At 70.5% G+C, this 90,117-nt stretch carries 79 protein-coding genes (1 of these 79 only partly in view); 48 read left to right on the plus strand and 31 right to left on the minus strand.

All coding sequences use genetic code 11. The features are described from left to right. The 6 genes from ACIBI5_RS36765 to ACIBI5_RS36790 all read left to right on the plus strand — a co-directional run. On the plus strand, positions 1-32 hold the 3' portion of the coding sequence (locus tag ACIBI5_RS36765) for an ArsR/SmtB family transcription factor (RefSeq protein WP_397253604.1). Its footprint begins 568 nt before the window's first position; the window shows 32 of its 600 coding nt (coding positions 569-600); its start codon lies off the left edge, out of view; its stop codon occupies positions 30-32. A 205-nt stretch (positions 33-237) separates the two neighbouring features. Then, a complete protein-coding gene (gene rpsB / locus ACIBI5_RS36770) occupies positions 238-1,233 on the plus strand; it encodes a 30S ribosomal protein S2 (protein WP_397253606.1) in 996 nt (331 codons plus the stop codon). A 264-nt stretch (positions 1,234-1,497) separates the two neighbouring features. After that, positions 1,498-2,331 carry a translation elongation factor Ts gene (tsf, locus tag ACIBI5_RS36775; RefSeq protein ID WP_397253608.1) on the plus strand — a complete coding sequence of 278 codons (834 nt, stop codon included), beginning with the start codon at positions 1,498-1,500 and terminating at the stop codon, positions 2,329-2,331. Between the two features lie 108 nt (positions 2,332-2,439). Further along, positions 2,440-3,138: a UMP kinase gene (pyrH, locus tag ACIBI5_RS36780; RefSeq protein WP_379620386.1), complete on the plus strand. Its 699-nt coding sequence runs from the start codon at positions 2,440-2,442 to the stop codon at positions 3,136-3,138. Positions 3,139-3,222: 84 nt separating this feature from the next. Then, positions 3,223-3,780: a ribosome recycling factor gene (gene frr, locus ACIBI5_RS36785; RefSeq protein WP_397253610.1), complete on the plus strand. Its 558-nt coding sequence runs from the start codon at positions 3,223-3,225 to the stop codon at positions 3,778-3,780. A 93-nt stretch (positions 3,781-3,873) separates the two neighbouring features. Next, positions 3,874-4,713 (plus strand): phosphatidate cytidylyltransferase, encoded by an 840-nt coding sequence (locus tag ACIBI5_RS36790; protein ID WP_397095304.1) that lies wholly within the window; start codon positions 3,874-3,876, stop codon positions 4,711-4,713. On the opposite strand, the gene ACIBI5_RS36795 is transcribed toward ACIBI5_RS36790, so the two are convergent. Beyond that, complete coding sequence (locus ACIBI5_RS36795) at positions 4,693-5,724, minus strand: suppressor of fused domain protein (RefSeq protein ID WP_397253612.1); 1,032 nt, start codon at positions 5,722-5,724, stop codon at positions 4,693-4,695. The two genes, ACIBI5_RS36790 and ACIBI5_RS36795, sit on opposite strands and share 21 nt — an antisense overlap. A gap of 111 nt (positions 5,725-5,835) precedes the next feature. On the opposite strand from ACIBI5_RS36795, the gene rlmN reads away from it, so the two are divergent. Then, positions 5,836-6,936 (plus strand): 23S rRNA (adenine(2503)-C(2))-methyltransferase RlmN, encoded by a 1,101-nt coding sequence (gene rlmN / locus ACIBI5_RS36800; RefSeq protein WP_397253614.1) that lies wholly within the window; start codon positions 5,836-5,838, stop codon positions 6,934-6,936. A gap of 337 nt (positions 6,937-7,273) precedes the next feature. On the opposite strand, the gene ACIBI5_RS36805 is transcribed toward rlmN, so the two are convergent. After that, positions 7,274-7,936 (minus strand): hypothetical protein, encoded by a 663-nt coding sequence (locus ACIBI5_RS36805; protein ID WP_397253615.1) that lies wholly within the window; start codon positions 7,934-7,936, stop codon positions 7,274-7,276. A 5-nt stretch (positions 7,937-7,941) separates the two neighbouring features. Further along, the gene (locus ACIBI5_RS36810; RefSeq protein WP_397253617.1) at positions 7,942-9,003 is read right to left on the minus strand and encodes an ATP-binding cassette domain-containing protein; all 1,062 of its coding nucleotides are present in this window, start codon (positions 9,001-9,003) and stop codon (positions 7,942-7,944) included. 119 nt (positions 9,004-9,122) lie between these two features. On the opposite strand from ACIBI5_RS36810, the gene ACIBI5_RS36815 reads away from it, so the two are divergent. Beyond that, entirely contained in the window at positions 9,123-9,644 is a 522-nt protein-coding gene (locus tag ACIBI5_RS36815) for a DivIVA domain-containing protein (protein WP_397253619.1), read from the plus strand. 155 nt (positions 9,645-9,799) lie between these two features. Here the strand turns inward: ACIBI5_RS36815 and ACIBI5_RS36820 are convergent, their stop codons facing one another. After that, a complete protein-coding gene (locus tag ACIBI5_RS36820) occupies positions 9,800-10,441 on the minus strand; it encodes an HAD-IA family hydrolase (protein WP_397253621.1) in 642 nt (213 codons plus the stop codon). A gap of 20 nt (positions 10,442-10,461) precedes the next feature. Here ACIBI5_RS36820 and ACIBI5_RS36825 point away from each other — a divergent pair, with 20 nt between their 5' ends. Then, positions 10,462-10,956, plus strand: a complete 495-nt coding sequence (locus ACIBI5_RS36825) for a GNAT family N-acetyltransferase (protein WP_397253623.1) — start codon at positions 10,462-10,464, stop codon at positions 10,954-10,956. Here ACIBI5_RS36825 and ACIBI5_RS36830 read toward each other — a convergent pair. Genes ACIBI5_RS36830 through iolC form a run of 5 tightly spaced genes read right to left on the minus strand, consistent with a single transcriptional unit; the run spans position 10,916 to position 16,459 of the window. Continuing rightward, entirely contained in the window at positions 10,916-11,926 is a 1,011-nt protein-coding gene (locus ACIBI5_RS36830) for an AI-2E family transporter (protein ID WP_397253625.1), read from the minus strand. The genes ACIBI5_RS36825 and ACIBI5_RS36830 overlap by 41 nt on opposite strands. A gap of 33 nt (positions 11,927-11,959) precedes the next feature. Next, positions 11,960-13,780, minus strand: a complete 1,821-nt coding sequence (gene iolD, locus ACIBI5_RS36835; protein ID WP_397253627.1) for a 3D-(3,5/4)-trihydroxycyclohexane-1,2-dione acylhydrolase (decyclizing) — start codon at positions 13,778-13,780, stop codon at positions 11,960-11,962. Next, positions 13,777-14,628 carry a 5-deoxy-glucuronate isomerase gene (gene iolB / locus ACIBI5_RS36840; RefSeq protein WP_397253629.1) on the minus strand — a complete coding sequence of 284 codons (852 nt, stop codon included), beginning with the start codon at positions 14,626-14,628 and terminating at the stop codon, positions 13,777-13,779. The genes iolD and iolB overlap by 4 nt, the downstream gene beginning before the upstream one ends. Next, positions 14,625-15,530, minus strand: a complete 906-nt coding sequence (locus tag ACIBI5_RS36845; RefSeq protein WP_397253631.1) for a deoxyribose-phosphate aldolase — start codon at positions 15,528-15,530, stop codon at positions 14,625-14,627. Before ACIBI5_RS36845 ends, iolB begins: the two co-directional genes overlap by 4 nt. Then, positions 15,527-16,459 carry a 5-dehydro-2-deoxygluconokinase gene (gene iolC / locus ACIBI5_RS36850; protein WP_397253633.1) on the minus strand — a complete coding sequence of 311 codons (933 nt, stop codon included), beginning with the start codon at positions 16,457-16,459 and terminating at the stop codon, positions 15,527-15,529. The genes ACIBI5_RS36845 and iolC overlap by 4 nt, the downstream gene beginning before the upstream one ends. Before the next feature lie 126 nt (positions 16,460-16,585). Here iolC and ACIBI5_RS36855 point away from each other — a divergent pair, with 126 nt between their 5' ends. The 8 genes from ACIBI5_RS36855 to ACIBI5_RS36890 are packed head-to-tail and all read left to right on the plus strand — an operon-like array spanning position 16,586 to position 26,675. Further along, positions 16,586-17,959, plus strand: a complete 1,374-nt coding sequence (locus ACIBI5_RS36855; RefSeq protein ID WP_397253635.1) for an extracellular solute-binding protein — start codon at positions 16,586-16,588, stop codon at positions 17,957-17,959. Next, entirely contained in the window at positions 17,934-18,860 is a 927-nt protein-coding gene (locus ACIBI5_RS36860; protein WP_379620417.1) for a carbohydrate ABC transporter permease, read from the plus strand. The genes ACIBI5_RS36855 and ACIBI5_RS36860 overlap by 26 nt, the downstream gene beginning before the upstream one ends. After that, on the plus strand, positions 18,857-19,681 hold the full coding sequence (locus tag ACIBI5_RS36865) for a carbohydrate ABC transporter permease (protein ID WP_379620419.1): 825 nt from the start codon (positions 18,857-18,859) through the stop codon (positions 19,679-19,681). The genes ACIBI5_RS36860 and ACIBI5_RS36865 overlap by 4 nt, the downstream gene beginning before the upstream one ends. After that, positions 19,681-20,778, plus strand: a complete 1,098-nt coding sequence (locus ACIBI5_RS36870; RefSeq protein ID WP_397253637.1) for an ABC transporter ATP-binding protein — start codon at positions 19,681-19,683, stop codon at positions 20,776-20,778. The genes ACIBI5_RS36865 and ACIBI5_RS36870 overlap by 1 nt, the downstream gene beginning before the upstream one ends. After that, entirely contained in the window at positions 20,775-21,974 is a 1,200-nt protein-coding gene (locus tag ACIBI5_RS36875) for a CehA/McbA family metallohydrolase (protein ID WP_397253639.1), read from the plus strand. The genes ACIBI5_RS36870 and ACIBI5_RS36875 overlap by 4 nt, the downstream gene beginning before the upstream one ends. 16 nt (positions 21,975-21,990) lie before the next feature. After that, positions 21,991-22,890 carry a sugar phosphate isomerase/epimerase family protein gene (locus tag ACIBI5_RS36880; RefSeq protein ID WP_397253641.1) on the plus strand — a complete coding sequence of 300 codons (900 nt, stop codon included), beginning with the start codon at positions 21,991-21,993 and terminating at the stop codon, positions 22,888-22,890. A 25-nt stretch (positions 22,891-22,915) separates the two neighbouring features. Then, on the plus strand, positions 22,916-23,998 hold the full coding sequence (locus tag ACIBI5_RS36885; protein ID WP_397253643.1) for a Gfo/Idh/MocA family protein: 1,083 nt from the start codon (positions 22,916-22,918) through the stop codon (positions 23,996-23,998). Next, positions 23,988-26,675, plus strand: coding sequence for an alpha-mannosidase (locus ACIBI5_RS36890; RefSeq protein WP_397253645.1), 2,688 nt, complete (start codon positions 23,988-23,990; stop codon positions 26,673-26,675). The genes ACIBI5_RS36885 and ACIBI5_RS36890 overlap by 11 nt, the downstream gene beginning before the upstream one ends. A 50-nt stretch (positions 26,676-26,725) precedes the next feature. Here ACIBI5_RS36890 and ACIBI5_RS36895 read toward each other — a convergent pair whose 3' ends face one another. Together ACIBI5_RS36895 and ACIBI5_RS36900 are read right to left on the minus strand one after the other, a co-directional pair. Then, positions 26,726-27,586, minus strand: coding sequence for a hypothetical protein (locus tag ACIBI5_RS36895; protein ID WP_397253647.1), 861 nt, complete (start codon positions 27,584-27,586; stop codon positions 26,726-26,728). Between the two features lie 56 nt (positions 27,587-27,642). After that, complete coding sequence (locus ACIBI5_RS36900; RefSeq protein WP_397095337.1) at positions 27,643-28,137, minus strand: Lrp/AsnC family transcriptional regulator; 495 nt, start codon at positions 28,135-28,137, stop codon at positions 27,643-27,645. A 203-nt stretch (positions 28,138-28,340) separates the two neighbouring features. Between ACIBI5_RS36900 and ACIBI5_RS36905 the strand changes: the two genes are divergently transcribed. From ACIBI5_RS36905 to ACIBI5_RS36945, 9 genes are all read left to right on the plus strand, one after another. After that, positions 28,341-29,774 (plus strand): gamma-aminobutyraldehyde dehydrogenase, encoded by a 1,434-nt coding sequence (locus ACIBI5_RS36905; protein ID WP_397253649.1) that lies wholly within the window; start codon positions 28,341-28,343, stop codon positions 29,772-29,774. Next, positions 29,775-30,833: an ABC transporter ATP-binding protein gene (locus ACIBI5_RS36910; protein WP_397253651.1), complete on the plus strand. Its 1,059-nt coding sequence runs from the start codon at positions 29,775-29,777 to the stop codon at positions 30,831-30,833. It begins immediately after the preceding gene. A gap of 5 nt (positions 30,834-30,838) precedes the next feature. Next, on the plus strand, positions 30,839-32,068 hold the full coding sequence (locus ACIBI5_RS36915; protein WP_397253653.1) for a PotD/PotF family extracellular solute-binding protein: 1,230 nt from the start codon (positions 30,839-30,841) through the stop codon (positions 32,066-32,068). A 2-nt stretch (positions 32,069-32,070) separates the two neighbouring features. After that, on the plus strand, positions 32,071-32,928 hold the full coding sequence (locus ACIBI5_RS36920) for an ABC transporter permease (RefSeq protein WP_184965500.1): 858 nt from the start codon (positions 32,071-32,073) through the stop codon (positions 32,926-32,928). Then, entirely contained in the window at positions 32,925-33,713 is a 789-nt protein-coding gene (locus ACIBI5_RS36925) for an ABC transporter permease (RefSeq protein WP_397253656.1), read from the plus strand. Before ACIBI5_RS36920 ends, ACIBI5_RS36925 begins: the two co-directional genes overlap by 4 nt. Before the next feature lie 160 nt (positions 33,714-33,873). After that, complete coding sequence (locus ACIBI5_RS36930) at positions 33,874-35,268, plus strand: NAD(P)/FAD-dependent oxidoreductase (RefSeq protein ID WP_397253658.1); 1,395 nt, start codon at positions 33,874-33,876, stop codon at positions 35,266-35,268. 52 nt (positions 35,269-35,320) lie between these two features. Beyond that, positions 35,321-36,199: an alpha/beta hydrolase gene (locus ACIBI5_RS36935; protein ID WP_397253660.1), complete on the plus strand. Its 879-nt coding sequence runs from the start codon at positions 35,321-35,323 to the stop codon at positions 36,197-36,199. A 147-nt stretch (positions 36,200-36,346) separates the two neighbouring features. Further along, positions 36,347-37,261 (plus strand): serine hydrolase, encoded by a 915-nt coding sequence (locus tag ACIBI5_RS36940; RefSeq protein WP_397253662.1) that lies wholly within the window; start codon positions 36,347-36,349, stop codon positions 37,259-37,261. A gap of 211 nt (positions 37,262-37,472) precedes the next feature. After that, on the plus strand, positions 37,473-38,693 hold the full coding sequence (locus tag ACIBI5_RS36945) for an MFS transporter (RefSeq protein ID WP_397253664.1): 1,221 nt from the start codon (positions 37,473-37,475) through the stop codon (positions 38,691-38,693). Here the strand turns inward: ACIBI5_RS36945 and ACIBI5_RS36950 are convergent. From ACIBI5_RS36950 to ACIBI5_RS36985, 8 genes are all read right to left on the minus strand, one after another. Continuing rightward, positions 38,662-40,158 carry a DHA2 family efflux MFS transporter permease subunit gene (locus tag ACIBI5_RS36950; protein ID WP_397253666.1) on the minus strand — a complete coding sequence of 499 codons (1,497 nt, stop codon included), beginning with the start codon at positions 40,156-40,158 and terminating at the stop codon, positions 38,662-38,664. The genes ACIBI5_RS36945 and ACIBI5_RS36950 overlap by 32 nt on opposite strands. Before the next feature lie 31 nt (positions 40,159-40,189). Further along, positions 40,190-43,204 carry a BTAD domain-containing putative transcriptional regulator gene (locus ACIBI5_RS36955; protein WP_397253668.1) on the minus strand — a complete coding sequence of 1,005 codons (3,015 nt, stop codon included), beginning with the start codon at positions 43,202-43,204 and terminating at the stop codon, positions 40,190-40,192. Between the two features lie 7 nt (positions 43,205-43,211). Further along, the gene (locus ACIBI5_RS36960) at positions 43,212-43,964 is read right to left on the minus strand and encodes an isocitrate lyase/phosphoenolpyruvate mutase family protein (protein ID WP_397253670.1); all 753 of its coding nucleotides are present in this window, start codon (positions 43,962-43,964) and stop codon (positions 43,212-43,214) included. Further along, complete coding sequence (locus ACIBI5_RS36965) at positions 43,961-44,662, minus strand: hypothetical protein (protein ID WP_397253671.1); 702 nt, start codon at positions 44,660-44,662, stop codon at positions 43,961-43,963. Before ACIBI5_RS36965 ends, ACIBI5_RS36960 begins: the two co-directional genes overlap by 4 nt. Positions 44,663-44,777: 115 nt before the next feature. Next, the gene (locus ACIBI5_RS36970; protein ID WP_397253673.1) at positions 44,778-45,476 is read right to left on the minus strand and encodes a DUF998 domain-containing protein; all 699 of its coding nucleotides are present in this window, start codon (positions 45,474-45,476) and stop codon (positions 44,778-44,780) included. After that, positions 45,473-46,678 carry a glycosyltransferase gene (locus tag ACIBI5_RS36975; RefSeq protein WP_397253675.1) on the minus strand — a complete coding sequence of 402 codons (1,206 nt, stop codon included), beginning with the start codon at positions 46,676-46,678 and terminating at the stop codon, positions 45,473-45,475. Before ACIBI5_RS36975 ends, ACIBI5_RS36970 begins: the two co-directional genes overlap by 4 nt. 1 nt (position 46,679) lies before the next feature. Then, positions 46,680-47,495: a DMT family transporter gene (locus tag ACIBI5_RS36980; RefSeq protein ID WP_397253677.1), complete on the minus strand. Its 816-nt coding sequence runs from the start codon at positions 47,493-47,495 to the stop codon at positions 46,680-46,682. 37 nt (positions 47,496-47,532) lie between these two features. Next, a complete protein-coding gene (locus tag ACIBI5_RS36985; RefSeq protein ID WP_379627705.1) occupies positions 47,533-48,153 on the minus strand; it encodes a DedA family protein in 621 nt (206 codons plus the stop codon). 362 nt (positions 48,154-48,515) lie between these two features. Here ACIBI5_RS36985 and ACIBI5_RS36990 point away from each other — a divergent pair, with 362 nt between their 5' ends. Next, complete coding sequence (locus ACIBI5_RS36990; RefSeq protein ID WP_397253679.1) at positions 48,516-49,667, plus strand: sensor histidine kinase; 1,152 nt, start codon at positions 48,516-48,518, stop codon at positions 49,665-49,667. Between the two features lie 934 nt (positions 49,668-50,601). Here the strand turns inward: ACIBI5_RS36990 and ACIBI5_RS36995 are convergent. The 5 genes from ACIBI5_RS36995 to ACIBI5_RS37015 all read right to left on the minus strand — a co-directional run bounded on the left by ACIBI5_RS36995 (position 50,602) and on the right by ACIBI5_RS37015 (position 54,240). Then, complete coding sequence (locus tag ACIBI5_RS36995) at positions 50,602-51,234, minus strand: VC0807 family protein (protein ID WP_397095362.1); 633 nt, start codon at positions 51,232-51,234, stop codon at positions 50,602-50,604. Positions 51,235-51,448: 214 nt separating this feature from the next. Beyond that, positions 51,449-52,099: a leucine efflux protein LeuE gene (gene leuE, locus ACIBI5_RS37000; protein WP_397253681.1), complete on the minus strand. Its 651-nt coding sequence runs from the start codon at positions 52,097-52,099 to the stop codon at positions 51,449-51,451. 29 nt (positions 52,100-52,128) lie between these two features. Next, complete coding sequence (locus ACIBI5_RS37005; RefSeq protein WP_397253683.1) at positions 52,129-52,692, minus strand: AAA family ATPase; 564 nt, start codon at positions 52,690-52,692, stop codon at positions 52,129-52,131. After that, on the minus strand, positions 52,667-53,851 hold the full coding sequence (locus ACIBI5_RS37010; protein WP_397253685.1) for a serine hydrolase domain-containing protein: 1,185 nt from the start codon (positions 53,849-53,851) through the stop codon (positions 52,667-52,669). The genes ACIBI5_RS37005 and ACIBI5_RS37010 overlap by 26 nt, the downstream gene beginning before the upstream one ends. A gap of 32 nt (positions 53,852-53,883) precedes the next feature. Next, complete coding sequence (locus ACIBI5_RS37015) at positions 53,884-54,240, minus strand: winged helix-turn-helix transcriptional regulator (protein WP_379627717.1); 357 nt, start codon at positions 54,238-54,240, stop codon at positions 53,884-53,886. 108 nt (positions 54,241-54,348) lie between these two features. On the opposite strand from ACIBI5_RS37015, the gene ACIBI5_RS37020 reads away from it, so the two are divergent. The 4 genes from ACIBI5_RS37020 (at position 54,349) to ACIBI5_RS37035 (ending at position 60,908) form a co-directional block, all read left to right on the plus strand. After that, positions 54,349-54,723, plus strand: coding sequence for a hemerythrin domain-containing protein (locus tag ACIBI5_RS37020; protein ID WP_379627719.1), 375 nt, complete (start codon positions 54,349-54,351; stop codon positions 54,721-54,723). A gap of 100 nt (positions 54,724-54,823) precedes the next feature. After that, positions 54,824-56,905 carry a cellulase family glycosylhydrolase gene (locus tag ACIBI5_RS37025; protein WP_397253687.1) on the plus strand — a complete coding sequence of 694 codons (2,082 nt, stop codon included), beginning with the start codon at positions 54,824-54,826 and terminating at the stop codon, positions 56,903-56,905. Between the two features lie 94 nt (positions 56,906-56,999). After that, positions 57,000-57,797 carry a MerR family transcriptional regulator gene (locus tag ACIBI5_RS37030; protein WP_397253689.1) on the plus strand — a complete coding sequence of 266 codons (798 nt, stop codon included), beginning with the start codon at positions 57,000-57,002 and terminating at the stop codon, positions 57,795-57,797. Positions 57,798-57,818: 21 nt separating this feature from the next. Next, a complete protein-coding gene (locus ACIBI5_RS37035) occupies positions 57,819-60,908 on the plus strand; it encodes an AfsR/SARP family transcriptional regulator (RefSeq protein WP_397253691.1) in 3,090 nt (1,029 codons plus the stop codon). On the opposite strand, the gene ACIBI5_RS37040 is transcribed toward ACIBI5_RS37035, so the two are convergent. From ACIBI5_RS37040 to ACIBI5_RS37055, 4 genes are read right to left on the minus strand one after another with little or no spacing between them, the layout of a single operon-like run. Further along, positions 60,881-62,377 carry a CocE/NonD family hydrolase gene (locus ACIBI5_RS37040; protein WP_397253747.1) on the minus strand — a complete coding sequence of 499 codons (1,497 nt, stop codon included), beginning with the start codon at positions 62,375-62,377 and terminating at the stop codon, positions 60,881-60,883. The two genes, ACIBI5_RS37035 and ACIBI5_RS37040, sit on opposite strands and share 28 nt — an antisense overlap. Positions 62,378-62,414: 37 nt before the next feature. Further along, a complete protein-coding gene (locus ACIBI5_RS37045; protein WP_397253693.1) occupies positions 62,415-63,167 on the minus strand; it encodes an ABC transporter permease in 753 nt (250 codons plus the stop codon). Next, the gene (locus ACIBI5_RS37050) at positions 63,164-64,063 is read right to left on the minus strand and encodes an ATP-binding cassette domain-containing protein (RefSeq protein ID WP_397253695.1); all 900 of its coding nucleotides are present in this window, start codon (positions 64,061-64,063) and stop codon (positions 63,164-63,166) included. Before ACIBI5_RS37050 ends, ACIBI5_RS37045 begins: the two co-directional genes overlap by 4 nt. A 51-nt stretch (positions 64,064-64,114) precedes the next feature. Next, on the minus strand, positions 64,115-64,594 hold the full coding sequence (locus tag ACIBI5_RS37055; RefSeq protein ID WP_397253697.1) for an Lrp/AsnC family transcriptional regulator: 480 nt from the start codon (positions 64,592-64,594) through the stop codon (positions 64,115-64,117). 93 nt (positions 64,595-64,687) lie between these two features. Between ACIBI5_RS37055 and ACIBI5_RS37060 the strand changes: the two genes are divergently transcribed. The 8 genes from ACIBI5_RS37060 to ACIBI5_RS37095 all read left to right on the plus strand — a co-directional run bounded on the left by ACIBI5_RS37060 (position 64,688) and on the right by ACIBI5_RS37095 (position 77,520). Beyond that, complete coding sequence (locus ACIBI5_RS37060) at positions 64,688-65,362, plus strand: nitroreductase family protein (RefSeq protein ID WP_397253699.1); 675 nt, start codon at positions 64,688-64,690, stop codon at positions 65,360-65,362. Positions 65,363-65,454: 92 nt separating this feature from the next. Beyond that, complete coding sequence (locus ACIBI5_RS37065; protein ID WP_397253701.1) at positions 65,455-67,272, plus strand: M14 family zinc carboxypeptidase; 1,818 nt, start codon at positions 65,455-65,457, stop codon at positions 67,270-67,272. Between the two features lie 360 nt (positions 67,273-67,632). Next, positions 67,633-69,894, plus strand: a complete 2,262-nt coding sequence (locus ACIBI5_RS37070; protein ID WP_397253703.1) for a glycosyl hydrolase family 18 protein — start codon at positions 67,633-67,635, stop codon at positions 69,892-69,894. A gap of 85 nt (positions 69,895-69,979) precedes the next feature. Then, positions 69,980-71,641, plus strand: a complete 1,662-nt coding sequence (locus ACIBI5_RS37075; protein WP_397253705.1) for a glycosyl hydrolase family 18 protein — start codon at positions 69,980-69,982, stop codon at positions 71,639-71,641. Then, positions 71,638-73,047, plus strand: a complete 1,410-nt coding sequence (locus ACIBI5_RS37080) for a carbohydrate-binding protein (protein WP_397253707.1) — start codon at positions 71,638-71,640, stop codon at positions 73,045-73,047. Before ACIBI5_RS37075 ends, ACIBI5_RS37080 begins: the two co-directional genes overlap by 4 nt. 3 nt (positions 73,048-73,050) lie before the next feature. Further along, positions 73,051-74,871: a chitinase gene (locus tag ACIBI5_RS37085; protein ID WP_397253709.1), complete on the plus strand. Its 1,821-nt coding sequence runs from the start codon at positions 73,051-73,053 to the stop codon at positions 74,869-74,871. A gap of 141 nt (positions 74,872-75,012) precedes the next feature. Further along, the gene (locus ACIBI5_RS37090; protein WP_397253711.1) at positions 75,013-75,948 is read left to right on the plus strand and encodes a S8 family peptidase; all 936 of its coding nucleotides are present in this window, start codon (positions 75,013-75,015) and stop codon (positions 75,946-75,948) included. 180 nt (positions 75,949-76,128) lie between these two features. Continuing rightward, entirely contained in the window at positions 76,129-77,520 is a 1,392-nt protein-coding gene (locus tag ACIBI5_RS37095) for a hypothetical protein (RefSeq protein WP_397253713.1), read from the plus strand. On the opposite strand, the gene erm is transcribed toward ACIBI5_RS37095, so the two are convergent. Next, positions 77,509-78,324: an ErmE/ErmH/ErmO/ErmR family 23S rRNA (adenine(2058)-N(6))-methyltransferase gene (erm, locus tag ACIBI5_RS37100; protein ID WP_397253715.1), complete on the minus strand. Its 816-nt coding sequence runs from the start codon at positions 78,322-78,324 to the stop codon at positions 77,509-77,511. The two genes, ACIBI5_RS37095 and erm, sit on opposite strands and share 12 nt — an antisense overlap. Positions 78,325-78,562: 238 nt before the next feature. Here erm and ACIBI5_RS37105 point away from each other — a divergent pair, with 238 nt between their 5' ends. The 9 genes from ACIBI5_RS37105 (at position 78,563) to ACIBI5_RS37145 (ending at position 87,951) form a co-directional block, all read left to right on the plus strand. Beyond that, positions 78,563-79,624 (plus strand): AAA family ATPase, encoded by a 1,062-nt coding sequence (locus ACIBI5_RS37105; protein ID WP_397253717.1) that lies wholly within the window; start codon positions 78,563-78,565, stop codon positions 79,622-79,624. Further along, on the plus strand, positions 79,621-81,420 hold the full coding sequence (locus ACIBI5_RS37110; RefSeq protein ID WP_397253719.1) for a hypothetical protein: 1,800 nt from the start codon (positions 79,621-79,623) through the stop codon (positions 81,418-81,420). The genes ACIBI5_RS37105 and ACIBI5_RS37110 overlap by 4 nt, the downstream gene beginning before the upstream one ends. Before the next feature lie 43 nt (positions 81,421-81,463). Beyond that, positions 81,464-82,132: a response regulator transcription factor gene (locus ACIBI5_RS37115; RefSeq protein WP_397253721.1), complete on the plus strand. Its 669-nt coding sequence runs from the start codon at positions 81,464-81,466 to the stop codon at positions 82,130-82,132. After that, positions 82,129-83,547, plus strand: coding sequence for a sensor histidine kinase (locus tag ACIBI5_RS37120; protein WP_397253723.1), 1,419 nt, complete (start codon positions 82,129-82,131; stop codon positions 83,545-83,547). The genes ACIBI5_RS37115 and ACIBI5_RS37120 overlap by 4 nt, the downstream gene beginning before the upstream one ends. A 23-nt stretch (positions 83,548-83,570) precedes the next feature. After that, positions 83,571-84,086, plus strand: coding sequence for a hypothetical protein (locus ACIBI5_RS37125; RefSeq protein WP_397253725.1), 516 nt, complete (start codon positions 83,571-83,573; stop codon positions 84,084-84,086). After that, positions 84,083-85,117, plus strand: coding sequence for a peptidoglycan-binding protein (locus ACIBI5_RS37130; protein ID WP_397253727.1), 1,035 nt, complete (start codon positions 84,083-84,085; stop codon positions 85,115-85,117). The genes ACIBI5_RS37125 and ACIBI5_RS37130 overlap by 4 nt, the downstream gene beginning before the upstream one ends. Then, on the plus strand, positions 85,114-85,767 hold the full coding sequence (locus ACIBI5_RS37135) for an ABC transporter ATP-binding protein (protein WP_397095407.1): 654 nt from the start codon (positions 85,114-85,116) through the stop codon (positions 85,765-85,767). The genes ACIBI5_RS37130 and ACIBI5_RS37135 overlap by 4 nt, the downstream gene beginning before the upstream one ends. Further along, positions 85,764-86,960 (plus strand): ABC transporter permease, encoded by a 1,197-nt coding sequence (locus ACIBI5_RS37140; RefSeq protein ID WP_397253729.1) that lies wholly within the window; start codon positions 85,764-85,766, stop codon positions 86,958-86,960. The genes ACIBI5_RS37135 and ACIBI5_RS37140 overlap by 4 nt, the downstream gene beginning before the upstream one ends. 142 nt (positions 86,961-87,102) lie before the next feature. Then, positions 87,103-87,951 carry a hypothetical protein gene (locus ACIBI5_RS37145; RefSeq protein WP_397253731.1) on the plus strand — a complete coding sequence of 283 codons (849 nt, stop codon included), beginning with the start codon at positions 87,103-87,105 and terminating at the stop codon, positions 87,949-87,951. 4 nt (positions 87,952-87,955) lie between these two features. Here the strand turns inward: ACIBI5_RS37145 and ACIBI5_RS37150 are convergent, their stop codons facing one another. Together ACIBI5_RS37150 and ACIBI5_RS37155 are read right to left on the minus strand one after the other, a co-directional pair. Beyond that, entirely contained in the window at positions 87,956-88,675 is a 720-nt protein-coding gene (locus tag ACIBI5_RS37150) for a helix-turn-helix domain-containing protein (RefSeq protein ID WP_397253733.1), read from the minus strand. Positions 88,676-88,706: 31 nt separating this feature from the next. Beyond that, positions 88,707-89,738, minus strand: coding sequence for an AI-2E family transporter (locus tag ACIBI5_RS37155; protein WP_397253735.1), 1,032 nt, complete (start codon positions 89,736-89,738; stop codon positions 88,707-88,709). Positions 89,739-90,117 lie beyond the last annotated feature (379 nt).

Raw genomic sequence — 90,117 nt, forward strand, 5'->3', positions numbered from 1 at the left:
GATTGCCCACGGAGGACCACGACGCCGTCTGACCCGTGAGGTCAGCGCGGGAGGTAGACTTTCCGATGGCCTGTCACTGACGGGCCGACTTCGCATGCCTCACCGCGAGCCGATCCCTCGGTCCGGGCCGCAAGGTTCCGGCAGGAGTGGCTCAGAGGCATCAGGGCGGCAGTACCCGACTGCCGCGACACAACCGAGAATCGCGCCGCACGGCGCGCCGACCTGGAGGACCAGCACATGGCCCCCGTCGTCACCATGCGACAGCTGCTCGAGAGCGGCGTTCACTTCGGACACCAGACTCGTCGCTGGAACCCGAAGATGAAGCGCTTCATCTTCACCGAGCGCAACGGCATCTACATCATCGACCTGCAGAAGTCGCTGGCGTTCATCGACCGCGCCTATGACTTCGTCAAGGAGACCGTCGCCCACGGCGGCACGGTGCTGTTCATCGGCACCAAGAAGCAGGCCCAGGAGGCCATCGCCGAGCAGGCCGCCCGCGTCGGCATGCCGTATGTCAACCAGCGCTGGCTGGGCGGCATGCTCACCAACTTCTCCACCGTGCACAAGAGGCTTCAGCGTCTGAAGGAGCTCGAGGAGCTCGACTTCGACAACGTCGCCGCGTCGGGGCTCACCAAGAAGGAGCTCCTCATGCGCCGCCGCGAGAAGGAGAAGCTGGAGCGCACGCTCGGCGGTATCCGTGACATGGGCCGCGTGCCCAGCGCGGTGTGGATCGTCGACACCAAGAAGGAGCACATCGCGATCTCGGAGGCCAAGAAGCTCGGCATCCCGGTCGTCGCGATCCTCGACACCAACTGCGACCCCGACGAGGTCGACTACCCGATCCCGGGCAACGACGACGCCATCCGCGCCGTCGGCCTGCTGACCCGCGTCGTCGCCGACGGTGTCGCCGCCGGTCTGATGGCCCGCTCCGGCGCCGCCCGCGGCGACGAGAAGCCGGCCGCCGCCGAGCCGCTGGCCGAGTGGGAGCGCGAGCTCATCGAGCAGGGCGCCGCCGCTGAAGCCGCCACTGAGGTCGCCGCCGAGGCCGCTCCCGAGGCTGCCGAGGAGGCTGTCGCCGAGGTCGCTCCCGCGGCCGCCGACGAGGTCGCTGTCGAGGACGCCGACGTCGCCGCCGAGGCTGTGGCCGAGGACGAGGCCGAGGTCGTCGCCGAGGCTGAGGCCGCTCCCGCCGAGGCCGAGGCCGGCGTCGAGGACGAGACCGAGAAGGCCTGAAGGTCCCGCACGAGCGGGCCCGCCGCCTGACGACCCGAACTCGGGGTCGTGGGGGCGGCGGGCCCGCGAAAGCGGTCCCGGCCCGCGCGAGCGGCGCCGGAGGTCTGCGCGCAAGGCAAAGATCCAAGGCTCCCGGTACGGCTCCCGCGGGTCGTGCCGACCAGCCGGCGGCGACAGCCGTACCGGCACAGAAGGCTTGAAGGGTGGGCTGCCGGATCCCGGCGCCCACCCGATCCACGACGAAGATCCCACGAGGAAAAAGCAATGGCTTCCGTGAACATGGCCGACGTCAAGCGGCTTCGCGAGCTCACCGCCGCCGGCATGATGGACTGCAAGAAGGCGCTCGAGGAGGCCGAGGGCGACTTCGACCGCGCCGTTGAGATCCTGCGCCTCAAGGGCGCCAAGGACGTCGGCAAGCGCGAGTCCCGCACCGCCTCCAACGGCCTGGTCGCGCTCAAGCAGGACGGCGACAGCGCCGCGGCGCTGCTCGAGCTCAACTGCGAGACCGACTTCGTGGCCAAGGCCGAGCGCTTCCAGGAGCTCGCGGCCGAGGTCGTCGACCACATCCTGGCCACCCGCCCGGCCGACGTGCCGGCGCTGCTCACCTCCGAGTACAACGGCAAGAGCGTCCAGAACCACCTCGACGACGCCAACGTCGCGCTCGGCGAGAAGATCGAGATCCGCCGCTTCGCGGTGCTCGAGGGCGGTTACGTCGGCGCGTACATGCACAAGACCGACCCGCAGCTCCCGCCGGCGGTCGGCGTGCTCGTGCAGCTCGACAAGCCCAACGCCGACGTCGCCAAGGACATCGCCCAGCACGCCGCGGCGATGGCGCCGAAGTACCTCAAGGCCGAGGACGTCCCCGCCGACGTCATCGAGAAGGAGCGCGCGCTCTTCGAGGAGATGACGCGCGACGAGGGCAAGCCCGAGGCCGCGATCTCCAAGATCGTCGACGGTCGCGTCAACGGCTGGTACAAGGACTTCACGCTGCTGCAGCAGGCGTTCGTGAAGGACAACAAGAAGTCCATCGCCAAGTACGCCGCCGAGAACGGCGTCGAGGTGCTCGGCTTCGTTCGCTTCAAGGTGGGTCAGGCTTAGGCTTAGTCAAGCCCTCAGCCCCACATCAGAACCACCTACCGAGGAGGCCGCCGCGTGCAGGAGAACCAGGAGCCAGCTACGTCGGCGGCTTCTTCGTATCGAAGGGTCATGCTGAAGCTGTCGGGCGAGGCGTTCGCCGGCGGCGAGGAGATGGGCATCGACCCGGTCGTCGTCGGCCATCTGGCCGACTCGATCGCCGAGGCGGTGCGCGAGGGCGTGCAGGTCGCCGTGGTTGTCGGCGGCGGAAACATGTTCCGCGGCGCCACCCTGTCGCAGGGCGGAATGGACCGTGCCCGCGCCGACTACATGGGCATGCTCGGCACGGTCATCAACTGCCTCGCCCTGCAGGACTTCCTGGAGAAGCGCGGCGTCGAGACCCGCGTGCAGACCGCGATCACGATGCAGCAGGTGGCCGAGCCGTTCCTGCCGCGCCGCGCGATCAGGCACCTGGAGAAGGGCCGCGTGGTCATCTTCGGCGCCGGGCTCGGCACCCCGTACTTCTCCACCGACACGTGCGCGGCGCAGCGCGCGCTGGAGATCGGCGCCGAGGCGCTGCTGAAGGGCACGCAGGTGGACGGGGTCTACGACTCCGACCCGCGGAAGAACCCGGACGCCGTGCGGTTCGACCACCTGGACTACGCAGAGGTCCTGGTCCGCGATCTGACGGTCATGGACCAGACCGCGATCAGTCTGTGCAAGGAGAACGACCTGCCCATCGTGGTCTTCGACCTGATGGGTGAGGGCAACATCCTGCGGGCGGTCCGCGGTGAGAAGATCGGCACGCTGGTGAGTCCGGCAGGCAAGTAGACGGGAGCCCACCCTACGGACGGGCGACCAAGGCAGCAGGGAGCCCACCCTACGGACGGGCGACCAAAACAGCAGGGAGCCGCTGTGATCGACGAAACCCTCCTCGAAGCCGAGGAAAAGATGGACAAGGCTGTCTCGGTCGCGAAGGAGGACTTCGCGAGTATCCGCACGGGCCGAGTCACGCCGTCGATGTTCAACAAGATCAACGCCGACTACTACGGTTCGCCGACTCCGATCCAGCAGTTGGCCTCGTTCCACGTGCCCGAGGCCCGCATGGTCATCCTCCAGCCCTTCGACAAGGGCTCGATGGCCGCGATCGAGAAGGCGATCCGCGACTCCGACCTGGGCGTCAACCCGAGCAACGACGGCCAGGTGATCCGCGTGAACTTCCCCGAGCTGTCGGAGGAGCGCCGCAAGGAGTACATCAAGGTCGCGCGCAACAAGGGCGAGCACGCCAAGGTGTCGGTGCGCAACATCCGCCGCTCCGCCAAGGAGACCCTTGACAAGATGATCAAGGATGGCGACGCGGGCGAGGACGAGGTGCGCCGCGCCGAGAAGGAGCTCGACGACATCACCCAGAAGCACGTCGCCAAGATCGACGAGCTGCTCAAGCACAAGGAAGCCGAGCTGCTCGAGGTCTAGGCTCCAGTACGGCAAGCCGTGGTGCCCCCATCCCCGCGCGGGGCTGGGGGCATTCCAGGGTGATCGGCAAGAAATCCCGGCTTGGGAGAGTCTGTGGAAGAAAGTACGGCTGGCACCAGCCCGAGCGGCGGCAGCCGTACCGGAAGGAACCTGCCCGCGGCGATCGCGGTCGGCGCCGCGCTGGGCGCGTCGGTCATCGTCTCGATCTACACCATCAAGGAGATCTTCCTCCTCGTGGTGGTGGCGGCGGTCGGCGTCGGTGTGATGGAGCTGGTCAAGGCGTTCGGCACGCGGGGCATCGTGGTGCCGTTGGCTCCGGCGCTGGTGGGCACGGCGGGCATGCTGGCCGGGGCGTACTGGGGCGGCGCGGTCTCGCTGGTGGGCACGTTCGCGGTGTTCGTGTTCGTGATGCTGATCTGGCGGATGTTCAGCTCGGGCACCGACGGGTACGTGCGTGACGCCACCGCCTCGGTGTTCACCCTGGTCTATCCGGCGCTGCTGGCGGGGTTCATCGGGCTGCTGCTGTCGCCGCAGGACGGCGCGGACCGGGTGCTGATCTTCATCGCGGTGACCGTGGCCAGCGACATCGGCGGATATTTCGCCGGGGTGCTGTTCGGCCGGCACAAGATGTCGATCATCAGCCCGAAGAAGACCTGGGAGGGTTTCGCCGGATCGGTGCTCGCCTGCGTGGGCGTCGGGGCGTGGCTGGTCATCTGGCGCATGGACGGCGAGTTCTGGCAGGGCGCGCTGATCGGGGTGCTGGCGGCGGCGCTGGCCACGATCGGCGACCTGATCGAGTCGATGATCAAGCGCGACCTCGGCATCAAGGACCTCGGCACGATCCTGCCCGGCCACGGCGGGCTCATGGACCGGCTCGACTCGCTGGTCACGACACTGGTGCCGATCTGGCTGCTACTGGCGCTGTTCTTCTAAGGCCGCGGTGGTGACGGGCACCAGCCACAGCCACCGTACGGCCTCACCTCCGAACGCGAACCCCGACATGTCGGGGAAGTCCGGCGGATCGGCCAGCATGAGCACGCCCGAATAGTCGGCCCCGAGGGGGAACGTGGACGGCTCGTGGTACCACTGCGCGGTGTGCCCGTGCCCGAGCCAGGTGACCGAATGCCACGGGTACTGCGCCAGCCAGACCAGCACCAGCGCCACCTCCCGAGGATCCTGGCGGGTGGCGACGGCCAGCTCGATCCGCGAGTACGCGCGCGGCCGGTCGATCCACTGCTCGACCGTCGGCATGCGCTGGCAGCTCATCCCGACCGTGGACAGCACGGTGAACTCGCGCTCGCCGAACGGAGGCCGCTCGGTGATGCCGACCGTCGGCAGGCGCTCGCCGCTGGCGTCCCAGTAGCGGTCGGCGGGGCCGAGGGTGCGGTCGAGATGGCCCATCACGAACTGCTGGAACGCCGGCCACGAGCCCTCGCGGTGCCGCCAGCGCCAGTAGGAGCGGGCGTTGGAGATGCGGGGCAGCAGTCCTTCGAGCGCCTCCGGCAGCGACCAGGCGAACGGGGTCTCGCCTATGGCGTCGCGGGCGTACCCGGGCATGCCCCTGGACATGTCGGCCCAGCCGGGGATGACGGCCAGCAGGTCGTCGTTCTCGTAGACGGCGACGCCGTCCCCCTCCTCGAACCACAGGGCGCTGAGCTGGCCGAGCGGCCGGCGACCGCCGGGATGGACGGTGTTGGCGTGGGGCATGACGGGCGGCAGGCCCGCGTTGATGCGGCTCAGGTCGACCGCGCCGGGCGCTTTGCGGTGGTTGGCCAGCCAGACGGCGCCGTGGACCGTGCCATCCGGCGCGCACAGGTAGGCGACCGAAGCGTCCTCGTCCCGCTCGATCACCAGGGTGCGGCTCCCGTAGGGGTTGCCGGCCACGAGGACGACCTCGGCCTGGGTGTGCTCACCCGGCTGCTCACCCGCCCGATAAATCGCCATACGAGATGACTGTAGATCGCAGCCCGATCACAGGCGAGAGGCCGTAGGAATGACAAACGCGGGCGAGACGTTCACTACCCTGGTCGGTAACCGTCGAGATGAGGCAGGAACGTGTCCCAGCAGCCAGGCCAGCTCACCTTCGTAGCGCCCCGCCGGGCCAAGCCCGCGCGGCACCTGGCGGACCTCACGATGGCCGAGCGCCGCGCCGCCGTGGCCGAACTCGGTGAGAAGCCGTTCCGCGCCGACCAGCTCTCGCGCCACTACTTCACGCACCTGACCACCGACGTCGAGGCGATGACCGACCTGCCCGCCCCGGCCAGGGAGAAGCTGTCGGCGCTGCTGCCCCCGCTGCTGACCTCGGTCCGCGAGCTCACCACCGACCAGGGCACCACCCGCAAGATGTTGTGGCGGCTGTTCGACGGCGCGTTGGTCGAGTCGGTGCTCATGCGCTACCCCGACCGCGCCACGATCTGCGTGTCCTCCCAGGCCGGATGCGGCATGAACTGCCCCTTCTGCGCCACCGGCCAGGCCGGCCTGACCCGCAACATGTCCACCGCGGAGATCGTCGAACAGGTTGTCGCCGGCGCCCGCACCATGGCCTCCGGCGACGTGCCCGGCGGCCCCGGCCGGATCAACAACGTCGTCTTCATGGGCATGGGCGAACCGCTGGCCAACTACAAGCAGGTCATCGGCGCCGTCCGCCGCATGGTCGAACCCGCCCCCGACGGCCTCGGCATCTCCGCGCGCGGCGTGACAGTCTCGACCGTCGGCCTCGTCCCGGCGATCGGCAAGCTCGCCGACGAGGGACTGCCGGTGACGCTCGCACTGTCGCTGCACGCGCCCGACGACGAACTGCGCGACACGCTAGTGCCGATCAACACACGCTGGAAGGTCGCCGAGGTCCTGGACGCCGCGTGGGCGTACGCGGCCAAGACCAAGCGCCGGGTGTCGATCGAGTACGCGCTGATCAAGGACATCAACGACCACGAGTGGCGGGCGGACCTGCTGGGCAAGCTGGTCAAGAACAAGCTGGTGCACGTCAACCTGATCCCGCTCAACCCGACGCCGGGCTCCAAATGGACCGCCTCACGGCCGGAGGACGAGCGTGCGTTCGTGCGCCGCCTGCAGTTCCACGGCGTGCCGGTCACCGTCCGCGACACCCGCGGCCGCGAAATCGACGGCGCCTGCGGCCAACTCGCCGCCGCCGAGTAACCCCGCCGTCTCCACTCAAGATCTCCAGGCCGCGTCTCTTCCTTCAGGGCCCGCTTCATTCTCAAGGGCCCGTCTTTTTCTTCAGGGCCCGCCGTCTCTTCTCCAGGTTGCGCCGTCGCGGTGGCCCTGCGCCTTCTCTTGTCACGCCGCTCTTCCGTGACGGCTCCGCCTTCACGCCCCCCATCCGTTACGGCTCCGCCACCCCCACGCCACCCGCCGCCGTGCCTGGGCGCCGATCGGGGGGATCGCTTCTCACGTCGGACGTGGTCCCCGCCGCAACGGCCCCGTCGACCCCGCGGAGGGTGAAGCGGTGACCGGTTAGGGGGCGTGGAGTTCGTTAGGGGCGGGAGCGGCGTAGCCAGGCGTACCAGGCGAGGCCGGCCACGCACCACGCCAGCGAGATGGCGCCCAGTACCGGGAGGTCCGACGGTAGGGCGCCCGATCCTGCCGACTTCAGCCACGCCGTGACCGGGACCGTCAGCCAGTAGGCCGGGGTGATGCTGATCAGCAGCATGGCCAGGTAGCCGAAGAGCAGGGCCATGATGGACAGCGCGGGGGAGGGCAGGATCACCCGGCTCGTCAGTGCGCCCAGGACCAGCCCGGCCAGCACCGCCAGCACGTGCAGGACCGTCACGGCGAACAGCACGTCGGTCGTCGGGCCGGACTCCAGTCCCATCAGCAGGCCGCAGGCCAGGGCCAGCGTGGCGAACACCGTGTTCACCGCCAAGGCCGCCAGGAGGCCGCCGGTCAGTTCGCGGGTGCGCGTTCCGGCTGTGGTGGCGGAGATGGCGCGTTGATCGTCGGGCTCGGTGTCGAGCAGGGAACGGGTGGCCCAGGCGAGCACCGGGATGATCAGTACCGCCGAGTCGGCCAACGCGGCGGCCTCGGAGCCGATCGGTGCTCGGTTGGCGTAGATGATCGCCAGCAACACCAGGGTCGGGATGAGCGCCTGGTAGACCCGATGCGACCGGACATAGGCGGATATCCGGAACCTGGTCAACGCGATCATTGTGCCGCCTCCGTGGCCTCGTAGCCCTCCGCGCGCATCCGCGCCAGAAACGACCCCACCTCGCCATCGGGCACCCGCACCTCCACCACCACACCGCCCTCCGACCCACCAAGCCGCCCGGCCTCCGCCGGACGATCGACTCCCACCGCACCGACGTCCACGCCAGACGCCAGGACCGCGGCGGATGCGGACAAAACCGCCTGGTCAGAGGAAGCCGCCGGTACGGACGCCGCCCCTCGACTGGACGTGGCCGTCGAGCGAACGAGATCCGGCGCGTGGTCCGACTTGTGGTGCTGCCCGGTGCCCGGTGCGTGGTCCGGGGCGAGATCGGGTGTCTGGTCGGGCACGTGGCCACGTGTGTGGCCCGGAACGAGGTCGGGCCTGTGGCCCGGAACCAGGTCAGGCGCGTGGTTCGAGGTGAGGTGGGGTTCGTGGTCTGGGGTGGGGTGGGGTTCGTGGTCTGGGGTGGCTTCTTGCAGGATGCCGTCGGTCAGCGTCCAGTGGCGGAGGGAGGGGAGGTCGTGGAGACCCGCCTCGTGGTCGCCGGCCACCACGATGGTGCCTCGGGCGGCCAGCTCGGTCACGATCGCGAGCAGGGCTTCGCGGGTGTCGGTGTCCAGGCCGGCGAAGGGTTCGTCGAGGAGGAGCAGGCCCGGTCGGCACATGAGCGCCTGGATGAGGGCGACCTTGTGGGCGCTGCCCTTGGACAGTTCGCGGAGCGGGAGCCGTACGAGATGGGTGAGGTTGAGGCGGTCGGCCCACGGACGCCAGGTGGCGCCGCCTCGGATGCGGGCCATGTGGTCCAGGTAGGCGGACACGGTGAAGGGTTGCGCTGTGGGGAGGTGGTCGGGGGCGTAGCCGACTGTTCTGGGGCGGGCCGATATTTTGCCGCTTGTGGGGTGGGTCAGGCCGGCCAGCAGACGGAGCAAGGTGGACTTGCCGGCGCCGTTCGCGCCGGTCAGCTCGATGACGTCGCCGGGGTTCAGGACGGTATCCGCGTTCCTGATCACGTCGGGGGCCCGCCGCCGGTAGCGGAAAGAGACGTTGGACAGGTCCATAGTGATCCAACGGTAATGGAGTGGGTCGCATTCTCCGGATAAAGAGCCCCACAATATAGGCACCCCTCGGCACATCTCAGGAGGACCGTCGCTTGAACCGCTTTCCGCGCGTCATGGGTATGCGTTCAGGCTATGACCCCATCGACGTGGACTCGCTCATCAGCCGCATCGAGGCCACGCTCGGCCGGGGCGGGCGCGAGCTGGTGCCGGTGACCGCCGATGAGGTGCGCCGGGCCACCTTCCGCGCCCGGCGCGGCGGCTACAACGAGACGGCGGTGGATTTCGCGCTGGAGGCGTTCGTCGTGGCGCTGGAGACGCGTGCGAAGACGCCGGTGTCGCTGGCGATGACCGAGCCGACCGGTGAGATGCTGCGCGAGGAGTGGTTCGAGACGCAGGCGGCGCGGGTCGAGCGGGTGGCGTTTCGGTCGGGCCGGATGGGGACCGGGTACAACGAGGACGAGATCGACGCCTTCCTGGACCGCATCGTGGCCACGCTGCGCGGCACCACCGACAACCCGCTGACCGGGCAGGCCGTGCGGGACGCCAAGTTCGCCACCGTGCTGGTCCGCCCCGGCTACCTGATCGCGGACGTCGACTCGTTCCTCGCGGGCATCGCCGACGTCCTGGACCAGCGCTACTGAAGCAGCGCCGGATCAGCGCCGCCAGCGAAGCGCCGGTGGTGACGCGCGCTGGTGGTGAAGCACCGGTGGTGGTGACGCGCTGGTCGTGGGGCGTCGGTGGCGCGACGACAGTGGCGCGGCCGCTACTGAAGTGCCGCCACCGGCCCCAGTGGCCGCTACTGAAGGGCGGCCAGCAGGCCGTGGAGGTCGGGCTGGACGGTCTGGAGGATCGACGGGTCGGCGGGGGTCTCGGCCAGGCGGTTGATCCAGATCCGGCGCAGGCCGAGCGCGTGTGCCGGGACCATGTCGTGGACGTAGCCCTGCGCCACGTGCACCCACTCCGACGGCTCGTGTGAGGAACGGAAACGTTCGAAGTGGCCCGGAGACGGCTTGTAGCCTCCGGCGTCCTCGGCGGTGACGACCGCGTCGAAGGGTACGGGCAGCCGCCGCTGCGTCAGGCCGATGAGGTCGCGGTCGCAGTTGGTGAGCAGGGCCAGGCGCCATCCGGCCGAGCGCAGCGCGCCCAGTTCCTCACCGACCTCGGGGAAGACGGGCCAGTAGGGGAGGGTGCGGGCGAGCACGCCGGCGTTGTCGGCGCCCAGGTCCAGGCCCTCGGAGGCGCAGGCCCGGCGGAGGGTCTCGGCCATCACCTCGCGGTAGAGCATCGTCGGCGTCTCGGTCTGGACGGCAAGCTCGTGCCGGTTGTAGGCGTCGAGGAGGCGGCCGCCGTACCCGGGGAAGATCAGTTCCGCGCTGGTGGCGATCCCGTGACGCCAGTCCACCAGGGTCCCGAAGCAGTCGAATGTCACCCATCGCATGAGATCTCATAATGGGCCCTATGCCATTCACCGTGCGACCCATCGTCCCCGGCGATCTGGAACAGGTTGTCGAGATCTTGACCGCGAGCTGGGGCGACACCCACGTCATCGCGCTGACCTGGGGCGAGATGATCGACGCGAGTACGTTGCCCGGCTTCGTCGCGGTCGCCGACGACGACAGGATCGCCGGGCTGATCACCTACACCGAGCGCGACGGCAGCGTGGAGATCGTCACGATCGACGCCGTCGTCAAGGGCGCCGGGGTCGGTACGGCCCTGCTGGACGCGGTCCGCGAGGTGGCGCAGCGGCGTGGCATGCGCCGCCTGACGCTGATCACCACCAACGACAACACCAGGGCGCTGGCCTTCTACCAGCGTTACGGCTTCGACCTGGTCGCGCTGCGCCGCGACGCGATCACCCGTACCCGTGAGCTCAAGCCGAGCATCCCGGAGCTGTCGGAGGACGGCATCCCGATCAGGCATGAGCTGGAGCTCGAGCTGCCTCTCGATTCCTGATCAACGCCACGATCACCGAGGCCACCGGCGCGGCCAGGAACGCGCCGGTGATCCCGGCGACCACGCTGCCCACGGCGATCGCCAGCAGGATGACCGCGCCGGGCAGGTCCAGCGCTCTCCCGTAGATCTGCGGCGCCAGCACGTGGCCCTCCACCTGCTGGACCAGGATCGTGACGCCGACCACGATCAGCGCCACCAGCCAGCCCTTGGCCACGAACGCCACCACGGCGGCGAACAACCCGGCCATAAACGCCCCCACCACCGGCAGGAACGCCCCCACGAACGTCAGTACGGCCAGCGGCAGCGCGATCGGCACGCCCAGGATCCACAGCGCGACCCCGATGAAGAAGCCGTCCACGAGCCCGACCATCGCGATGCCCCGGATGTAGCGTCCGATGACGCCGAAGACGACGTCGCCCGCCTCGCGCAGGTGCGGCCTGGCCTTGACCGGCGCCAGGTCGGTCAGCCAGGCGAACAGCCGGTCACCGCCGTGGACGAAGTAGATGGCCAGGATGAGCGCCAGCACCGCGCCGATCACGATCTCACCGGCGGTGCGGACCCCGGCGATCGCTCCGGTGGCGATGGAGCGGGACTGCTCGGTCAGGTACGCCTGGACCTGCTTCGACATCTCCGACAGCCGGGTGTCGTCGAGCCCGAGCGAGCGGGCGAAGTTGTGCAGGTCGTCCAGGGCCTTGCCGAGGCTGGCCCGCAGCTGCCCGAGCCCGTCGACGGTGGCGGGGACGAGGAGCCAGAAGAAGACTCCGCCGATCACCAGCGCGCCCAGGCAGACCACGGTCGTGGCCAGGGCCCGGTTCAGTCCTTTGCCCCGCAGCCAGGTGAACGGCGGCAGGAGCAGGGCCGTGATGAACACCCCGATGATCACCGAGATGGCGACGGTCCTGACGAACCAGACGCAGTAGAGGATCACCGCGATCAGCGCGATCCATCCGAGCACCCGCCATGGCTTCATGATCAGGGCGTTCCCCTGGGCGGCGCCGCGTAATCAGTGCTGGGAGCGCTTGGCCTCCTCGTAGGCGGCGCGGGCGGGGCTGCCGACCTCGGCGACCGGCACGTCCCACCAGGCCTCGGAGGAGGGAGCGTCCACGTGCGGGTCGGCCTTCACGTAGATCACGGTGGTCTCGTCGGCCGCTCGCGCGCTCTCCAGGGCCTTGCGCAGGTCGTCGCCGGTCTCGGCGCGGATCACGCGCGCGCCCAGGCTGGCGGCGTTGGCGGCCAGGTCGACCGGCAGCGGACCGCCGTCGTAGCGGCCCGAGCCCCGGTAGCGGTAGGCGGTGCCGAGGCGTTCGGCGCCCACGCTCTCCGACAGCCGGCCGATCGAGGCGAAGCCGGAGTTGTCGACCAGCACCACGATCAGCTTGACGCCCTCGGCGACCGCCGTGACCAGTTCCTGGGCCATCATCAGGTAGGAGCCGTCGCCGACCAGCACGAACACCTCGCGCTCCGGCACGGCCAGCTTGACGCCGAGCCCGCCGGCGATCTCGTAGCCCATGCAGGAGTAGCCGTACTCGACGTGGTAGGAGCCGGGGCCGCTCGGGCGCCACAGCTTGTGCAGGTCGCCCGGCATCGAACCGGCCGCGCACACCACCACGCCGTCCTCGCCGGCCGCGGCGTTGACCGCGCCGATGATGGCGGGCTGGGGCAGCGGTGTGCCGTCCAGCGCGTGCGCGGCCTCGACCTGGGCGTCCCAGGCGCGGGTCAGCTCGGCCGTCATGGTGCGGTAGACGCCGGCCGTACCCCAGCCGTCGAGGGCCTGGGCGAGGTCGGCCAGGCCCTCGCGGGCGTCGGCCACCAGTTGCAGGCCCGACAGCTTGGCCGCGTCGAAGGAGGTGATGTTGAGGTTGACGACCTGCGCGTCCTGGTCGAACAGCGAGCGCGAGGCGGTGGTGAAGTCGCTGTAGCGGGTTCCGACGCCGATGATCAGGTCGGCCTCGCGGGCGAGCGCGTTGGCCGCCGTCGTGCCCGTCGCGCCGACCGCGCCGGCCGCCAGCGGGTGCCCGTACGGCAGGGCGCCCTTGCCGGCCTGCGTCTCGGCGACCGGCACGCCGTACCGCTCGGCGAAGGCGCGCAGTTCCTCCGTCGCCTCGCTGTAGATCACCCCGCCGCCGGCGACGATGAGCGGCCGGGCCGAGCGCCTGATCAGCTCGGCGGCGCGGGCGAGCGCGGCGGGTTCCGGCCGCGGCCGGCCGATGTGCCACACCCGGCGCCCGAACAGCTCCTCCGGCCACTCCCACGCCTCCGCCTGCACGTCCTGCGGCAGCGCCAGCGTCACCGCGCCGGTCTCGGCCGGGTCGGTGAGCACCCGCATCGCCGCGAGCAACGCGGACGGAAGCTGCTCGGGCCGGTTGATCCGGTCCCAGTAGCGCGAGACCGGCTTGAAGGCGTCGTTGACCGACAGGTCGTAGGAGCGCGGATCCTCCAGCTCCTGCAGCACCGGATTGGCCACGCGGGTGGCGAACACGTCACCGGGCAGCAACAGCACCGGCAGCCGGTTGATCGTCGCGCCCGCCGCGCCGGTGATCATGTTGGTGGCGCCGGGACCGACCGAGGTGGTGCAGGCGAGCGTCCGCAGCCGGTTGCTCGCCCGCGCGTAGCCCGCCGCCGCGTGCACCATGGCCTGCTCGTTCCTGCTCAGCAGGTACGGCAGCGCCGCATCCGTGGCCAGCGCCTGCCCGAGCCCCGCCACGTTCCCGTGCCCGAAGATCCCGAAGATCCCGCCGAACATCCGGTGCTCGGCGCCGTCGCGCTCGGTGCGCTGAGCGGCGAGGAAGCGCAGGGTCGCCTGGGCGACGGTCAGCCGGATCATGAGGTCCTCCCGAACGGCAGACGAGGGTCGACCTCCTGACCGTCCCACGTGTCGCGGATCCAGGTGTGGCGCGGGTCGTCGCAGAAGGCCATGGAACGCTCACCGGACGGCCCGGCGAGCACGTTGAGGTAGTAGAGGTCGTAGCCGGGGGCGGCCATCGACGGCCCGTGGTAGCCGTAGGGGACGAGCACCACGTCGCCGGGTGCGACCTCGGCCAGGGTGTCGATGTGACCGCGTTCCGAGGTGTAGACGCGCTGGTAGCCGGGCCCGCCCTCGAAGTAGTAGATCTCCTCCAGCACCGCCTCGCCCGGGTTGGGGGTGTCGTGCTTGTGGGGCGGGTAGGACGACCAGTTGCCGCCCGGCGTGAGCACCTCGACGGCCACGAGCTTGTCGCAGTCGAAGGCGGCGGGGGAGCAGAAGTTGTTGATCTGCCTGCTGGCCACGCCCGCGCCCCTGATCTCGACCGGGACCCGGTCGGCCGGGACGTGGCGCGGCTCCAGCCGCCGGGTGGCGCGCGCGGCGGGCAGGGCGATGCGGCCGCTGCCGCGCAGGATCACCTCGGTGTGGATCGGCAGGTACGCGAAGTCGCTGGGCCCGGCGAAGACCGACGGGCGGCCGGCCAGGTGGAAGGTGGTGGTGCCGCCTTCGACCGGGGCGGCGAAGGTGACCGTGCAGGAGCCGGACAGCGGCAGGACGAGCATCTCCTCCTCTCCGGTCTCGAAGGCCACCGGGGCGTCGTCGGTCAGGTCGGCCACGCGCAGGGCCGAGTAGGTCCAGCCGGCCAGCTCGGGGGTGATCTCCACCGACCACGGGGCCGAGGCGGCCTTGCCGTACGGGATGTGGGTCATCGTGAGGCCTCCCTGACCAGGGACGCGGCGCCGTCCACGGCGGCGGCGACGTCGTCGTCAGGAGGGTAGAGCAGCGCACGTCCCACGACGAGGCCCCGCACGCCCGGCAGTTCCAGGGCGCGGCCCCAGTCGGCGAAGGCGGCGTCGATGTCCGGCGGGTCGCCGCCGAGCAGGAGGGCGGGCAGCGTGGTGGCGGCCATGACCCGTTCCATCTCGGGGATCGCCGGGATCTTCAGCCAGGTGTAGGCGGAGGTCGCGCCGAGCGCCTGGCCCACGCTGATGGCCCTGATGACCGCCTCGGGCGACAGGTCGTTGCGTACGGGGCCGCCGTTGGCCCGGCTGGACCAGAACGGCTCGACCATCGCCACGAGGCGCCGCTTGGCCAGGTCGGTGACGGCGTGCGCGCACGACTCCAGCGTGGCGACGGTGCCGTGGTCGGCCGGGTCGATGCGGCACAGCATCTTGCCGCCGTCCAGGCGCATGGCGTCGATGGCGGCGGCGTCGAAGCCGGTGAACCTGTCGTCCAGCTCGAAGACGGCGCCCTGGATGCCGGCGCGGTTCATGGAGCCGAAGGCCAGCTTGCCCTCCAGCGCGCCGAGCAGCAGCAGGTCCTCCAGCACGTCGGGGGCGGCCAGGATGCCGTGCACGCCCGGCCGTTGCAGCGCGAGTTGCAGGCGGTCGAGCAGGTCGGGGCGGCTGGCCATGGCGTACGGCCGGTCGCGCACGCCGAGCGAGCCGCGGGCGGGGTGATCGGCGGCGATGATCATCAGCCGCTCGCCGTCGCCGGGCAGTCCGCGCCGCTGCCGCCTGGCCGCCGCGTGCGCGATCTCCTCAGGCCGGGTCGCCCGGATCCTGGTGAGCCGCTCGTAGCGGTCGGCCCTGGTGAGCGTCAGATCTGTCATGCGCGGCCTTCCATCAGCTGGGTCACCTCGTCGGTGGTGGGCATGGCGTCGGCGCAGGCCAGCCGGGCGGCGACGAAGGCGCCGGCGGCGTTGGCGAAGCGGATCGTGCGCTCCAGCGGCCAGCCGCGCAGCAGGCCCAGGCAGATCGCGCCGCCGAAGGCGTCGCCGGCGCCGATGCCGTTGACGACCTCGACCGCGACCGGTTCGGCCAGCGCCGTCTCAGTACGGCTGCGCGCGAAGACCCCCTTGGGCCCCATCTTCACGATCGCCACCTTCACCCCCGCGTCGAGCAGCGCCTGCGCGGCGGCCTCCGGGTCGCGGGTGCCGACGGCCACCTCAACTTCGTCCAGGTTGCCCACGGCGACATCGGCCAGCGGGAGCACCTGGCGGACCGCCTCCTCGGCGGGTCCCTTCCACAGAGTGGGCCGGTAGTCGAGGTCGAAGACGGTCCAGCCGGCGTCGCCGCGGGCGGCCAGGGCGGCGGCGTGCGCGGCCCGGCTGGGCTCCATGCTCAGCCCGGTGGCGCTGAACCAGAAGACCTTGGCGGCCCTGATCGCGTCGAGGTCGAGGGACTCGGGCGTGATGCGCAGGTCCGGCGGGTGCTCACCTCGGTAGAAGTAGATCGGGAAGTGGTCGGGCGGGAAGATCTCGCAGAAGGTCACGGGGGTGGGCGCCTCGGCGAAGGTCGTGACGTGGCGGTTGTCGACGCCGAAACCCGCGATGGCCGAGCGCACGTAGTCGCCGAACGGGTCGGCGCCCACCGCGGTGATCACCGCGGAGCTCAGGCCGTGGCGCGCGGCCGCGACGGCCACGTTGGTCGGGCTGCCGCCGAGGAACTTGCCGAAGCTTTCGACCTGGGCCAGTCCGACGCCTGTCTGCAGCGGATAGACGTCGACGCCGCAGCGGCCGATCGTGATCAGATCGAACAAGCTACCTCCCGGGACTCGGACCTAGCATGGCATATTGTCATGACATTCTGATGTCCGCTATGTTGCAAATTACGTCCTGCCCGAAACCCGCATATACCCCCTTTTAGGACGTTCTGGAGGGTTCGCATGAGATTGCGAAAAATCTCGGCTGTCGCCGTCCTGGCCCTGTCGGCCGCCGCCTGCGGCCAGTCGTCCGGCGGCGGCGGTGACACCATCGAGCTGACGATCACCCAGAACGCGATCGCCGGCGGCAAGAACGCCAAGGGCGCCGAGTACATCGCGAAGTGGGTCATTCCCCAGTTCGAGGCGGCCCAGAAGGCGAAAGGGAAGGACGTCAAGGTCAAGTTCATCCCGAGTGGGGTCGACGACGAGCAGTACAAGACCAAGCTCTCCCTGGACCTGAAGTCCGGCAAGGGGGCGGACGTCTTCGACATCGACGGCATCTGGATGGGCGAGTTCGCCGAGGCCGGCTACATCAAGCCGCTGGCCGAGGTGGCGGGCCCCGAGGCGGAGTCCTGGGAGGGCTGGAGCCAGATCCCCGAAGCGGTCCAGGGCCTGGCCACCTTCAGCGGCAAGAAGCACGCGCTGCCCGTCGGCACCGACGGCCGCGTCCTCTACTTCAACAAGACGCTCATGACCAAGGCGGGCCTGCCCGCCGACTGGCAGCCGAAGAGCTGGCAGGAGATCCTCGACGCCGGCGCCAAGCTCAAGTCCGCGGGCGTGCCCGTGCCGATCCAGATCAACGCCGGCACCGCGATGGGCGAGGCCACTTCCATGCAGGGCGTGCTCCCGCTGCTGGCCGGCGCCGGCGGCGAGGTGCAGAAGGACGGCAAGTGGACCGGCGCCGCCCAGCCGCTCAAGGACGCGCTCGGCCTCTACCAGAAGATCTACTCGCAGGGCCTGGGCGACCCCAAGCTCCAGCAGGAGGCCAAGGGCCGCGACAAGTCCTTCGCCCAGTTCGCCGAAGGCAAGATCGGCATCCTGATGGAGGGCGACTACTTCTGGCGCGGTGTCGTCAACCCCACCGACGGCGTGGCCAAGATGGCCGACCGCGACCAGACCGTCGGCTACGCGAAGATCCCCGCGATGGAGGCCGGCAAGGGCCTGCGCGGCCAGGACTTCGTCAGCATGTCCGGCGGCGCGCTGCGCACGCTCAACCCCAACAGCAAGCACCCCAAGGAAGCCTTCGAACTGCTCGCCTTCACGCTCTCCGCCGAGGGACTGAAGGAGGAGACCAAGAACGGCAACGTGCGCATCACCCCGCGCACCGACGTCAACAAGGAGATCCTGACCGGCGACCCGCTGCTGGCCTACATCTCCGAGGAAGTGCTCCCGCTGACCGCCTACCGGCCGCCGGTCGCGCTCTACCCGCAGGTCTCCACGGCCCTGCAGGAGGCCACGGCCGCCGTGGTGAGCGGGAAGACGCCGGACGAGGCCGCCGCGGAGTACCAGAAGAAGCTCGAAGGAATAGCCGGTGGCGCTGGCAACATCGCCTCCTGAGGCCCCGGCGCCCCCGGACAGGAAGACCTACAGCTCTGACGCGGCCGGTCTCGGCCGCGTCAGAGCGTCGGTCTTCGCCGCGCCCGCGCTCCTGCTCATCGCGGTCTTCCTGGTCTTTCCCGCGCTCTGGGTGCTCTACCTCAGCATCACCAACTACCGCCTCAGCGGGGTGCAGGCCCGCGACCCGCAGGTCGTCGGCCTCGACAACTTCTTCAACGCGCTGGCCAGCGGCAAGTTCTGGAACTCGACCTGGCTGACCGTGGAGTTCGTGCTCGGCTCCGCGGTCATCGGGCAGGTCGTGCTCGGCTTCACCATCGCGTGGCTGATGCGCGACCGGACCGGCCCGCTCAAGCGCCTGGTCGAGGGCCTGGTCATCCTCGCCTGGATCCTGCCCAGCGCCGTGGTGTCGTTCCTGTGGGTGGCGCTGCTCGACCGCGACGGCGGCACGCTGAACCTGCTGCTCGGCATCCCCGGCTTCGCCTGGCTGCTCGACTACCCGATGTTGTCGATCATCATCTTCAACACCTGGCGCGGCACCGCGTTCTCGATGATGTTGTACGGCGCCGCCCTCGGCAACGTGCCGCCCTCGCACCTGGAGAGCGCCCGCCTGGCCGGAGCCTCCGGCTGGCAGCAGTTGCGCGACGTCGTCTTCCCGCACATCCGCGGCCACATCCTGACCAACCTGCTGCTGATCAGCCTGTGGACGTTCAACGACTTCACCCCGTTCATGCTCACCGCCGGAGGGCCGGACGGGAAGACCGAGATCCTCGCCGTCTACGTCTACAAGGAGGCACTGATCGGCGGGAACCTCGGCGTCGGCGCGGCCATCTCCGCGATCATCCTGCTGATCAACCTCGTGGTCGCCGTGTTCTACCTGCGGCTGCTCAGGAGGAAGTCATGAGCCCGCGGCGCGTACTCGGCCGGATCGGCTTCTACACGCTGATCGCCGTGGTGCTGGCCTTCTTCAGCGTGCCGCTGCTGTGGCTGGCCACGGCCCCGTTCACCAGCGACCCGACCTACGAGGTGTCGCTGCCCGACTTCACGCTCGCCAACTTCCGGGCGATCCTGGAGCATCCGTACGCGCTCGGGTCGCTCTACAACTCGCTGATCCTGGCCGTCGGCACCGCGTTGCTGGTCGTGGTGTTCGCGGCGCTGGCCGCGTACGCGCTGAGCCGGGTGCGCATCCCCGGCCGCGACGGGCTCCTCTACGCGCTCCTGCTGCTGTCGTCGATCATCACCGGCACCGCGGCGATGGTGCCGATCTACCAGCTCGCGGTCGAGCTGAACCTCATCGACACCCACCTCGGCGTCATCCTCATCCTCACCGGCGGCCTGCTGCCCGCGGCGATCTTCATGCTCAAGGACTTCATGGACACCACGCCCAAGTCCTACGAGGAGTCGGCGCGCGTCTTCGGCGCCTCGCCGCTGCAGATCGTGCGGCACGTGGTGGTCCCGCTGGTACGGCCGGGGCTGGCGACCATCGCCGTGTGGGCGATCGCCAACGTGTGGGGCAACTTCCTCATGCCGTACCTGCTGTTCAGCAGTGACCCGGAGAACCAGCCGGCCGCGGTGATCATCTATACGCTCTACACCGAGGGCGGCCAGGCCAACCTGCAGTTGCTGTCGACCTTCGGCCTCCTCTACTCGGTGCCGGTGGTGCTCATGTACCTGTTCGTCAGCAAGAAGTACGGCTTCCGCTTCCACGGAGGGATCAAGCGCTGATGTCGGCCATCGAACTGCGCGGCCTCACCAAGGTCTACCCCGGCGGCGTCCGAGCGCTCGACGCCCTCGACCTGGTCATCCCCGACGGCGAGTTCTTCGCCCTGCTGGGCCCGTCCGGCTGCGGCAAGACCACACTGCTGCGCACCATCGCCGGGCTGGAGACCGCCACCTCGGGCTCGGTCGTCCTCGGCGAGCGCGACGTGACCAACATCCAGCCGGGCGCCCGCGACCTGGCGATGGTCTTCCAGGACTACGCGCTCTTCCCGCACATGGACGTCACCGACAACATCGCCTACCCGCTGCGCATCAAGAAGGTCGCCAAGGCCGCGCGCGGCGACAAGGCCCGCGAGGTCGGCGAACGGCTGGGCCTGGCCCAGCTCATGGACCGGCGCCCCGGCCAGCTGTCCGGCGGCCAGCAGCAGCGCGTGGCGCTGGCCCGCGTGATGGCCACGCAGGCGCGGGCGTTCCTGTTCGACGAGCCGCTGTCGAACCTCGACGCGCGGCTACGGCTTGAGGCGCGCACGTTCCTCAAGCGGCTGCAGCGCGAACTCGGCGTCACCACCGTCTTCGTCACCCACGACCAGGCCGAGGCCCTGGCGATGGCCGACCGGATGGCGGTCATGGAGGCCGGGCACATCCGCCAGGTCGGCACACCGGCCGAGGTGTTCCAGCGGCCGGCCAACACCTTCGTCGCCTCCTTCATCGGCTCCACGCCGATGAACCTGCTTGACGCCGTCGTAAGGGGCGACAGTCTGGAGGTGTCCGGATGCAAGGTGGCCGTCCCCGAGTCGGCCACCGGCCTGCTCACCGACGGAGAGAAGATCGTGTACGGCGTGCGTCCCGAGTACATGTCCTACTCCGCCGAGCCCGCGGAGGGCGCGCTGGGCGGGAAGGTGTCGATCGTGGAGAACCTGGGAGCGTCCCACCTGGTGACGCTTGAGGTCGGGGCGGCCTCGGTGCAGGCGGTGGTGCCGGAGGGCCGCGAGCCCGTGCCCGGCGACGACGGCTACGCGCTGCCCCGGGCCGACCGCGCGCTGGCCTACCGCGACGGCGACCTGGTCGCCGCCGGACGCGGGGGTATGGAGGCCGGAGCGTGAGCGTGATCCGAGGACACTGGTCGCTGGACGACCGGCTGGAGCGCATTCTGCGCGAGGTGCCGTTCGAGGTGCAGGAGGGGGCGCGGTCGGTGACCGTGCGGCTGTCCTACGACCGCGCCCTGGGCGTGATCGACCTCGGCTGCGGCGGGCCGTCGGGCTTTCGCGGCTGGTCGGGCGGCGCCCGTGACGCGTACACGATCACGACCGAGTGGGCGACGCCCGGTTACCTGCCCGAAGCCTCGGGAGCCGGGCTGGAGGCGGGGCTCTGGCAGGTGTGGCTCCGCCTGCACCGCATCCCGCCTGAGGGCCTGGACTACACGCTGGAGATCGAGACCTCGCCCCAGATCCCGAAATTTCCGGACACTCCAGAGCCGGAGCTCGGCGCCCGCCCCCCTCGGCGCGACATTCCGGATATTTCTGGAATGCGGTGGTACGCGGGTGACTTCCACGCCCACACCGTCCACAGCGACGGCACCCTGACCATCCCCGAACTGGCCGAGCTGGCCGCCTCCCGCGGCCTGGACTTCCTGGCCGTCACCGACCACAACACCGTCAGCCACCACCCCTGGCTGGCCAAGACCGACCGGGGCATCACACTCATCCCCGGCCAGGAGGTCACCACCGACCGCGGCCACGCCAACGTCTTCGGCGACGTCGGCTGGGTCGACTTCCGCGAGCCCGCCGACTCCTGGGCCGAGCACGCGCGCGAACGCGGCGGCCTGATGTCGGTCAACCATCCGCTCGGCGGCGACTGCGCCTGGCTGCTGCCCGTCGAGCGGCGCCCGCGGGTGGCCGAGGTGTGGAGCTCCGGCTGGTGGGATCGCCGCTGGGGCGCGCCGCTGGCGTGGGCCGACGCCTGGCGTGACGACGTGATCGCGATCGGCGGCAGCGACTTCCACCGTCACGGCGGCGACGGCCCGCCCGGCGCGCCCACCACGTGGGTGCTGGCCGAGGACCCGAGCCTGATCCTCGACGCCGTGGCCGCCGGGCGCACCGCCGTCTCGGCGGGACCGGACGCGCCCCTTCTGCTGCGGCTCGGCGACGAACTGCTCGCGCTCGGCGCCGACGGCCTGGTCCTGGTCCGCCCCGACGGGCGCCGCCAGGTGATCAGGGGCGAGCGCGTGCTGCTCCCCGGTACGGCCGGTCAGCACCGCCTGGAGACCTACGAGAACGAAGTGATGGCTCTATGTGCGTGACAGGAGAGAGGCACTCATGCGCGTGACACGGATCGCCAACGCCCCCGTGAGCTTCGGGGTGTTCGAGCTGAGCGACGGGCCCGCGCCCCTGAGCGCCGACGCGATGGTCTCGGCTCTGTCCGAGGCCGGATACCAGGGCATCGACCTGGGGCCGATCGGGTTTCTCGGGACCGGCGAGGAGTTCGCCCGGAGGTTGTCGGCGGCCGGGTTCCTGCTGGCCGGTGGGTGGGCGGACCTGCCCTATGGAGACGCCGCCGGGTTCGCCGCCGGGCTGCCCGCGCTGGACGCCACGCTCGACGTGTTCGACGCGGCGCCGCCGTACGGGGAAGGCTTCGCGCCGCGACCGACGCTCGGCGAGTCCGGATCGCCCGCGCGCTTCGCCCGGCCCGGCGGGAACGCGCCCGGGCTGGAGGCGGACGAGTGGGTCGGGTACGCCAAGCGCGTGCAGGAGGCGGTCGACCGCTGCCGGGCCCGGGGCTACGAGCCGGTCTTCCACCACCACCTCGGCACCAACGTGGAGACGACCGACGAGATCGAACGCCTGCTGGAGCTCACCGACGCCCAGCTCTGCCTCGACACCGGGCACCTGCTGCTGGCCGGTGGCGACCCGGTCAAGGCGCTGCGCGACTGGCGCGGCCGGATCGGGCAGGTGCACGTCAAGGACGGCGATCCGGCCATCCTGGCCGAAGCGCTGGACGACGGCGCCGACCTGCGGGAGATCATGGGCCGCGGCGGGTTCAGCGCGCTGGGCCGCGGCGTCCTCGACCTGCCCGGCGTCGTGCGGGCGCTGGACGAGATCGGCTACCGGGGCTGGATCGTCGTCGAGCAGGACACCCTGCCGGGCCGCCGCCCGATCGCCGACGTCATCGCCGACCAGGCCGCGAACCTGGCCATGCTGAAGGACCTGGGGCTGTGAGCCCGAGGGGGAGGGGGAGCCGACGATGAGCACGAGGCTCGCACTGGTGGGGTGCGGGGCGGTCACCCAGGCCGTCTACGTGCCGCTGTTGTCGAGGCGGCGGGAGTTGTTCGAGGTCACGGCGGTCTGCGACCTGTCGCGGACGCTCGCCGACGCGGTCGGCGACCGGCTCGGGGTGACGCGCCGTTACACCTCGCTGGCCGGCATGCTGGCAGAAGGCGGGTTCGACGCCGTCGTCATGCTCGCCTCCGGCTCCCACGGCGAGCCGGTACGGCAGGCGCTCGCCGCCGGATACGCCGTGTTGTGCGAGAAGCCGCTGGCGCTGACCGAGGCCGAGGTCGCGGCGCTGCCCGAGGGCAGGCTGATGGTCGGCTACATGAAGCAGTACGACCCGGCGGTGCGCAGGGCCGAGGAGATCCTGGCGGAACTGGGCGGGCAGGGCGTGATCCGCTCGGTCGAGGTGACCGTGCTGCACCCGAGCGGGGAGTCGCAGCTGGCCTTCGCCAACCTGGCCCAGGCGCGGGACGTGGACGTCGCGCCGCTGCGGGCCGCCGAGAACGCGATCCTGGACCGGGCGCTGGGCGAACGGGCCACGGCGGAGCTGCGGTCGGTCTACAGCGTGGCGCTGGGCTCGATCTGCCATGACCTGTCGCTGCTGCGGCGTTTCACCGGCGCGCCGGTCGCCGTGGATCACGTGGAGCACTGGGGTGGTTCGCCCGGCTCAATCGAGATTTCTGGGCCTTTGCCGGTTGCCGGGCGATATTCCATTCGATGGCATTACCTGGAGGACTATCCGGCCTACCGGGAGACCGTCGCCATCCACCACACCAAGGGCACGCTGGAGCTGGCCTTCCCCGCCCCGTACCTGATGAACGCGCCCACCGTGCTGACCGTCGTCTCCGGGGCCGAGAGCCGCAACGAGTACCGGGACGTGACCGAGGCGTTCGAGACACAGCTGCTGGCCTTCCACGCGTTCGTGACCTCCGGCAAGCCGCCGCTCACCGACGCCGCCGGGGCGCTGGAGGACATCGTCACCGCCCAGCGGATCGCGGCACGCTACGCCGTACAGCATGACCTTGCCCTGGGGGGAGAAGCCCGTGAGCGTTGAGATCGTTCTGGTTCCGCACACGCACTGGGACCGGGAGTGGTACGAGCCGTTCCAGCGCTTCCGGCTGCGGCTGGTGGCGCTGCTCGACGAAGTGATCGAGACCATGGAACGCGAGCCCGGCTACCACTTCACCCTCGACGGGCAACTGGCCTGCGTGGACGACTACCTGGAGGTACGCCCGGAGAACCGCGAGCGCCTGGCCGCGCTGGTGCGCTCCGGGCGGCTGGCCGTGGGGCCGTGGCAGATCTTGCTGGACGAGTTCCTGTGCTCGGGCGAGAACATCGTGCGCAACCTGGAGCTCGGGCTCTCCCGCGCCGACAAGCTCGGCGGGGCGATGGAGGTCGGCTACCTGCCGGACATGTTCGGGCACGCCGCTCAGATGCCGCAGATCCTTCGGCGGGCGGGGCTGGAGCACGCCTGCGTCTATCGTGGTGTGCCGTCGAAGGTGGTCACCGACGCCTTCGCCTGGGTCGCGCCCGACGGAAGCGCCGTCCGCACGCAGTACCTGCCCGAAGGCGGCTACGGCAACGGCGTCGACCTGATCCACGGCGCCGGGAAGCTGGAGGAGCGCGCGGCCGCCTTCGCCCGGCGGATGCGCCCGTGGCACGGACCCGAGGGCCCGCTGCTGGCCATGTACGGCACCGACCATTCCGCCCCGGTCGCCGGGCTGCCGGAGCTGGTCGCGTCCATGGGCTCCCGCATGGACACCTTGTCCGGATACATCGAGGCGTTCGACCCGTCCGTCCACGGCCTGCCCCGCGTCGAAGGCGAGCTGCGCTCGCACGCCCGCGCCAACATCCTGCCCGGCGTCATCTCCGTGCGCGCCCACGTCAAGCAGGCCATGGGCCGCGCCGAACGCATGGTCGAGCGCTACGCGGAACCGCTGGCCGCCCTGTGGGGCGAGGACTGGCCGGGCCGCTTCCTCGACATGGCCTGGTGGCGCCTGGTCGACGCCAGCGGCCACGACTCCGTCACCGGCTGCGGCGTCGACGAGACCGCCCAGCAGGTCGCCGCCCGCATCGCCGAAGCCGAACACCTCGGGCAGGCCGTGCGCGACATGGTCACCAGCCGCCTGTCCGCGGCCGTCCCGTCCGACGGCGTCCTCGTCATCAACCCCACTCCCACGGTACGGCGCGGCGTCGTCCTGACCCAGGTCGCCGGCCAGGACCCGCTCGCCGGACCCGACGGCCCCCTCCACACCCAGACCCTCGAATACGAGCCCACCCTGCTGCTCGACGAGGAGATGGACCCCGAGCTGGCCTTCTCCTTCATCCACGGCCCCGAGCTCTACGGCCAGCACATCACCGGCTGGAACGTCGAGGACGGCGTCCTGACCTTCACCGTCGCCCGGAACAGCGACGAGACCTTCGACACCGCCGACATCGCCGCCGCGGCCGCCGGGGTCACCCGGGTCCGCATCCTGGCCGAGCCCCGCCGTACCGTGGCCGCGCTGGTCGAGGTCCCCGCGCTGGGCCACACCAGCCTGCGTCCCGTCCCCTGGGAGCCCGGCCTGACCTCGGCGGGCGGCATCGCGCCGGCCCGCGCGGAGGGGCAGGTTCTGGACAACGGCCTGCTCCGGGTCGAGGTGGCCGGCGACGGCACCCTCACCCTGACCGGTCCCGACGGTGTGACCGTCACCGGCGCCGGACGTGTCGTGGACGGCGGCGACGCCGGAGACACCTACAACTACGCGCCGCCGGCCGGTGACCGCCTGGTGTCGGAGCCGGTCGTGGTCGAGGTCTCCCCGGTGTGGTCGGGGCCGCTGGTGGCCGCCTTCGACATCCGCCGCACGTACCTGTGGCCCGCCACCGAGTCCGAACCCATGACCGGCGCCGACCACGCCCGCGTCCCCCAGCTCGCCGCCCCCGACCCCGGCCGCGGTACCACCACGGTCGAAACGGTCGTGGAGACGCGAGTCGAACTGCGGGCCGGTGAGCCGTTCGTCCGGCTGCGCGTGGAGTTCGACAACCGGGTCAACGACCACCGGGTCCGCCTGCACGTCCCGTTGCCGGTCGCGGCGACCTCGTCGTACGCGGAGGGTCAGTTCGCCGTCGTCGAACGCGGCCTCAGCCCGGAAGGCGGCTGCGGCGAAACCCCGCTGCCCACCTACCCCGCCTCCGGCTGGGTCGCCGCGGGCGGTGTGGCCGCCCTGCTGGAGCACGTCACCGAGTACGAGCTCACCGGCCAGGAACTCGCCCTCACCCTGCTGCGCTCGGTCGGCTTCCTGTCCCGCAACCGCAACGCCCTGCGCCCGGAACCCGCCGGCCCCCAGATCCCCACCCCGGCGGCCCAGTCCCGCGGGCTTCGCTCGGTGAGCTTGGCGCTGATGCCGTACAGCGGAGACTGGAGCGAGATCCCCGCCGCGGCCGAAACCTTCCGCCACGACCTGCTGGCCGTCGCCGGCACCGGCACCGGCGACCTGCCCGAGCCCCAGAGCGGCCTGTCGATCACCGGCCCAGGCGTGGTGATGACCTCGCTGCGTCGCCGCGACGACTGGAAGGAACTCCGCATCGTCAACTACGCGGCTGCGGATACCACGGCCACCATCAAGGGATCCTTCACCGAAGCCCGCCAAGCCGACCTCCGCGGCCGCCCCGGCGACGAACTGCCCACCACCCCAGGCCACCTCAACCTCCCCCTCGGCCCTTGGGAGATCGCCACGGTCCAGTTCCGCTGACCAAACAGCGCAGCACCGCCCCTTCGGTTAGGGGCGGTGCTGCTGGACGGTCAGGAGGTGAAGAGCTCGTCGGTCGTGGTGACGGAAACGGCGCGTTCGAGCCAGCCAGTGAGGGTGTCGAAGTCAGTGCACGTCTGGATGCGGGCGCGCTGCTCATCGGTGACAGGGATACCTCGGGCGTGCAGCACGAGGACTATCGCCTCCGCTCTGTCTTCGGCTCTGCCTTCCGCGCGCAGACTCCGGGCATACTCGCCCTGGTACAGGAATGACGTGGTCGCCATGAGCCGCTCCATTTCCTTCTGCGCGTCACCGGCCAAGGCGACGGTCACGTATTCAGCATGGCGAGCCGCCTCAGACGGGTCGATGCTGTTCAGGGCTGTGGTGAGGGTGGCCAGGATGGTCTGGATCTCCGGGTCCTGCCCGTGGGTGATGGCCGAGATGGCGGCCAGGCCGATGTTGCCCACCGCCGTGGCGACATCGGTGATGACGGGGGTGTTGCCGGGGCCGATCACCAAGGGGATGAGGGTCAGCCCGGGGTGTCCGGTGTGGATGGCCTTGGACGCCCAGCGGGCGGTGGTCTCGCTGGGGCAGATGACGATGAGACAGGCGGGGCAGTTGTACCGGGCCCGCATGTTGGCGATGTACGCCAGCCACGTCTCGTGCTTGACGGGGTCGCAGGCGAGCTGCACTTCGGTGATGACCGCGAGCCGGTCTTCGTCGGTCCCATAGAGGACGGCGCCGTCCGCGCGGTACTCGGCGGGAACGCACTCCGACAGCGAGCAGGTCACCACTTGGCCGCTGTCGGCGGGGATGCGGAGGCTGTCACCGAACAGGGACTCCAGCATGTGGGCGGTATGCCCGGGGTCGAGGGTGGCGATACCCACCAAGCCCTCGTGAAGGGGGGTAACCATGGGGTAAAGCTACGGTCAGGGTTTGGTCAGCTACGCTGTGTATCCAAAATGTCCCTTTACCTGGTACCCCAGGAATACGTCTGCTTGCGGAGCTTCAGGTAAACGAAGGACTCGGTGGCGCGGACCGCGGGGATGGCGCGGATCTTGCTGAGGATCTCCAGCAGGTGGGAGTCGCCCTCGCAGACCACCTCGACGATCACGTCGAAACTGCCCGCCGTCAGCACCACGTAGTCGATCTCGTCGATCGCGGAAAGCTCGTCGGCCACGAGCTCCAGGTCGCCTTCACAGTTGACGCCGATCATGGCCTGGCGCGGGAAGCCGAGCGTCAGCGGGTCCGTGACCGCGACGATCTGCATCACCCCCGCGTCCTGCAGTCGCTGCACACGCTGACGGACCGCGGCCTCCGAAAGTCCGACCGCCTTGCCGATCGCGGCGTACGGCATCCGCCCGTCATTCTGCAGCTGCTCGATGATCTGCTTCGACAAATCGTCGAGCACGACCGGCCCGGAAGCGGCCTCGTTGCTTCGGCGTACGCGAGGCGGGGTCGTCATCGCGGGGAATCCTCCTACCAGTCCGGCGTTACGGGCGCATTCCCGCTAGCTTGCCGTCCTGGTGCGACATGCTGTCAGTTCTCCCCGTCCTGTCAAGCGAATTCGTAGCAATTCGGTATCCTTTGCTTCGGAATCCCTTGTCTAGATGCGGTTACTCTGTCAGAGTCGCGGCATCTCAGCCACGTTCACCAGGAGGTCACACGTTGACCAGCCGTCTGCAGAACTTCATCAACAATGAGTTCGTGGACGCCAAGAGCGGCCGATTCTCCGATGTCATCGATCCTTGTACCGGCGAAGCCTATCTTCAGGCTCCGATCTCCGGTCCAGAGGATGTCGATGCCGCCTACGCCGCCGCGGCTGCCGCGTTCGAGTCGTGGGGTCAGACCACGCCGGGAGAGCGGGCCAATCTCCTGCTCAAGGTCGCCGAGGCGATCGAGGCGAGGGCCGATGAGATCAACGAGGCTGAGTGCCTCAACACCGGCAAGCCCCGCGCCCGCATGGCCGAGGACGAGACTCCGGTCGCGGCCGACCACTTCCGGTTCTTCGCCGGTGCGGCCAGGACCCTTGAGGGCCCGACGGCCGGTGAGTTCCTCGCCGAGCACACAAGCGTCATCCGGCACGAGCCGATCGGCGTCATCGGCCAGGTCACGCCCTGGAACTACCCGATGATGATGGCGGTCTGGAAGATCGCCCCGGCGCTGGCCGCCGGAAACACCATCGTGCTCAAGCCGTCGGACACGACGCCCGTGTCCACCGTCAAACTCGCCGAGATCATCGGCAGCGTCCTGCCGCCCGGCGTCTTCAACGTCGTCACCGGCGACCGCGAGACCGGCGCGCTGGTCGTGGGCCACCCGACCGCCGCCATGGTGGCGATCACCGGCTCGGTCGGCGCGGGCATGGCGGTCGCCAAGACCGCCGCCGACGACCTCAAGCGGGTTCACCTGGAGCTGGGCGGCAAGGCCCCGGTCGTGGTCTTCGAGGACGTCAAGGACCTCAAGACCGCCGCCGAGTCCATCGCCACCGCCGGGCTCTACAACGCCGGCCAGGACTGCACCGCCGCCTGCCGCGTGCTGGTCCACGAGAGCGTGCACGACGAGTTCGTGTCCGCCCTCACCGCGGCCGCCGCCGGTACGGTCACCGGCGACCTGTCCAACGAGGACGCCCTGTACGGCCCGCTGAACAACGAGAACCAGCTGACCAGGGTCCAGGGCTTCATCGAGCGGGCCCCGTCGCACGCCAAGGTCCTGACCGGCGGCCACCGCGTGGGCGACAAGGGCTACTTCTTCGCTCCGACCATCGTCGACGGCCTCAAGCAGGACGACGAGATGGTGCAGAACGAGGTGTTCGGCCCGGTCATCACGGTCCAGACGTTCACCGACGAGGCGGACGCGCTGGCCAAGGCCAACGACGTGCGCTACGGCCTGTCGGGCTCCGTCTGGACCTCCGACCACGGCCGCGCGATGCGGATGTCGAACAGGCTCGAGTTCGGCGTGGTGTGGGTCAACACGCACATCCCGTTCGTGAGCGAGATGCCGCATGGCGGCTTCAAGCACTCCGGCTACGGCAAGGACCTGTCGGTCTTCGGTCTTCACGACTACACGCGCGTCAAGCACGTCATGCACTACATCGGAGACTAGATGCACGCGATCCAGCTCGATGACGTCGTCAAGGAATACCAGTCGCACGGCGAGGTCGTCCAGGCTGTGAAGGGCGTCACGCTGGAGATCGCCGAGGGGGAGTTCTTCTCCCTCCTCGGCCCCTCCGGTTGCGGCAAGACCACGACCATGCGCATGATCGCGGGCTTCGAGGAGCCCTCGAAGGGCGTGGTCAAGCTGCTCGGGAAGGACGTCACCAACGTCCCGCCCAACAAGCGCGATGTGAACATGGTCTTCCAGTCCTACGCGCTGTTCCCGCACATGAACGTGTGGGACAACGTGGCCTTCGGGCTCAAGCAGAAGGGCGTCGCCCAGGCCGAGATCCGGCAGCGGGTGACCGAGATGCTGGAGATCGTCGACCTGACCGGCCGCGAGAAGCGCCGCCCGAGGGAGATGTCCGGCGGCCAGCAGCAGCGCGTGGCGCTGGCCAGGGCATTGGTCAACCGCCCGCGCGCGCTCCTGCTCGACGAACCGCTCGGCGCCCTCGACCTGAAGCTGCGCCAGGCCATGCAGATCGAACTCAAGCGCATCCAGCGCGAGGTCGGCATCACCTTCGTCTACGTCACGCACGACCAGAACGAGGCGCTGACGATGAGCGACCGCATCGCCGTCATGAACGACGGCCTGGTGGAACAGCTCGCCGGCCCGCGTGAGATCTATGAGCGCCCGGCGACGCAGTTCGTCGCCGGCTTCATCGGCACGTCCAACCTTCTCGCCGGTACGGCTGCCGCCGGCGTGCTGCCCATCGGCGGTGGCCGGGTCCTGGTTCCGGGCCAGGACGGCGACGTTTCGGTCACCGTACGCCCGGAGAAGATCACCATCGACACCGCTGAGCCGAACGGCCAGGTCAGCGCGGTGCCGGGCACGGTCGCCGAAGTGGTCTACCTCGGCACCTACAACAGTTACGCCGTGGCCCTCGCCGACGGGGCCGAGGTCACGGTATTCCAGCAGAACGCGCACGACTCCACTACCACGGCCGAGCGGGGTGACTCGGTCTGGCTGTCGTGGCAGCCGCAGCACTCATATGTGATTGGAAGTTGAAGGCCATGGACCCCGTGAACAAGATCGCCCTTCTGCGTGGGATGACGCAGACCCGCACCCGGCGTGAGGCGTTGCGGCTCGCCGGGCTGTCGGCCACCGGACTGATGCTGGCCGCCTGCGGTGTGCAGGGTCAGAAGCAGGCCCCGGCCAAGCCGGACGCGGTCCAGGAGTATTGGGCCAAGCAGAAGAAGACCGGCAAGGTCGTCTTCGCCAACTGGCCCGAGTACATGCCCGAGGACAAGAAGCCGCTGGAGGAGTTCAAGAAGGCGACCGGTATCTCTTACGAGTACAAAGAGGTCATCGACGAGAACGCCTCCTTCTTCGGCAAGGTCGACCCCGTGCTCAGGGCGGGCCAGTCTCTCGGCTACGACATCGTGGTCATGACGAACGGAATCCAGCTCCAGCACATGATCGAGCTGGGCTACGTGGTCCAGCTGGACCAGTCGAAGCTGCCGAACTTCAACGCCAACGCGGGCGCCAAGTACAAGGACCGCGCCTACGACCCGGGCAACGTCTACACCGTGCCCTACACCTCGGGCATCACGGGGATCGCGTACAACACCAAGTACATCAAGGACGACATCACCAGCATCAACGCGTTGTTCGATCCCAAGTACAAGGGCCGCGTCGGGATGATGCGCGACGCCCAGGAGATCGGCAACTTCGGCATGTTCGCGCTGGGCATCGACCCGGAGAAGTCGACGCAGGCCGACTGGGAGAAGGCCGGCGCCAAGCTCAAGGAGCAGCGCGACGCCGGGCTGGTGCGCAAGTACTACGACCAGGACTACATCGACGCCGTCTCCAAGGGTGACGTGTGGCTGACGATGGCCTGGTCGGGCGATGTGTTCCAGCGCCAGCTCGCGGGTGAGCCGGTCAAGTTCGTGGTGCCGGGGGAGGGCGGCACGATCTGGACCGACAACATGCTCATTCCCAAGGGCGCGGCCAACCCGATCGACGCGATCACGCTGATGGACTGGTTCTACAAGCCGGAGATCGCCGCCGAGCTGGAGGAGTTCATCCAGTTCGTCACCCCGGTCCCCGCGGCGCACGACATCCTCAAGGCGAAGGTGGGGACGCTGCAGGGCAAGGAGAAGACGGATCTGGAGACGCTGGTCAACAGCCCGCTGATCTTCCCGACCGAGGGTGACTACTCCAAGCTGCGCGGCTACACCCAGCTCACCACCAAGACCGAGCAGGTGTTCAACCGCATCTTCCAGACCGTCACCCAGGCCTAGGCATGAAAGGCCGGCTTACCCCCTACCTGCTCGCACTGCCGAGCTGGCTATGGCTAGGGATCTTCCTGGTGGTGCCGCTGGCGGCGATGGCCTCGGTCTCGACGACCACCGGCAACAACATCGACGGCTTCGTCCAGACCTTCGCCTTCTCCAACTACACCGACGCCCTGAGCCGCTACAGCACCCAGCTGGCCCGCTCGTTCGCCTACGGGGCCATGGCCACCGTGGCGATGCTGGTGATCGGCTACCCGGTGGCGTACTTCATCGCCTTCAAGGGCGGTGCGCGCAAGTCCACCTACCTGTTCCTGCTCCTGCTGCCGTTCTTCGTCTCGTTCGTGCTGCGCACGATCTCGTGGGGCTTCCTGCTGGCCGACGACGGCATCCTGCTCGGCACGCTGAAGGGCTGGGGGCTGCTGCCCGCCGGTTTCCACGTGCTGGCCACGACCTTCTCGGTGGTGGCGGGGCTGACGTACAACTGGCTGCCGTTCATGATCCTGCCGATCTACGTCGCGCTGGAGCGCGTGGATCCGCGCGTGATCGAGGCGGCCCAGGACCTGTACGCGACCCGCCTGGCCGCCTTCCGCAGGGTGGTGCTGCCGCTGTCGCTGCCCGGTGTGTTCGCCGGGGTGCTGATGACGTTCGTGCCCGCCACGGCCGACCCGGTCAACGCCCAGATCCTCGGCGGCACCTCGAACACGATGATCGGCAACGTCATCCAGACCGAGTACCTGACGAACCTGGCCTACCCGTCGGCGTCGGCGCTGTCGTTCACGCTGATGGCGGTGCTGCTGGTGGGCATCTTCATCTACGCCAAGGCCCTGGGCACGGAGAACGTTCTGGAAGCGGCGGCCAACCGATGAGAAGGAACCGTCTGGGCGACCGCCTCCTGCACGCCTACACCTGGCTGATCATCGTCTGGCTGTCCGCGCCGATCGCCGTGATGATCCTCTTCGGGTTCAACGACAAGAAGAGCAAGTCCAACACCAGCTGGCAGGGCTTCACGCTGCGCTGGTACCAGGAGCTCTTCTCGATCTCCGACCTGTCCACCGCCCTGATCAACTCGCTGGTGATCGCGGTCGCCAGCACTCTGGTGACGGCGGTCATCGGCACGATGCTGGGCCTCGCGCTCGGCCGCTTCCGGTTCCGGGGCAAGGGCATCACCAACTTCCTGGTCTTCGTCGCGATCTCGACGCCGGAGCTGGTCATGGGCTCGTCGCTGCTGTCGCTGTTCGTCTCGGCGAACATGCCGCGCGACTCCGTCACGATCATCATCGCGCACGTGCTGTTCTCGCTGTCGTTCGTGACGGTGACCGTACGGGCCAGGGTGGTCACGCTCGACCCCTCGCTGGAGGAGGCGGCCAGGGACCTCGGCGCCACGCCGTGGGGCACCTTCCGGCAGGTGACGCTGCCGGCGATCATGCCGGGTGTCGCGGCCGGGGCGATGCTGGCCTTCGCGCTGTCGGTCGACGACTACGTGGTGACGAGCTTCGTCAACGGCTCCACCATCACGTTCCCGCTGTGGATCGTCGGGTCGGTGAAGACCGGCATTCCGCCGCAGGTTAACGTCATGGGTACGCTGATCTTCGGTGTCGGTGTGCTGATCGCCGTGGCCAACTTCGTCTCGGCTCGGCGGCGCCGTACCTGAGAAATCCGACCTTCCCCCCGCCGGTCGGCGGGGGGTTTGGCATACGACGACAAAGAACAGGGAGGCGAGATCGGATTTCGGCGGGGGGAACCCGTGCGTGATCACTCATAAGATCCCGCAATTTCGTATTTCACACTAACTTCGTAGGGAAGTGGGATTTGTGGATCCGCTGAAGGCGCTTGCTGATGCGGAGCGCAAGCCGTACTGGCTGGACAGTCCGGCCAGACCTGAGCCGCAACCGCGGCTCTTCGGACAGACGACCGCCGACCTCGTCGTCGTCGGCGGGGGCTTTTCGGGGTTGTGGACCGCCCTGATGGCCAAGGAGCGCGACCCCTCCCAGGACGTCGTCCTGCTGGAAGGCCGCAGGATCGGCTGGGCGGCCACCGGCCGCAACGGCGGGTTCTGCATGGCGACCCTCACACACGGGCTCGCCAACGGGCTGGAGCGCTGGCCCGAGGACATCGAGCGGCTCGAGAACATGGGCGTGGAGAACCTCGACGAGATCGAGGCGACCCTGCGCCGCTACGACATCGACTGCTCGTTCGAACGCACCGGCGAACTGCACGTGGCCACCGAGCCGTGGCAGCTGGACGACCTCAACGAGCACCTGGACCTGATCTCCGACCTCGGGCTCGACTACGTGCCCCTGGACCAGCAGCAGGTACGGGCCGAGGTCGACTCGCCCACCTACCTGGGCGGGCTGTGGGAGCGCAGCGGCTGCGCCATGCTCGACCCGGCCAAGCTGGCCTTCGGGCTGCGCGCGGCCTGCCTCAAGCTCGGCGTCAGGATCTACGAGCGCTCGCCGGTCCGGGCCCTCGACGACGACGGCGTCACCATCACGTTGCGCACCCCGCACGGCAGCGCCGCCGCGCCCAAGGTCGCGCTCGGCACCGGCGTCTTCCCGCCGCTGCTGCGCCGGCTCAAGCACTTCGTCGTACCGGTCTACGACTACGCGCTCATGACCGAGCCCATGTCGCCCGGCCAGCTCGCCTCGGTGGGCTGGGCGAACCGGCAGGGCGTCGGCGACTCGGCCAACCAGTTCCACTACTACCGGCTGAGCGACGACAACCGCATCCTGTGGGGCGGCTACGACGCCGTGTACTACAACGGCGGCCACCTCAAGCCCGAGTACGACCAGCGCGACGAGACGTTCGTCAAGCTGGCCGGGCACTTCTACGACACCTTCCCGCAGCTGTCGGGCCTGCGCTTCACCCACCGGTGGGGCGGCGTCATCGACACCTGCAGCCGCTTCTCCGCCTTCTTCGGCCAGGCCCACGGCGGCCGGCTGGCCTACGCCGTCGGCTACACCGGCATGGGCGTGGGCGCCACCCGCTTCGGCGCGAACGTCATGCTCGACCTGCTGTCGGGCGAGCGTACCGAGCGGACAGAGCTGCGGATGGTCAAGGAGAAGCCGTTCCCGTTCCCGCCGGAGCCGGTCCGGTCGGGGGTGATCCAGTTCACCCGGTGGTCGATCGCCCGCGCCGACCTCCACCAGGGCAAGCGCAACCTGTGGCTGCGCACGCTCGACAAGATGGGCCTGGGCTTCGACTCCTGAGTCCCGCGCGCGGCCGTGGACACCCGGGCCCACGGCCGCCCAGACTTGGGGCATGAGAGTGGAGTTCTCCGCCGACGGGATCGTGCTGGCCGGCGACCTGCGGGTCCCCCCGGGCTCCGGGGTACGGCCGGCCGTCGTGCTGACCGGCCCCTTCACCGGGGTGCGCGAGCAGGTGACCGGGCTTTACGCCGAGCGGCTGGCCGCCGAGGGGTTCGTCACGCTGGCCTTCGACCACCGGTGCTGGGGGGAGTCGGGAGGCGAGCCCCGGCGGCATGAGGACGTGCAGGGCAAGCTGCATGACCTGCGGGCGGCGGTGTCGTTGCTGCGGTCGCGGCCGGAGGTGGATCCGGACCGGATCGCGGCGGTGGGCATCTGTCTTGGCGGCGGATATGCCCTGAAATTTGCTGCTTTTGATCCCAGGGTTAAGGCTTTTGCCGGGGTCGCGGGGGCGTACAACAATCCGTACGCGATGCGGACAGGGATGGACTACCAGGGCGCGTTGGACGGGTTCACCGGCGTGCTGGAGCGTCAGGACCTCGGTGGCGCGGTCGAGTACGTGCCCGCCGTCTCCGCGGACGGGGAGGCGGCGATGCCGGGCGACGAGCCTTTCGCCTACTACGGGACCTCCCGCGGGGCGGCCGCCTCCTGGAAGAACGAGGTGACCAGGGCGAGCATCCGCGAGCTGATCACCATGGACAACATGATGGGCGCCGACTTCCTGTCCCCGAAACCGGCGCTGATCGTGCACGGGGTGATCGACCGCTTCTGCTCGCCCGAAGGGGCCGAGGAGGTCTACCGGCGGCTGGACGAGCCCAAGAAGCTGGTCTGGCTGGATGCCAAGGAGCACGTGGACCTGTACGACCGCGAGCCGTACGTGGGACAGGCGGTGGCCGAGGTGGCGGCCTTCCTCCGCGAACACCTCGCCGCCTGACGAAGCCCCTGCCCGCCCGGTATTTGGGGTGGTAGGTGCCCTTTCCCGGATATCGGGGCGTGTGACCTGTTGAGGTGGTGGGCAGAGATCATCCTGTAATGGGAAGATCGCCACCCCCGGGGCGAGGTCGTGTTCCGGGGGGCGGGCATGCGTGCTGCGTGGCGATGGGCTTTCGTCGGCGGGGTCGTCGCGGGCGTGGCGGGATGCGGCGGCGGGGGTGCGGTGGTGCCGTTCGCGCCGCATGTGCACGTGGCCAACCCCGCCTGTGTACTGAAATATCCGGATCTGGTGGGTGGGGTGGCGGCGCGAGGGCGGCTTCAGCGGGATCTCGACCGGTATCTGACCCGGCAGCCTGGGCGGATCGTCTACAGCGCGCACGAGCTGGTCAGCGGGCTGCGGCTGTCGTACCGGGAGCACGAGAGCGGCATGATCACCGCCAGTGGCAGCAAGGTGGACATCCTGACCGCGCTGATGCTGCGGCGGGGGCGGCTCAGCTCCGCGGAGAGCGATCTGGCGGCCCGGATGATCCGGGAGAGCGACAACCACGCCGCCGACGCGCTGTGGTGGCGGGTCGGCGCGGGATACGGGATGGGGAACTTCTACCGGCGGATGGGGCTGCGGGAGACCACCCCGGGCCCCAGCCGGTACTGGGGCGGGACCAACACCAGCCCGGCCGACCGCATCCGGCTGCTGCGGCTGCTGGTCAAGGGGGGTGCGGGACTGTCGGCCGCCCATCGGGCGCACATCCTCGGACTGATGAGCCGGGTGCAGGCCGACCAGGCCTGGGGGGTCAGCGCCGCCGCGCGGCCCGGGGACCGGGTGGCGTTGAAGAACGGGTGGACTCCCCGGCCCTTCGTGCACAACACCTGGGCGGTCACCAGCTACGGCCGGATCCATGGGCCCGGACGTGACCTGTTGCTGGCCGTGCAGACGGACCTGCAGCCGGGCGAGGGCCGGGGCATCCAGGCCATCGAGGGGCTCGCGAGGCTGATCGGCCGGCGCCTCGACGCCCTGTCACCCCGCCTCACCCGCACCTGCCCCGCCGTCCCGGCCATCGCGTGACAACCAGGCAGTTCCCGGCGACGGCGTGAGAGGGCGTTGTGGGTGTGTCCAAGGGCACCCGTCGAGGGGCAATAAAGGGGGACCAACCGGCGTTATAGGTCACTGTTAGACCGCTCGGCGGCCGACTGAACCACGTCGGTATCACCCCGGTCGAAGCCCACCACGACGGTGCGCTCCCGGGAGGCTCCGTCATGACCTGGACGGAGACCAGATGAGGTCCTACCTGAACGTGCTGGCCACCCCCGGCGCCTGGCGGTTCCTGGTGCCCGCGCTGGTGGCTCGCCTGCCGTACGCGATGCTGCAGATGGGTGTGCTGCTGCTCGTGCAGTGGTCCACCGGCTCCTACGGCGCCGCCGGGATGGCCGCCGCGGCCGCCGCGGTGTCGCAGGCGCTGGTGGGGCCGCAGACCGGCCGGCTCGCCGACCGCTACGGCCAGCGCAGGGTGCTGCTGCCGCAGATCGCCGTCCACGGGCTGGCGCTCGGGGCGCTGCTCGCGCTGGCTTCCGCGCAGGCGGCGGTGCCGTTCCTCGTGCTCACCGCGGCGCTGGCGGGAGCGTCGGTGCCGCAGGTGGGGGCCATGGTCAGGGCGCGCTGGGCGCACCGGCTGGGTGGTTCGGGGAAGCTGAACACGGCCTTCGCGGTCGAGTCGATCACCGATGAGCTGACCTTCACGCTCGCCCCCGTCCTGCTGGTGGGGCTGTCCACGGGGTTCTCGCCGGTCGTGGCGCTGCTCGGCGCGCTGGTGCTGATCGTGGCCGGGACCGTCGTGTTCGCGAGCGTGCGGACCGCGCTGCCGGAGCCGATGCCGGTCCGGGTGCGGGCCACCGGCGGGGTGCTGCGGCTGCGCGGCGTCGCGCCGCTGGCGCTCGCCTTTCTCGCGATGGGTTCCGTCTTCGGCTCGCTGCAGGTCGGCATCACGTCGCTGACGGCCGCGCTGGGCGAGCCCGCGCTGGCCGGGCCGATCTACGGGACGTTCTCCGCCGCGAGCGTGATGGGCGGGCTGCTCTACGGCGCCGTCCGCTGGAAGGTCGCCGCGCGCGCCCGGCTGGTGGTCGGCCTGGCGCTGCTGGCCGTCGCGACCACCGCGCTGACGTTCGCGGGCTCCATCCCCATGACGTACGGCGCCGCCGCCCTCGCCGGCCTGGCGATCGCCCCCGTGGTGATCACCGGCTACACGATCATCGACGACCTGGTCCCGGCGGACGTGCGTACCGAGTCGTTCACCTGGCTCAACGGCGCCATCGGCCTCGGCATCGCGACCGGCGCCTCGGTGGCCGGTCAGCTCGTCGACCAGGCCGGCCCCGCCCTCGCCTTCGTGGTGCCGCCCCTGACCACGGGCCTGGCCGCCCTCCTGGTCCTGGTACGGCTGCGCAGCCTCCGCCCCCATCCGGAGCCCGCGCTCACCGGTGGGCAGGTTCTTCAGCGTCGGTGATGACCTTGGGCACCCCGCGCAGCCCGGCCAGCGCGAGCCCCGCGACGACCACCAGGATGGCGGCGGTGACCACCGAGGTCGTCTGCATCCCGGCCACGAACGCGCGCTCCGCCGCGCTGATCAGCTCGCCGGCCCGCTCGGCGGGCAACGTGCTCGCCAGGTTGATCGCGTCGGTGATCGACTCGCGGGCTGCCGGGTCCGGATAGGTCATGTTGGCGCGGTAGGTGCTGGTCAGGACCGTGCCGAGAACGGCGATGCCGAGCGCGCCGCCGAGCTCGAAGGCCGTCTCGGAGATGGCCGCCGCGGCCCCGGCGCGCTGCTTGGGCGCGGTGGCCAGCACGTTGTCGTTGTTCACGGTGAACGTGAGCCCGATCCCGATGCCGCCGATGACCATGGGGACCAGCAGGTAGAAGTAGTTCAGTTCGGTGCCGAGCGTGGCGTACCAGGCGAAGGACACGGCGTTCATGGCCAGCCCGAGCGCGACCACGCCGTTGCGGCCCAAGACCCGGATGAGCGGCGCGGCCACGATGCCGCCGACGGCGCCGGACAGGCCGCCGGGCAGACCGGCCAGGCCCGCCTGGAGCGGCGACCAGCCGACGACGAGCTGCAGGTACCACGCGAACATGAGCGACATCGCCATCATCGTGAAGATGGCCAGCAGGTTCGTGCCGATGGAGGCGCTGAAGGCGCGCTTGGCGAACAGCCGCACGTCGATGAGCGGATGGGCCAGCCGCGTCTGGCGCCGTGCGAACACCACGAGCGCCGCCGCCCCGAGCACGCCGGCCGCGAGGACGTCAGGGGCGCCGAGGCCGTTGTGCGCGGCCTCCTTCACCGCGTAGATGACGGCGACCACGCCGGCGAAGGACAGCACGACGCTCAGCGCGTCGATCCGGCCCGCGTCCGGATTGCGTGACTCCGGCAGCACGAGGTAGCCGCCGACGAGGACAACGGCCATGATCGGCAGGTTGATCAGGAAGACCGATCCCCACCAGAAGTGGTCGAGCAGGACGCCGCCCACGACCGGCCCGATGGCGAACCCGGCCGCGCTCATCGAGCTCCAGATGCCGATCGCGGTGGTGCGCTCGCCGGGCTCGGTGAAGACGTTGCGGATGATCGACAGGGTGGACGGCATGATCGTGGCCGCCGCGACGCCGAGCAGGGCCCTGGCCGCGATGAGCAGTTCGGCGCTGGGGGCGTACGCGGTGACGACGGAGGCGGCGCTGAACGCGACGGCGCCGATGAGGAGCAGCCGCTTGCGTCCGATCCGGTCGCCGAGGTTGCCCATGGCGATGAGCAGGCCGGCGAGCGCGAAGCCGTACATGTCGCCGATCCACAGCAACTGCGTCGAGGAGGCGCCGAGGTCGGCGACCAGCCTCGGCAAGGCGAGGTGGAGGACGGTCAGGTCGAGGGAGAGGAGGAGCGTGGCGAGGCAGGCGATCGCCAGGCAGGCCCATTTGGTGCGCATGCCGCTCACAGTGGGCGGCGGCGCTGACCGGTCACTGACCGGTGGCTGACGGTTTCTCCGCGAGCTCCAGCGCCTCGCGCGGCGTGAGCGTGCGCAGCAGCTTCGCGGTCTCGCCGTCGCCGCGCGCCTCGGCGGTCGCCGCCAGGCCGTCGATCGCCGGCCGTGACAGTTGCTTGAACGTGCGCTGCGCCTCGCCCAGCGCGGCGGTGAAGCGGTCCCACGCCGCGTCCGTGTCGCCGGCGGCCAGGTCGAGCCGGCCCAGCGCGAGGTGGATGCGGGCCCGCGTGTCCACGACGGCGTACCAGCCTTCAGGGCACTCGGCCAGCGCCTGCTCCAGGTAGGCGCGGGCCTCCGCGGTCCGCCCGCGCCGCGCGGCCACCTCGCCCAGCCCGAAGTGCGCCCACGCCAGCGTGTCCGGCGCGCCGATCCTGCGGGCCTGCTCGGCGGCGCGCAGGTAGCCCGCCTGCGCCTCGTCCAGATCGCCGAGGCACAGGACGCTGTCGGTGCGGCGGCACAGGTTCTCGGCGGCGTCGGCGCTCGCGCCCAGCTCCTGCGACAGCGCCATCGCCCGGTCGGCCAGCGCGATCGCGCCCGCGTAGTCGCGGCGTTCGAAGCGCAGGTCCTGGAGCCCGCCCAACGCCAGCATGCAGCCCCAGCGTTCGCCGATGGCGGTGAAGTCCGCCAGCGCCAGCTCGAACCGCTCCGCGGCCTCGTCCAGCTGGTCGTAGGCGTGGTGGACGAAGGCGGTGCCCAGCGACGTCAGCGCCCGCGTCCACGGCGAGAGCGGCATCCCGGGCGGCGGCGCCACGTCCGCCGGCCGGTAGCCCGCCGGCGGCCCGGTGAACAGCGGCATCAGCATGGTCAGGAACTCCAGCCGGAACGGCAGCCGGTACTCGCCCATCCCGGCCGCGAGCAGTTCGCGGCGGCGCGCCAGGTCGGCGGAGGCGCGGCCGTCGGCCGAGGCGGTCAGCACACACGTCGCGTACTCCTCCGCCAGCCCCTCGGGCGGCCTCTCGCCCATCTCGCCGAGCACCAGGTTGGCGAGCTGCGCGCTGACCACCCGGTGCCCGCGCATCCACCAGTAGCAGGCCATCCGGGAGACCAGCCGCAGCGCCAGCTCGATCTGTCCCGTCTCGCCCGCCCAGCGGATCGCCGCGTGCAGGTCGTCGCTCTCCTCGTCCAGGCGCGCCAGCCACGGCAACTGGTCGCGTGTACGCAGCCGGGCGTCGGCCTCGGTCGCCAGCTCCAGGCAGTAGGCGGCGTGCGCGGCCAGCGTGGCGTCCACCTCGTCCGCCTCGGCCAGCCGCTCGGCGCCGTAGGCGCGGATCGTCTCCAGCATGCGGAAGCGGCCGCCGACCAGCTCGACCAGCGACTTCTCCGCCAGCGAGGTCAGCACGTCCTCGGTGCCGGGGCCGCCGCCGGACACCCGCTCCGCCGCCTCCACCCGGCCGCCGCCCACGAACACCGTCAGCCTGCGCGCCAGCCGCTGCTCGCCGGCGTCGAGCAGGTCCCAGCTCCAGTCGACGACCGCGCGCAGCGTCTGGTGCCTGGGCAACGCGGTACGGCTGCCGCGGGTCAGCAGCCGGAAGCGGTCGCCGAGCCGTTCCGCCACGTCGGCCAGCGTCAGCGTGCGCAGCCGGGCCGCGGCCAGCTCGATGGCCAGCGGCAGGCCGTCGAGCGCCCGGCAGATCCCCACGATCAGCTCCAGGTCCGCTCCCTCCACGGCGAAGTCCTGGCGTACGGCCGCCGCCCGATCGGCGAACAACCGCACCGCCGGATAGTCCAGCGGGTCCGGCACCCCGGGCGGCGGCAGGCGCAGCGGCGGCACGGGCAGGAGCGACTCGCCGGTGATCGCGAGCGCCTCCCGGCTCGTGGCCAGCACCCGCAGCGCGGGGCAGACGGCCAGCAGCTCGTCGGCCAGCTCGGCCGCGGCGGCCACCAGGTGCTCGCAGTTGTCCAGGACGAGCAGCAGCTTCCTGTCGGCCAGCGCCGCCACCAGCCGCTCGCGGGGCGCCGGCGCGGGGCGGCCGGGCCCGGCGACCGGCGCGTCCCTGATGCCCAGCGCCGCCAGCACCGCGTGCACCAGGCCGGTGGCGTCGGCCACCGGGGCCAGCTCCACGAAGCAGACGTCGCCGGGGATACGCTCGGCCGCCTCGGTGGCCAGCCGCGTCTTGCCCGCGCCGCCGGGGCCGATCAGCGTCACCAGCCTGGCCGAGTCGAGCAGAGTGCCCAGCCGCTCCAGGTCGGCGGCCCGGCCGACGAAGCTCGTGAGTTGCGAGCGCAGGCCGAGCCTGGTCACGCCCTCCGCCGCGCCGCCCAGGGCCGGGTCGGCGCGCAGGACCGCCAGGTGCGCCGCGGTCATCTCTGCGCCCGGCTCCACGCCGAGTTCCTCGTCGAGGATGCGGCGGCCCTCCTCGTAGGCGGTCAGCGCCTCGGCCTGGCGGCCGCTGCCGTACAGGGCGCGCATGAGCTGGGCGCGCAGCCGTTCGCGCAGCGGGTGGGCGGAGATGAGCTGGCGCAGCTCGGCGACCAGGTCGCGGTGGCGGCCGAGCGCCAGATCGGCCTGGACGCGGTCCTCCACGGCCGCCAGGCGCAGCTCCTCCAGCCGGGTCGCGGCCGCCTCCGCCAGCGGGGCGTCGCTCAGCGGAGCTCCGTGCCACAGGTCAAGGGCCTCGCGGAGCACGGCGGCGGCGGCGCGGGCGTCACCCGAGCCGAGCGCCTGCCTGCCGTCGGCGGCCAGCTTCTCGAACCGGTGCGCGTCCACCTGCGACGGGTCGGCCGCCAGGCGGTACCCGGCCGGATGGAACTCCACCAGGTCCTTGCCCAGCGCCCTGCGCAGCCGCGACACCTGCGACTGCAGGGCGTTGGAGATGCCTTCCGGGGGGCTGGCGCCGTACAGGTCGTCGACGAGCTGCTCCGCGGGGACGATGCGCCCGGCCCGCAACGCGAGGAGGACGAGCAGCGCCCGCACCCGCGGGCCGCCGAGCACGACCTCCCGCCCGTCCTCGGCCTGGACCTTGGTCGGGCCAAGGATCTCGAAGCGCATGCCTCGATTATCGGGGTCGCGGGAGCATCGCGGCGATCTGCTCGTAGGTCGGCATCGCCCGCCCCTCATCTCCCAGTACGGCCAGCATCCCGCGCAACGACGCCCGGTACAGCAGCGAACCCGTGCTGACCCGCGCCACCCCCGCCTCGGCCAGCGCCTCCACCGGCGGACCGTAGAGCACGTTGACCGGCCGGCTCGTGCTCCTGACGATCTCCGCGATCCGCGCCGGGTCCGTCAGCCCGGGGACGAAGACACCGTCGGCCCGCTCGTACGCCTCGACCCGCTCGATGGCGTCGTCGCCGGTCCTGAGCCAGTGCGCGTCGGTACGGGCGTTGACGAACACGCCGTGGCCGAGTGCCGCCTCGATGATCTCCTGGTGGTGCGCGGTGTCCCTGAGCGTGCCGTCGGGCCGTCCGTCCTCCAGGTTGACGCCCGCCACCCCGGCCCGTCCCAGCTCCGCGACCAGCGCGGCCACCTCGGCGGGGTCGTCGCTGAACCCGCCCTCGATGTCCACGGTCACCAGCACGCCGAGCCCGGCCATGGCCTTGGCCAGCGCGATCGTCTCGTGCTTCGTGGCCCCGGCGGCGTCCGGCTTGCCGTGCACCGCCGCGACGCCCAGGCTCGTCGTTCCGATCGCCGGGTACCCCTCCGCGGCCAGCGCGGACGCCGACCCGTAGTCCCAGGCGTTCGGCAGCAGCAACGGCTGTCCCGGCACGTGCAGGCGCCCGAACACCTCGCCCGCCGTTTCGTTCGCTGTCATGAGCGCTTCCCTTCGAGGTAGCCGGCGGCGATGGCCAGGGCGTGGCCGGCGGCCGGGCAGGGGCGGACGCCGTGGCCGAACGTGAGGTGCGGGGTGCGCCCGCGGGACGGGTCGAAGCGGTCGGGGTCGGGGAAGACGTCGGGGTCGCGGTTGACGGCCACCAGGTCGATCTCCACTCCGGCCCGGCGGGTGAGCTTCAGCGGCGGGTCGTGGCGGAGCGTCTCGTGCAGCAGGTCCTCGACCGGCGTGACGCCGTCGTCGTGGGCAAGCGCGTTCGCGATGAGGGCGGCGGTGGAGGCGTGCGCCTGCAGCAGCACGGTGATCATCGGAATGCCGAGCGGCAGCAGCTCCCGGACCGCGGCATCGGCCTCGGGGCTCGTCTCCCCGCTGAGGTAGCCGCTCGCGGCCGCGGCCACCGCCGCTACCTGGCCGACCCCGAAACTCCTGGCCGCCACCTCGTCGGCCGGTACGCCGGCGAGCGCCCTGGCCCGCACCTGCAGCTCGGCCGGATCGAACGCGGCCAGCAACTCGACGACGGCCCGGCGGCGCTCCGCGTGCACGGGGCCGGAGGCGAAGCGCGACACCTGCGCCCGCAGCCACGCGAGCGTGCCGGGCGCGCCGTCCTGCGGGACCGGGGGCGGCACGACGCCGCTGTCTTCCAGTACGGCCGTGGCCTGCGCGTATCGGGTGATGAGCATGTTCCGAGCCTAGGTCCGATTCGCTTCGACGCCCGTCGAAGGGTCCCGGAGGACAAACACCCCCATGACCAGGGGGAGAGGCAGTCGCCTCCCCGTGGTCAAGGGGGTATTTGCGCTAGGCGGCCAGGTGTTCCGTACGCCCGGTTCCCGGCACCGGGTCGGAGGCGTTGTCGGGCGCGGTGCCCGGGACGGCGTCCGGTGTGGGGATGGCGGCGGTGGACGGGTGGCGGTGTTCCCGGAGCGCGGCGATGGCCATCATGACCAGGAGCGCGATCTCGGCCAGGACGAGCGCCCGCTCCAGCAGCCCGTAGTAGGCGCCGCCGTTGATCAGCGGGGACAGGAACGAGGCGGGATGCGTCGCCAGGTAGACCACCAGCGTGATCGCCGAGGTCACCGCCAGGGCCCGCACCGCGTTCCAGCGGGGCAGCGCGCCGCGGGCGCGGGCCAGCATCCAGCCGGCCACCGGCAGCGTGGTGAAGACGACGGCCGCGGACCAGCGGTGGATCTCCCCGGCCATCGACTTGACCGCGACCCCGGCGGGGTCGGTGGGGAAGACGGCGCTGAGCATGAGGCCGGCGGCGCCGGCCAGCAGGAGGACCCGGGTGGCCGCGGTGCGCGCGGGCTCACGTACCGCGAGGCCGTACGCCAGGAAGACGCAGGTGGCGGCGAGCCCGAGCATGCCGGCCACGACCGGCACCAGCCCGCCGGAGACCAGCGCGTAGTCACTGAGGAGAGGCTGCTCGGGCAGCGCGAGCTGGGCGTAGCCCAGCGAGAACACAGCGACCAGCGCACCGGCGACGGCACCCCAGATCATCGCGCCACATCATCATAGATCTGCTCGAACCGGGCCAGGGAGTTCTGGTGGTCGTGGGTGAGGGCGAGCTCGCGGCTGGCCTTGCCCATGCGCTCGCGCAGCGCGTCGTCGGTGAGCAGCGTCGTCAGGTGCTTGGCGAGCGTGATGACGTCGCGGGGCGGGAACAGGAAGCCGTTCTCGTCGACGAGGTGCGGCAGCGCCATCGCGTCGGCGACGACCACGGGCAGCCCGCTGGCCATGGCCTCCAGCGTCGCGATGCTCTGCAGTTCGGCGATGCTCGGCATGGCGAAGGCGTCGGCGGCGGCGAAGGCCTGCGGCATCTGCTCGTCGGGCACGAACCCGAGCATGAACACCCGGTCGGCCACCCCGATCCGCTTGGCCAGCTGCTCCAGCACCTCGCGCTGGTTGCCGCGGCCGACGAAGGCGAGCTGCGCGTCGGTCTCGTTCAGCACGTACGGCAGCGCCCGCACGAGGTCGTCGAGCCGCTTCTCCTCGTCGAGGCGGCCCACGAACAGCACGGTGTTGCGGTCGGGCAGCCCGAACATCTTGCGCGCCCACTGCTTGGGCTCGGTGTGCGGGTGGAAGCGGGTCAGGTCGATGCCGCACGAGACCGGCTCGACCTCGCCGGCGAAGCCCTGGTCGGCCAGCAGCTTGGCGGCCAGCGGCGTGGGCGTGGTGACCCGCTGGGCGCGGTTGAAGATGCGGCGGAAGTCACGCCAGGCCAGCTGCCCGGCCTTGGCCCGCAGCCGCGCGGGCACGTGCCCGAACTGGAAGAGGTTGTCGGGCATGAAGTGGTTGGTCGCCACGACCGGCACCCCGCGGCGGCGGGCGGCGTTGATGGCCGCCCGGCCGACCACGAAGTGGCCCTGGGAGTGCAGCACGTCCGGGTCGATGGCCTCGACGAGCCGGTCGAGCCGGGTCGGGACCGTCACCCGCATGGTGGGGTGGACCAGCAGCGGCGCCGAGCGGAGCCGGTGCACGATGACCCCGTCGACCACGTCCGCCTTGGCCGGGCCCTCGTCCGACTGGCAGATCACGTGGACCTCGTTGCCGCGCTCCGCCAGGCCGGTGGCCAGGCGGTAGGTGAAGACCGCGGTGCCGTTCACGTCGGGGGGATACGTGTCGGTGGAGATCAGGATCCGTCGGGGACGGTCGGCTACGGGGTGAAGCTCGGGAGTGCGCGTCGGCAGGGGCATGGCCATGTCAGGCGGACCTTTCCAAGGGGGTGGTGCGGGCAAGTGCCACGGTTCCGGCCGCGGTGAGCGCGGCGGCGGCGATGGGGGCAACGCCGGTGGGCAGAGGTTCGCCGAGCAGCAGGGCGCCGAAGGCCACCGCGGTGAGCGGGTCGGCGATCTGCAGCGAGGCGAAGGAGACGCCGAAGTGGCCTACGGCGTAGGCGCGCTGCAGGAGCATCAGGGCGAGCAGCGCGGGGACGGGCAGAGCGAGCAGGTACCACCAGTTCCAGCCCTGTTCTCCGAAGGTGTCGGCGAGCACCCTCATGAGGGTGGCCGTGGCACCGTAGAGAACTCCGGCACTGGTGGCGAGCAGGGCGGCGCGACCGGCGGGGGAGGCGATCCTGGCACCGGCCCAGAGCAGCACCGCGGCGATCCCGGAGACGGCGAGCAAGGTCGCCACCTCCTGGAGGCTCAGGTGCGAGGGGCCGGTCGATGGGGGAACCAGGAGCACCAGGCCGATCAGCCCGATCGCCACGACGGCGGCCGAGCCCAGCTCGGCGCGGGAGGGCCTGCGCCCGTGCAGCGCCGCCGCGAGCGGCAGCGCGAACAGCAGGCTGGCCACACCCATCGGCTGCACGATCGTCAGCGGGCCGAGACCCAGCGCGACGATGTGCAGGCCGCCACCCGCGACGATGGAGACCCCGCCGAAGACCCAACGCGGCCGCTTGATCAGCGTACGGAGGCGGGTCTTGCCGGAGCCGAGTGCTTCGAACTGCTGAAGTGCCGCACCGAGCGCGAAGAACAGCGAGCCGATCAGGGCGATCGCCGCGGCCAGCACAGTCATGAAACGCTCCTCTCACGTGGATAGTCGCCAAAAAGGGTCAAACGGACGTGTCTACAGGGAGTCGCTCGGCCGAATCCTGAGTAGCGGCTCGCTTCTTCCTGATGAAACGGACCCCTTCGACGATCGCGGTGATCGACAATGCGATGCCGAGGCCGAGCAGGAGCCCCTTGATCGGGTCGTTCTCGAAGGCCATGCCGCCGAAGTAGCCGATCAGGGCGGAGTAGACGGCCCAGGAGGAGGTCGCGATCGCGTCGAAGAAGGTGAACGACCGCAGAGGGTGGCGCACCGCGCCCATGGTCAGCGTCGTCGCCGTCCGCCCGCCCGGGATGTATCTGGCCACCACCAGCACCAGCCCGCCTCGCTCGGCCAGCGCGTTGCGCGCCCACACGAGGGCCTTGCGTTCGCGGAGCCGTCCGCCGAACTTGCGGCCGATGAGGTAGGAGATGTGGTCGCCGGCGAAGGCGCCCAGGGCGGCCACCACGATGACCAGCACCAGGTTGGTCTGCCCGGTCACCGCGAACACCCCGGCGGTGATCACCGAGGTCTCCGCGGGCACGATCGGGAAGAACCCGTCGAGCAGCGCGAGGGCGAACAGCGCGACATAAAGCCACGGCGAGGACATCACCTGTTGCAGCAGGTCGAGAATCGCGTGAGACATGTCGTGCACTCCGAATCTTCAGTGGGCCCATCCACCATCTCGGCGGAGGAGCCGCGAGGCATCGGGGGACAACCCCCTAAGGTCACGGGCAAACCCCTGAGACGTTCTCGGGGTCACACCACCACGAAGGTAAGAAGTCCGCAGTTCACGGCGCATCGGACGTTCGGTACGCACCACCCCCGACTTTCGTCAGGGTCGAGGTACGACCTCCGGCTGACACCCTCGATCCTTCCGGGGTCCTCCTGGCGAGTCAGGAGTGCAGGTATCCGAATCGGGGGTGGGGTTAGCCCTACCTTCGTCAGGGTTCTCTCACCACGTTCGGCAGGTCCGGGCGTTGCCGGACGCCCGCTACCGTCGAGGGCGTGAACCACCTCCGCCGATCCGGCCGCCAGGCCGTCTCCGACATGTTCCTCTGGCTGGCGCTGTCGGTGCTCGCCGCCGCCTCCGGGCCCGATCCGCTCGACGGCCTGGGGCCGTTCGCGGCCGTGACGGGCACGCGTGTCGTGGTGCTGGCGGCGGCCGTCGTTGTAGGGCGGGCGTGGCCGGTGGCCGCGGTCGTGCTCATCACGCTGGCCTCGCCCTGGGACCTGGAGACGAGCTTCGCCACGCTCGACCTCAGCTGGCTGCCGGGGTTGGGGAGCACGAAGGTCATCCCGACGACCCTGCTGTCGCTGGGCCTGTTCTGGTACGCCTACCTGGCCGGGCGCCAGATCGATCGCGTGTGGCCGGCGGTGGCCGCGTTCGCCGGGATCGCCGCGGGCGGATGCGTGCTGGTGCTGGCCGAAGGCGGGCGGGCCGAGCAGTGGATCGCCCTGGTGACCGGGATGCTGGGCACGTACGCGGTGCCGTACCTGCTCGGGGGGCTGCGGAGCAGGCTGCGCACCCAGCGCGCGCGGGCGCAGGCGGCGGCCGAGTCGCAGGCGCGCATGCGCGAGCGCACCAGGATCGCCCACGACATGCACGACTCCCTCGGCCACGACCTGGCGCTCATCGCGGTGCGTGCGGCGGGGCTCGAGCTGTCACCGGGGCTGACGTCCGCGCAGGTCAAGGCGGCGGGGGAGCTGCGCGTGGCCGCGGCGGACGCGACCGAGCGGCTGCGTCAGATCATCGGGCTGCTGCGCGAGCAGGGGGAGAGCGCGCCGCTCGACCCGGTGGACGAGAGCGTCGCCGAACTGGTCGAGCGGGCGCGCGCCTCGGGCATGGAGATCACGTTGCGGCTGGACGGCGGGCCGCCGCTGGCGCACCGGGTGGTCCAGGAGGGGCTGACGAACGCGGCCAAGCACGCGCCGGGCGCGCCCGTGACGGTCACGGTCGAGGAACTGCGGGTCAGCGTCGTGAACGGGGCGTCGCGCGGGCGGGCCACCGTGATCAGCGGCGGCACCGGCCTGACGGCCCTGCGCGAGCGCGTACGGCTGGCGGGCGGCACCCTGACCGCCGGCCCGCGCGGCGACGGCTACGAACTGGCCGTGGAGCTCCCCCGCGAGGGGGAGGCGCATCCCCGCACAGCGGGATGAGCCGGGCGGCCCGCCGCAGCACGATCGGAGTATGACCAGTGAACGAGCCGGTATAGGCCGGGTCACCGCCGCGATCGTCGCGATGGCCGCCATGCTCCCTTATCTCACGATCAAGCTGCTCTGGCTGGCGGGCAACCCCGTCGGCGTCTCCGACCCGTCCTTCCTCGCCAGCCCCGTCATGGTGGCCATGAACGCCATGACGTTCGGCATGGACCTCGTGGCGCTGGTGCTGGCGCTGTCGTTCACCCTGCGATGGGGGATGCGGCTGCCCGCCTGGCTGGTCCTGCTGCCCATCTGGGTCGGCATCGGCCTGCTCTCGGTGATCCTGGTGACCGCGCCGGTGGGTGTGCTGATCGAGGGCCTGTCGATCTTCCCCGCGGGCGGGCCGATCGCGTCGTGGGTGTACATGGCGGTCTACGGCGGGTTCATCGGCCAGGCGGTGGGGCTGAGCACGGCCTTCGCCCTCTACGCCCGCGACCGCTGGCCGGGGGCGTTCCGCGCGGTCCGGCCGGCGCCGAGCGCGACGCTGCCGCTCCAGCGGCTCATGGCCTACGGCGCGCTGGGCGTGTCGCTGCCGCTCGCCGGCATCAAGCTCTTCTGGGCCTTCGGCGGCACGTTCGGCCTGCCGCCCGAGATGGTGGCGGCCTCCGGCACGGCCGCCTTCCTGCAGAACGGACTGAAGGGCGCGCTCATCATCGCCGGCGCGCTCGCACTGCTCGCCCTGGTCAAGGGGTACGGCGGGCGCGCCCTGACCCTCGCCTGGGTGGGCTCCGGTTCCATGTTCGGCTGGGGCCTCTACAGCCTGATCGTCACCCTGAGCGCGGGCCCGCTCGCCGGGCCGATGGCCATGCCGGTGCCGGACCTGGTGGAGCTGTTCGCGACGCTCACCGGCCTGGTGATGGCCTGCTGCGGCGCGATCGTGCTGGCGGAGCGCTCAGGCGTGGGCGACGTGCATGCGGCGCAGGACCCGCTTGAAGGCCAGAACGGAGAAGGCGATCGCCGAGCCGCTGATCAGGGCGACCACGCCGGTGCGGACCAGCATGTACCCCTGGAGCTGGGACTCGTTGAGCGCCAGCCAGATGCTCACCGTTGAGTTGGCCAGCAGCACGAAGCCCCACAGCAGTGTGATCCTGGCGAAGAACCTGCGCATCCGCGCGTGCCTGAGCACCACGGACGGCAGCGGGACGTAGTCGAGGGTGAGTTTCTGCACGAGCGGCTTGTTCAGCCGGACCGAGGCCAGGAAGACCACGCTGATGCAGATGGTGCCGAGCTCCGGCTGGATGGCCCAGTAGTGCCAGTCGCCCGTCCAGAAGGAGACCGCCGTCCTGAACGACAGCGCCAGCGCCGCCATCCACATCGTGGCCGGGACCTTGGCCCGCCGCGCCAGCCGCCAGACCAGTCCGCCGAACAACCACGCCAGGCCCGCGAACAGCGCGCCCTGCGTGCCCAGCAGCCACACGCTGGCATACACGATGACCAGCGGCGCCACGACCGCCTCCAGCAGCTTCGGCACCGCGTCGCGGGCGAGCGTGGTCAGGCGAGGCAGGGTGATCGGAGGGTGGTTCAAGGCTGCTCCGCAGGTAGGCCGAGACCCTACGACTACCCGGGCAGCGGGAAACCGGGCTTGCCGAACGGGTCGGTCGGTGTAACGGCACGGACACCTCGGCACGCCGGGCAGCGCGCCGGTGGCCAACCGTACCTGACCCGCCTGAGTGCGACTGCCTCTTTTGCCACGTTCCACGCGAAGGCTACATACGCCTCACCCGGCCGATAGGCCGACCTCACCCCAGCGAGGTGGTCGCCAGCTTGGCCCCGAACCCCAGGAACAACGCCCCCACGCCGCTCGTCAGCCCGGCCGACAACTTGCGCCGCGAACGGAACTGCCCGGCCAGGAAGGTCCCGCTGAAGATCAGCATGGTCAGGTAGAGAACGCTGAACAACTGGACGATCGCGCCCAGGATGAGGAACGAGAACGCCGGAGCGGCGTACCCGGGATCCACGAACTGGATGAAGAACGAGACGAAGAACAGGATCGCCTTCGGGTTCAGCAGGCTGACCACCAGGGCCTTGCGGAACGGGTTGACGCGGTCGACCGGCTCGGCGGTTCCGGCGGTCTCGGCCTCCGGGGCGCGCCAGGCCCGCCAGGCGCCGCGCAGCATCTGGAAGCCGATCCAGGCCAGGTAGCCGGCTCCGGCGTACTTGACGATCGTGAACAGCACGGGGTTCGACTTCAGGAGCGAGGCGGCGCCGGCGGCGGCCAGCAGCATGAGGACCGAGTCGCCGACGAACACGCCGGCGGCGGCGCGGTAGCCCTGCTTCACGCCGCGCTGGGCGGCCAGGCTGAGGACGTAGAGGGAGTTCGGTCCTGGCAGCAGGATGATGAAGAACGCACCGGCCACGAAGGTCCAGAGGTCAGTGATGCCGAAGTACATGGCTGCGAGCTCCTGAAAGACGGGATAATTCAGGATAGGGGGAGGTTGTCGAGGAGGAAGCGCGTTCTGACCTCGACCGGAGCCTTCGGCAGCGTCACCAGCTCGTAGCCGTAGTCCTCGTAGGCCCCGGTCACCGCCGTGTAGGTGCGCTCCGCCTCCTCCGGCGACTGCTTGCGCTCGGCGTCGTTGCGGAAGATCTCCGGCCAGGGCGGGGCGGCGAAGACGCGCCGGTGGTAGCGGTGGCGCAGCGCCGCCCGGTGCACGTGGTCCGGCACCGGCCGGCCCTCCAGCCGCAGGTAGCCGATCACGTCCACGACGCCGCGGTCGAAGAAGACGGGGCCGGGCCCGAGGGCGGCGGCGGCCCGGTACGAGCGCAGCTCCCAGGAGAGCATCAGCTCGGCGAACAGGTCCTTGTCCGCCCAGGGCAGCGCGCGCCCGCCGATCGCGCTCTGGTCCTGGATGATCGCCCGGCCCGCTTCCTCGGTCCTGGCGTACCCCGCCTCTTCCAGCCGGTCGATCAGGGTGCTCTTGCCCGATCCCGGCCCGCCGGTCAGGACGACGAACCGCTCAAGGCCGGTACCAGATCCCTCCATTGGCCCGAGCGTAACCGAGCGTCCGGTACGCGGCGTCGGTCAGGGCCTGGCCGCGGGGGTTGATGCCCAGGCCGCTTCCCTGCTTGTTCATGGAGTAGCCGAAGGCCAGCCGGGCGCCCGGGTCGCAGAAGCCGACCGAGCCGCCCATGCCCGCGTGGCCGAACGCCGACTCCGACATCAGCGCGCCCTCCCTGTCGGCCGCCGGCAGATGCCGGTTGTCGGTGGACTTCATGAACCCCGCCGACCAGCGCGTCGGCACCCCGAGCACCGCGTCCATGCCCGCCGACTCGGTCCTCGCCATGATCGAACGCTGCTCGGCCGGAACCAGCTCGCCCAGCGACAGCGGCCGGTACATGCCGGCCAGCCCGCGCGCATTGGTGATCGCGCCGACGGAGCCGTACTCGCCGGCGTGCGACTCCCGGCTGTCGGACGAGGTCATGAAGCCGCCGTCGTTGCCCAGGAGCAGCGCCGGCATCGACGACGGGTCGGAGAACGCCTTGACGTAGAACGACGGCAACTCGGGCGGGATGTCGGCCGGGATCGTCGGCGCCACCCGGCCCTCCTGCTCCTCGGGCAGCCCCAGCCAGAACTCCAGCCCGAGCGGCTCGGCCACCTCCTCGCGGAAGAACGTGCCCAGCGGGCGCCCGCCGACCCGCCTGATGATCTCGCCGACCAGGAAGCCGAAGGTGAGCGCGTGGTAGCCGTGCCGGGTCCCCGGCTCCCAGAACGGCTCGGCCACGGCCAGCCGCTCGGCCATCAGCTTCCAGTCGTGGAACGCGCCGGCGGGCAGCGGCTCGCGCAGCACCGGCAGACCGGCCTGGTGGGCGAGCACGTGCCTGACGAGGGTGGCGCCCTTGCCGGCGGCGCCGTACTCCGGCCAGTAGCGGATGACCGGGGCGTCGAGATCGAGCTCGCCGCGGGCGGCGAGCAGGTGGGCGCACAGCGCGGTGGCGCCCTTCGTGCACGACCAGACGTGGCCGATGGTGTCGTGGAGCCAGGGCGTCCCCGGAGCGGCCTCGCCGCCCCACAGGTCGACGACGACCTCGCCGTCGACCATCACGCAGACCGACGCGCCGACCTCGCCGCGTTCGGCGAGGTTGCGCTCGAACTCCTCCCGGACCAGGGAGAACCGGGGATCGCAGGTGCCTTGTACCGTCATTCCCTGACTTGACCACCGAAGCGGGCTCGCGTCTACACCTTGTCGTACGCCGCCCGCGCCCGATCGATCTCGTCCAGGTGCTGGTGGGCCCAGCCGACAAGAGCGCCTACGATCTCCCGCAGCGTGCAGCCCAGCGGCGTCAGGTCGTAGTCCACGTGGGGCGGGATGACCGGATGGACCGTCCGCCTGACCAGCCCGTCGCGCTCCAGGCCGCGCAGGGTGACGGTGAGCATGCGCTGGCTGATGCCCGGGATGGCCCGGCGCAGCTCGGTGAAGCGGTGGGTGCCGGTGCTGAGGTTGTAGAGCACGACCGTGGACCACTTGTCGCCCACGCGGTCGAGCACCTCGCGGGCGCGGCAGTTGGCCTCGGTCTCCGTCAGGTACTCCACGGTTCTCTCCAGGTAACTAACGCAGGAAAAAGTGCGATCTATGCGCTTACCACGACGGTAATCCATCATGCCGTTAGTTACTAGAAGGAACTGTAAAGGAGTGCCCCGATGTCCCGAGACCACGCCATGGTCCGCGAGCTGATCGCCGTCCACGACGGTCTGCGCCGGGAACTGAAAGAACTGCGCGGCGCGAGCGAGATCACCGGTGATCTGCGGGTCCGCTGCATGTACTACTGCCACCACGTCGAGATGCACCACACGGTGGAGAGTCACTACCTGTTCACCACCCTGCGGGCCCGCTTCCCCGAGTCCGCCGAGGTCATCGACCGTCTTGAGCGCGAGCACGGCAAGGTCGCCGAGATCCTCGCCGCCATCGAGCGGGCCGCGGACTTCCGCGAGGACCTGGAACGGCTGGCCGGCGAACTGCTGGCCCACCTCGACTACGAGGAGGAGCAACTGGCTCCCTTGTTGTCACGCCTGTAGAGGCGCTTGTCAAATTGGGTCTTGTTCCGGACAGACGTCGGATCTATTCTCCGTGTGCTCGTTAGTTAAGTTTCCTAATGAACGAGTAGGAGCGGACCCCATGCATCGTTCAACGCGGCTGATCACTCTGGCCGCCGTCTGTCTGGCCCTCTTACCCGCACTGCCCGCCGAAGCCGCGCCCACCCGGCTTGAGGCGGAGAACGCCACGATCTCGCAGGGTGCCGTCGAGTCCAACCACGCCGGCTTCTCCGGAACCGGCTTCGTCAACGGCGACAACGTGGCGGGGCCGTACGTGGAGTGGACCTTCAACGCCCCCGCCGCGGGCACCGCCACCCTGGCCCTCCGCTACGCCAACGGCACCACCGCCAACCGCCCCAGTGACATCTCCGTCAACGGCGCCCTGATCGCCGACGACCGCGCCTTCAACCCCACCGGCGCCTGGAGCACCTGGGCCACCGCCACGCTGACCGCACCGGTCGTGGCCGGCGCGAACACGATCAGAGCCACCGCCTCCGCCACCGGCGGCAACCCGAACTGGGACTACCTGGACGCCGAGGTCGCCGCCGCGCCCGGCAACGACCACCAGGCCGAGGACGCCACGATCACCCAGGGCGTGGTCGAGTCCAACCACGCCGGGTTCACCGGCACCGGCTTCGTCAACTACGACAACGTCACCGGCTCCGCCGTCGAGTTCACCGTGAACGCGGCCGCCGCCGGCAACGCCACCCTGACCTTCCGCTACGCCAACGGCACCACCGTCAACCGCCCGATGTCCATCAGCGTCAACGGCAGCGCCCAGACCAAGGACTTCCCCGGCACCGGCGCGTGGAGCACCTGGCAGGAGGTTCAGGTGAACGCCGCCCTGAACGCGGGCGCCAACACCGTCAGGGCGAGCTCGACCACCGCCAACGGCGGCCCCAACCTCGACCGCCTCAGCGTCGGCGTCACCGGACCGCCCGACACCGAGAAGCCCACCGTCCCCGGCGACCCGCGCTCGACCGGGACCACGTCCAGCTCGATCTCACTGGCCTGGAACGCCGCCACGGACAACAGCGGCTCGATCAAGGACTACCGGGTACGCGAGGGTGACACCGTCGTCGCCACCGTCACCGGCACCACGGCCACCGTGACCGGCCTGGCCGGATCCACCACGCACACCTACACCGTGACCGCCCGCGACCCGTCGAACAACGAGTCCGACCGCAGCGCCGCCGTCACCGCCACCACCCAGCCGCCCACCGGCGGCGGCACCCCGGTCGAGGCCAACGGCCAGCTCAGGGTCTGCGGGCTCAAGCTCTGCAACGAGAACGGCAAGCAGATCCAGCTGCGCGGCATGAGCAGCCACGGCATCCAGTGGCACTACGACTGCCTCAACACCGCCTCGCTCAACGCCCTGGCCGACGACTGGAAGTCGGACGTCCTGCGCATCTCCATGTACATCCAGGAGGGCGGCTACGACACCAACCCCCGGGCGTTCACCGACCGGGTGCACAACCTGATCGAGCAGGCCACCTCCCGCGGCATGTACGCCATCGTCGACTGGCACATGCTCAACCCCGGTGACCCGTTCGCCCAGAACAACCTCGCCAAGGCCAAGACGTTCTTCACCGAGATCGCCCAGCGCCACAACAACAAGAAGAACCTGCTCTACGAGGTCATGAACGAGCCCAGCGGCGTCGCCTGGTCGCGCATCCGCGACTACGCCCAGCAGATCATCCCGGTGATCAGGGCCAACGACCCCGAGAGCACGATCCTGGTCGGCACCCGCGCCTGGTCCTCGCTCGGCGTCTCCGAGGGCTCCGACGAGAGTGAGATCATCAGCAACCCGGTCAACGCGACCAACATCATGTACACGTTCCACTTCTACGCCGCCTCGCACGGCAGCAACTACCTCGGCACCCTGTCCCGCGCGGCCGACCGCCTGCCGATGTTCGTCACCGAGTTCGGCACGCAGACGTCCTCGGGCGGCGGCGGCAACAACTTCACCAGGTCGCAGCAGTACATCGACCTGATGGCACAGAAGAAGATCAGCTGGGTCAACTGGAACTTCTCCGACGACCCCCTCTCCGGCGCCGCCTTCACCGAGGGCACCTGCCCGGGCGGCCCGTTCACCGGCACCAGCCGGCTGAAGGAGGCGGGACGGTGGATCCGCGACCAGGTCCGCCTGCCTGACGACTTCTGACCCCGACTCGGGCGCCGTGCGCGAGGGGATCCGCGCGCGGCGCCCGGACCAACGATTGGAACCTCCCCCAGGGGCAGGTCCCACACTGGTTCCCATGATGAACATCGGGGAATTCGCCGAGCTGACCGGTCTGAGCCTGAAGGCCCTGCGCCTGTACGACGAGCAGGGCCTTCTGCCGCCCGTCTCGGTGGACCCGTGGTCGCGGCACCGCCGCTACAGCGCCGCGCAGTTCGAGCACGCGCTCAGGCTCAAGGCCGCCCGCGCCGCCGGCCTGCCCCTCGCCGAGGCGCCCAAGCTGCTCCAGGACGCCGAGGCCGCGACGGCCACGCTGGCCGAGCACCGCGCCAGGCTGGCCGCCGACCGCGAGCGCCAGGACGCCGCCCTCGACGCCCTGGAACGCCTGCTCGCCGACCCTGTCCGCTGGCAGACAGAGGTACGGCGGGCCGAAGCCCAGCCCTGGGCCGGCGTCGTCCTGCCCCCGGACATCGGCAGCGACGAGGAGGCCAACGAGCTGTTCGCCGGGTTGTGGCGGCGCCTGGACGCGGAGGGCAACCGCCCGACCGGCGCGTTCTGGACCACGATCAGGACCGCCCCCGGCAGCGAGACCGAGATCCAGATGCTGTGCTGCTGGCCGGTCGCCGCCCTGCCGCCGGAGTCCTGGACCGACGTCGAGCGCGGCACGATCGAGACGGGACAGGAGATGGTGGTGCGCTGGCGCTGGGACCAGGACGTGCCCATGGTGGAGGGCGCCACCCACCCGGCTGTGCTCGCGCTGCTGGCCGCGGCGCAGGAGAGCGGCGCCGAGGTGTCGCTCGCCCAGGTGCGCCAGATCGGCCTGCTGGAGGAGGGGCAGCCGGTGGGCATGGAGGTGGCCGTGCACCTGAAGTCGTGAGCACCCGGCAGGATGGAGTGCGTGCGCATATCCATCCTCGGCCCGCTGGAGGTCACGAACGACGGCGTCCCCGTGGCCGTGGGCGGCGCCCGGGTCCGCGCGCTGCTGGCGATGCTCGCGCTGGAGGCGGGGCAGGTCGTCGGCGCCGAGCGCCTGATCGACGCGCTGTGGCCGGAGGAGCCGCCGGCCAACGCCGCCAACGCCCTGCAGACCCTGGTCAAGCGCCTGCGCGCCGCGTTGCGCCCGTACCTGACGGTGGACGGCCGCGCGGGCGGCTACGTCCTGCCGATCCCACGCGAGCGCGTGGACGCCCACGCCTTCACCCGGACCGTCCGCAAGGAGGCTCGCGAGGCCGCCCTGGAGGCGGCGCTGGCCCTGTGGCGGGGTCCCGCGCTGGCCGATCTGCTGGTGGTGCCGCACCTGGCCAACGTCGCGGCGGGACTGCAGGAGGAGCGCCTGCTCGCTCTGGAGGCCCATGCCCACGCCGTGCTGGCACGGGAGCCCGGCTCGGGTGAGGTCGCCGCCCTGGCCGCCGGGCTGGGCGAGGAACTGGCCGCGCAGCCGCACCGCGAACGCCTGGCCGGACTCGCCATGCGCGCCCTGGCCGCCGCCGGCCGCCAGGCCGCCGCGCTCGCGCTGTTCGAGCGGGTCAGGGGCGCCCTGGCCACCGATCTGGGCGTGGATCCCGGCCCCGACCTGCGCGCCGCCCATCTCGCCGTGCTCAAGGGCGAGGTTCCGGCCCGGCGTCCCGAGCCGCGCGCGGCCAAGGGGAACGTACGCGCCCCGCTCACCGGCTTCGTGGGCAGGGCCGACGAACTGGCCCAGCTCGTGAGCCTGCTCGGGCAGGCGAGGCTCGCGACGATCGTCGGGCCGGGCGGTGCGGGCAAGACCCGCCTGGCCACCGAGGCCGCCCTGCGCGAGGCCGACGCCTGGATGGTCGAGCTGGCCCCGGTCGCCGACCCGGCCGACGTCCCTGGCGCGCTGTCGGGCGCGCTCGGGCTGCGCGACGACCTCAACCAGCCGGGCGAGGACCCGGTGACCCGCGTGGCCGAGCGGCTCGGGCGCGAGCGGGCGCTGATCGTGCTCGACAACTGCGAGCACGTGATCGAGGCCGCCGCCGTCGTGGCCGAGCGGCTGCTGGCCCTGTGCCCCGGCCTGCGGGTGCTGGCCACCAGCAGGGAACCGCTGAACGTCGCGGGCGAGCGGCTGGTGCCCATTCCGCCGCTGGAACTGCCGCCCGAGGGCGTGGACGCCGGGCGGGCCGCCGCCTACCCGGCGGTGCGGCTGCTGCTGGACCGGGCGGTCGCGGCGCGGCCGTCGTTCCGGCTGGACGAGGACAACGTCGGTGACGTCGCCGCCATCTGCCGCCGCCTCGACGGCATGCCGCTGGCCATCGAACTGGCCGCCGCCCGGCTGCGCACGATGACCGCGCGGCAGCTGGCCGAGCGCATCGGCGACCGGTTCCGGCTGCTGACCGGCGGGAGCCGTACCGCGTTGCCCCGGCAGCAGACGCTCAGGGCGGTCGTCGAGTGGAGCTGGGACCTGCTCACCGCCGGCGAGCGGGCGCTGCTGCGGCGGATGGGGGTGTTCGCGGGCAGCGCGGCGCTGGAGTCGGTGGAGGTGGTGTGCGGCGGCGACCCGGACGTTCTGGGCGCGCTGGCCGACAAGTCGCTGGTGCAGGCGGGCGACGACGGGCGCTACCGGATGCTGGAGACGATCCGCGCCTACGCGCTGGAGCGGCTGGCCGAGGCGGGGGAGAGCGGGGAGTTCAGGAGGCGGCTGGCAGTCCACCTGCGGGAGGTGGCCGAGACGGCGGTGCCGTACCTGCGGACGGATCAGCAGATCGAGTGGATCGAGCGGCTGGCGGCCGAGCGCGACAACTGCGCGGCGGCGCTGCGCTGGGCGCTGGACGAGCGCGAGGTCGAGACGGCGCTGCGGCTGTGCGGCGCGCTGAACTGGTACTGGTGGATGTGCGGCTACCGGCAGGAGTCCGCGCAGTGGGCCGAGCAGGCGCTCGCGCTGACGGGCGGGGAGCCGCCGCCGGGGCTGGCTGAGGCCTACGCGGCGTGCAGCTTCGCGGTCGGGGTGACGATGTTCGGCCGGATCGTGGTGGACCGGCCGCGGCTGAACCAGCTCTCGGCCGAGATGGACGCGCTGATCGCGCGGGCCGAGACCGAGGGCCCCGTTCATCCGATGCTGCGGATCGGCAAGGCCGTCATGGCGATGATCGCCGGGCGCGACGACCACGCCTACGGACTGCTGCTCTCCTACGCCGAGGACGAGGACCTGTGGCTGGCCAGCTCGGCGCTCATGCTCAGGGGCCCGCACGCGACCGAGGAGGCGCTGGAACGGGCGGTGGCCGGGTTCAGGAAGATCGGCGACCGGTGGGGGCTGAGCGAGGCGCTGCTGCAGCTGGCCGCCCTGCGCGCCGGAGAGGGACGGCCGGTGACCGACCTCTACACCGAGGTGACCTCGCTGACCAGCGCGTGGATCAGCGCCAACGAGTCGGTCTCGACGCTGACCAGGATGGCGGTGCTGCGGGCGCAGGGCGGCGACCTCGACGGCGCGGCGGCCGACCTGGCCAAGGCCAGGCTGGGCGTCACCGACGAGATCAACCCGGACGTGCTCGTGCAGCTCAGGCTGGGCGAGGGGATGATCGGCTACCAGCGCGGCGAGTACGGCCCGGCGCTGACCGCGCTGTCGGCCGCCGTGGACATGCTGGCGGACGCCGCGCCGATCCCGCAGCTCGTCGCCACGGTACGCACCCGCTACGGCAGAGCCCTGGTGGCCTCCGGCGACCTGACCGGCGGACTCGCCCAGCACCGGGAGGCCCTGGAGGCCATGCGGGGCACGCCCCTGGACTCGCCGCCCGACCTGCCGGTGCTGGCGACCGTCTTCGGCGGCTTCGCGCTGGCGGCGCTGGCCGGCGGCGACGTGGAGAACGCGGTCCTGCTGTTCGGCGCCGGCCGTGCCGACGTCGCGGCCGATTCCGACGCCGGGATGGCGACGGCGCGGGCCGCGCTGGGCGACGACCGTTTCGCGGAGTTGCACGCCCGTGGCGCGGCCCTGGCCCAGGACGAGCTCTACGACCTGATCGGCAGCATCACGTAGGACGGCGAGTGGATCGTGGTCAGCCCCTTGTCCGGGTTCCTGGCATATTTCGGGAAATTGGAGCCGGCCACGTCCACCCGGATCCGATGCCCCGCCCGGAACACCGTGGAGATCCACCCCAGGTCCACCACGACCTCGCCGCCCACCGCCCGGGTGACCGCGTCGGTGAGCAGTTCGGCCCGCCCGTCCGGATACACGTCGACCAGCTTGCCGGTGACGTCCGCCGTCGGCGCGGTCGTGGACAGGCACACCACCAGCTCGGCCCGCCCCGTCACCTCCACGTCGCCTGCCAGCGGCGCGCTCGCGAAGCGCAGCACGTCCGTCCGCCCGTCCAGCGGACGCTGGTCCAGCGGCCCGAACCCGGTGAAGTCCATGACCGCCCCGCCCAGGGTCGGCACCGGGTCGCCCGGGTCGGCCGCGAACTCCCACGTTCCGTGCGAGGGCGTCGTGGACAGCGCTCCGCCCTGCCCCAGGTGGTACGGCACCCGCCGCGCCGCCACCGGCCACCGCTCGGAGCCGCGCCACTCGTCGGCCCCCATGACGAAGTACCGCACCGCCGGCCCCTCCAGCGGCGAGCCCCGCAGCCAGTGGTCGAACCACGCCAGATGCAGCCCCGTCCAGTCGATCGCCTCCTGGGAGGCGGAGGGCCCGTAGTCGCGCCCGAAGATCTCCCGCCCGTGCGAGATGTGCGTCCACGGCCCCACGACCAGCCGCGAACTCCCGCCGAGCCGCTGGAAGTGGCGGACGGAGGCGTCGCGGAAGAAGTCGTGCCACCCGGTGCTCACCAGGGCGGGCACCTCGATCGCCGTGTAGTCGAACGTGCCGCCCCGCCACACCGCCGCGCCGGGGTCCGGGTGCTCCATCCAGGCGGCGTAGCTCGGCACCAGGTCGTTGATGAGCGGCTGGTCCGACAGCGGCAGCCGCCCGGCCAGCTCCCGTATCCGCTGCGGGAACCGGTCGGGGAAGCCCAGCCCGGCCAGGTACTCCGCCTCTGCGACAGGCTCTGCCGTACCGGATCGGATGCGGCGGCGCAGCTCGTCGAGTCCGAACGTCAGGGCGCAGACGGTGAGGATCTTGCCGATTGTCACCACCTCGCCCTCGTACACGATGTCGCGGTAGGAGCCGGGGGTGAGGCTGGGCGCGATCGCGCGCAGGCCCTCCGGTCGCTCCTGCGCGGCCAGCAGCTGGGTGAGGCCGAGGTAGGAGTCGCCGAACATGCCGACATTTCCGTCGGACCAGGGCTGGGTCGCCGCCCAGTGCACCGCGTCGTGGCCGTCCTCGGCTTCGCCGGTGAAGACCCGGAACTCGCCCTCCGACTCGCCGGTGCCGCGCACGTCCTGCACGGCTACCGCGTACCCGGCCGCGACCAGGCGTTCCACGTCCAGGTGGAGGCCGGGGCCGGGGACCGTGTCGCGGCCGTAGGGGGTGCGGACCAGCAGGACGGGGTGGCGGGCGCCGGTGGGCGGCAGCCGTACGTGGTGGCGAGTTCGACGCCGTCGCGGGTTCTCATCGGACTCTCCTGTTGTAGGCGCGCAGCGCGAGCGGCACGAAGACGGTGAGCAGGGCGGCGGTCCAGCCGAGCGTGATCCAGACGTCGGCGGCGTTCAGCCCGCCGACCATGAAGCCGCGCAGGGACGCGGCCAGGTGCGAGACCGGGTTCACCGCCATCCAGGTGGTCAGCCAGCCCGGCAGGTCCGTGGCGGGGATGAAGGCACTGCTGCCGAAGGTGAGCGGCAGCAGCACGGCCGTGGCGACGCCCTGCATCGCGGTGACCGACTTGGCGATCACGCCGATCCAGGCCGAGGCCCAGCTCAGCGCCATCGTGAACAGCAGCGCCAGGCCCAGCCCCGCCAGCGCCTCCGGCGGCGAGGTGGTGACGCGGAAGCCGACGACATAACCGACCAGCACCGACATCGCCAGCGTGACCGTCATCGTGCACAGGTCGGCGAGAATGCGCCCGGCCAGCGGCGCCATCCGGGCGATCGGCATCGTCCTGAACCGGTCGAAGACGCCGTTGCCGATGTCGGTGGCCAGGTTCATGCCGGTGCCGATCGTGGCCATCAGCGCCACCTGCACCAGCACGCCGGGCAACATGTACTGCACCGCCTGGCCCCGGTCGCCGCCCGCCGCGCCGCCGAACAGGTAGACGAAGATGACGATCATGAAGACCGGCTGGATGAGCATGGCCAGCAGCTGGCCTGGACTGTTCTTCAACGGCACCAGGCTGCGCCAGGTCAGGGTGAGGCTCTGCGAGATCATGCGCGTGCTCCGGTGAGGGTGAGGAAGACGTCGTCGAGCGAGGGCAGCCGCAGCGCGTGCTCGGCCAGCACGATCCCGGCCTCGTCCAGCTTCCTGAGTACGGCCGGCGCCATGGCCAGGTCGTGGATCGGGATGCTCAGCTCGCCGGAGCCGAGGATCGCCATGGCCTTCTCCTCGTCCTCTGCCCGCAGCGGCCTGATGTCCAGGCGGTGCCCGCCGGCCATGGCCTTGAGCTGGTCGGGCGTGCCGCCGGCGGCCACCCGGCCCGAGTCGATCAGCAGGATGTCGTCGGCCAGCTGGTCGGCCTCCTCCAGATACTGCGTGGTCAGGAGCACGGTCACCTCCCCTGCGACCAGTTCCCTGACCACCTCCCACAGCTCACCGCGCGCATGCGGGTCTAGCCCGGTCGTCGGCTCGTCGAGGAACAGCACACTCGGCCGGCTGACGAGGCTGACGGCCAGGTCGAGGCGGCGGCGCATGCCGCCGGAGTACCCGGACGCGGCCCGCCCGCCGGCTTCGGTCAGCCCGAACCGCTCCAGCAGCTCCGCCGCCCGCGCCCTGGCCGTGGAGCGGCTCATGCCGAGCAGGCGGCCCATCATCATGAGGTTCTGCGCGCCGGTGAGCTTCTCGTCCACCGAGGCGTACTGGCCGGTCAGGCCGATCAGCTTGCGTACCTCGGCGGGGCGCCGCGCCACGTCGTGCCCGTGAACGCGGGCCCGCCCCCCGTCGGGGCGTTGCAACGTGGCCAGGATGCGCACCGCCGTCGTTTTTCCCGCGCCGTTCGGGCCGAGCACGGCCAGTACCGTTCCGGCCCGCGCGCCGAGATCGACCCCGTCCAGGGCCGCCTTGTCGCCGTACCTCTTGACCAGCCCTTCGGCTTCGATCGCGTAGTCCATGCCCCGAGGTTCGCGGTCGGGGCTGGCGACGGGCTGGCAGGCGCCTGGCGGCTAGCTGGCAGCCCGTGCGGCCAGGGGGAGGACGCGGTGTGGTACGACGGTGGACAGCGTGATGACCGTGGTGCTGCGCCGTACGCCGTCGATGGTCAGCATGTGGTCGATGATCTCCTGGATGTGCTCGTGGTCGCGGCCGGCGATGCGGCACCACACGTCGCCGGGGCCGGTCACGATGTGGGCCTCGATCAGCTCGGGGATGGCCGCCAGCGTTCGGGAGATGTGCTCGCGGGAGGCCTGCTGCACCTCCAGCGTGGTGAACGCCTGCACGGGGTAGCCCAGCGCGGCGGGGGAGAGGCCGGGGCCGAAGTCGGTGATCACGCCGTCGGCGGCCATACGGTCCAGGCGGGCCTGGACGGTGCCGCGGGCCACGCCCAGCAGCCGGGCGAACTCCAGCAGTCCGCTGCGGGGATGCTCGGCGACCAGCCGGAGGATCCGGAGGTCGAGCGCGTCCAGCCCGGCGCGCTTGGCTGCCATTTTGTCTCCTGATACTCGGCTTCAGCTGTCAGATCGTCAGGATAGCGGGCAGCCGGTTGTCATATCCGGCATGTATCCGCAGACTGCGTCCTCATGGAGCACAAGTTCCCGTTCCGTCCTTACACGCCGGAGCGGTACGAGCCGGACGAGATGCTCGCCCGCGGCCGCGAGTTCTACGACTTCCTCGACCGGCGCCGCAGCGTCCGCTTCTTCAGCGACGAGCCGGTCCCGCTTCGCTGCGTCGAACTGGCGGTGCTGGCGGCCAACACCGCGCCTTCCGGCGCCCACCAGCAGCCGTGGAAGTTCGTCGTGGTCGGCGATCAGGAGACCAAGCGCCGCATCAGGGACGCCGCCGAGGTCGAGGAGCGGCAGAACTACGAGGGCGGCCGGCTGCCCGCCGAGTGGCGCGAGGCGCTGGCCCCGCTGGAGACCACCTCCGACAAGCGCTACCTGGAGGTCGCGCCGTGGCTGGTGGTCTGCTTCGCCGAGAAGTACGGCCTGCGTCCCGGCGGCGGCAAGACCAAGCACTACTACGTCAACGAGAGCGTCGGCATCGCCTGCGGCCTGTTCATCGCCGCGTTGCACGCGATGGGCCTGTCCACGCTCACCCACACGCCCAACCCGATGGCCTTCCTCACCGAGATCTGCGAGCGCCCCGCCAACGAGCGCCCCTACATCCTGTTCCCCGTGGGTTACGCCGCCGCCGGCGCCGAGGTACCGGACCTAACCAGGAAGCCACTAGAGCAAGCCATGGTGCACTACCGCTGAATTGGGCCTTCTCCGGCTGAGCGGAAGTCTTCACTCTCGGTGCAGGCGCGCGTCAACACACCCCCCTAATCGCGTGCCTGAGGAGGAACGAGGTGAGACGCCGATTAACGATCCTGCTTGCCGTCCTCGGCCTGTTCTGCCTGACCGGCATCACCGAGGTGGGCGCGGGTGCCGAACCGCCCGCGAACAAGCAGTATCGGGTTCAGGGCCCGGCCGACGCGCGCCAGCGCAGCGCGGTCTCGGGCACCGGCGCGGCCATCGAGGAGGTGGCGGCTGACTCGGTCCTGGTCACCGCGACGTCCGCCGAGGTCGCGGCGATCAAGAAGCTCGGCTACCGGGTCACGGAGGTGCCACGCCCGTTATCCCCGTCCGGCGTGGCGGCGTTTGACTTCCCGCCGTCGGACTCGGGCTACCACAACTACGCGGAGATGAACGCCAACATCAACGCGCTCGTCGCCGCCAAACCGGGCATCGCCAGCAAGTTCGTCTACGGCACGTCGTACCAGGGCAGACAGCTCGTCGGCGTGAAGATCAGCGACAACGTCGGCACCGACGAGAACGAGACCGAGGTGCTGTTCACCGCGCACCAGCACGCGCGCGAGCACCTCACGGTCGAGATGGCGCTGTACCTCATGCACCTGCTGGCCGACAACTACGGCACCGACGCGCGCATCACCAACCTGGTGAACACCCGCGAGATCTGGATTCTGCCGGACCTCAACCCGGACGGCGGCGAGTACGACATCGCGACGGGCAGCTACCGCTCCTGGCGCAAGAACCGCCAGCCGAACTCCGGCTCGACGGCGGTCGGCACCGACATGAACCGCAACTGGAACTACAACTGGGGCTGCTGCGGCGGCTCCTCCGGCTCGACCTCCAGCGAGACCTACCGGGGCACGGCCCCCGAGTCGGCGGTCGAGGTGAAGGCGGTGGCCGACTGGGTGCGCACCCGGGTGGTCGGCGGCAAGCAGCAGATCAGGTCGCACATCGACTGGCACACCTACAGCGAGCTGATCCTGTGGCCCTACGGCTACACCTTCAACGACACGGCGCCGGGACTGACCCAGGACGACCGTGACGCCCACGCGACGCTCGGCCAGAACATGGCCTCCACCAACAACTACACGCCGGAGCAGGCCAGCGACCTGTACATCACCGACGGGACCATCGACGACTGGATGTGGGGCGTCTACAAGATCTTCAGCTTCACGTTCGAGATGTACCCGCGCACCGCGAGTCCCGGCTTCTACCCGCCGGACGAGCAGATCGTGCCCCAGACCACGCGCAACCGCGAGGCGGTCCTGCGCTTCCTGGAGTACTCCGACTGCGTGTACCGCATCATCGGCAAGGAGGCCCAGTACTGCGGTACCACGCCGGGCACCACCGTCTGGTCCGACGACTTCGAGACCGACAAGGGCTGGACCGCGGTCCCGGGCAGCGCCACGACGGGCCTGTGGGAGCGCGGTGACCCCGAGGCCACCACCTCCAGCGGCGCCAAGCAGCTCGGCACGACGGTCAGCGGCGCCAACGACCTGGTGACCGGCCGCCTGGCCGGGGCCGCGGCCGGCGACCACGACATCGACGGCGGGCTGACCTCGATCCAGTCGCCGCAGATCACGCTGCCGGCCACGGGGACGCTGTCCCTCTCGCTGTCGTGGTACCTGGCCCACGGCTCCAACGCCTCCAACGCGGACTACTTCCGCGTGAAGGTCGTCGGCAACACCACCTCCCAGGTGTTCGAGCAGCTCGGCGCGGCCAGCAACCGCAACGGCTCGTGGGGCGTGGCCAACGCCAACCTGACCCCGTTCGCGGGCCAGACCGTCCGCATCCTCATCGAGGCCGCCGACGCCTCGACCGCCTCCCTCGTGGAGGCCGGCGTCGACGACGTCAAGATCACGCAGCAGCCGTAGTCCCCTCCCGACGGCGCGCCCCCACCCGCGTGTGGGGGCGCGCTCTTCTCTCTGGGCCGGGCCGTCTTGCGGGTACGGCGAAGCCGCCGTTACGGTGCGCTTTTAACCCGTGGCGCGGAGTTGGTGACCAGCTGCGGCGATTGAAGATGGAATTAGGTCTTGTAAGGCATGGGTGTCAAGCCTACGATCGCCATAACTCTTAGGAAACTTTCCTAAGAGAAGATCTGAACCGAGGCCATCATGGCGCGCCCCCCACCCCCCACAGCCTGCCACGATCACCATCCGTTGCCGCCCGTACCACCTGCCTGACCCCTCACAGGGCAGAACACCCCCCACAGTTCTCCCGCCAAGGGAGCGATCATGCGGCGTACCCTTCCCTTACTTTCCCTGACCGCGCTGGCAAGTCTGCTGTTAGCCCTCCTCGTTCCAGGGCCCGCTCAGGCCGCCTCGGCCACCGCGGCGTTCACGAAGACCTCCGACTGGGGCAGCGGCTTCGAAGGCCGCTACACCGTCACCAACGGCACCACGAGCACGATCAGCGGCTGGAAGGTCGAGTTCGACCTGCCCGCCGGCATCACGGTCGGCTCGTTCTGGGATGCCACCCTGGCACGCAGCGGGCAGCACTTCACCTTCAGCAACGTCGGATGGAACGGCACCCTCGCCCCGGGCGCCGCCGTCACCTTCGGCTTCCTCGGCAATCCGGGCGGCGCGCAGGCCGTACCGCAGAACTGCAAGCTCAACGGCAACCCGTGTGACGGCGTGCCCACCGACACGGTCAAGCCGAGCGTGCCGGGCGACCTGCGTTCGACCGCGCGCGCCGACACCACGATCGACCTGGCCTGGAACGCCTCGACGGACAACTCGGGGACGATCAGGGAGTACCGGGTCTACGAGGGCGCCGCGGTCGTCAAGACCGCCACCGGGACGAGCACGCAGCTCACCGGCCTGTCACCCGGCTCCACGCACACCTACACGGTCAGCGCGGTGGACCCGTCGAACAACGAGTCGGACAAGAGCGCCCCCGTCACGGTCTCGACCACCGGCACGCCGGACACGGTCAAGCCGAGCGTGCCCGCCGGCCTGCGCTCGCCCAGCCAGACGAGCACCACGATCAGCCTGGCCTGGAACGCCTCGGCGGACAACTCGGGGACGATCAAGGAGTACCGCGTCTACCAGGGCGCCACCCTGAAGACCACCTCCACGACGACGAGCGCCACGGTCAGCGGCCTGCCGCCCGACACGAACCAGACGTTCACCGTCAGCGCCGTCGACCCGTCGGGCAACGAGTCCGACAAGAGCGCCCCGTTCACCGCGAAGACCCAGCCGGAGACCCCGGGCGGCAGCTACAACAAGGTCGCCTACTTCGTGCAGTGGGGCATCTACGGCCGCGCGTACACGATGAAGAGCCTCGACGCGCAGGCCGCCAAGCTCACCCACATCAACTACGCCTTCTCCAACGTTCACCCGACGCAGCACACCTGCATGAACGGCGTCGACCGGGCCACCACCCCCAACCCGCAGGACCCCAACCAGGGCGACGGCGCGGGCGACGCGTGGGCCGACTACGTCAAGGGCTTCGGCGCGGGCGAGTCGGTGGACGGCGTGGGCGACACCTGGGACCAGAAGCTGGCCGGCAGCTACAACCAGCTCAAGAAGCTCAAGGCCAAACACCCCCACCTCAAGTCGCTGATCTCGCTCGGCGGGTGGACCTACTCCAAGTACTTCTCCGACGCCGCCTCGACCGACGCCAAGCGCAAGGCGTTCGTGAAGTCCTGCATCGACATGTACATCAAGGGCGACCTGCCCGTTTACCAGGGCCGCGGTGGCCCCGGCGTGGCGGCGGGCGTCTTCGACGGCATCGACGTCGACTGGGAGTGGCCGGGCGCCCCCGGCCACGCGGGCAACCACGTCAGCCCGAACGACAAGAACAACCTGACGCTCCTGCTGCAGGAGTTCCGTACCCAGCTCGACGCGCTGACGGTCACCACCGGCAAGCGCTACCTCCTGACCGCCTTCACCCCCGCCGACCCGGTCAAGATCGACGCCGGATGGGACCTGTCGAGGATCTTCCAGTACCTGGACTTCGCCAACGTCCAGGGCTACGACTTCCACGGCGCGGGCAGCGACAACTCCTGGGAGCCCAACCGCACGGGTCACCAGGGCAACCTCCACCTCGACACCGACTCGCCGTACAACCCGGACTTCAGCGTCGACAAGGCCATCCAGAAGTACCTGGACGCGGGTGTGAACCCGCGCAAGCTGACCTTCGGCCTGGCCTACTACGGCCGCGGCTGGCAGCAGGTGGCCGACGGCGGCAAGTTCGGCGAATGGCAGTCGGCCAACGGCGCCGCGCCCGGCGACTTCCCCGAGGAGGCGGGCACGCGCGGCTACAAGAACATCGCCTCACGGGTGCCCGGCTGCACGGTCAGGCACGACGAACAATCGATCGCCTCCTACTGTCACACCGGCCCCGGTGGTCAGTGGTGGACGTTCGACGATCCCTGGTCCATAGGCAAGAAGACCGAGTACATCAAGGCCAAGAACCTGCTGGGCGCGATGGTCTGGGAGATGTCGGGCGACGACGGATCCCTCACCACGGCCCTGAACAACGGCCTGCGCTGAACACACCCCCCACCCCACGGGCCCGTACGGCTCGCGCCCTCGCCCCCCAGGGGCGCGGGCCGTACGACTCGAAACCGGAGAATTCATGAAATATCGCGCCTTACTCGTCCTGGTCGTCGGATTGATCTTCGGCCTGGTCGGGCCACCCGCCCAAGCCGTCGCCTACCCCCAGTGGCAGGCTTGGACCTCCTATCCCACCGGCACCCGCGTCACTTACAACTCGGCCGACTTCGAGTCCCGCCAGTCGCACACCTCCCAGCCCGGCTGGGAGCCGCCCAACGTCCCCGCCCTCTGGAAGAGCGTCCAGGGCGACCCGCAGCCGACCGTCCCCGGTCAGCCGGGTGCGGCGTCGGTGACGGCGACGAACAGTTCGCTGGCCCTGTCGTGGGGTGCGTCCAGTGGGACGGTCACGGGTTATCGCGTCTATGAGGGTGCGACGTTGAGGTCGACGGTGACCGGTACGAGTGCCACGATTTCGGGTTTGGGTACGTGTGAGTCGCACACGTACACGATCAAGGCCTACAACAGTGTGGGTGAGTCGGCCGGGCGCGACGCCTCGGGCACGACCACCGGGTGTGTGGGCATTCCCGGTCAGCCGGGTGCGGCGTCGGTGACGGCGACGAACAGTTCGCTGGCCCTGTCGTGGGGTGCGTCCAGTGGGACGGTCACGGGTTATCGCGTCTATGAGGGTGCGACGTTGAGGTCGACGGTGACCGGTACGAGTGCCACGATTTCGGGTTTGGGTACGTGTGAGTCGCACACGTACACGATCAAGGCCTACAACAGCGTGGGTGAGTCGGCCGGGCGCGACGCCTCCGGCACCACCACCGGCTGCACCGGCGGCGGCCCGCTGCCCAAGCACTTCCTCACCGGCTACTGGCACAACTTCGTCAACCCGGCCACCGAGCTGCGGCTGTCGGCGGTGCCCAACGAGTACGACCTCGTCGCGATCGCCTTCGCCGAGGCCACCAGCACCCCCGGCCAGGTGACCTTCAACCTCGACCCGGGCCTCGCCAGCGCGCTCGGCGGCTACACCGACGCCCAGTTCCGCGCCGACGTGCAGGCCCTGCACCAGCGCGGCAAGAAGATCATCCTGAGCGTCGGCGGCGAGCTGGGACGCGTCCAGGTGGCCAGCTCCACCGCCGCGACCCAGTTCGCCAACAGCGTCTGGGGCATCATGCAGAGCTACGGCTTCGACGGCGTCGACATCGACCTGGAGAACGGGCTCAACGCCACCTACATGGGCCAGGCACTCAGGGAACTGCGCGCCAAGGCCGGCTCGAACCTCATCATCACGATGGCCCCGCAGACCATCGACATGCAGTCGACCGGGATGGAGTACTTCAAGCTCGCCCTGAACATCAAGGACATCCTCACGGTCGTCCACATGCAGTACTACAACTCCGGCAGCATGCTCGGCTGCGACCAGGCCCAGGCCTACTCGCAGGGGACGGTCAACTTCATGACCGCGCTGGCCTGCATCCAGCTCCAGAACGGCCTGCGCGCCGACCAGGTCGCCCTCGGCCTGCCGGCCGGGCCGGGCGCCGCGGGCGGCGGAGTCGTCAACCCGAGCCTGGTCAACCAGGCACTCGACTGCCTGTCCAAGCGCACCAACTGCGGCAGCTTCGTGCCCCCGCAGGCGTGGCCGGACATCAGGGGCGCCATGACCTGGTCCATCAACTGGGACGCCAGCCACAACTGGAACTTCTCCAAGACCGTCAAGCCGCACCTTCAGGGAATGCCATGAGACGCCTACTCGTCGCGCTGATATCCGCCGCCGCCCTGCTGTTAGGGGGCCTGGCCGCGGCGACGACCGCGACCGCCGGCTCCGTCCGCACGATCGCGTTCTTCGCCGAATGGGCGCCCTACACCCCGTACGCCGTGGGCGCCGTCGTCACCTACCAGGGCACCTCCTACACCGCCATCCAGGGCCACACCTCGCTGCCGGGATGGGAACCGCCGCGCGTGCCGGCGCTGTGGAAGGCCGGCGGCAGCACCCCGCAGCCGGGCGTGCCCGGCCAGCCCGGCACCATCAGCACCACGGTCACCAACAACTCCATCTCGCTCAGCTGGGGCGCCTCCTCCGGGACGGTCACCGGCTACCGCGTCTACGAGGGCTCGACCCTGAAGACGACGGTCACCGGCACCAGCGCCACGATCTCCGGCCTGGGCACGTGCGAGTCGCACAGCTACACGGTCAAGGCCTACAACAACGTGGGCGAGTCCACCGGCCGTGACGCCGCGGCCACCACCTCGGGCTGCACCAACCCCGACCCGCCGGGCAAGATGGCCGGCGCGCCGTACCTCTACATGGGGTGGGGCAACCCGCCCGCGCCCGCGACCGTCATGAGCGCGACCGGGGTGAAGTCCTTCACCATGGCCTTCATCCTGGCCAGCGGCGGCTGCAACCCGGCGTGGGACGGCAACCGGCCGCTGACCGGCGGCACCGACGCCCAGGCGATCTCGGCCATCAAGAACGCCGGCGGCAACGTGCAGATCTCCTTCGGCGGCTGGTCGGGCAACAAGCTCGGCCCCAACTGCTCCACGCCGCAGGCCTTCGCCGGCGCCGTCCAGCAGGTCATCAACGCCGTCGGGCCGGCCGTCGTGGACTTCGACATCGAGAACACCGACGAGTTCGAGAACTACACGGTGCAGGACCGCATCCTCAACGCCCTCAAGATCGTCAAGCAGAACAACCCGAGCGTGAAGATCGTCGTGACCTTCGGCACCACCAGGACCGGCCCGAACTCCCACGGCGTCCGCCTGATCAACCAGGCCAAGGCGCTCAGCGTGCCGATCGACAACTTCACGATCATGCCGTTCGACTTCGGCGGCTCCAACATGTACCAGGACACCGTCAACGCCTCCGAAGGTCTGAAGACCGCGCTGAAGAACGCCTACGGCTACACCGACGCGCAGGCCTACGCCCGCATGGGCATCTCCGGCATGAACGGCCTGTCCGACCAGCAGGAGCTCACCTCGACCGCCATCTGGACGCAGATCCGCGACTGGGCCAAGTCCAAGGGCCTGACCAGGCTGGCGTACTGGGCGGTCAACCGCGACCGGCCGTGCCCGGGCGGCGGCGTGCGCTCCGACTGCAGCGGCATCGCCCAGGCCGACTGGGAGTTCACCCGCATCACCGCGGGGTTCTAGGCGATGAGTCTTCGTCATATCGCGGCGGCCGCCGTGCTGGCCCTCGGCCTCACGGCGGTCTCCGCCACGCCCGCTCTCGCCGCGAACATCCTGAGCAACCCGGGCTTCGAGAGCGACCTCGCGAACTGGACCTGCACCGCCTCGTCCGGAGCCCAGGCGGTCACCACCCCGGTCCACTCGGGGTCCAAGGCGCTGCAGGCCACCCCGGCCGGCAGCGACACCGGACGCTGCCAGCAGGTGATCAGCGTCAAGCCCTCGTCCTCCTACACCCTGTCCGCCTGGGTGCGCGGCGGCTACGTCTTCCTCGGCGCCCTTGGCACCGGCACCACCGACGTCAGCACCTGGACGTCATCGCCCTCGGCCTACCGCCAGCTGAGCACGACCTTCACCACCGGCGCGAGCACGACCAGCGTGACCGTCTACGTCAACAGCTGGTACGGCCAGGGCGCCTACCAGGCCGACGACGTGGTGCTCGACGGGCCGCCCGGCACCCCGCCGCCCGACGACACCACTCCGCCGACCGTCCCCGGCAACCTCGCCGTGGGCGGCGCCACCCCGAGTTCGCTGGCGGTGAGCTGGTCGGCCTCCACCGACAACTCCGGCACCATCGCCCGCTACGAGCTCTCCCGCGACGGCGCCGCCCCCACCTCCGTCACGGGCACCTCGACCACGGTGGGCGGCCTGACCGCGAAGACCACCTACCGCTTCAAGGTCCGCGCCTGCGACGGCTCGGGCAACTGCTCCGCCTACACCTCCGAGGTCCCCGGCACCACGACCGAGGGCGGCGGGCCCGGCGGCCAGCTGCCCAAGCGGGTCATGGTCGGCTACCTGCACGCCTCCTTCGCCAACGGCTCCGGCTACATCCGGATGGCCGACGTCCCGAACGAGTGGGACGTCATCAACCTCGCCTTCGGCGAGCCGACCTCGGTGACCTCGGGCGACATCCGCTTCCGGCTCTGCCCGGCGGCCGAGTGCCCGAACGTCGAGTCCGAGGCGGACTTCATCGCCGCCATCCGGGCCAAGCAGGCCGCGGGCAAGAAGGTCCTCATCTCCATCGGCGGCCAGAACGGCCAGGTCCAGCTCACCAGCGCGGGCGCACGTGACACGTTCGTCTCCTCGGTGAGCGCGATCATCGACCGTTACGGCCTGGACGGCCTCGACATCGACTTCGAAGGCCACTCCCTCTACCTCAACTCAGGCGACACCAATCTGAGCAACCCGACCACCCCGGTGATCGTCAACCTGATCTCCGCCCTCAGAACCCTCAAGGCGAAGTACGGCTCCCGCTTCGTGCTGACCATGGCGCCGGAGACCTTCTTCGTCCAGCTCGGCTACCAGTTCTACGGACCGGGCCCGAGCGGGTCCGCCGACCGGCGCGCCGCGTCCTACCTGCCGGTGATCCACGCGATGCGCGACGACCTGACGCTCCTGCACGTCCAGGACTACAACTCCGGGCCGATCATGGGTCTGGACAACCAGTACCACACGATGGGCACCCACGACTTCCACGTCGCGATGACCGACATGCTGCTCGCGGGCTTCCCGATCATGGGCAACACCGCCAACGTCTTCCCCGCGCTCCGCCAGGACCAGGTCGCCATCGGCCTGCCCGCGGCGCCGTGGGCGGGCAACGGCTTCACCACGGTGGCCGAGGTCCAGAAGGCCTTCGACTGCCTGGCCAAGGGCACGAACTGCGGGCCGTACCGGCCGCGTGGGGTCTATCCGAACCTGCGGGGGCTCATGACCTGGTCGATCAACTGGGACAAGTACAACTCCTTCGAATTCTCCCGCAGCCACCGGGCGTATCTCAACGCGCTCGGCTGAGACCCGGGAGGAGCGGGGCTGAGGCTCCTCGGGAGAGGTTTCCGGGTTACCTCCCCCGAGGCGCCTCACCTCGCTCCTCCCGCCAACCCCTTTAGGTGCTCTGTGTAGTCTTGTCGGGACTTATCGTGAGCATCGGGGGACATGATGAGGCGAGTTCTGACGCTCGCCGCGATCCTGGCGATCGTGGCGGGCTGCGCTTCGCCCGAGCCCGATCCGCTCGAACCCCAGCAGTGGGGCCTCCCGGTGATCAAGCTGCCGCAGGCCTGGACGCAGGAACAGGGCGACGGCGTGGTGATCGCGATCGTGGACACCGGGGTCGACACCGACCACCCCGACCTCAAGGACAAGATCGTCGATGGTTACGACTTCGTCGACGGCGACCAGGACCCCAAGGACCGCAACGGCCACGGCACCCACGTGGCCGGCATCGCCGCCGCCGTCACCCGCAACGGCATCGGCATCTCCGGCGCGGCGCCCGGCGCCATGATCATGCCGGTACGTGTCCTCGGCACCGTCGGATCGGGCGACCGGGCCACGATCGTCAGGGGCATCGTCTGGGCCGCCGACAACGGCGCCAAGGTCATCAACCTCAGCCTGGGCGAGACCGGCCTGCTGTCGCGGCTGCTCAAGGGCGGCACGCTCAACCCGGCCATCCTGCACGCCTACAGCAGGGGCGCGGTCGTGGTGGCCGCGGCCGGGAACGAGGGCACCGTCAAGCAACCGTACAAGACGGCCACGCAGGTCCTGGTCGTCGGCGCCAGCGACCAGCAGGGCAAGCCCGCCGACTTCTCCAACTTCGGTGCGGAGGACGCCGTCGCCGCTCCCGGCGTGCGCATCCTGTCCACGCTGCCGACCTACCCGACCCCGGAGACCCGCGAGAACACCAGCGGGTACGGCCTGCTCGACGGCACCTCGATGGCGGCACCGTACGTGGCGGGGTTGGCGGCGCTTCTGATCGGGCAGGGGAAGACCCCCGACCAGACCATGCGAGCCATCCGGCAGACCGCGCGGAACCCGACCAAGGACCTGCGCCTCGGCCTGGGCGTCGTCGACGCGCGGGCGGCACTGGGCAGGTGAGCGAGCTAAGAGTTTCCTGTGAATTTCCCGGCCGGAACAGCGCTGTGGCCAGGCGTCACCGCAGGTAAAAGGAGTGCACAAATGGTGTTGGTAAGCATACTTATCGAGTGTCATGTCTGATCGCGCTTTCGACGACCCCGGTGGCAGCACCCTCCCGGGTACGGCAGGCTAGAGGCCGCCATGGAATACGCAGTCCTCACGGGGATAGTCCTCGTCGCCGGTGTCCTGCTCGCCCTACTCGCCCAATGGCGTAACTGGAGACCATCCCTCGTCGTCGCGATCCTCGTGGGCGTGGCCGTACGGACGCTTCTGCTGTTCACCGCGGCCGACGACGCCTGGCAGCCGGTCGACTTCATGGAGAGCTTCAAGCCCGCGGGCGTGGCCATCCTGAACGGCCAGGACCCGGTCCTGGCCAGCGAGGGCGGCTGGCACTTCCTGCCGACGATCCCGTACGTCTACGGCTTCCTGCTCTGGCTGGGCATCCCGTGGGAGTTCGCCGGGCGCCTGGTCACGATCGTGGCCGACATCGCGCTGATCCCGCTGGTGGCCAAGCTGTCCGGCGGCCCCAAGGCCAACCTGCGCGCGCTGCAGTACGCGCTCAACCCGCTGGCCCTGCTGGTCGCGGCCATCCACGGCCAGGTCGAGCCGGTCGCGCTGGCCTTCGGCGTGGCCGCTTTCGTGGTGGCCAGAGGGCCGGGCTCGCCGCACCGGACGGGCGTCACGACCGAGGTGAGGGTGCGCCTGCGTCGCGGCGTGGCCGCCTACGGCTGGCGCAACGCGCTGGCCAGGGTGATCCGGCCCGGCGGCCTGCTGCACCGCTCGCTCATGCCGACCGGGGACGACCGCCACGACCTGCGGCGCGGCATGTTCGCCGGAGCGCTCATGGGCCTGGCGCTGTGCTCGAAGAGCTGGCCGATCTGGCTGATCCCGGGCATGCTGCTGCTCCTGCCCAACCTGCGGGCCAGGATCGTCTCGCTGTTCTTCACCGGCCTGCTGCCGGTGCTCTTCCTGCTCTCGCTGCCGCTCGTGGTGAACACCTCGCTCGGCCAGATCCGGGAAGCGATGTCCGTCATGGGGGACATCCGGCCGATCGTCGGCGACTGGGGCTGGGCCGCGCAGTTCAGCGGCGGCAACTGGGAGCTGCGTCCCGACCTCGTCGTCCCCGGCACCTACCTGATCTACGCCACCATGGTCGCCTGCGTGCTGCTGTGGCGCCGGGCCGACCCGATCGACATGACCATCGCGATGCTGATCGCCTTCATGGTGGTCACGCCCCGGCTCGGCGCGCAGTACCTCATGTGGTTCATGCCGTTCCTGGTCGCCAGGCCCACCCGCTTCGCCTGGCCGGCGATCATCGGCTGCTCGGCCTGGGCGGCCTACGGCTACCTCTACATGACGCAGTTCGACGAGAACACCTGGTGGGCACTGCACTCGGAGTGGGCGCTGGCCTCCATCGTGCTGCTGCCGATCCTGGTCATGGCGATGCCCTGGAACCGCCGCAATCCGACGGCCCCAGAGCTCGCCACCCCCGTGTCCGCACCCGCCGAGCGGCGGATGAAGTCAGCGGTGTAGCTCCCGGTAGACGGTGATCCACTGGTCGGGGTGGACGTAGCCCACCACCGCGTCGCGCTCGACGCCCGCCTGCCGCAGGGCGGCGTCGACGCCCTCGTAGCGGGTCTTCAGCGAGGCGCGCAGCGAGCCGCCCACTCCGGTGAACCCGAGCTCGACCAGCTTCCGCCAGGCCGCGGCATCCTCCACCAGCGGCTCGGGACGCCGCTCGATGCGCAGGATGCCGGAGTCGACCGCGGGCACCGGCCGGAAGCTCTCCCGGCCGACCCGGCCGAGCAACTCCCAGTGGAACCACGGCCAGCTCTCCACCGTGACCAGGCTCCACCGGCCGTAGTCGCCCGAGCGCTTGCGGGCGTACTCCAGCTGGGTGAGCAGGGTCGCCGAGGTCATCGTGCGCGCCCGCAGGCACCAGTCGACGATCTTCGACGTGATCGAGTACGGGATGTTGCCGACCACCGCGAACGGCTCCTTCGGCGGCCTGGCCTTGGTGAAGTCGCTCTTGACGATCGTCAGCCCGGTCCTGGCCCTGAGCTTGGCGGCCAGCAGCGGGTCGATCTCGTAGCCGACGACCTCCACGCCCTCCTGGCCCGCCAGGGCGCTGGTCAGCGCGCCCTCACCGGCGCCGGGTTCGAGTATCAGCCCGTGTGGCCGTGCGGCCTTCACGATCAGGTCGATGGCATGCTGATCGACCAGGAAGTTCTGTGAGAGCTCACGCCGCGCCCTGTCTCTGGGCGTGCGACCGCCGCCGGAGTTCCTGGCCTTCTTCTGAGTGTGGGAAAAGTTACCGTGTGCGAAGTTCTGCGCCACAGCTGCAGCCCTTTCGGGTCCTTGAGATGAAGGGGATCTCGAAGGGCCCTGGGCGCGCTTTTACGGACGCGCTGAGAAGTCGAGCAGTCCGCTAGCGAGCCAGAGCCCGGCCGCTGCGGATGCGGATGCTGTAGAAGCAGGTGCAACACATGCCGACGACCCTACGAGGGCCGTGCCGATGGCCGCAACGCATTAAAGTGGATGCGAAACCGCTGTCCCCTTCGTCACCCTTGTGGGCATGCAGGCAAACGTCACGGTCACCCCGGCGCAGCTCCCCGAGCTGCTGCTGCACGTCGCCGTGGTGCGCCCCGTCTTCCTCTGGGGCGCCCCGGGAATCGGCAAGAGCTCGCTCGTCCGCGAGTTCGCCGCCTCCCTGGGTCTGGAGTGCGTGACGTTGCTCGGCACCCAGCTCGCCCCCGAGGACCTCATCGGCGTCCCCGAACTCGTCGGCGGCCGCAGCCGCTTCGCCCCGCCGGAGTCGATCGCCAGGGACGAGCCCTACTGCCTGTTCCTCGACGAGCTCAACGCCTCCTCGCCCGAGGTGCAGAAGGCCTTCTACTCGCTGATCCTCGACCGCAGGATCGGTACCTACGAGCTGCCCGCCGGCTCGGTCGTGATCGGCGCCGGCAACCGCGCCACCGACAACGCCCTGGCCAGGCCCATGGCCTCGGCGCTCATCAACCGGCTGGTCCACGTACACCTGCGCGCCAGCGCCGACGACTGGCTCAAGTGGGCGGCCGACAGCGGCATCCACCCCTGGATCGTCGACTACCTCGTCCAGCGCCCCGACCACCTGTGGAGCGCGCCGCCGAAGACCGAGGAGGCCTTCTCCTCGCCGCGCGCCTGGCACATGCTCTCCGACGTCATCACCTCCTACGGCGACGACATCGAGGACGAGATCCTCGCCACGCTCGCCTTCGGCACCCTCACCGCCACCCACGCCTCGGCCTTCCGCGCCTACATCAAGACCGTCCGCCACGCCTACGACCTCGACGCCGTCCTCAAGGGCGAGGCGCCCTGGCCGCGCCGGCCGGAGGAGCGCGACCTGCTCTACTTCCTGTCGGAGACCTTCCGCGCCCGCCTGATCAAGGAACTGCCCGCCGACAAGCGCGGCGCCTCCAGCCGGGGCCGCGACCTGGCCTTCCGGGCCAAGACGCTGCTGGTCGAGCTGGCCGAGATCTCGCTGGAGTGCGCGCAGCTGGTCATCGCCAACGAGGCCGACGGCGCGCCCGCCCTGCCGACGTGGTTCCTCGTCGAGGTCGGCCGCGATCTGCCCCGGCTCTCCGCGGCACGCTCATGAGGAAGAAGCAGAAGCTCGACCCCTGGCGGCTGAAGGTGCACCAGGGCTGGAGCATGGTCACCGGGCACCCGCTGTTCGAGGTCTACCGCGCCACCCTCAACCCGGCCGACGACGGCGACCTGTCCAAGGAGACCTGGGCGACCGTCTCCTGCGACGGCGACGTCCACCACCACCCGCACCGTAAGGCTGAGCCGGAGGAATGGGCGTGGATCTTCGCCCACCTCCTGCTCCACCTGGGCTTCGGCCACGCCGACCCGCGCAACTGCGCGCCCGGCGACATCGGCGCCGAGGTCGTGGCCTCCTGGCAGCGGTCCAACCTGCCCGACGTCGCCTACCAGGCCGCCTGCTGCGTGCACGTCGAACGCTTCCTGCGCACGCTGAAGCTGGGCCGCTGCCCCACGCCGCTGCCCGCCGAACTCCCGTCCGAGCCCGAGGTCACGCTCTCCGAGCGCTGGCGCAGGATCGGGCTGCCCCCGGAGTACGAGCCGCTCGGCCAGGCCGACTTCCTCATCGGTGACGAGGACCTCGCCAAGCACCTCGACCACGAACGCTCCTTCGCCATCGGCGTGGCCAGGACCGCCACCTCGGCCCTGGAGAAGGCCGGGACCCCGCGCACGACCGGCGACCGGCGCCCGGACGGCCCGTGGGACGTCGCGCTGCGCTGGTTCGTCTCCTCCTACCCGCTGCTCGGCGCGCTGGCCGCGGGGATGACCGTCGTCGCCGACGCCGACCTGGCCCGCGGCTGGGACATCTCGGTGGCCGCGGTCAGCGCCGAGGCCGCGGAGATCTACGTCAACCCGCTGGCCGGCCTGGCCATCGAGGAGTGGCGGTTCGTGCTGGCCCACGAGATGCTCCACGCCGCGCTGCGGCACGGGGAGCGGACGGGCGGGCGGGAGCCGTACGTCTGGAACATCGCCTGCGACTACGTGATCAACGGCTGGCTCGTCGAGATGGGCGTGGGGGAGATGCCTGAGGGACTCCTGCACGACCCGTCGCTCGCCGGCCAGTCGGCCGAGGCGGTCTACGACCAGATCGTCACCGACCTGCGGCGGCTGCGCAAGCTGGCGACGCTGCGCGGGCGCGGGCTCGGCGACGTGCTCGACCGGCCGCCGCGCGGCGTCAAGGGCTACGTGGATCTCGACGAGTACTACCGCAACGCGCTGACCCAGGGCCTGGTCTACCACCAGACCAGCGGGCGCGGCTTCGTCCCCGCCGGCCTGGAGCAGGAGATCCGCGCGCTCGACCAGCCGCCGCTGCCGTGGGACGCGCGGCTGGCGCGCTGGTTCGACGAGCACGTGCCGGCGGTGGACAAGCGCCGCTCGTACGCGCGCGCCTCCCGCCGCCAGTCCGCGACGCCCCACATCCCCCGCCCCGGCTGGGTACGCCCCGAGGAACTGGTCCGGCAGGCGACGTTCGGCGTCGTCCTGGACACCTCCGGCTCGATGGACGTGAAGATGCTCGGGAAGGCCCTGGGCGCGATCGCCTCCTACGCCATCGCCAGGGACGTGCCCCGCGCCCGCGTGGTCTACTGCGACGCCGCCGCCTACGACGCGGGCTACCTGCCCGTGGAGGACATCGCCCAGCGGGTACGCGTACGCGGCCGGGGCGGCACGATCCTGCAACCCGGCGTGAACCTCCTGGAACGGGCGCCCGACTTCCCGCAGGACGGGCCGATCCTGCTCATCACCGACGGCCAGTGCGACGTGCTGCGGATCCGGCGCGAGCACGCGTTCCTGATCCCGCAGGGCGGGCACCTGCCCTTCCGCGCGCGGGGCCCGGTCTTCACCATGAAGTGATGCTTTGATGCTGCTTTGAGGTTGTCCAGGTAATCCTGAGCGCATGGACAGACCGGCCAAGGTGCTCGTGGTGGACGACGAGCCGAACATCCGCGCCTTGCTCTCGCAGACACTCCGGCTGGTCTCCTTCGAGGTCAGGACCGCCGAGAGCGGCACGGAGGCGATCAGCGCCGCCCGCGACTTCGAGCCGGACATCGTCGTGCTCGACGTCATGCTGGGTGACTTCGACGGCTTCGAGGTCGCGCGGCGGCTCGGCGAGCGCATCCCGGTGCTGTTCCTGACCGCCCGCGACACCGTCGAGGACCGGGTGCAGGGCCTCACACTGGGGGCCGACGACTACGTGGCCAAGCCGTTCAGCCTGGAGGAGGTCGTGCTGCGCATCCGCGCCATCCTGCGGCGCAGCCGAGGCGGCGGCCCGCCCGCCGAACTGCTGAGCTACGCCGACCTGGAGCTGGACAACGCCGCCCACGAGGTACGCCGCGCCGGAGCCCGCGTCGAGCTGTCGCCCACCGAGTTCAACCTGCTGGAGTACCTGCTGGCCAACGCCGGACGGGTGGTCAGCAAGGCCCAGATCCTCGACAGCGTCTGGCGCTACGACTTCGACGGCGACTCCAGCATCGTCGAGTCCTACGTCTACTACCTGCGCAAGAAGATCCCCGGCCTGATCCAGACCGTCCGCGGCGTCGGCTACACGCTCAGGAGCCCGCGATGAAGCGCTGGACGCTGCGCACCCGGCTGGTCGTCTCGATCCTGGCGCTGACCACGCTCGCCCTCGTGCTCGCCAACGTCGTCGGCATCGCGCTGCTGCAGGGCATGCTCGTCCGCCGCGTGGACGAGCAGCTCGTCGCGGCCTCCACGACCATCGGGACCCGCATCCTGCAGCCGCCGCCGATCAGGCCGCCGGCGCGCTACACGGCCGTGGACGTGAGCCTGGAACGGCTGCTCACCAAACGCGTGGCCCAGGTCTCCCGCATCATGATCTACACCAGGTCCGGCACGCTGAAGACCACCCTGCCCGCCACGAAGGACCCGGGCCCGGAGATCGACCGCCTCCGCTACGACGGCCCCTACACCGTGCCCGGCAGCGAGGGCGCCGGCTGGCGGGTGGTGGCCACCGCCGTCCCCATGGGCGACACGGTCGTCATCGGCACCTCCCTGGCCGACGTGGAGCAGACCCGCACCTCGCTCATCGCCATCGCCGTAGCCGTCAGCGCCGCCGTGCTGGTCCTGCTCGGCATGGCCGCGGATGTCCTGGTACGCCTCGGCCTGCGCCCCCTGACCCGCATGGAGAACACCGCGGCCCACATCTCCGGCGGCGACTTCGCCCGCCGCGTCCCCGACCCCGACCCGCACACCGAGCCGGGCCGCCTCGGCCTGGCCATGAACGTCATGCTCGACCGCGTCACCCACGAGATGGCCGCCAGAACCGCCTCCGAAGCCCGCATGCGCCGCTTCCTCGCCGACGCCTCCCACGAGCTGCGCACCCCCCTCACCTCGGTACGCGGCTTCGCCGAGCTGCACCGGCGCGGCGGCGGCGACGCCGACGAGACCATGCGCCGCATCGAGGACGAGGCCACCAGGATGGGCGTGCTCGTCAACGACCTGCTCACGCTGGCCCAGCTCGACGAGGAACGCGCGCTCGAACGCGGCCGGGTCGACCTGCTGGAGGTCGCCGCCGACACCATCAGGGACGCCCGCGCCAGAGTGCCCGGCCGGCAGGTCAGGCTGGCCGGGCTCGGCGACACGCTCGCCCCGGTCTCGCTGGCCGGAGACGAGGCCCGGCTGCGGCAGGTGGCCGCCAACCTCGTCGGCAACGCGCTGGCCCACACCCCGGCCGACGCCTCGGTGACGGTCCGCGTCGGGCGCGCCGACGGCATGGCCGTTCTGGAGGTGGCCGACACCGGGCCGGGGATCGATGAGCGGCACGTGCCGTACCTCTTCGACCGGCTCTACCGGGTCGGGCAGGGACGCTCGCGCGCGGACGGCGGCGCGGGACTGGGGCTGGCGATCGTCGCGGCCATCGTCCACGCGCACGGCGGCAGGGTGACGCTCGACACCGGTCCCGGCGAGGGCGCCAGGTTCCGCGTATTCCTACCTGCCTCCGAGGCGGCTCCCAGCCCGCTCTGATCCGGGACGGCCACAGTCGGGCCATGACGCGAATTCTCATCGCCATCGGCGCTCTGACCGCGATAGCGGGCTGCGGCTCGCAACCGACCTCGGCGGGAGTGGCTTCGGTCGCCTCCGCGAAGCCCAGCACGTCCGCGAGCGCCTCGGCCACCACGACCGCCGACCCGCAGGAACAGGCCAGGAAGTTCGCCCAGTGCATGCGGGACAACGGCGTCGACATGCCCGACCCCGACCCCAATGGCAAGATGGGCCTGAAGATCGACATCAAGGATGTCAACAAGGAGTCCTTCAAGAAGGCCTCCGAGGCGTGCAAGCAGTACCGGCCCTTCCGCGACCGCGCCGACCTCAGCCTAGAGGACCTGGAGCGGCTGCGCGGCTATGCCGCCTGCATGCGCGAGAACGGCGTCGACATGCCCGACCCCGACCCCAACGGCGGCTTCGGCGGCAAGCGCCCCGCGCTCAACGCCGACGACCCCACGTTCAAGAAGGCGGTCGAGGCCTGCCGCGCCAAGTTCCCGCAGCTCGGGGTCCGCAAGTGAGGGCCCTGCGCGCCGCCGCCTGGACGGGCGGCGCGGCCCTGCTGGCCGCCGCCGTGGCCGCCGCCGCGATCGGTTTCGGCGGCGAAGGATCCGGTACGGCCATAGCCGCCCGCACCGCCCCCGCCACCGCCAAGGTCACCCGCACGACGCTGACCGAGACCAAGACGGTCGACGGCTCGCTCGGCTACGGCTCCACCGCCGACGTCAGCGCACGCGGCCAGGGCACCATCACCTGGCTGCCCAAGGAAGGCGACACCATCACCCGCGGCAAGGCCGTCTACAGCGTGGACGCCGACCGGGTCCCGCTCCTGTACGGCTCGATGCCGCTCTACCGCACGCTCCAGGACGGCGTCGAGGGCATGGACGTCGAACTGCTGGAACGCAACCTCGCCAAACTCGGCTACGACGGCTTCGACGTGGACGGCGAGTACACCTGGGCCACCCGCGAGGCCGTCGAGGACTGGCAGGACGACATCGGCGTCCCCGTCACCGGCACGGTCAAGCCCGAGGACGTCGTCGTGGCCGACGGCCCGCTGCGCGTCGACAAGCTCAAGACCGCGCCCGGCGCCGCGGCCGGCGGCCCCGTCCTGACCTCCACGGGCACCACCCGCGAGGTGCTGGTCGCCCTCGACGTGGCCGACCGCCACCTGGTCAAGAAGGGCATGAAGGCCACCGTCGAGCTGCCCGACGGCACCGAGGTGCGCGGCAAGATCTCCAGCATCGGCAAGACCGCCACCACGACCGGCGAGGGCCAGGAGACCACCACGTCCGTCGAGGTCACGGTCGCGGTGAGCGGGGTCAAGGGGTTCGACACCGGGCCGGTGAAGGTCACCGTCGTGTCCGGCCAGCGCGACGACGTGCTGGCCGTACCGGTGGGGGCGCTGTTCGCCCTCGCCGAGGGCGGCTACGGCGTGCAGGTCGTCGAGGGCGCCTCGACCCGCTACGCGGCGGTGGAAGCCGGCCTGTTCGCCGACGGCAAGGTCGAGGTCACCGGCGTGGACGAGGGAACCACCGTGGCGGTGCCCAAGTGATCGCCGAGCTGCACGAGGTCAGCAAGGACTACGGCGAGGTCCAGGCGCTGCGCGGCGTCACCCTGAGCATCGGAGCGGGCGAACTGCTCGGCATCGTCGGCCCGTCCGGCTCCGGCAAGTCGACCATGCTCAACATGATCGGCACCCTCGACCGGCCCTCCGGCGGCACCGTGCGCATCGCCGGGCACGACGTCTCGCAGCTCAACGACCGGGCGCTGTCCGCGCTGCGCGCCCAGACGATCGGCTTCGTCTTCCAGCAGTTCCACCTGGCCGCGGGGGTGCCCGCCCTCGACAACGTCGCCGACGGGCTGCTCTACTCCGGCCCCGCCCTGCGCGAGCGGCGGCGGCGCGCCGGGGACGCGCTGGAGCGGGTCGGGCTCGGGCACCGGCTCGGCCACCGTCCCCACCAGCTGTCCGGCGGGGAGAAGCAGCGGGTGGCGATCGCCCGCGCGGTCGTCGGCGGCCCGTCGCTGCTGCTGGCCGACGAGCCCACCGGCAACCTCGACTCCCGCTCCGGAGCCGGCGTCATGGACCTGCTGCGCGAGCTCAACGACGCCGGGACCACCGTCGTGATCATCACCCACGACCGCGACATCGCCGCCTCCCTGCCCCGGCAGGTCGAGATGCTCGACGGCAAGGTGATCGCATGACCGCCCTCGTCCCGGCCAGGATGCACGCCCGCGACGTCGTGCGGGTCGGCGGCGCGGGGTTGCGCGCCCGGCCGCTGCGCGTCTTCCTGTCGGCGCTCGGGATCGCCATCGGCATCGCCGCCATGCTCGGCGTCGTCGGCATCTCCGCCTCCAGCCAGGAGGACCTCAACCGGCAACTGGCCGCGCTCGGGACCAACCTGCTCAAGGTCTCGCCCGGCCAGACCATGTTCGGCGACAGCTCCCACCTGCCCACCGAGGCCGAAGGCATGATCGGGCAGATCCCTCCGGTCACCTCCGTCACCGCCACCGGCACCACGACCGCCCACGTCTACCGCAACGAGCGCATCCCCGAGGGACAGACCGGCAGCGTCTCGGTCACCGCCGCCAGGCTCGACCTCATCGGCGACGTCGGCGCCCAGGTGGTCAGCGGCTCGTGGCTGAACGAGGCCACCCAGCGCTACCCGGCCGCCGTGCTCGGCGCCAAGGCCGCCGACCGGCTCGGCGTCGTCGAAGCCGGGCCCGACCAGCGCGTATGGCTCGGCGGGCAGTGGTTCACCGTGGTCGGCGTGCTCGGCCCCGCGCCGCTCGCCCCCGAGGTGGACACCGCCGCCCTCGTCGGCTGGCCCGTCGCCGAGGAACGTCTCGGCTTCGACGGCTACTCCACGACCGTCTACGCCCGTTCGCACGAACAGTCGGTCACCGCCGTACGCGACGTGCTCGCCGCCACCGCCAACCCCGCCCACCCCGACGAGGTCGAGGTCTCCAGGCCCTCGGACGTGCTGGCCGCCAAGCAGGCCACCGACGCCACCCTGAACGCGCTGCTGCTCGGGCTCGGCGGCGTCGCCCTCCTCGTGGGCGGCGTCGGCGTGGCCAACACCATGGTCATCTCGGTGCTCGAACGCCGGGCCGAGATCGGGCTGCGCCGCTCGCTCGGCGCCACCCGGGGGAAGATCAGGCTGCAGTTCCTCGCCGAGTCGCTGCTTCTGTCGGCCATCGGCGGCGTGGGCGGCGTGGTGCTCGGCATCGGCGTGACCTCGCTGTACGCGACCCTGCAGGGCTGGCCGTCGATCGTGCCCGTCTGGGCGATGGCCGGCGGGGTCGTGGCCACGCTGGTCATCGGCGGGCTGGCCGGGTTCTACCCCGCCGTGCGGGCCGCGCGCATGTCGCCGACGGAGGCGCTAGCCACGACCTGACGACTCCCACTCGACCGCGCCCTTCCTGACCACGGGACGCCAGCCGCGCAGGGCCCGGCCCGTCTCCAGCGCGCACCTTAGGGCAGACCGTTGTCCGATTCCTTCAAGAATCCACGGTGACGGCCCCGATAACGTGAGCGGCATGGACATCGTGCGCAGCGCCGCGACATACATACAGCTCAACGCCCGGCTCCTCGACCGCTACCGGTTCGAGGCCTTGTTCGGCGACGGCGACCGGAGACGGGTCCTGGACGTCCTGCGCGCCTACCAGAACCACGACGGCGGCTTCGGCAACGCCCTCGAACCCGACCTGCGCGGCCCCGGCAGCCAGCCGGAGCCCGTCGAGGTCGCCTTCCACATCCTCGACGAGCTCGACGCCTTCGACGACTCCATGGTCAACGGCGCCTGCGCGTACCTGGGCGGCGTGTGCACCCCGGACGGCGGCCTGCCGTTCGTGCTGCCCAGCGTGCGTGACACGCCCAGGGCTCCCTGGTGGCAGACCGACGACGACCCGCCCGGGAACCTCGTGCCCACCGCGTCCATCGCCGGGCTCCTGCACAAGCACGGTGTGCGGCACCCGTGGCTGGTGCGGGCCACCGACTTCTGCTGGTCGGCCATCGCCGCCATCAAGGACCAGACCACCCCGTACGAGGCGCGGGCCGTGGTGCTCTTCCTCGAACTGGCGTCCGACCGGGAACGGGCCGAGGCTGAGTTCGGGCGGCTGAAGGACGTCATCCTGGCCACCGTCGCGCTCGACCCCGACGCGCCGGGTGACGCGCACTTCCCGCTGGACTTCGCGCCCGAGCCGATGCGGCTGCCGCTGTTCGCCCCCGACGTGATCGAACGCCACCTGGACGCGCTGATCGGGCAGCAGAAGGACGGCGGGTGGGGGTTCAACTGGCCGGCGTGGACGCCTGCCGTACAGACCGAGTGGGGTGGTCACATCACGGTCGAGCGGCTCAAGACGCTGCGCGCCTACGGCCGGATCTGACGCTTCAGGCGAGCAATGTCCCCATCGTGACGCCGCTCAGCCTTTTGACGTCGTTGGCCAGATGCGCCTGGTCGGCGTAGCCGCTCGCGAACGCCACCTCGGCCAGCGGCCGGCCCGCGCGGGCCATCCGGAGCGCGCGCTGGAAACGGACGATGCGCTGCAGGACCTTGGGGGAGTAGCCGAAGCTGGCCAGGCTTCTGCGGTGCAGCTGGCGCTCGCTGTACCCCAGCTCCCAGGCGACCTCGCGGACCGACCGTCCCGCCCGCAGAGCGGTCGCGATCGCCGGCGCCGCCGCGTCGGGCGCGGGCGTCTCGCCCCACCGTTCCGTCACGGCCCTGACCATCTCCCGCCGCACCGCCGCCCTCACTTCGGGCGACTCTCCGGTACGCCCGCTCGGACCGAGCCGCGCCGCCAGATCGTTCATGGGCCCGCCGAGCGCGGTGACGGGGACCCGCTGGTCGCGTAGCTCCTCCAGGGGGACGCCGAACAGCGCGCCGGTGGCCCCGGGATGAAAGCGGACACCCACGTAGACGTCGCCCGCGCGCATCGGCGTCGGCATCGGGCCGGTGTCAGGGCCGGCCACGTGCAGGCCGCCGGGACCCCAGATCAGGTCGACGGCGGCGTCGGGCACGACGAGCTGGGAGCCGTCCGACTCCGCGACCTGTTCCCACAGCCAGGAGATCCGGCCGGACAGCCCGGCGTGCGGCGCTCGTTCGATGTACATGGCGTCAGGGAGAACACCTCCGTCGTCCGGGTTATGCCTTGCCCGAGATGAGGGCTCCCGCCCATTTCGCGCTCGGGTCGCTGTCGATCAGGAGCGCCTTCGTCAGCAGGCTGAGGGGGATGGCCAGCAACGCGCCGAGCGGGCCCAGCACGAACGTCCAGACGATCAGCGACAGCAACGTCATCGTGGTGGACAGTCCCACCGCGTCGCCCAGGTACTTGGGCAGCACCAGCCCCTGGAAGACGACGTTGATCGCGCAGTAGGCGGCGATGACCAGGATCATCTGCCTGGGGCCGCCGTCCAGGAGGGCGAGCATGCTCGGCGGGATGAGCCCGAGGACGAAGCCGATGTTCGGGATGTAGGTGGTGATGAGCGCGAGCACGCCCCACAGCAGCGGCAGCGGGACACCCAGCAGATACAGGGCGATGACATCGCAGGTGGCGCAGATGATCCCGAAGACGGTGGAGACGATGAGGTAGCGCCGGGTTTTGCCGGCGAAGGTGTCGAGGGCGGTGATGATCCCAGGGCGCTCGCCGCGTACCGAAGCCAGGATCTTCGCCGTGATCGGCGCGTCCAGCGACATCGCCAGCAGAAGCACCACGATCAGGAACAGACCCGACAGCACCCCGACCAGGCTGGACAGCAAGGCCTGGGCCGCACCGAGCAGCTTGCCCGGATCGAACGACTGCAGCGCCTTGCTGAGCTGCTCGTTCCCGAACCCGTACTCGGCGGCGAAGCGCTGCGCCTGGTTGAGCAGCCCCTGGAACTGGCCGGAGTAGGAGGGCAACAGCCCGGCCAGCTGCGCGACCGAGACGGTCAGCACCGCGACCATGGCCAGCACCACGAACACCACGATGAGGAACGGCACCGCCACCTGGACCCAGACGGGCGCCCGCCTGCCGGCCAGCCATCCCCGCACAGGAGACACGGCGATGACAAGGACCAGGGCGAGCACCATGGGGCCCACGATCGAGGCGACCTCCCGCAGCCCGAAGAGCACGATCAGTGCGCAGGCGGTGCCAAGCAGCACGATGATCGCGCGGGGTGTCGACCGCTCGCTCACGTATGGGGTACTACCCCCATGATTCCGACCACACCGGTACATCTCGTTGATTTGACGGTTCCGGGAGACGTACATAGAGTTCACCAGTCCCACGGGAACGGCCAAGATCGCCGAACCCGGACGGACGCCCCCGATTCGACAAGCTCCGGAAGTCGGAGTAAGTTAGAGGGGTTGCCCCGGAGACGGGGTGGTCGAAATTCCCGCAGGTCAGCCCGCGAGTGTCAATTTGACACCAAGCGGACCGGCTGAAAGAATTAAGACACAACGAAATGAGCCGCTGGAAAACGCGTCCGTTTCTTGAGAACTCAACAGTGTGTTAAAAGCCAGTGCATGAAGTATTTCATGCAACACCTCGTCTGGAATATGATGAGTTTTTGCT

The organism is Nonomuraea sp. NPDC050540 (assembly GCF_044457485.1).
In the GTDB taxonomy this organism is placed as follows: Bacteria; Actinomycetota; Actinomycetes; order Streptosporangiales; family Streptosporangiaceae; genus Nonomuraea.

Coding starts and splice junctions, on each gene's coding strand:
- rpsB (WP_397253606.1), top strand. CDS start 238: ATGGCCCCCGTCGTCACCATGCGACAGCTGCTCGAGAGCGGCGTTCAC.
- tsf (WP_397253608.1), top strand. CDS start 1,498: ATGGCTTCCGTGAACATGGCCGACGTCAAGCGGCTTCGCGAGCTCACC.
- pyrH (WP_379620386.1), top strand. CDS start 2,440: ATGCTGAAGCTGTCGGGCGAGGCGTTCGCCGGCGGCGAGGAGATGGGC.
- ACIBI5_RS36795 (WP_397253612.1), bottom strand. CDS start 5,724: ATGGCGATTTATCGGGCGGGTGAGCAGCCGGGTGAGCACACCCAGGCC.
- ACIBI5_RS36810 (WP_397253617.1), bottom strand. CDS start 9,003: ATGGACCTGTCCAACGTCTCTTTCCGCTACCGGCGGCGGGCCCCCGAC.
- ACIBI5_RS36815 (WP_397253619.1), top strand. CDS start 9,123: ATGCGTTCAGGCTATGACCCCATCGACGTGGACTCGCTCATCAGCCGC.
- ACIBI5_RS36820 (WP_397253621.1), bottom strand. CDS start 10,441: ATGCGATGGGTGACATTCGACTGCTTCGGGACCCTGGTGGACTGGCGT.
- ACIBI5_RS36825 (WP_397253623.1), top strand. CDS start 10,462: ATGCCATTCACCGTGCGACCCATCGTCCCCGGCGATCTGGAACAGGTT.
- ACIBI5_RS36830 (WP_397253625.1), bottom strand. CDS start 11,926: ATGAAGCCATGGCGGGTGCTCGGATGGATCGCGCTGATCGCGGTGATC.
- iolD (WP_397253627.1), bottom strand. CDS start 13,780: ATGATCCGGCTGACCGTCGCCCAGGCGACCCTGCGCTTCCTCGCCGCT.
- iolB (WP_397253629.1), bottom strand. CDS start 14,628: ATGACCCACATCCCGTACGGCAAGGCCGCCTCGGCCCCGTGGTCGGTG.
- ACIBI5_RS36845 (WP_397253631.1), bottom strand. CDS start 15,530: ATGACAGATCTGACGCTCACCAGGGCCGACCGCTACGAGCGGCTCACC.
- ACIBI5_RS36855 (WP_397253635.1), top strand. CDS start 16,586: ATGAGATTGCGAAAAATCTCGGCTGTCGCCGTCCTGGCCCTGTCGGCC.
- ACIBI5_RS36865 (WP_379620419.1), top strand. CDS start 18,857: ATGAGCCCGCGGCGCGTACTCGGCCGGATCGGCTTCTACACGCTGATC.
- ACIBI5_RS36870 (WP_397253637.1), top strand. CDS start 19,681: ATGTCGGCCATCGAACTGCGCGGCCTCACCAAGGTCTACCCCGGCGGC.
- ACIBI5_RS36880 (WP_397253641.1), top strand. CDS start 21,991: ATGCGCGTGACACGGATCGCCAACGCCCCCGTGAGCTTCGGGGTGTTC.
- ACIBI5_RS36885 (WP_397253643.1), top strand. CDS start 22,916: ATGAGCACGAGGCTCGCACTGGTGGGGTGCGGGGCGGTCACCCAGGCC.
- ACIBI5_RS36895 (WP_397253647.1), bottom strand. CDS start 27,586: ATGGTTACCCCCCTTCACGAGGGCTTGGTGGGTATCGCCACCCTCGAC.
- ACIBI5_RS36900 (WP_397095337.1), bottom strand. CDS start 28,137: ATGACGACCCCGCCTCGCGTACGCCGAAGCAACGAGGCCGCTTCCGGG.
- ACIBI5_RS36910 (WP_397253651.1), top strand. CDS start 29,775: ATGCACGCGATCCAGCTCGATGACGTCGTCAAGGAATACCAGTCGCAC.
- ACIBI5_RS36915 (WP_397253653.1), top strand. CDS start 30,839: ATGGACCCCGTGAACAAGATCGCCCTTCTGCGTGGGATGACGCAGACC.
- ACIBI5_RS36920 (WP_184965500.1), top strand. CDS start 32,071: ATGAAAGGCCGGCTTACCCCCTACCTGCTCGCACTGCCGAGCTGGCTA.
- ACIBI5_RS36925 (WP_397253656.1), top strand. CDS start 32,925: ATGAGAAGGAACCGTCTGGGCGACCGCCTCCTGCACGCCTACACCTGG.
- ACIBI5_RS36935 (WP_397253660.1), top strand. CDS start 35,321: ATGAGAGTGGAGTTCTCCGCCGACGGGATCGTGCTGGCCGGCGACCTG.
- ACIBI5_RS36940 (WP_397253662.1), top strand. CDS start 36,347: ATGCGTGCTGCGTGGCGATGGGCTTTCGTCGGCGGGGTCGTCGCGGGC.
- ACIBI5_RS36945 (WP_397253664.1), top strand. CDS start 37,473: ATGAGGTCCTACCTGAACGTGCTGGCCACCCCCGGCGCCTGGCGGTTC.
- ACIBI5_RS36950 (WP_397253666.1), bottom strand. CDS start 40,158: ATGCGCACCAAATGGGCCTGCCTGGCGATCGCCTGCCTCGCCACGCTC.
- ACIBI5_RS36955 (WP_397253668.1), bottom strand. CDS start 43,204: ATGCGCTTCGAGATCCTTGGCCCGACCAAGGTCCAGGCCGAGGACGGG.
- ACIBI5_RS36960 (WP_397253670.1), bottom strand. CDS start 43,964: ATGACAGCGAACGAAACGGCGGGCGAGGTGTTCGGGCGCCTGCACGTG.
- ACIBI5_RS36965 (WP_397253671.1), bottom strand. CDS start 44,662: ATGCTCATCACCCGATACGCGCAGGCCACGGCCGTACTGGAAGACAGC.
- ACIBI5_RS36970 (WP_397253673.1), bottom strand. CDS start 45,476: ATGATCTGGGGTGCCGTCGCCGGTGCGCTGGTCGCTGTGTTCTCGCTG.
- ACIBI5_RS36975 (WP_397253675.1), bottom strand. CDS start 46,678: ATGGCCATGCCCCTGCCGACGCGCACTCCCGAGCTTCACCCCGTAGCC.
- ACIBI5_RS36980 (WP_397253677.1), bottom strand. CDS start 47,495: ATGACTGTGCTGGCCGCGGCGATCGCCCTGATCGGCTCGCTGTTCTTC.
- ACIBI5_RS36985 (WP_379627705.1), bottom strand. CDS start 48,153: ATGTCTCACGCGATTCTCGACCTGCTGCAACAGGTGATGTCCTCGCCG.
- leuE (WP_397253681.1), bottom strand. CDS start 52,099: ATGTACTTCGGCATCACTGACCTCTGGACCTTCGTGGCCGGTGCGTTC.
- ACIBI5_RS37005 (WP_397253683.1), bottom strand. CDS start 52,692: ATGGAGGGATCTGGTACCGGCCTTGAGCGGTTCGTCGTCCTGACCGGC.
- ACIBI5_RS37010 (WP_397253685.1), bottom strand. CDS start 53,851: ATGACGGTACAAGGCACCTGCGATCCCCGGTTCTCCCTGGTCCGGGAG.
- ACIBI5_RS37020 (WP_379627719.1), top strand. CDS start 54,349: ATGTCCCGAGACCACGCCATGGTCCGCGAGCTGATCGCCGTCCACGAC.
- ACIBI5_RS37025 (WP_397253687.1), top strand. CDS start 54,824: ATGCATCGTTCAACGCGGCTGATCACTCTGGCCGCCGTCTGTCTGGCC.
- ACIBI5_RS37030 (WP_397253689.1), top strand. CDS start 57,000: ATGATGAACATCGGGGAATTCGCCGAGCTGACCGGTCTGAGCCTGAAG.
- ACIBI5_RS37045 (WP_397253693.1), bottom strand. CDS start 63,167: ATGATCTCGCAGAGCCTCACCCTGACCTGGCGCAGCCTGGTGCCGTTG.
- ACIBI5_RS37050 (WP_397253695.1), bottom strand. CDS start 64,063: ATGGACTACGCGATCGAAGCCGAAGGGCTGGTCAAGAGGTACGGCGAC.
- ACIBI5_RS37055 (WP_397253697.1), bottom strand. CDS start 64,594: ATGGCAGCCAAGCGCGCCGGGCTGGACGCGCTCGACCTCCGGATCCTC.
- ACIBI5_RS37060 (WP_397253699.1), top strand. CDS start 64,688: ATGGAGCACAAGTTCCCGTTCCGTCCTTACACGCCGGAGCGGTACGAG.
- ACIBI5_RS37070 (WP_397253703.1), top strand. CDS start 67,633: ATGCGGCGTACCCTTCCCTTACTTTCCCTGACCGCGCTGGCAAGTCTG.
- ACIBI5_RS37075 (WP_397253705.1), top strand. CDS start 69,980: ATGAAATATCGCGCCTTACTCGTCCTGGTCGTCGGATTGATCTTCGGC.
- ACIBI5_RS37080 (WP_397253707.1), top strand. CDS start 71,638: ATGAGACGCCTACTCGTCGCGCTGATATCCGCCGCCGCCCTGCTGTTA.
- ACIBI5_RS37085 (WP_397253709.1), top strand. CDS start 73,051: ATGAGTCTTCGTCATATCGCGGCGGCCGCCGTGCTGGCCCTCGGCCTC.
- ACIBI5_RS37090 (WP_397253711.1), top strand. CDS start 75,013: ATGATGAGGCGAGTTCTGACGCTCGCCGCGATCCTGGCGATCGTGGCG.
- ACIBI5_RS37095 (WP_397253713.1), top strand. CDS start 76,129: ATGGAATACGCAGTCCTCACGGGGATAGTCCTCGTCGCCGGTGTCCTG.
- ACIBI5_RS37105 (WP_397253717.1), top strand. CDS start 78,563: ATGCAGGCAAACGTCACGGTCACCCCGGCGCAGCTCCCCGAGCTGCTG.
- ACIBI5_RS37110 (WP_397253719.1), top strand. CDS start 79,621: ATGAGGAAGAAGCAGAAGCTCGACCCCTGGCGGCTGAAGGTGCACCAG.
- ACIBI5_RS37115 (WP_397253721.1), top strand. CDS start 81,464: ATGGACAGACCGGCCAAGGTGCTCGTGGTGGACGACGAGCCGAACATC.
- ACIBI5_RS37120 (WP_397253723.1), top strand. CDS start 82,129: ATGAAGCGCTGGACGCTGCGCACCCGGCTGGTCGTCTCGATCCTGGCG.
- ACIBI5_RS37125 (WP_397253725.1), top strand. CDS start 83,571: ATGACGCGAATTCTCATCGCCATCGGCGCTCTGACCGCGATAGCGGGC.
- ACIBI5_RS37140 (WP_397253729.1), top strand. CDS start 85,764: ATGACCGCCCTCGTCCCGGCCAGGATGCACGCCCGCGACGTCGTGCGG.
- ACIBI5_RS37145 (WP_397253731.1), top strand. CDS start 87,103: ATGGACATCGTGCGCAGCGCCGCGACATACATACAGCTCAACGCCCGG.
- ACIBI5_RS37150 (WP_397253733.1), bottom strand. CDS start 88,675: ATGTACATCGAACGAGCGCCGCACGCCGGGCTGTCCGGCCGGATCTCC.